Origin of the sequence: Nocardia sp. 2TAF39 (assembly GCF_052114905.1) — a bacterium.
Taxonomy (GTDB): domain Bacteria; phylum Actinomycetota; class Actinomycetes; order Mycobacteriales; family Mycobacteriaceae; genus Nocardia.
On record NZ_JBFRFQ010000018.1, the window covers coordinates 1 to 111,297 of the forward strand.

Genomic DNA, 111,297 nt, shown 5'->3' on the forward strand with positions numbered 1-111,297 from the left:
GCCGACGCGTTCGCGACGAAGTCGCCAGCGTCGGCCGCTCGGACGCGAGCCACCAGGGGCCGCGAACACGCCGCGCCCGCGCGGCCAAGGACACAGCCCACCTGGGAGGATGAACTCATGAGTTCAGCTCCACCCGTCCAGGACGACCGCCGCTACGTGCTGACCCTGGGCTGCCCGGACCGTCCCGGGATCATCGCCGGGATCACCTCGTTCATTGCCGAGTTCGGCGGGTCGATCGTGGAGGCGGGCTACCACTCCGACCCCGACACCGGCTGGTTCTTCACCCGGCAGGCGATCAGGTCCGCGACGGTGCCGTTCGGTCTCGCGGAACTGCGCGACCGGTTCACCGAGGTGGCTGCCGGTCTTGGTCCGGAGACCGAATGGCAGCTGCTCGACTCCGGCGAGCGGCGTCGCGCTGTCCTGCTGGTCAGCAAGGATGGACACTGCTTGCACGACCTGCTCGGACGCGCCGCGAGCGGCGAGCTGCCCGTTGCCATCGAGGCGGTGATCGGGAACCATCCGGATCTGACGGCAATGGCCGAGGCGCACGGCGTGAAGTTCCATCACGTGCCGTTTCCCAGGGACCCGGCTGAGCGCGGGCCCGCGTTCGAGGAGGTGCGCGCGCTGGTGGACGCGCACGACCCGCACGCGGTGGTGCTCGCCCGCTTCATGCAGGTGCTGCCCGCCGAGTTGTGCGAGCACTGGGCGGGCAAGGCGATCAACATCCACCACAGCTTCCTGCCCTCGTTCGTCGGCGCGCGCCCGTATCACCAGGCGTTCGCCCGCGGCGTGAAGCTGATCGGCGCGACCTGCCATTATGTGACCGCGGAACTGGACGCGGGCCCGATCATCGAGCAGGACGTCATCCGCATCGATCACGCCGATGAGGTCCGCGACATGGTTCGTCAGGGTCGAGATATCGAGCGCGTCGTGCTGGCCCGTGGACTGCGCTGGCATCTGGAGGGGCGCGTACTGGTCCATGGCCGCCGGACGGTGGTCTTTTCCTGAACGTCGAACACCGAAGCTCGGGGGCCGGTCGCGGTCAGCCTGCGATGTCGGCCTGGGTGGGCTTACGCACCGCCGCGAGCAGCCGCGCGAGTTCCTCGTTGAACCGTTCATAAGCCTCGACATTGCCGAGGTGGCCGGTCGGTAGCACCTCGTAGCGCACGGAACTGCCGGTCTCTCTGAGCATTTCAACGATCCGCTGGGAGTGGACCGGCGGCGTCATGTCGTCGAACTCGCCGGCGAGCACGGTGGTGGGCACCACCAGTAGGCGCGCCGACTCGCCCACGTCCAGTGTGGCGAGCAGGGAGCCGAACTTCGAGCGCACCCACACGCGACACGAACGCACGATGGCCATGCTGAACTCCACCATGTCGCCCTTCGCCGCGGTGCTCATGATCTGGCGCGCGAACAGCCATCGCGCCGGCGCGATGGGCGGGAAGAACATCGGGGCGCCGAGGCCGAACCTGCCGAAAAGGAACGGCAGCGGCACCTTCAGCTGCAGCAGTCGCATCGGCCGGTTCAGCAGCGGAACGACGGTGGTCTCGAGGATCAGCCGGTCCGATGCGGTGTTGGTCAGGAGCGTCGCGAGCGCTTGTTTCGCGACCCGGTCGGGGTAGCGTCCCGCCCACGCTTGCAAGGTCATGCCTCCGAGGCTGTGGCCGACAAGTACGGCTCGCTGTCCTGGCGCGAGCGCGGCATCGAGCACCGCGGCCAGATCGTCGGCGAGTAGGTCTGTGGTCAGTTTGCTGGAGCCGTACTCGCTCTCACCGTGGCCGCGCTGGTCGTAGGCGATCACGCGGTACTCGCCCGCGAAGGCGTTGATCTGCGGATTCCAGTATTCGAGGCAGCAGGTCCAGCCGTGGATCAGCACGATGGCCGTGCGGTCCGCCGGACCGTAGGCGTGCACCCGCAGCAGGGCGCCGTCCCGGGCGCGGACGGGGATCACTTCATGTGCGACCGTGGGCGGGTTCAGCGCCGCGGTCTGGTACGCGCGGGAGCGCAGGTCGGCGCGGTGTGCGTCGCACAGGTCCCGGAGCAGGCCCGGGAGGCTCGCCAACACGGTCGGCAACATGGCACGCATCGGACACTCCTTTGTGTTACTGCTAGATACAGTAAACCCGATTCGCGCCGCTTGCCAGTGCAAGCACCGGAGGAGTTCTCCGGAACTGCCGTTTTACCAGCGCGGACCCCGCTGAACCTCGTCCACTCTCGGTCGCACGTCGGCCAGGTAGACACCGGTGGCGATGATCGCGGCGAAGGAAAGCAGGCCGAGACCTGCGGGCGAGAGGAGTAGCACGAGCATGGCCACCCCCAGAATCGCCAGCCAGATCGGCTTGGTCAGTTTGTCCACCGCGGTAAATGCGTCCGGACGCTGACGCACGGCGTGGATCAGCGCGAAAATCGTCGCACCGAGCGCGGCCAGCCACAGCGCCAGCAGGATCATCCCGGTCAGTCCGTGCACCATGTTCACCCCCTCATGATAGAAGCAACGCCCCCGCACATCAGGCTGTGCGAGGGCGTTGGAACGGGGTTATCCGCGTGGAATTCAGTCCTTCTTCGGCGCAGCCTTCTTCGCCGGAGCCTTCTTGGCCGCGGGGGCTTTCTTGGCCGGAGCCTTCTTCGGCGCGCCGTTCGCGGCGGGGCCCGGGGTGGACTCGGTGGTCACCTCGACGACCTCGGCCTCGACGACCGGGTCCTCGTCGGTCTCGGCCGCGGCCTTGCCGGGGCGGCCGAGTAGGCCGTTGACACGCTCGAGCACGTCCTCGGCGCGGCTCACCGCGTCGCCGTAGAGGGTCTCGACCTTGCCGATCCGGTCTTCCACCAGGTGGCTGGCACGCACCCGTTCGACTGTCTCTTCGCCGCGCACGGCGAGGTCGGAGTAGATGTCGAGCACCTGGCGGTAGTACTTCTCGGCCAGCGCGCGCAGCTCCTCGGCGGTGAACTTCTCGCGCAGCTCGGCGAGGTCCTCCGGCAGCTCGGAAGGCAGGCCGGCGAGCCGCTCACGCAGTGACTCGAACTGGGCCTGCATGTCGGCGGGCACGGTGGCGAAGCGCTCGCGCGCCTCCTCTACCCGAGCCTGCACCTCGCCAGCGGCCGCACGCTCGCGCACCTGCGCGACGACGTCGTTGACCGCGGTGTAGAGGGCGTCACCCGCGCCGACGGTGGCGAGGAGTGGCTTGGTCACGTTGGCATTCTTCTCAGTCATGGTGTTTCGTTCTCCTGGCGTGGCGGAGTGTCGGTTGTCGTGAGCGGAACGTTGCTGTCCCATTCATCCCCCCTTGCCTCGTTTCCTCCGTTTTCCCGGCGAAACGATTCATAGATTTCCAGCAGCACCTGCTTCTGCCGCTCACTGATCGACGTGTCGGCAAGCAGGGCATCCCGGACCGGACTGTGCGGCCGCTGCTCGAGATAGCCAGCCCGTACGTACAAGACCTCCGAGGACACCCGCAGCGCCTTGGCGATCTGCGTAAGTACTTCGGCGGACGGATTGCGCAATCCGCGCTCGATCTGACTGAGGTACGGATTGCTCACCCCCGCCAGCTGCGCGAGTTGGCGCAGTGAAACTTGCGCGGCTTCTCGCTGCGCCCTGATGAAGCCTCCGATGTCGTGCGCCGCGCTGGCCACGCGACCCCCTCGTTCTCCGGCGCCGGACGATCGCTCGTCCGAACTACCGGTGTACTCGGCGGAAACCTCGGGCTGGTCTGCCATCACTCACCTTCTGGCGGTTGTACGGGTTCGATTCTAGAACAGAGTGCTTGCTATTGCAAGCACTCTGTTAGCACTGCTACGGCAAACGTCCGGCCGCTACTGGGTCAGCCGCCGAACATCAGATGGGAAATTGTGTAGATCACCAGTCCGGCAAGCGAACCGACCACGGTGCCGTTGATTCGGATGAATTGCAGATCCCTACCGACCTGCAATTCGATCTTCTTGCTCGCTTCCTCGGCATCCCACCTGGCAACCGTGTCGGTGACCAGGGTGCTGATTTCACCCGCATAGTTTTCCACCAAGTAGCGAGCGCCGCGGTCTATCCAGCCGTCCACCTTCGCGCGCATATCGGCATCGTCGCGCAGCCGCTCGCCGAGCTGTTGGACGTTCTCGGCGACCTTGCGCCGCAGCGTGCTGTTCGGATCGTCGGCCGACTCCAGGATGAGGCGCTTGGCCGCACGCCACGTGGCCTGGGCCATCCCCGTGATTTCCTCGCGGCCCATGATCTGTGCCTTGATCCGCTCCGCCTTCTTGATCATGGCGTCGTCGTGTTGCAGGTCGTCGGCGAACTCCTCGAGGAACCGATTCGCCGCGAGGCGCACCTCATGCTCCGGGTTGGCGCGGATCTTCCAGGTGAACTCGACCAGTTCCCGGTAGATCCGTTCGGAAAGCAGGATGTTGACGAACTTCGGTGCCCATTGCGGCGCGTCCCGCAAAACGATCCGGTCGATAGTCTCCTGCGAGCCGAGCGCCCACTGGTGCGCGCGCTCGGCAAGCATATCCAGCAGCGGCAGCTGGCGGTTGTCGGCGAGCAGCTCGGCGAGCACCCGGCCGATCGGCGGACCCCACAGCGGTTCGGCGATCCGCTTGACGATGGTGTTGTCGATGACCTGCTCCACGTCCTCGTCGCGCAACACCCCGACCACCGCGCGCAGAATCGTGGAACTCTCCTGCGCCACCCGGGCGGCGTGGCCGGGATCGGCCATCCAGCGCCCGACCCGCCAGGAAACCCGCGCGGAGTTCACCTTGGCCGAAACCACCTCCGGCGCCAGGAAGTTCGTGCCGACGAAGGTACCGAGGCTGGCACCGAGCTGGTCTTTCTTCTTCCGGATAATCGCGGTGTGCGGAATGGGCAGGCCGAGCGGATGCCGGAACAGCGCGGTCACCGCGAACCAGTCCGCCAGCGCGCCGACCATGCCTGCCTCCGAGGCGGCCCGCAGGTAGCCGACCCAGTCACCGCCCGCGCCACGCGACTCCATCCACCGGCAGAACAGGTAGATCGCCGTTGCCAGCGCGAGCATGCCGGTGGCGAGTGCCTTCATCCGCCACAGGTCGCGACGTTTGGCCGCCTCGTCGAGCACGGTGGCGAGGCCGAGGGGTGCGGCGGCAGGCGCGGCGGGGGTGTCCAGAACCGCAGTGTCGCCGGGAGCTTTCTGCATGCTTCCATTCTGCTGCGCCGCATGGGCGGCGAGTTCGCGCGCAAATATCGCGCGGCGAGTTCGGATCGCCGCACCGAACGTGTGGTTCCTGCCGCATCCGGCTCCAAACGCGTATATCACCGGTTTCCGGGACCTAAGCTGGTAGCTGGCCGGACCAGTTGCGAACGAGGGAGCCCACGCTGTCCACCGAAGACCTTGTCGACATCGGCGACCACGCCGAGCTACCGTCGGCGGTGCGCGGCGGCCGGATGGACGGCCGCAAGCGCCGGTGGCGGCAGCACAAGATCGATCGTCGCGAGGAACTCGTCGACGGCACGCTCGCCGCGGTCCGCGCCCGCGGCAGCAACGCGGGTATGGACGAGATCGCCGGCGAGATCGGCGTCTCCAAGACCGTGCTCTATCGCTACTTCTCCGACAAGAACGACCTGGTCCACGCGACCATGCAGCGGTTCATCGAGACCACGCTGATGCCGAAGGTGTACGGCGCGATCAGCCTGGAAGCCGACGAGTACCAGCTGGTCCGCTCGGCATTGGCCGAGTATGTCGGCACCGTCGACGAGGATCCCGAGGTCTACCGCTTCATCATGGGCAACGGTTCGGCCGACCAGTCCTCGCTCGCGGAGTTCGAGAAGTTGTTCGCCGAGGTGGTGTGCACGGTCATCACCGATCGCGCGCGGGAACGTGGCATCGGGACGGAGGGCGCGGCGCTGGCGTCGTACGTGCTGGTCGGCGGCATCCAACTGGCGACGCATTGGTGGACGACGAACAAGTCGCTGGCTCGCGAGGATGTGATCGACTACCTGACCATGCTGGCCTGGAGCGCCATCGAGGGCATGGCTCGCGCGGGTGGTTCGCCCGCGGTATTCAACGCGCAGCCACACGTGCTGCCGACCTCGGATTCGACCACAGGGACCTGATCACCCCCTCTGGGCTGTTCGCCCAGGTGCTAGCTGGGCTGCTTGCTGAAGTTCACAGGTGCGTTCGACTTTGCTGAAACGTTGGCTAGTCTGAACCCCGAGCGGTGCGCCGAGTGCGCTGCGTCACCGCCCGCGCAGTATCCGATAGCGGTCTGCGCGGGGCGCTGCGTGGTTACGCACGCTGCCGCCTGCGCGTCCGTCGCTCAGAGCAGTATCCGATGGCGGTCCGCGCGGGGCGCTGCGTGGTTACGCACGCTGCCGCCTGCGCGTCCGTCGCTCAGACCGCAGCACCAACGGAGGTACCTCGATGGCGAAGCACGTACCGACCTCTCGGCTTGCTCGTGGTACCAAGCTGGGTGCGGTCGCAGCTGGTTCGGTGCTTCGCACGCAACGCGCGCGGCTGACCATGCGGGGCAGGTCCGAGGCCGTCCGGGCGAAAATGGCCGAGGAATCCATGATTCGCACCACCGAGCAGGTAGTCATGGTGCTGGGCACCATGAAGGGTGTGGCGATGAAGCTCGGGCAGATGATGTCGGTGCTCGATCTCGATCTGGTTCCCGAGGATCATCGGGAGCGGTTCCAGAAGCGGCTGGCCGTGCTGCGCAATGCGGCACCGTCGGTCTCATTCGAAGCGATGCGCCAGGTGATCGAGGACGACTTCGGCCGGCCGCTGGAGGCGGTGTTCACCGAGTTCGAATCCGAACCGGTCGCCGCCGCCTCGATCGGTCAAGTGTATCGGGCGCGGCTGCACGACGGCAGACAAGTCGCGGTGAAGGTGCAGTACCCGGGCATCGACGTCGCGGTGCGCGCGGATCTGAAGAACCTCGCTATGTTCCGACGTGTGTTGCAGTCCGCGATGCCGTGGGTGACGCCGGCCGTGCTGGAGGAACTACGGCTGAACATGGAGAGTGAGCTCGACTACCGAGCCGAGGCCGCCACCCAGCTGCAGATCGCCGAGCTCTACGCCGGGCATCCTTTCATCGTGGTGCCGCGCTCGCTGACGGAACTCAGCACCACTCGGGTACTGGTTACCGAGTATGTGGAGGGCAAGGGCTTCGAGGAGATCCGACAGCTGCCCGCCGCCGAACGCAATCGGATCGGCGAGATCATCTACCGGTTCTACGTCGGTTCGCTGTTCACGTTCAACGAGTTCTGCGGCGACCCGCACCCGGGCAACGTCCTGCTCGCCGCCGACGGCCGGGTCGGCTTCCTGGATTTCGGGTTGTTCAACCGCATGGATCCCGAGCACGTGCGGTTCGAGCTGATCTGCCTGCGCGCCGCGGCCGAGGACCGCGCCGAAGACCTACGGCGGTTGATGATCGAGCGTGGCGTGATCGGTTCTCCGCAAGAGATCGGCGCCGAGGAATGCCTGGAGTATGTGCTCGCCGCCTCGGAGTGGTGTCTGATCGACGAGGAGCTGACGATCACGCCGGAGCTGGCCAGCGGCGCGTTCCTGCTCGCGGTGGACCCGAGGGCCAGCGAGTTCGCCGGTATGAAACAGCAGAACCTGCCGCCGGAGCATTTGTTCTCCCGCCGTGCCGACTTCCTGACCTTCGGCATGCTCGGTCAGCTCGGGTGCACCGCGAACTGGCATCGCATCTCCAGGGAATGGCTCTACGACGAGCCGCCGGTCACCGAGCTCGGCGTGGCGCACCACGCCTGGCTGGCCGACCGTCCGCCCGTCGCGCCGAAACGGCCGCGGGCGCGGAAGAAGACCACCAAGTAGTCGCCGCCAGGCGACACGACCGCAGAACGGAAGACCATGGCAGACACTCGGGAATTCGACCTCGTCCTGTTCGGCGCGACCGGTTTCGTCGGCGCGCTCACCGCCGAGTACCTCACCGGCGCCGCGCCGGAATCCGCGCGCATCGCGCTGGCGGGCCGGTCGCTGGACAAGCTCACCGCGGTCCGCGCCGAACTCGGCCCGAAGGCCGCCGACTGGGGTCTGGTGGTGGCCGACTCGACGGACCGAACCGCGCTGGACGAGCTGGCCGCACGCACCAAGGTCGTCGTCACCACCGTCGGCCCGTACCTGCGCTACGGGATTCCGCTGGTGGCGGCATGCGCCAAGGCCGGAACCCATTACGCCGACCTCACCGGTGAGCCGCTGTTCATCCGCGACGCCATCGACGGCTATCACGAGCAGGCCGTCGAGACCGGCGCGAAGATCGTGAATTCCTGTGGCTACGATTCAGTTCCGTCCGACCTCAGCGTCTACCAGCTCTACCGACGCTCCATCGAGGACAACACCGGCGAGCTCACCGACACCACGCTGGTGGCCTCGCTCAAGGGCGGGGTCAGCGGCGGCACCATTGATTCCGGTCGGGCCATGATGGAGGCCATCGCGGCCGACCCGGCCAAGGGTTCGGTGCTGTCACACCCGTATGCACTGAGCCCGGACAAGTCGATGGATCCGGATGTGGGCCGCCAGTCCGATCAGGCGCTCTCGCGGGCGAATGCCATCGACCCGAGCCTCGACGGCTGGGTGAGCACCTTCGTCATGGCCGCGCACAACACCAAGATCGTGCGCCGCACCAACGGGCTGCTCGGGTGGGTATACGGCAAGAACTTCCGCTACCGCGAGGTGATGAGCGCGGGGAAGTCACGGGTGGCGCCGTTGGTGGCGGCGGGCGTGGCGGGCGGCATTGTGGCGACGCTGACAGCAGGCGCACTGCTCTCGCGGGCCTCCGCGGGCCGCAAGCTGCTCGACCGGGTGCTGCCCAAGCCGGGCACCGGCCCGAGCGAAGAGAAACGCCACAGCGGCTGGTTCAGCATGAAGACGTTCGCGCACACCACCTCGGGTGCCAAGTACGTGGCGACCTTCTCCGGCAGTGGCGACCCGGGATACCAGGCCACCGCTGTGCTGCTCGGCGAGAGCGGTCTGTGCCTGGCATTCGACACCGACAACCAACCCGCCCTCGCAGGCATCCTCACCCCGGCCGCCGCGATGGGTGACGCACTCACCGATCGGCTCCGCGCAGCAGGCATGACCATCACCGTCGAACGCGCCTGAGCGGCGTCCTGGTCACCGAGCGGCACAACCCAGGGAGGGGCTACCCGCGGTCGGTCCGCCGCAGCCATGTGCACCGCTCGGACGCGCGATGGGTTTGCAGGAGTGGGTTCAGCACCGCACGTTGGAGCTGGTGTTGTCGGCAGCCGGCAGCTCGGTACGCCCGCCCGCGAGCTTGACGGCGATACCGGTGTCGGTGACCTTTACCTCGGTCGGTTGCAGGCCGAGCGGGTAGCTCTGCAGGCTCTGGGTGAACACCTCGACGATGCCCTGAACCAGATCGGCGGGCAGACCCACACCGAGCAGCTCTGCCGACATCGTCTCCACCTGCACCACCCCGTTCTGGATCTGCGGCTTCACCTGGAGTTCGGCTAGTCCGCCGAGCACCTTCAGGCTGATCAGGCCCGTGCTCGCCGAGGAACTCACGCCACTGACCAAGCCGCCGAGCGTCTCCTGGATGCCCTCGTTGCTCCAGGTGACATCGGCGGAGGAACTGTTGATCACGCCGCCGCCATGGGATACATCGACGTCGCGGAAGACGGCGTGGACCACCATCCCGACGGCGGGGCCGAATTTGGTGTCGGCGCTGTTCACCCGCACCGAGGGCACCTTGCCGTCGATCCAGGTGATCAGCATCGGCTTGGGACCGAAGCGCACGTCGATCTTCGACCCCAACTCCTTCTCGAATTGCGAGCTGATGCATCGCGAGACCATGTGCCTGGCGTATACCTCGCCGCCGACCAGCACCGTGGCGAGCAGAGTCGCTACCACGATCAGCGCGATCAGCAGGGCCCGCCGGTTGATCGTCATTTTGGACGGAGAGTTCGTCATGGCCCCGATTCTTCACGACCTTTCTGTGCCGCCTCTGTGGGCGCGTTGAGGTGTTCGAATGTGACATGTGACACACGTATCGGGCGTAGCCTGGTGCGCATGGCTGGCGATGTGGCGGCCCGCACGATCGAATCCGCGGAGCAGGGATGGCGGGTTCTGCGGCGATGGGCGGGTCGGCACGCCGGTTTCTTCACCACCAGGCAGGTGCTGCGCACCGGGTGCGCGGCGTGGGTACGGGCTGGGCTCGGCGAGGGGTCGGTGACCAGGGCCGGGGTAGGTCTGCTGCGTCTGGCCGGATGGCCCGACGGCCCGCTCGACGAATACGCGATGTGGACGGCCTGGTTCGACGGGGCCGCGGCCGCCTCCCATCAGAGTGCGGCGGAACTGCATGGTCTCGGACGCCTGCGCCCGAGGTTCCTGCACCTGTCGGTGCGAGCGGGCCGCCCGCCCGTCTCGCCCCGGCTAGTGGTCCTGCGCCGCTCGCTGATCGGCGCCGACGTGGAATCGGCGGGGCCGTTCCTGGTGACAACCCCCGTGCGCACGGTGCTCGACCTGGCCGAAGCCGATATCGCGCAGGCCGCGCTGGACGAGGTGGTCGCCGACGCGGTCGCCATCCACCGTTGTGCCGGCGAGGAGATCCGGGAGGCCGGGACGCGATTGCCGCCGCGCGCGGCGACGAGGGTGTATCGGGCGCTCGCGGTGGCGTGAAGGTCTGACGGGTCAGCAGGTGACGGTTGGTTCCACGGCCCACCACGGCACCGAGAGCACGTTGTCGCGTAGGCGGCGGCGGTAGCGGCGGACCGGCAAACCCTCCTCGCGCAGGAACTCCGCGGCCGTGCGCCAGCGGACCCGCGGACCGAAGGGCGCCAGCGGAGCGGCCCGGGCCCACGCGCGGTCCGCGGCGGCCAGCAGGGCGTGCACCGGCTCGCCAGGGATGTTGCGGTGGATCAACACCTTCGGAAGACGTTCGGCGATGTCAGAGGGCCGCTCGACCGTGAACGGGTCCCAGGCCAGCGTCAGCGAACGCGGGCCTGCGCGGTCCAGCAGGACCCACGCGCAGCGGCGACCGAGTTCGTCGCAGGTGCCGTCGACCAGCAGGCCATCCGGTGCCAGTCCAGAACGGATGGTCGACCAGGCGTCCGGAACGGCCGCTTCCGGATATTGCCGCAGCACGTTGAACGCGCGCACCAAAACCGGCCGCAGACCGGCCAATTCGAATCCGCCACGCGCGAAGGCGACGCCGTCGCGGCTGGGAACCACCCGCTGCGGGTCGATCTCCAGCCCGACCACCCGCACGTCGGTGCGGACCCTCTGCAGCCGCGCAGCCAGCTCGAACGTGGTCCACGGGCTCGCACCGTAACCGAGGTCGACCACCAGCGGATCTGCCGTGTCGCGAAGCCGGGTGGTGACCAGTTCGTCGTGGATCAGCCAGCGGTCGCTGCGGCGCAGTCGGTTGACGCCGGTAGTGCCGCGGGTGATGGTGCCGACCGGTTTGGTCAGCTGGTGGGGTGACGTTCTTCCAGCCACTGAACGGTGAACTCGGCCTCGGCGCGGAACAGGTCGACCAGGTTGACCAGGATCAGCTGCTCCAAACGCGGACCGACCATCGGGATGAACACCTTCGCCTCCGAGGAGAAACGCATGGTGCAGCCGGTTTCGGTGGGGAAAAGACGGATCGTGCCGCTGAGGCTGCCCGGCCCGGCCGGAATGGACGCCGAGTACTTGCCGGTGATCTCGTCCGGTCCGTACGGACCGTAGTTCTCCTTGCGGGTGATCACCATGTCCTTGCGCATGACCGTCTGCGCGATCTCCGGCAGCATGTCGCGGGGCAGGATGTGATGGAGTTCGAGCTCGATGCCGCCGTCGCCGGCCTCCAGCCCGGCGACCTCGTTGCCGGGCGAGTACTTCCGCATCTCTATCATCCGCGCGTCCCAGTAGTCGCGGTTCGACAGCGCCGCGTACAGCTCTTTTGTGGTGTGCAGCGGGTAGCGGGCTGAATAGTCCAGTCGGCGTGCCATGGGCTCACACGTTACTGGGTGCGGTCGCGGATGCCTTTACGCACGGGTGCGGCGCCACCTGGTCGGGCAGCCAGGCCGCGGAAACGGCGGACGAGCCCACCGCCGGGCAGGCTCGTTCGCCGGCGAATCAGTGCGACGCGAGCCAGTTGTCGGTGAACTCTTCCTCGTTCTTCAACAGCTCGGTGAGGTGCTCGGCGATCGCGTTCTCGATCTTTCCGCCGAACAGCGGGATCTTCACCTCGATGGTGCCCTTGGTTGTGGCGGTGGCGCCGGAGCCGTCGGCGGCCAGCGTGATGGTGCCGCGCACCTCGGCGGGCGCGCCCTCCACGCGGGCCTCGAAGGTGGCCGAGTCGCCGGTCCAGTGCTCGATGCGCGGAATGATCAGGTCGCCGGGGCGCACCGCGGTGATCGCGGCAGGCAGCAGCTCGGCGGCGATGGCCTGCACCAGTTCGGCGCGTACCTGGTCACCGCTGACCGTGACCGACTCCAGCCGGGCGTTGGGTCCGCCGACCTCCGCGACGCGGTCCTTCCAGTACTGATCGTTCGCGATGGCCGCGCGCACGGCGGCGAGGGAATGTGAGTAGCGGGCCGTGTACGCGAGCGGTGTAGCCATGGTCGGACACGCTACCGTCTGGCTGTGCGAACTTCACGGGCGGTGCTGTCGGATGTCCTCGCCGATACCGGTGCGCGGCTGCGCGCCTCGGTGCGGCTCGCGGAGCTGACCACGCTGCGGGTGGGCGGGCCCGCGACCATTGCCGAATGCGCGACGACCGAAGCGCTGATCGCGACGGTGCGCGCGCTCGACGCGGCGGGTGTCCCCGTGCTGCTGCTCGCCGGTGGTTCCAATCTCCTCATCGGTGACGACGGCTTCGACGGTGTGGTGGTCCGGGTGGTGACGGCCAGGGTCGAGATCGGCGCCGACGGTGTGATCGCCGAGGCGGGTGCGAACTGGGACGAGGTGGTGCGCGCGACGGTCGCCGCGGGATTCGGCGGACTGGAGTGTCTGTCCGGCATCCCCGGTTCGGCGGGCGCGACGCCGGTGCAGAACGTGGGCGCCTACGGGGCGGAGGTCGCGCATCTGCTGCGCCGGGTGCGCCTGCTGGACCGGGCCAGCGGCGAGATCCGCTGGGTGGCTCCGGAAGAGCTCGGGTTCGGCTACCGCACCAGCGTGCTGAAGCACCGCGACAATGCCGTGGTGCTCGCGGTCGATTTCGCGCTGCGCGCCGACGGATCGAGCGTGCCGCTGCGTTACGGCGAACTCGCCACCACCCTCGCCGCCGCCGACGGCGAGTCCAGGCCTGCGGCGCAGGTGCGGGACGCGGTGCTGCGACTGCGCGGGGGCAAGGGCATGGTGCTCGACCCCGTCGACCACGACACCTGGAGTGCGGGCTCGTTCTTCACCAACCCGGTGGTCGCCGCGGACCGGGTGGCGCAGGTGCGGGCCGCGATCGCCGCCCATGTGGGTGACGTCACAGTGCCGACTTACCCGGCGCAGAACGGGGTCAAGTTCTCCGCGGGCTGGCTGATCGAGCGGGCGGGTTTCGCGAAGGGCTTCCCCGGTGCCGAGGCACCCGCTCGGCTGTCGACAAAACACACGCTGGCACTGACCAATCGCGGCGGCGCCAGTGCCGCCGATCTGGTGGCGCTGGCCAGGACCGTGCGCGACGGTGTCGTCGAGCGGTTCGGCATCCAACTGGAGCCGGAACCGGTCACGGTCGGCGTCACGCTGTAGCCCCGGGTGCAACCGACGCCACATACTTCGGTAGCCGGTCCGGCCGTGCGCCACGCGTAGATTCGAAGAAGTGAGCAACCGTTCCATGATTCTCCGACCGGTTGCCGCGGTATCGGTCGTGCTGCTCGTGGTTGTCGCCTTGGTAGCCGGATGCGCGACCGACCGCGGCGGCGAGTCGGCCCGCGGCGCCGGTCCGATCGCCAAGACGACGTTGTCCCCCGCCGACGACACCGAGAACGTCAACCCGACCGCGCCGGTCTCGGTGACGGTCAGTGACGGCACGATCGACCAGATCGCGCTGACCAACGCCGCGGGCAAGCAGGTCAGTGGCCAACTCGCGGCGGACCGGCGCAGCTACGCGGTCACCGAGCCGCTCGGTTACGACGCCACCTACACCTGGTCGGGTACCGCTGTCGGGACCGATGGCAAGCCGATCCCGATCGATGGCTCGTTCCGTACGCTCGCGCCGAAGAACACGGTTCCCGCGACTGTCAACATCGGCGACAACCAAGACGTCGGCATCGCGGCGCCGATCATCCTGCAGTTCAAGACGTCGGTGCAGAACAAGGCTGCCGTGGAAAAGGCACTGACCATCACCACCGATCCGCCTACCGAGGGCGCGTGGGCCTGGTTCCCGGACGACAACGGCTCGCGGCTGCACTGGCGTCCGAAGAACTATTGGGTGCCGGGCACCACGGTGCATGTCTCGGCGAAGCTCTACGGGCTCGACCTGGGCAACGGCAATTACGGGTACTCGGATCTGACCTCGGACTTCCGCATCGGGCGCAGCCAGATCGTGAAGGCGAATGCCCCTAGTCATCGCATGCAGGTGGTCCGCGACGGACAGACGGTGTTGGATTTCGCGGTCAGCTACGGCGAGGGTAACGAGCCGCGCAATGTCACCAGGTCCGGCGTTCACGTGGTCACCGAGAAATACGAAGACTTCATGATGTCGAATCCGCCGTTTTACACCAACGTGCGCGAACGCTGGGCCGTTCGCATTTCCAACAACGGCGAGTTCATTCACGCCAACCCGGAATCGCTGTCGGCGCAGGGTTCGGCGAACGTCACCAACGGCTGTATCAATCTGTCGCCCGGTGATGCCCAGGCCTTTTTCCCGACGGCGCTCTACGGCGATCCGGTGGAGGTGACCGGTACGTCGATCCCGCTTTCGGCCGCCGACGGCGACCTCTACGACTGGACCATCGACTGGAACACCTGGAAGAGCATGTCGGCCCTACTGGGCCAGCCGTCGGCCGTCGTGTCGGCGACTCCGGTGCCGCCCCAGCCGGCGGGCGGCCGCTGACGGTCCGACCGGGTGCGGGGTGCTGGGGCGTCGACCAGCACCGACCATCCACCCTGCCGGTGAACTCGGCTGACGTGCTAGCGGACTTTCGAGTTGTCCTCTTCGATCCGGCGGTCGGCCGCGCGTTCGGCGCGCACCACTTCGTGGCGCTCGGCGAGCAGGTCGCGGATCTCGATCAACAGCTCGGTCTCGGTCGGCTCGGCCGCCTTGGTGGTGCCGAAGCGGTTCTTGATCGTCTTCATCGGCAGGATCAGCACGAAATACAGCACGGCGGCGACCATGACGAAGTCGATGGCCGCCGTGATGATCGGGCCGATGGCAATGAAGGTGGCCGGTTTGTCGGCAATCAGCTGAACGCCGAGGCCGAGTTCGTTCGTGCTACCGAACACCGCGAGCAGAGGATTGACGATCCCTTTCGTCACCGAGGTGACGATTGAGGTGAACGCGGTGCCCATGACGACAGCGACCGAGAGATCGATGACGTTCCCACGCATCAGGAACTCTTTGAATCCCTTGAACATAAGCCGAACAGCTCCCATCCGATGTACTTCGCTTGGCACGCCTCGGATGCTAACGGGTGGCGCCGATCAGCGAAGCCTCAGCAACTGGCGGTCGAACGCCGCGCCAATACTGGGCAATTCGCTTCAGCCATAACTCTCGGGCTAGTTGCGGCGAGCGAATCGGCCCGGGCCCGCTTGGTCGCGCGGCTTGATGATGATCTGGTCCAGATTGACGTGCGGAGGCCGCGACGCGACGAAGCCGATAACCTCCGCGATGTCCTGCGCGACCAACGGGTCGATACCCTCATACACCTTCGCCGCGCGCTCGCCGTCGCCACCGAATCGGACCAGCGAGAACTCGGTTTCCACTGCGCCGGGGGCGATTTCGGTCAGACGCACCGGCTGGCCGAGCAGCTCGCCGCGCAGCGTGCGGTGCAGCACGGCTTGGGCGTGCTTGGCGGAGGTGTAGCCGGAGCCGTTGTCGTAGGCGGTGAACGCGGCCACCGACGTGACGGTGACGATCAGCCCGTCGCCGGAGGCGATCAGCTTGGGCAGCAGGGCTTTCGTGACGCGCAGCGTGCCGAGCACGTTGGTCTCCCACATCCAGCGCCAGTCGTCCAGGTCGGCCTCGGCGACCGTGGCGAGGCCCTTGGCGCCGCCCGCATTGTTGACCAGCACGTCGGCGCGCTCGACCGCCTCGGTGAACGCCCGCACCGACTCGTCCGCGGTGACGTCGAGTTCCAGTGCGGTGCCACCGATTTCGTCGGCGAGGCGCTGTAGGCGGTCGAGCCTGCGCGCGCCGACGTAGACGTGGTAGCCCTGTTCGGCCAGCTCCCGGGCGGTGGCCTCGCCGATACCCGAGCTGGCCCCGGTGACGACGGCGGTGCGAGTACTCATGACCCCGATCCTAGATGCAGGATGTTTGCCGGGCTCGACGCCGTCGCCGGGATCACCGCTAGCCTGAGTGCCATGGCTATTCGGGATGCGCTCAGTGCGGACGGAACGAGCATCGTCTACCGGGTGAGCGGCCCAGTAGACGCCAGGCCGCTTGTGCTGTTGCACGGCTGGTCGGCGAATCTGCGCTGCTGGGGCTCCGCCGCCGACGACCTCGCCGCACGGTTCCGGGTGATTGCCGTCGACCTGCGCGGCCACGGCTACTCCGACGTGCCCGCTGCGGGATATGACGATCCGAAGAACTGGGCTGGAGACGTCGCGGCGGTGCTGGCGGCCGAGGGGATCGAGTCGGGAGCCGTGTTGCTCGGCTGGTCCTACGGCGGCATCGTGCTGTCGGACTACCTGACCGCCTATGGCACCGGGGCCGTCGCGGGCATCGTCTACTCCGGCTCGATGGCGAATATTGGTCCCGATGTGCCCGGCGCGGCGACCGGCAGCGCAATGCAGCAGGCGATTCCCGGCGTCTTCGAGGAGAGCGCGGGCCGCGCGGTGCGCGCGTTCGGGGCCTTCGGCAATGCGAACACCGGGCCGGGCGCAGACAAGGGCGTCGACGCGCAGCGACTGTTCGGCGCCAGCCTTGCCACCCCGCCCGCGGTGCGCAAGGCCCTGTTCTATCGGACTGTCGACAACACCGAAACGCTCCGCACCTTGGATATTCCGGTGCTGGTCCTGCACGGCACCGCGGACCCGGTCGTCCCGATCGAGAACGGCCGCTACATCGCCGAGGCGGTCCCGGACGCGCGCGCGTCGTTCTGGGAAGGCGCGCAGCACGGGCTGTTCATCGAGGACCGCTTCCGGTTCGTTGCCGAGGTGAGCGAATTTGCTGAGAGTTTGTGATCCGGTGGACCGAACCTCTGTGATAGCTCTCACTCGGTGCGGTCCGGGCCTCTGAGTCCGGCAATCCAACGTGCACTATGGACAGTGTGAGTCAGCGCCTGGACCTACGGCCGAACCGTATCGCCGTGCTATCGGTGCACACCTCACCACTCGCCCAGCCGGGGACCGGCGACGCGGGCGGCATGAACGTCTACGTGCTGCAAACCGCCCTTCAGCTGGCCCGACGCGGCACCGAGGTCGAGATCTTCACCCGCGCCACCACCTCGAATGTCCCGCCCGTCCAAGAGGCGGCCCCCGGTGTGCTCGTGCGCAATGTGGTGGCAGGCCCGTTCGAGGGGCTGGACAAACACGACCTGGCCACCCAGCTGTGCCCGTTCACCGCGGAGGTGCTGCGTCAGGAGGCCGGGCAGCTGCCCGGGTACTACGACCTCGTGCACTCGCACTACTGGTTGTCCGGCCAGGTCGGCTGGCTGGCCAGGGACCGCTGGCGGGTGCCGCTGGTGCACACCGCGCACACACTGGCAGCGGTCAAGAACGCCGCGCTCGCCGAGGGTGACTGTCCGGAACCCGCGACCCGCGAGATCGGCGAGAAGCAGGTGATCGCGGAGGCCGATCGTCTGGTCGCCAACACCGCCGAGGAAGCTCGGCAGCTGATCGAGCTCTACGGCGCCGCCGCCGACCGGATCGACATCGTGCCGCCCGGCGCGGACCTGACGCGTTACCGTCCGGGTGACAAGGCCGCCGCCCGTGCGGCGCTAGGGCTGGCCGTCGACGAGCAGATCGTCGCGTTCGTCGGCCGGATCCAACCGCTGAAGGCTCCCGACGTGCTGGTGCGCGCCGCCGCCGAGGTGCTGCGCGCCGAACAAGAACGCAAGCTGCGTGTGCTCATCGTCGGCGGACCGTCCGGCACCGGGCTCGAGCGGCCCGACGCGCTGATCGAGCTGGCCGCCGACCTGGGCATTGCCGAACGCGTCACCTTCCTGCCGCCGCAGCCGCCGGACCGGCTGGTACTGGTCTACCGTGCCGCCGACCTGGTCGCGGTCCCCAGCTACAACGAATCCTTCGGCTTGGTCGCGATCGAGGCGCAGGCCAGTGGTACCCCAGTGCTCGCAGCCGACGTCGGGGGCCTCGGCACCGCCGTGCGGCACGAGGAATCCGGGCTGCTCGTCCCCGGACATCGCACACCGGACTGGGCGAACGCCCTCGGTTACCTGCTCGACGACCCCGATCGGCTGCACCGGATGAGCGCGCGCGCCGTCGAGCACGCCGCGAACTTCTCCTGGGCACACACCGCCGACGGGCTGCTCGCCAGCTATTCCGCGGCACTGTCCGGGCTCCGCGACGATCGCGCCGTTCTCAGCGGCGGCCTCGCGCACAGTGTTCTGCGGGACGCCGGGCAAGATCGCCTGCCCGGCGAACGGGCTGGCCTCAGCGGAGAACGGATGGCCGCCCTCATCGGCGAGAGTAGCCAGGCCAGATCGCGGGCGCTGTGGCGGCGCCGGACGGGAGTACGCCGGTGAACGAGGTGCAGGCCACCGCGCAAGTCATCGACGAAACGTTGCGCGACAAGGAAATCGAATACACCCGGCCCGGTGCGGAGACCTTCGTCGTCACCCTGCCCGGTGAGCGCAAACTCGCGACGACGGTGCTGCTCACGGTCGGCAAGCACGGGGTCCGCATCGAGTCGTTCGTCTGCCGCAAGCCGGACGAGAATTTCGAAGGCGTCTACAAATTCCTGCTGCGCCGCAATCGCAGGCTGTATGCCGTCGCCTACACCCTGGACCGGGTCGGCGATATCTATCTCGTCGGCCGACTTGCCACGCACGCCGTCACCTCCGACGAGCTCGACCGGGTGTTCGGCCAGATCCTCGAGGCCGTCGACGCCGACTTCAACACGCTGCTGGAACTCGGCTTCGCGGAATCCATTCGCAGGGAATGGAAGTGGCGCGTCTCGCGCGGCGAACCGCTGAACAACCTGCGCGCCTTCGAACATCTGGTGGACTCCGCGGACAAGCCGTGACGGCCCGAGCCGGATCCGGAGCGCCGAACGCCTGCGCGAGTGACAATCGCAGGCGGCTCGAATCCCGAAGGTGGCATGGCGATGACTGTTCTTGCTCTGGATATCGGCGCGACGAAGTTCGCGGCCGGTGTGGTGTACGCCGGTCATGCGGTCCGTGACGTACAGCGGGTGGACGTGCCGCGCGACGGCGTGTGGGACGCCTGCCGCGGCTTGCTGCGCGAGGTAGCGGGCGCGGAGCAGGTCACCGCCGTCGGCATCGGCTCGGCGGGGCCGGTGGACGTGCGGACCGGCGTCACCCGGCCGTTGAACATTCCCGAGTGGAAAGCCGGATTCCCGATCGTCGCCGCCGTGCGGGAGTCGTTTCCCTCCGCCGTGATCCGGTTCGCGATCGACGGCGCCTGCCTCGCGCTGGCCGAACACCAGGTCGGCGCGCTGCGCGGGGTGCCCGATGCCCTTGCGATGACCGTGTCGTCGGGGATCGGCGGCGGACTCATCGCCGACGGCAAGGTGCTACTGGGGCGCACCGGCAATGCTGGACACGTCGGGCATATCATCGTGCCGGGCTGGGACACGCCCTGCGGCTGCGGTGGCGTCGGCTGCGTCGAGGCGGTCGCCAGTGGCATGTCCTCGGTGCGCTGGGCGCGCGAGCAGGGCTGGCCGGGCACGACCGGCGTACAGCTGGCCGAGGCCGCACACGCCGGTGACGAGATCGCCGTCGCCGCGCTGCATCGGGCGGGCACCGCACTCGGCGAGGCGATCGCCTCCGCCGCCGCGTTGTTGGACATCGACCGGGTGGTGATCGGCGGCGGTTTCGCGCAATCCGGTGAGCCGCTGTGGCATCCGCTGCGTGCGGCGCTTGCCAAGCACGCCCGGCTGGGCTATCTGCGGGAACTGCGCGTGGAGCCGTCTCAAATCACGCACGGCGCGACGCTCGTCGGTGCGGGTGTGCTCGCCGCAGGCGACGCCACGGCGGATGACACCGTTTGAATCTCCCGCTGTGCCAGACGGGTTCACCGTGGGACGCCTGAGCGGAGAGCACGATCATCCTCTCGCGCGGACCGCGGCTGCCGGGGAACCGCTGGTGAGGATCAGGCCGAGCGTACGCAGCGGCCGGGGAACCGATGCGACCGGGCTGAACGCGCATGGGAGGATGGCGGCATGACGTACACCCTCGTGCTGCTGCGCCACGGCGAAAGCGAATGGAATGCCCTGAACCTGTTCACCGGCTGGGTGGACGTGCACCTGACGGACAAGGGTATCGCCGAGGGCAAGCGCGCCGGGGAGCTGCTGGCCGAGCACGGCATCCTGCCCGACATCGTCTACACCTCGCTGCTGCGCCGCGCGATCGCCACCGCGAACATCGCGCTGGACGCCGCCGACCGACACTGGATTCCGGTGGTCCGCGACTGGCGGCTGAACGAGCGTCACTACGGTGAGCTGCAAGGCAAGAACAAGGCGCAGATCCGGGAAAAGTACGGCGACGAGCAGTTCATGCTGTGGCGCCGCAGTTACGACACCCCGCCGCCGCCGATCGACCCGGCCAACGAGTACAGCCAGGAGGGCGACCCGCGTTACGAGGGCATCGACGTCCCGAAGACCGAGTGCCTGCTCGACGTGGTGAACCGGATGGTCCCGTACTGGGAGTCGACCATCGCCAAGGACCTGCTTTCCGGCAGGACCGTCCTGGTCGCCGCGCACGGCAACTCCCTGCGTGCGCTGGTCAAGCACCTCGACCGGATCTCCGACGACGAGATCGCCGGCCTGAACATCCCCACCGGCATCCCGCTGCGCTACGAACTGGACGAGAGCCTGCGTCCGGTCCGCCCGCGTGAATACCTGGACCCGGAAGCGGCTGCCGCAGGCGCCGCCGCCGTCGCCGGCCAGGGCGTCAAATAAATCCAGTCCGCATTCACAACGCGCTGCGACCGACTCGGTCGCAGCGCGTTGTCGTTTCCGCCGCAGAGACGAGCCCGACCGGACCAGTTGAGGCGCGATCATCCCTGGCTGGCTGGCTGTTGCGAGACACGCCCGGCGGCTGAGCGCCGGTCGGCGGTAGCGGCATCTACGGTTCCTGCGGTGAGACGAGATTCTATTGACGGCGCGGTCCGCGATGGAGTGGCTGGTGTGGACAGCAGGAGAACGTTTCAACCTGACGCAACTACATCGGCCCGATCCCCGCTTCGGAGCGCAGCGAGACCGAGCATTCCTCGTTCGCGGCCCGGCTCGGGTCCGAGCGGCGGCCGCGTCCCCGGCGAAGACACCAGCGTCGGTCGCTCGGACGCGAGCCATAAGTAGGCCGCGAACACGCCGCGCCCGCGCGGCCGAAAACACAGCTTATGTGAACAGACATTCTTATGTCGGTTACTGTTACCCCTTGTCCTTACCGGTGAGTAGGTACACTTCCGTCGTTCGAGCAGCCGAGAGGTGGATCACGTCCGATGAAGCACGCGTTGCGGGGCACAGTGGTGGCGGTTACCGCCGCGGTGCTCGTCCCCTTTCTCGTGAACGGTGCCGCCGCCGCGCCGACGCCGACCGGCCCCGACGGCGGGGCAGCGGGCGCTGCATGGGCGGCCACCCAGGACGAGCCTCAGCAGTACCCGAACATTCACATCACCTGGGATGTCCCGATCACGATGAGTGACGGCACCATCCTGAAGGGCAATGTGTATCGCCCCGCGGACGTCTCCGGCCGCCCGATCGACACCCCGACGCCGACGGTCGTCAACCTGACGCCCTACACCAAGCTGGTGTCGAACCTGGCCGACCACGCGCAGTCGATTCCCGGCCTGTCCGACGCGCTGATCGAGTTCTTCCGTCAGACCGATATGAGCGGCACCCCGTTGTCCGGCCTCACGGACCTGACCAAGGCGTTCGGCGGCGGCGAGCTGCGCAACTTCACTGTCGACCGGCAGCTGATCAAGAGCGGCTACACCCAGGTGGTGGTCGACGTGCGCGGCACCGGCTTCTCCCAGGGGGTCTGGGACATGCTGCGAGAGCGCGAGCAGCGGGACACCGTGGAGGTGATCGACTGGGCATCGCGGCAGCCGTGGTCCAACGGCCGCATCGGCATGAACGGCATCTCCTACTCCGGGATCAACCAGGTGCAGGCCGCTGAGAAGCACCCGCCCGCCCTGCAGGCCATCTTCCCGGTCGTGCCGGGCAGCGACCTGGTGAACGACGTGCTCGCACCCGGCGGCGGCTTCGGCTTCAACTTCATCCCGCTGTGGCTGACCGCGGTCAACGGCCTCAAGCTGATTCCTGACCTGGCCTCGGTGGTCAACGGGCAGTTCGATACCACGTGGCTGGCCGACCGTGCCCGTGATCCGTTGACCTTCATGGACGTTCTGCTCAACGTCTACACCACCGCGCGCATCGAGGATCTCGACCCGCGCGCCAAGGAACTGCTGACCGCCGACTCCGCACCGCGCCGAGACTGGCTGGGCGATCCGAGCACGATCCAGGTGCCGACCTTCGTCACCGGCGGCTGGCACGACCTGTTCACCTACTCGGAATCCAAGATCTACCACCAGATTCCGCTGCCCGCGGGTCAGAAGCAGCTGCTGATGGGCAACACCTACCACCTCAACTCGGGGACCGAGTACGGCAAGCCGGACCTGCCACCGCGGCTGGACGTGCTGCAGCGTGCGTGGTTCGACAAGTGGCTCAAGGACATCGACAACGGCATCGATCGGTACGGCCCGATCACGCTGCGCCAGCAGGGCGGCGGCTGGATCACCACCGACTCGTTCGCCGCGCCCACCGACGGAGCAGGTCCGCAGGAGACGGTGCACCGCAGGATGTATCTGTCCGCCGCTCCCAGTGGTACCGCGAACAGCCGCTACGACGGTTCGCTCACCGGAGACGCCAACGGCGACACCGCACGGCTGACCATCGCGCCCGGCCTGACCAGCCTGTGCTCCAATGATGCGGCGCAGGCCACCGCGGGCGTGCTTTCGGTCATCGATGGTTGTGCCAAGGACTCCCGTATCGAGGAACTGAACGGGCTGACCTTCACCAGCGCACCGGTCACCGAGGCGACTACCATCTCGGGCCGGATCGCGGTGCGGCTCAATACTATTCAGGACGCCGCCGACGGATACTGGGTGGTCACCGTGAACGACGTCGCGCCGGACGGTCGATCGGGCGTACTGTCCTCCGGGCAGCTCATGGCCTCGCTACGTGCGATCGACGACGCGAACAGCAGCAAGTCGGCCGACGGCGACTACACCGACCCGCGCCCGTTCACCTCGTTGGACCGGCGTCAGCCGACCGTCCCCGGCGAGGTGACGACGCTGGACATCGCGCTGCCCGCCACGGAGGCGATTCTGCGGCCTGGTCACCGCCTGCGCGTCGATGTGTACGCGGGCAACTTCCCCAAGGGCCTGCCGATCCTGCCGATGCTGATCGATACCGGCCTTCGGCCGCAGCATGTGCAGCTGGATCCGGAGCTGCCGAGTTTCGTAAACGTGCCGGTGCGGGGCAATCCCGGCTGGTGATCGCGGCATGACGAGCGCGCGGCGCACAGCGTGAAGTCCTGCGCCACCCTGGTGCGTCGCCGCTACGCCGACCGGGTGGACAACCACGGGTGGGCGGTGCAGGAGGTCCTGGCCGACGACGATGGCGAAACAAATTGACCGCCCGGTGAATACGCTGTGGATACGTGACATCGAACGGGGCGTAAACACGCGGCTAACAGGGTCGGAAGGTGCTATGACCTGCGAGAAACATCGCACACCCGGAGTTGGTCGGGCGGTCGGCGACCGTACGATTCAAGTGTGAGTGTTCCCCAGGCCGTCCTGCTGGCAGTCCTCGCGGCTGTCGTCGGCCTGGCAGTCGGCGGGCTGCTGATCCCGTACGTGAATGCCAGGCAGGCCGCCCGAAGGCAGGCCGATTCCGGGCTCACCATGTCGCAGGTCCTCGACCTGATCGTGCTTGCCTCCGAGAGTGGCATCGCCGTGGTCGACGAGTACCGGGACGTGGTGCTGGTGAACCCACGCGCCGAAGAGCTCGGCCTGGTCCGCCACCGCCTGCTCGACGAGCGCGCGTGGGCCGCGGTGGAGAAAGTGCTCGCCACCGGCGAGTCCGCCGAGTTCGATCTCACCGCCAAGAATCCAGTGCCGGGCCGCGGCCGTATCGCCGTGCGTGGCGTCGCCAGGCAACTGTCCCGGGAAGAGACCACCTTCACCGTACTGTTCGCCGACGACGATTCCGAGCAGGCCCGCATGGAGGCCACCCGCCGCGATTTCGTCGCCAACGTCAGCCATGAGCTCAAGACCCCGGTCGGCGCCATGAGTCTGCTCGCCGAGGCCCTGCTGGAATCGGCCGAAGACCCGGAGGCCGTGCGCCACTTCGGTCAGCGGGTCCTCGGTGAATCCCGCCGCCTCGGCAAGATGGTGACCGAACTCATCGCGCTCTCGCGCCTGCAGGGTGCGGAGAAGCTGCCCGAGCTCGAGGTGGTCGACGTGGATACCGTGGTGATGCACGCGGTCGACCGCTCGCGCACCGCCGCCGAGGCCGCGGGCATCACGGTCAGCACCGACCGTCCGAGCGGGCTCGAGGTGCTCGGCGACGAGACCCTGCTGGTCACCGCGCTGTCCAACCTGGTGGAGAACGCGATCGCCTATTCGCCCGCGGGCTCGCATGTGTCGGTCAGCCGCTCGCTGCGCGGCGACCACGTCGCCATGGCCGTCACCGACCGCGGTATCGGCATCGCCAAGGAAGACCAGGAGCGGGTGTTCGAACGGTTCTTCCGGTCCGACAAGGCACGCTCTCGCGCCACCGGAGGCACCGGGCTCGGTCTGGCTATCGTCAAGCATGTGGCCGCCAACCACAACGGTGAGATCACCCTGTGGAGCAAGTTGGGCACGGGATCGACGTTCACCCTGCGCATACCCGCTCACCACGAAGCAGGCGGGGACGAAGACCCCGACGGCTCCGTGGTGAGCACGAAAGAAACAAGCCCCCGCCTCTTGGGGCCGGGCCGACCGAATGGTGTGGAGGCACGCAGATGACGAGTGTGTTGATCGTCGAGGATGAGGAGTCGCTGGCCGATCCGCTCGCGTTCCTGCTGCGCAAGGAGGGCTTCGAGGTCACCGTGGTCGGTGACGGACCGTCCGCGCTCGCCGAGTTCGACCGGTCCGGCGCGGATATCGTGTTGCTCGACCTCATGCTGCCCGGCATGAGCGGCACCGATGTGTGCAAGCAGCTGCGCACCCGCAGCGGAGTGCCGGTGATCATGGTCACCGCGCGCGACAGCGAGATCGACAAGGTGGTCGGCCTGGAACTCGGCGCCGACGACTATGTCACCAAACCGTATTCCGCGCGCGAGCTGATCGCGCGCATCCGTGCGGTTTTGCGCCGAGGCGCGGGTGACGAGCTGGACGGCTCGAACGAGAGCGGTGTGCTCGAGGCCGGCCCGGTCCGGATGGATGTCGACCGCCACACCGTGCTGGTGAACGGCACACCGGTCACGCTCCCGCTCAAGGAGTTCGACCTGCTCGAGTACCTGCTGCGTAACTCGGGACGAGTGCTCACCCGAGGTCAGCTGATCGACCGTGTGTGGGGTGCCGACTACGTCGGTGACACCAAGACGTTGGACGTGCACGTCAAGCGTCTACGCTCCAAGATCGAAGCCGACCCCGCGAAGCCGGAGCACCTGGTCACCGTCCGCGGCCTCGGCTACAAACTCGAAGCATAAACCGCAAAGCCGAAGCCCGTTCCGCTCTCATGCCCATCGGCGACCCCATGTGCTCACGAAACGGGACAACTGATTTCGTGAGCACATGGGTAACTTCCTGGGTACGCCCAGAACACGAGTGGCACCTAACGCAGGACCTGAACGCAAATCCTGCACCTCCCCACTAGTACGGCCTGAAGGCCCGGAGAGGCGGAGGAGCACCTAACGCAGGACCTGAACGCAAATCCTGCACCTCCCCACTAGTACGGCCTGAAGGCCCGGAGAGGCGGAACAGCATCAGGGGAAGTAGATCCAGGTAGTCCCGAGGGGGGTTTCGGTCTTCTGCAGGGTGATCCAGCCGAGATCGTCTTCCTGCATGCAGTCGTAGATGTCCGCGGTGTTGGTGCCACGGCAGGCGATCGTGTGCGAGGTGCCGTACGGGCTCGCGATCAGGAGCTTGCCCGCGTCCTTGGCGTTGATCGCCGCCGGATCGGTGGCCGCGACGAACTCCGCGGTGAAATCGGCGAACCTGGCGGGATCGCCGTTCGGCTCCGCGTGAGCTACTCCGGTCAGCGTGAGGGCGGCGCCGATCGCGATGGTCGCCATGGTGAGAACTTTCTTCGACATAACGGCACATCAAACCCGATCTGGGTGAAGTGCGCATGGCGACCGGGTGAACCTGCTGCGAGATCGCACAGCGAGTGGATCGGCCAGCGGGCGTGCGGTCGGCAAACGATCAGGCTGGCCGATCGGGGGAATCGTGCATCCGGTCGGCGTGCACGGTCGCCGGGTGGATGGCGATCAGGCCGAGGCCCTCCCGACGTTTGCAGTGCCTGGCCAGCTCCTCGTAGGCGGGCGCGCCGAGCAGCTCGATCAGCTCAGGTCGGTAGGACTGCCAGACCGGCTTGCTGCCGACGTGCGCGTCCGGGGACCCGGAGCAGTACCAGTCCAGGTCGGCACCGCCCGGCCCCCAGCCGCGGCGGTCGTACTCGGTGATGACGGTGCGGAGGATCTGTATGCCGTCGGGCCGGTCCACCCAGTCCTGGGTACGCCGGATCGGCAGCTGCCAGCACACGTCCGGCTTCACCTCCAGCGGTTCGATGCCACGGCGCAGAGCCATGGTGTGCAGCGCGCAGCCGACGCCACCCGCGAAGCCGGGACGGTTGAGGAAGATGCACGCGCCGTCGAGCCGGCGAGTGCGCAGCGCGGGCTCGTCCTCCAGTTCATCGAGTTCCAGGTAGCCCTTCTTGGTGATCGCGCCCTCGGTGTCGGTTGCCTCGCCCATCAGCTGCCAATCCTGCGGTGTGAGCATTTTCACAGCGCGCTGCAGTCGTTTTCGGTCGTCCTTGTCGGAGAGGAATGCGCCGTGCGAGCAACAGCCGTCGTCGGGCCGGTCCGCCAAGATGCCCTGACAAGCCGGTGTGCCGAAGACACATGTCCATCGCGACAGTAGCCAGGTCAGATCGGCGACGATCAGATGCTCGTCGTTTGCCGGATCGACGAATTCGATCCATTCGCGCGGGAAGTCCAGATCGACTTCGGGAGCCGGATCAATCTTCCCCGCTGGTCGGGACCCGGTGGGGCCACTCGCGGATGCGCCTACCGTCACACCTGAGGACGCTAACAGTTCAGTCGCCCGGTCTAAAGTGCCGTAACACCCAGTACCGTGTTCATGTGCGGCTTGGGGTACTCGATGTCGGAAGCAATACGGTTCACCTGCTCATGGTGGACGCACATCGCGGTGGTCACCCCATGCCCATGAGCTCGACGAAAGCCACGTTGCGGCTGGCGGAGAACATCGACGACGCGGGCCGCATCACCGAGGCGGGCGAGCAGCGGCTGATCGCCACCGTCGCTGAATTCGCCAGCATCGCCGAGACTTCCAGGTGCGTCGAGTTGATGCCGTTCGCCACCTCGGCGCTGCGCGAGGCGACCAACTCCGACGAGGTGCTCGCCGGAGTACGCGCGGCGACGGGCGTCGATCTGCAGGTACTGTCCGGTGTCGACGAGGCGAGGCTGACCTTTCTCGCGGTGCGCCGCTGGTACGGCTGGAGCGCGGGCCGCATCCTCAATCTGGACATCGGCGGCGGATCTTTGGAAATCACCAACGGTGGGGACGAGGAACCCGACGTCGCGCTGTCGCTGCAACTCGGTGCGGGCCGGTTGACCAGGGAGTGGCTGCGCGAGGATCCGCCAGGCAAGCGTCGTGTCGCCGTGCTGCGCGACTGGCTCGACGCCGAGCTGGTTGTGCCGGCGAAGCAGCTGGTCGAGGCCGGCCGGCCCGACCTGGCGGTCGGTACGTCGAAGACATTTCGTTCGCTCGCCCGACTGACCGGAGCGGCACCCTCGGCGGCGGGCCCGCGTGTGCGCCGTACACTCACCAGCTCAGGTCTGCGCCAACTGATTGCGTTCATCTCGCGGATGACGGCGTCGGACCGGGCAGAATTGGAAGGCGTGAGTTCCGATCGGTCACAGCAATTGGTGGCTGGCGCACTGGTCGCGGAGGCGAGTATGCGGGCACTATCGCTGGACAGTCTGGAGATTTGTCCGTGGGCGCTGCGTGAGGGGCTGATCCTGCGCAAACTGGATACCGACATGAATGGTGGACCCAGAGCAACGCACATACCGGGCCCGGCAGCCGAGGAAGGCAAGCCGGCGCCCGGCGGTGGCGTGGCGCTATCGGGACCGATCGGGACGGTGTCGTCATGAGCGAGCGATGCGAGCGAACAATGAACACAGCCGAGTACTCGGTCATGGCGGAGCCGAGCGCTAGCGAGGCGCAGTCATGAGCGAGGATTCCAAACAGCTGTCGGTCGCGGAGCTGCTGGCCCGCAACGGTCAGCAGGGCTCCGCCTCGTCCGGCGGGAGGCGCCGCCGCAGCGGCCGTGGCATCTCGGTCGCCGAACTCACCGGTGACCTGCCGGTCATCCGTGAGGGCGGCGGTCACTCCGCGCACTCCGCGCCCGACTCCGGCGCATCGGAGGAGCCCGCGTACGAGCAGCCCTCGTTCGATCTGCCCGCGCCGGAACCTGTTTCTTACACACCGCCGGAGCCAGTGCCCGACGTATCGTCGTATTCGCCCATGTCCGGGCCGATTTCGATGTACGACCCGCTGGCGGCCTACGCCCAGCAGGAGCCGCCGAGGGCCGATCCGGAACCAGGGCGGTCGAGCCGGGTGATGCCGGGCCGGGAGATGCCCTCCTCGCGACACGCCACGCCCATCGACCCGCTCTCGCCGCATACGCCCGTGTCCGACCTGTACCCGGTCGCGGCCGACCCGTACGTGACCGACGCGGTGCCGGGCGGTTCCCTGCCGGAGGCGCCGCCGCGTGCGTCCGGACGCCGACGCAGACATGCCGAACCGGAGGAGGGCGCCACCGAGGTACGTCCGCCGCTGCGCGAATTGCCGCCGGAGCCGAGTAGGCGCGGATGGGTCGACCGTGGCGTGGCGAGTGGCGCTCTGCCGGAGTTCGGTCCTGCCGACGGTCGCCAAGGACCTGGCCGTAACGGTCACCCGGAGTTCGGTGAATCGGATTTCGGGCGAGCCGATCGCGGGCGGTCGATTCTGCCCGAGCGCAACGGGGCCATGAGCGGCCGGGCCGCCCGGCGTCGTGCGAAGGAGGCAGAGGAGGCCGGATCTGCTCCCGCCGCTTGGTCGCCGTCCACCAACGGTTTCGCTCCGGAGTCGGAGCCGCTGCCGCTGCCCGAGACGAGACCGAAGTTGCCCGACCGGCTGCCGGAGTCGCAGCCGAGATCGTCCCGCCGCAACGGCGCGGGCGACGGTGGCCTGCCTGCCTGGTCAGCGCGAAGTCGCGCGAGTTCACCGTCGCGCGAGTCGGCGCCCGAGTCCGGCGGCATCCCGACCGCTGCGTGGTCGCTGGCCAGCCAGGACCAGCAGCTCGTTTCCGGCCAGACGGTCGCGGGCGACCTGCTGCGCGATGGCGTCGAGCGGGCCGAGCGCGGCAAACGCGGACGAGGCGAGCGCGAAACCGGTCGTGCGCGGGTCGAGGTCGACGAGGGCGTGACCGACGTATATGCACCCGTCCTCGACATCGACGACGAGGACGACGAGGACGAGGTCGCCGAGCAGCCTCGTACCCGGGCTATGTCCGCACGCCGGTCGAGGATGTCCGAGAAGGCGGCGTACGACGCCAATCGGCGCCAGTGGATGATCCTCGGCGGTCAGAGCACCGGCGCAGCGGTCGCGGGCATGTTGTTGTTCAAAGGCTTCGAGCGCATGTGGGAGATGCTCCCCTGGGTGGCGCTGGCGCTGGCGATGATCGTGATCCTCGGCCTTGTTGCCCTCGTGCGGATCCTGCGCAGGACCGACGACATCCTCAGCACCGTAATCGCCGTCGTGGTGGGCAGCTTCGTCACGTTGGGGCCGCTCGCCTTTCTCCTCAGTACGAACTGAGTAGGGAGCTGCCGTGGGGAACATTGGGCAGGCGGACGAGGCCGGGATGCGGCACGCCCCTGAGGCGGGGGCGGAAGCCGTCTCGCCCGGCGGACTCGGCGGCGCCTTCCAGCCACGGCAGATCCAGGTCGGCTTGTCGACGGCCTCCGTGTACCCGCAGAACGCCGAAGCGGCGTTCCGCTACGCTGCCGAACTCGGTTACGACGGCGTCGAACTGATGGTATGGGCCGAACCGGCCAGCCAGAGCATCGCCACCGTGCAGGCGTATTCCCGCAAGTACGGTGTCCCGGTGCTGGCCGTGCACGCGCCGTGCCTCCTGATTTCGCAGCGGGTGTGGGGCTCGGATCCGATCGCCAAGCTGGAGCGCAGCGTCCACACCGCCGAGGCACTCGGCGCGCGCACCGTGGTGGTACACCCGCCGTTCCGCTGGCAACGTCGTTACGCCGCCGGGTTCGCTGCGCAGGTGGCCGAGCTGGAGGAGGTCAGTTCGGTGATCGTCGCGGTGGAGAACATGTTTCCGATGCGCGCGGATACACTGTTCGGCCGGGGCGAACGTGGGGTGAAGCGGCTGGAGCGGCGGGGCGGTCCCGGGCCCGCGCTCACCGCTTTCAGTCCGTCCTACGACCCGACCGACACCGGGTTCCGGCACTACACACTCGACCTGTCGCACACCGCGACCGCGGGCGCCGACCCGCTGGCTTTGGCCGCGCGCATGGGGGAGGGCCTCGCGCACCTGCACCTGGCCGACGGCCGCGGTGCCGCCCACGACGAGCATCTGGTTCCTGGTGAAGGCAGTCAGCCGTGCGTGGAGGTGTGCGCAACCCTGGTCGGCACCGGCTTCTCCGGCCAAGCAGTGGCCGAGATCAACACGCAGAATGCCCGTACCACCCAGGCTCGGGCAGCCATGCTGCATCGCACGCTGGCTTTCGCCCGCCAGCACCTGAACGGTCTCGCGCCCGCCGCTGCGCCCGCGCCGACCGGCGCGGACCGGACGTGGCCCGCGCCGCCGGTGTGACGGGCGCCGCTTTCCTGCACTAGGGAATTCGGCCGCTCAATTTCTGGGTTGTACGCTGTATGAACGCTGTCGCGCCATGGCGCCAGCGGTGCCTGGGCGACGCCCACAAGCCCCATCGGTGCGGCCGATGGATGACAGGAGTAAGGATGACGGTCGATCTCGACCCGGCCCTCGCGAGCGACGCACCGTTCAGTCGGGTGTGCGCCCTGACCGAACTGCCCGCAACCACACCGGATACGGGCCGCTACCTGGGTGTCATCGACGAGATCTGGACCATCGGCAAGAAAGTGCACGGCGGAACGATGGTCGCCGCCAGCGCCGCGGCAGCGACCGCCTGGCTGCGCGCCTCCGACCCCGCCCTGGTCGGCATGGCCCCGATCGCCGCGAGTTCCGACTTCCTCGGCGCACCCAACCCGGGCGAGGTCGAGTACGAGGTGCGCGTCCGGAAGGTCGGTCGGCAGATCTGCCTGGCCGATGCCGACCTGATCCAGGACGACCGCACTCTGGTCCGCACGGCGCTCACCTTCAGCCGTCTGGACGACGCTGAGCCGATCTATGCCCCGAATCACGGTGACATGCCGGTGCAGCCACCTGCCGACGCGGTCGGCTACGAGCCAGGTACGCCGATGGGTGGCGTGGTGCACGTCGGCCAGGGTGCCGAGCTGTACCTCGATCGCGAGTGGGCCCGTTTCCTCGATGGCGAAAAAGGGGAACCGCGCCTGCGGATGTGGATGCGGCCCCGTCCCGCCGACGAGCAGGACCCCGACGTCGCCATGTTCTTCGCGATGATGAGCGCCGACATGAGCCCGCCGGTGCCGATGAACCTCGGCCACTTCGGCTGGGCGCCCACCGTGCAGATGACCACCTATCTGCGACGCAGTCCCGCACCGGGCTGGCTGCGGGTCATCGCGACCACGCATGAGGTCGGCGGCCGCATGTTCGACGAAGATCAACTGGTTCTCGACTCCACCGGAGCGGTCGTCGCGCAGAGCCGTCAGCTGGCGCTCGTCCCCCAGCGCTGAGCGCGAGCACGTAGCCGACGCGGGGAAGGCCTCCCTCGCAGCACTGACCCGAACTCACGAAACGTAACATCTGATTTCGTGAGCACATGGGTAACTCATCGGGTACGTCCAGAACCTGGCAGCGCACTCGACGCAGGACCTGAACGCGACGTGCGCGGCTGTCGCCCATACGGCCTGAATCCGCGGAGAGGCGGATCGGAGAGGTGGACCAGCCCATGACGAGAATTGCGGTAATCGGTGGCGGGCGCATCGGGGAGGCGTTGATCGCGGGGTTGCTGGAATCCGGACGACTGGCCAAGGACCTGGTCGTCGTGGAGACCCACCGGGAACGGGCCCATCAGATCGCAGACCGCTTTCATGTGCGGGTCACCGACGACGTGGCCGATGCCGCGGTGGGCGCGGACCTGCTGGTGATCGCGGTGAAGCCCGCCGATGTCGACGCCGTGCTCGCCCCGCTCGGCAAGGTGGAGCTCGGCAGCGACCGCGACCAGGTGCTCCTCTCGCTGGCGGCGGGGGTGCCGACGGCGCGTCTGGAAGGCAAGTTGCCCGCAGGTTTCCCAGTGGTACGGGTGATGCCGAATACGCCGATGCTGGTGGGGCAGGGCATGAGCGTGATCGCGCCGGGCCGCTATGCCCGGTCACATCATTTGGAGCTGGTGACCGAGGTGCTCGCCGCGGTCGGCAAGGTGGTTACCGTCGCTGAGACGCAAATGGACGCGGTTACCGCGGTGTCCGGCTCCGGCCCCGCCTACTTCTTCCTTGTCGTCGAGGCCATGGTGGACGCGGGCGTCGGACTCGGACTCACCAGGGACGTGGCCACCGAGCTCGTGGTGCAGACCATGGTCGGCTCGGCGGCGCTGCTGGACGGTTCCGGCCAGACGGCCGCCGAACTGCGCGCAGCGGTCACCTCGCCGGCAGGCACGACCGCGGCGGCAGTACGTGAGCTGGAGCGCGGCGGACTGCGCTCGGCATTTTTCGAGGCGCTCGATGCGGCCAAGCAACGATCAGTGGAACATGGCGCTCCAGCCGAATGACCGATCGGTTTCCAATCGGAAAACCGATTTCTCACTCCCGTCGCAGTAACACCACTGGTCCCGCTAAGCTTCAAGGAGCACGTGCGTGTCTGTACCGCCGGTGGGGAAGCCGGCGGCGCGGACGTGCCGGAGGTCAATGGTGCAATGATGTCTTCGAACAAGATGTCTGCAAATAATTCAGGAGCGTCCGGCGGCGCCGGTCCCTCTAGCGGCCGGGGCACCTCCCGAACGCAGAGTGGGTCCGCGTCCCAGGGGCAATCTGTGCTCGGTGGTGGCACCCAGTTCCTCACCGTCGCCGAGGTGGCGAATCTGATGCGGGTGTCCAAGATGACGGTATATCGGCTGGTGCATTCCGGTGAGTTGCCCGCCGTACGAGTCGGTCGATCGTTCCGTGTGCATGCCAAGGCGGTGCACGACTACCTGGAAACGTCCTACTTCGACGCCGGATGAGGCGGTTTCGCCACCGGCCGGACGTGCCGGTACGATAGCTCCTCGGTTCGTGTTCGCCCGCTGGCGGCACCGCTGTCGGGTGCCCCGTGGTGCCCGGCGGCGCGGACACAGGGCGTGCGGCTTGCTGGGCGACCTCGGTCAGTTGGCAGGGGCGCCTCGGCGGACGGACATCCGGCAATCGCGCACGTCGAGAGCGTGCGCGCCGAGTAGAGAGAACGCGAGGAACAACCCTATGGGTTCTGTGATCAAGAAGCGCCGCAAGCGCATGTCGAAGAAGAAGCACCGCAAGCTGCTTCGCCGCACGCGCGTCCAGCGGCGCAAACTCGGCAAGTAAGGCGTCGCTGCGCGATAGCTGCGGAAGCCCGTCACCAATAGGTGACGGGCCTTTTCGTTTTGAAATTCAAAATTTTGAAACTGTCGAATGTATCACGTGACTGAAGTCATCGTTAGATCCTGGTTAATACTCTCGGCCAATGGGAACGCACCCGCTACTCTGGGAGCGGGAATAACACCAATGGGGGCTGCCAAGGTGGGAAGCGGTGCCGGTGGGTTCTGACGTGCGGGACGAACAGACGCCGAAGGTCGTGCTGGTCACCGGGGCCAGTCGGTTCTTCGGTGGTAACGTCGTCGCCCGGCTCGCCCAGGATCCCGGCATCGAGCGCATCCTCGCCGTCGATACGATGACACCGAGCCGTGAGCTCCAGCGCCGTATGGGCCGCGCCGAATTCGTCCGCGCGGACATCCGAAATCCCTTGATCCGTAAGGTGATCGATGGTGGCGCGGTGGATACCGTGGTACACGCCGCGGTGCTGGCGCGGCCACCGGGGGGCGGTAGCCGCGCGGTGATGAAGGATCTCAACGTCCTCGGCGCCATGCAGCTGTTCGCGGTGTGCCAGAAGGCGCCGTCGGTGCGCAGCGTTGTGCTGCGCTCCTCGTCGGCGGTGTACGGTTGCAGCGCGAAGGACCCCGCGAAATTCAGCGAGGAAATGAGCGCGCGGACGCCCCCGCGCGGCGGGTTTGCGCGCGACATGATCGAAATCGAAGGTTTCGTGCGCGGGCTGGCGCGGCGCCGCCCGGATATCGCCACGGCTATTCTGCGATTCGCGCCGATCGTGGGTCCGCGGCTGGCCGGTCGTGGAGTGCAATATCTACGTTCTCCGGTCACGCCGACCGTTTTCGGCCGGGATGCCAGGATGCAGTTGTTGCACGAGGAGGACGCGGTCGCCGCGTTGACCCTCGCGGCGCGCGCCACGCCGAGCGGCACCTACAACATCGCGGGCGACGGCGCACTGTCGCTCTCGCAGGCGGTTCGGCGGGCGGGCCGGGTCGAGCTGCCTGTGCCGTTCACCGTGTTCCGCACCGCGGGACGGCTGCTGATGGGCCCCGTGATGCGCGAGTTCTCCGGCGAGCAGCTCGACTATTTCCATTTCGGTTGTGGTCTGGACACCACGCGCATGCGCGCCGAACTAGGGTTCGTGCCGCGCTGGACGACGGTCCAGGCGTTCGACGACTTCATCGGGGGCGCAGCGTTGCGGCCCGTGGTCGATCCCGCATGGATCGACGCCGCAGAAAACAAACTGCTCGGCCTGCTCGGGGCCGGTACGGGAGCACAGCAATGAACGACGTAGCGAAGGTCATTCCACTGCACGACCTCCAGATCGAGGCGCGCCAGCGGCCGATCCCGCGACGCTGGCCCGAGACCTCGGCAGGCGTGCCCCCGCCGAGCCCCGTGACGTCACTGACGGAGCGTCTCGCCGCCGTCTCGCCGCCCCCGCCGCAATCGCTGTCGGGGCTGGTGCGCGGCGCGCTCGGCAGGCAGATCGGAAAGACCGCCGAATTCGCGCGCCGCAGGCTCGCAGGCGACTACCAGGTCGACGAGTTCGGCTTCGACGAGCACCTACTCGAGTCGATCGTTCTACCCGCACTGCGCCCGATGTCGGAACTGTGGTTCCGCGCGGAGGTCAGCGGGATGGAGAACATCCCGGAGGCGGGCGGCGCGCTGATCGTGGCCAACCACGCGGGCACCGTGCCGCTGGACGGCCTGATGTTGCAGCTGGCCGTACACGACCGGCACCCGAAACAGCGCGCGCTACGCCTGCTCGCCGCCGATCTGATCTTCGAGATGCCGGTGCTCGGCGCGCTCGCCCGCAAGGCTGGACACACGCTGGCCTGCCGCGAGGATGCCGAGCGGCTGCTGCGCTCCGGCGAGCTGACGGGAGTGTTCCCAGAGGGTTTCAAGGGCGTCGGCAAGCACTTCGCCGACCGCTACAAACTGCAGCGCTTCGGCCGCGGCGGTTTCGTCGCCGCGGCGGTGCGGACCGGCGTGCCGATCATCCCGTGCTCCATCGTCGGCTCCGAGGAGATCTACCCGAAGCTGGCCGACCTCAAGCCGTTGGCCCGGCTGCTCGGCCTGCCGTACTTCCCGGTGACCCCGTTGTTCCCGCACCTCGGCCCGCTCGGCGCAGTACCGCTGCCGTCGAAGTGGTACATCGAGTTCGGCGCCCCGATCCCGACCACCGGCTACGAGCCTGAAGCGGCCGACGACCCGATGACCATGTTCGAGGTCACCGACCAGGTGCGCGAGACCATCCAGCAGACGCTGTACAAGCTGCTCACCAAACGCCGCAACATATTCATGGGCTGAGTTTTCGGCCGCGCGGGCGCGGCGGGCCCGCGGCCCCTTTGGGGCTCGCGTCCGAGCGACCGCCGCTGGCGACTTCGTCGCGGACGCGCCGGCCGCTCGGACGGGAGCCGGGCCGCGAACGGGGGAATGCTAGGTCTCGCTGACACGAGAATAGCGAATTTCCCCACCCACGGCGGAGCGCGCAGCGCCCCTGAACAGCTTCGCTCGGAATCGGGAGTTGGGCCGATGTGGTTGCGCCAGCAGGTGATCGCTGCGTTTGTTTGCCTGCTGGTCGAGGCGTCTGGTGCTCGTGTCCGACCTGGCGGCGACGGCGACTTTCGTGGTGCGGACGTGTCGACCGTTCGGAGGTGTGCTCTGCAGGAACGACTGTGTTCGTTTTGCAGCGCCTGCAGCGCTGCGGACGGGCTGGCTTCCTCGGAATCGCGAGCGTGCCGAGGTGATTGGGATACGAGAGAGCCTCGGGTTGATTGACCGGTCCGTGGCGCTGCGTGTTCGCGGGCCCTTTTGTGGCTGGCATCCGAGCGGCCGCTGCTGGCGAGCGCACGCATGCGCATCGACTTGCTCGGTCGCGGGTCGGTTCGCGAAGACGGATGTAAGACGCGCGCCGCGCGGGGTCGGTGACGCCGGCTAGTGGCTGTCGCGGTGGCGGGTCACCGCTGCGGCGACAGCGCCGCCCGCCGCGCCGAGGGCGAGGGCAGTCGGTACACCGATCTTGGCGGCCTTGCGCCCGGTGCGGAAGTCGCGGATCTCCCAGCCCCGGTTCTTGGCCACCTCGCGCAGATCGGAATCCGGGTTGATCGCCACCGCGGTGCCGGCCAGCGAGAGCATCGGCACGTCGTTGTGGCTGTCGGAGTAGGCGGTGCACCGCTTGAGGTTCAGGCCCTCGCGAATCGCCAGCGTGCGCACCGCATGCGCCTTGCCGAGGCCGTGCAGGATGTCGCCGACCAGGCGCCCGGTGAACTTCCCGTCCACGCTTTCGGCGACCGTGCCCAGCGCGCCGGTGAGCCCGAGCCGCTTCGCGATCACCTGCGCCAGTTCGACGGGCGTCGCGGTCACCAGCCACACCTGCTGACCCGCGTCCAGATGCATCTGCGCGAGCGCGCGGGTGCCGGGCCAGATCTTGTCGGCGATGATCTCGTCATAGATCTCCTCGCCGAGTGCGGCCAGTTCGGCGGTCGGACGCCCGGCGATGAACGCCAACGCCTTCTCCTTGCCGCTGACCATGTCGGTGCTGCTTTCCTTGCCGGTGACCCGGAACTTCACCTGTTTCCAGGCGACGTCCACCAGGTCGGAGGTCTTGAAATACTTGCGCGCGGCGAGACCGCGGGCGAAATGCACGATGGACGCGCCCTGCACCATGGTGTTGTCGACATCGAAGAACGCCGCCGCGGTCAGATCGCGCGGCACCTCGGGGCCGACCATCTCCGCCTCGCCGGCGGCCAGTTCAGCGTCGTGCAGTGTCAGTGCGGCGTCCGCGCTCGCCTCCCCGGCCAGGTTCGCGCGCAATTCCTCTTCGCTCGGGCCGAAGGGGCTACGCGAGATACGGGCGAGCTGATCTTGCAGACCCTGGCCCACCTGACTCAGATTCCACCGTGCCGGAAACTCACCGAACCGTCCCGCGATGAATCCGGCTTTTGCCACTCTCGATCGTTCCGGCACCAGTACCTCCGCCTGTCGCGCGAATCACGTCAACAGTAACCGGATCGCCCGACAGTCACGGCAGAAGGCAGCGTGCGACACAATCGCGAAGCGCGTAAGTCGCCTTCGGGGTGTGGCGGCGCCCGATTTAATACTCCTCATGACCAATCCCACACATTCGGTGACGTTGCTGACCAGAGTGGGCTGCGGCCTGTGCGTGCTTGCACTGGAACAGCTGCGTGTGATCTGCGCCGAATTCGACATCGAACCGCGCACGGTGGACGTCGACGAAGCTGCCGCAACCGACCCTGGCCTGCGTGCGGAGTACGGAGACCGGCTTCCTGTCGTACTGCTGGACGGCCGTGAGCACAGCTATTTCGATGTAGACGAGGCCCGATTGCGGGCGGACTTGAAGCACTGAGCGGCGCCGTTTGCGGCCTGTCCCGGCCGTTGTGCTGGTCGCGGCGGAAAATGAGGTCAATTTCACCGACTTTGTGCAGGGCTTCACAAGCAGTTACGGTGGTGGCACGCGACCCGCATGCCGAGGCTGCGGAGCCGCCCTGAAATCCGAAAATTCGACCGTGGCACCGGACCGTCCTGGGCCAGAGGGTCGAGCGACGAACCGGCGCCCGATGGGCCGGAACGAGGAGCCGACGACGTGACAGAGCAGCATGAGGCGCCAGGCGGCGTCTCCGGCAGGGCTCTGCAGAAGGACATCCCGCAGGCCACCGTCGCGCGGCTGGCCACCTATCTTCGGGTCCTCACCTTATTGGCCGACGACGGTGTGGCCATCGTATCGAGTGAGGAACTGGCTGTCGCGGCGGGTGTCAATTCGGCCAAGTTGCGCAAGGATCTGTCGTTCCTCGGGCCCAACGGCGTGCGTGGTGTCGGCTATGACGTGGCCAAGCTGCGGTCGAGGATCGAGGACGTGCTCGGCCTGTCGCAGGGCCACCGTGTGGTGCTCGTCGGCGCAGGGAACCTGGGGCGTGCCCTGGTCGGCTACCGCGGGTTCCAGCGGCGCGGGTTCACCGTGGTCGGCATGTTCGACAACCACCCCGACGTGGTCGGCATGTCGGTGGCGGGTCTGGTGGTGCGCGATGTCGCCGCGCTGGCCGAGGCCGTCGCCGCGCTGGAACCAACCATCGCGGTCATCACGGTCCCCGACGACGCGGCTCAGGACGTGTGCGACCGGCTGGTGGCCTCCGGGTTGCAGTCGATTCTGAGCTTCGCCCCCTGCGAGCTGGTCGCGCCGGCAACGGTCGAGGTCCGCCGGGTGGATCTGGCCGTCGAAATGCAGATGCTGTCGTTCGAACGGGTGCGCAATGCCGAGCCCGCCCCGTTCCCCGAGGTCGCGCATGCCGGGTCCGGACGCATCGCGCATCGCCTCCCGACGCCGCATTCGGCGGCCACACACCCGGGGCTCAAGCATTCGACAGCCCCGCATACGGCAACCTCGCATACGGCAACGGAGCCAAGCAGCAAGGGATCGGTGGTCACACCATGAGTGAGCGCAGCGAGCGAATCAACCAGCACAGAATGCCGCCGCGCAGAGCCCTGCCGGGCGGGAGCGAGGCGCAGGAAATGAGCGAGCGAATCATGTCACAGCGCGCATCGTCGATGCCTGAGCCGGGCGTCAGCGAGGCGCAGGCATGAGCGTTCTGCTCGTCGGCATCTCGCATCGCAGCGCGCCGGTGGCGGTGCTGGAGAAGGTGGCGATCACCGATACGGACCGGCCGAAGCTCATCGACCGCATGCTCGCCTCCAGCCACATCTCCGAGGCGATGATCGTCTCCACGTGCAACCGCGTCGAGGTCTACGCGGTGGTCGATGCCTTCCACGGCGGTCTCGCCGACGTCGGCGACCTGCTGACCAAGCACTCCGGACTGCCGCTGCCCGATCTGACCAAGCATGCCTACGTCCGCTACGCCGAGGCTGCCGCCGAGCATTTGTTCGCGGTGGCCAGCGGCCTGGACTCGATGGTGGTCGGCGAGCAGCAGGTGCTCAGCCAGATCCGCGGCGCCTACGCCTCTGCCGACGCCCAGCAGGCGGTCGGGCGGACCCTGCACGAGCTGTCCCAGCACGCGCTGCGGGTCGGCAAGCGGGTGCACTCCGAGACCGGGATCGACCGCGCGGGCGCGTCGGTGGTGTCGGTGGCGCTGGATCGCGCGCAGCACGTGCTCGGCCCGCTGGCCGGACGGACCGCCGTTGTCGTCGGCGCCGGCGCGATGGGCGGCCTCGCGGTGGCGCATCTTTCGCGCGCCGGGATCGGCCGGATCATCGTGGTGAACCGCACCATCGAGCGGGCACGCAGGCTCACCGAGACCGCGGCCACGCACGGCGTCGAGGCCGACGCGCGGGAGCTGTCCCGGCTCACCGAGGCGATGGCCGCGGCCGACGTGGTAATCACCTGTACCGGCGCGGTCGGCGCGGTCGTGACATTGGCCGACACCCACCGTGCGCTCACCGAGCGGGAGCGCGGCGACGAATTCGCGACGGTTGAGCGGCCTTTGGTGTTCTGCGATCTCGGCCTGCCCCGTGACGTCGAGCACGCCGTGGCAGGGCTGCCCGGTGTCACGGTCATCGACATCGAGACGTTGCAGCGCGATCCCGCGGCCGGCGCGGCCGCCGACGACACCGCGGCCGCACGCTCGATCGTCGCCGACGAGCTCGCCAAATACCTTGCCGGACAGCGGATGGCGGAGGTCACCCCGACCGTAGCCGCGTTGCGCCAGCGCGCCGCGGAGGTAGTCGAGGCCGAACTGCTCCGACTGGGTTCGCGGCTTCCCGGTCTCGCGGATCCGGAGCGCGACGAGGTCGCGCGCACCGTGCGCCGTGTGGTCGACAAGCTACTGCACGCGCCGACGGTGCGGGTCAAGCAACTGGCGTCCACGCCTGGCGGTGACAGTTATGCCGAGGCGCTGCGCGAACTGTTCGAACTGAAACCCGGTGCCGCGCAGGCGGTCGCCGCGCCGATGGAGATCACCGCGCTCCCCGGCGAGGGCGCCGACCTCACACTGGCCGACGGCGAGATCGCCCTGGCCGACGACTTCACCGCCGGGCATCGCGGAGAGGAACAGGGGCAGACGGCATGACCATGGTGCAGGAAGGCAACATGACCGCAGGCAGCACACGTGCGCCGTGGCGGATCGGCACCCGAGGAAGCCTGCTCGCTCTCACCCAGGCGGGCACGGTGCGCGACGCACTGATCGCCGCGGGGCAGCCGGCCGAGCTGGTCGTGATCAAGACCGCCGGTGACCTGTCGGCGGACCCGGTGCAGAAGATCGGCGTCGGCGTGTTCACCTCCGCGCTGCGGGACGAGCTTGCCGGCGGTGCCATCGATATAGCGGTGCACTCCTATAAGGATCTGCCGACCGCGCAGGATTCGCGCTTCACCATCGCCGCCATCCCGCCCCGCGAGGACCCGCGCGACGCCCTGGTGGCACGCGACGGACTGGTGCTCGGCGAGCTCCCGACGGGCGCCAAGGTCGGCACCTCCGCGCCGCGGCGCGCGGCGCAGCTGCGGGCACTCGGCCTCGGCCTGGAGGTCGTCCCGCTGCGTGGCAACCTGGACACCCGGCTACGGAAGGTCATCGAGGGCGAGTTGGACGCTGTCGTGGTGGCCAGGGCCGGACTGGCCCGCATCGATCGGCTGGACGCGGTCACCGAGGCACTCGAGCCGGTGCAGATGCTTTCCGCCCCTGCCCAGGGTGCCCTTGCGGTCGAATGCCGTAGCGACGACGACGCGCTCATCGAGATTCTCACCGGCCTGGACGACGCGACTACCCGCGCGTCGGTACTCGCCGAACGGGCGCTGCTCGCCGAGCTGGAGGCCGGTTGCACCGCGCCGATCGGCGCGCTCGCCGAGGTCGTCGAGTCGCTCGACGACGAAGGACGGATCGTGGACGAGCTTTCGCTGCGCGCGTGCGCGGCGGCCGTCGACGGGTCCGATGTATTGCGGGCGTCGGTGGTCGGCGCCCCTACGGAGGCGGCGGAGCTCGGCCGCGCGCTGGCCCGCGAGCTGCTCGACATGGGTGCGCGCGAGCTTCTCGCGACCGAACCGAACGACGGTTCCCGCGCACAGGCGGTGAGTTCGCCCGCCACAGACTTGCCCAATCCCAGCCCGATGGAGAACAGCCAATGAGCGAGCGTAGCGAGCGAATCATAGGCACGGCCGAGCATCGCTCGGTCATGACGGAGCCGAGCGTCAGTGAGGTGCAGGCATGAGTCGAGCCACCAAGAAGCACCCCGGTCGGATTCTCTTCGTCGGATCGGGTCCCGGTGACCCGGCGCTGCTCACCGTGCGGGCCCGTGAAGTGATCGGTCGGGCGACGCTGGCGTTCACCGACCCCGACGTCGACAAGGGCGTGCTCGCCCTGATCGGCACCGCGGTCCAGCCAGGTCCCGACGGCGAGCGTCCGGTGGACGTGCGGCCCGCGCTCGGCGAGCCCGCCGAAGTGGCCAAGACGCTGATCGCCGAGGCGCGCAGCGGGCATGACGTGGTCCGCGTGGTCGCGGGCGACCCACTGACCACCGATTCGGTGATCGCCGAGGTCAACGCCGTCACCCGTTCGCACATGGTGTTCGAGGTGCTGCCCGGCCTGCCCAACGGCTCGGCGGTTCCCAGCTACGCGGGCATCGCGCTCGGCTCTGGGCACACCGAGGCCGACGTGCGCGGCGAGGTCGACTGGGCCGCACTCGCGACCGCGCCCGGTCCGCTTGTGCTGCACGCGACTTCCGGGCACCTGGCCGAAACCGCGAGTGCACTGGTCGAGCACGGTATGGCGCCGCAGACCCCGGTCGCGGTGACGGTGCGGGGCACCACCCGCCAGCAGCGCACCATCGAGGCCACCTTGGCCACGTTGAACAGCGCGGCCTCCGAGCTGGTCGGTCCGCTGGTGGTGACCATCGGCAAGGTTGTCGCTCAGCGTTCGAAGATGTCGTGGTGGGAGTCGCGTGCACTGTACGGCTGGACCGTGCTGGTGCCGCGTACCAAGGATCAGGCCGCCGAGATGAGCGAGCGGTTGGTCACGCACGGCGCCATCCCGATGGAGGTGCCGACGATCGCGGTCGAGCCTCCGCGCAGCCCGGCGCAGATGGAACGCGCGGTCAAGGGCTTGGTCGACGGGCGCTACCAGTGGGTGGTGTTCACCTCCACCAACGCGGTGCGCGCGGTGTGGGAGAAGTTCGCCGAGTTCGGTCTGGACGCACGGGCATTCTCCGGTGTGAAGATCGCCTGCGTCGGCGAGGCCACCGCGGACAAGGTGCGCTCGTTCGGCATCAACCCCGAGCTGGTGCCCAGCGGTGAGCAGTCCTCCGAGGGCCTGCTCGCCGACTTCCCGCCATACGACGATATTTTCGACCCGGTGAACCGGGTCCTGCTGCCGCGTGCGGATATCGCCACCGAGACGCTGGCCGAGGGGCTGCGCGATCGCGGCTGGGAGATCGACGACGTCACCGCCTACCGCACGGTGCGCGCATCGCCGCCGCCTGCGGAGACCCGCGAGATGATCAAGACCGGCGGCTTCGACGCGGTCCTGTTCACCTCCTCCTCCACGGTGCGCAACCTGGTCGGTATCGCGGGCAAGCCGCATGCCCGCACCATCGTGGCGTGTATCGGCCCCAAGACCGCCGAAACCGCCATCGAGTTCGGCCTGCGCGTCGACGTGCAGCCCGAGGTGGCTCAGGTCGGTCCCCTGGTCGAGGCGCTGGCCGAGCACGCCGCCCGGCTCCGCGCCGAAGGGCTTCTGCCGCCGCCACGCAAGAAGAGCCGCCGCAGCCGCTGATCCGCGGTCTCGGACGCATCGCCCCGCCGGTGGGCGGTGGAACGGTTCGGGTGCAGGTCGAATCCTGCGATCAGGCAGTGTGTTCGGGGCCGCATGCCTGGCCATGACGCGCGAAAAGAGCCGTCGACCGCATGTCGGCGGCTCTTTTCTCCGGAAGATGGCACGCGCCCGTTGAGCGGCGCCCATCGAATGTCAGTGCCGCCTGCGCATCAGGGTGCGAACCATGTTGCAGGTGGCTTCCGACGGCGGACGGATGCCGACCACCTCGGCGGTGTGCCGGATCCGCTTGTCGGTGGCGTAACTCGGGGCGTAGACGCCCGAGTCGAGCAGGGCGATCGCGAGTCGCATCGCCTTCAGACGCCGGTTGTGTATGACATACCACGCGCGGGGACGACCTGCGGGCAGCGGACGCTTCTCCAATGGGGTATAGGGGCGGTCGATGAGAACGGTTTTCGGCGTGCGCACTGGCATCCCTCCCGTGGGGATCGGGGCGGCGAGCCCCTCGAACATATCTTCGATTCTACCCTGTGGTACCGACAAACTTTGGGTCTCACAATGGTTTTCACGCACGACGACGCACGGCTCACAGGTCGTGCAGCAGCCGCAACGACTGGGGATGGCCGAGTGCGGCGGCGCGTTCGAGCCACTGCCTCGCCTCCTGTTGCGCGGGTGTGCGGCCGGTGGCGATCGCGGCGGCGGCGCGGAGCACCTCGGGATCGGCGAGGTCGCCCGCGAGGTAGGCGGTGTTTCGCTCGCGCAGGAACAGCGCGAGGTGAAACATCGAGTCCGGGTCGCCCGCGTCGGCGCCTTTGCGCAACCATCGTTCACCCGCGAGCTGATCACCCTGGTCGAGGTGGAGAGCGCCGAGCACCGCCATCGCATCGGTCCTTCCCCGGCGCGCGGCTTCGGTGAGCAGCTCGATCGCGCGGTCGAATTCGCCGCGGCGCGCCAGGTGCAGTCCGAGACTGCGCATAGCCGTGGGATTTCCGGCGCGCACGGCTCGCTCGTACCAGCCCTCGGCCTCGTCGTTACGCCCCCGGCGATTGGCAAGCACCCCCATGTTGCACAATGCTTCGGGCAGTCCGTGCTCGGCCGCGGGTCGCAACCACCGCTCGGCCTCCTTGAAATTCCCCCGCTCCAGATGCAGCAGGCCCAGTTGCTGGCCTGCCATCGGGTTGCCGCGCGCGGCGGCGGTCTCCAGCCAGTCGATCCCCTCGCCGATCCGCCCGTTGGTGCTCAACAGCGTGCCCAGCTTCGCCATGGCGCCCGCGCTGCCGCCTGTCGCGGCCCGGCGCAGCCAGAGTTCGGCGCCCGCCGCATCGCCCGCGTCCCACAGTGCCTCGGCTCGCCGCTCCATGGCGACGAGTTCGACATCGGTGGGCGGCTCGGTTGGTTCGGACATGTCATCCCCCTTGGTTTCGATGCCGTCGGGAACTCCCGCGTCCGGTCATCTCGGATGCCGAACGGTGTCCGGGTACCCGCGGTCGCGCGCGTAAGCGGTCAGCTGTGAGCGGTAGCTGTTCAGGCTGTTCAGCAGCCAGGTGTGCCCAGAGTCCTTGACGACCACGATCGGCCCTCGACTGCCCGGCGGAAGCGCCGGCGCCGCGCCGTCGGTATACCAGGACGTGGTGGACCAGGGAAAAATGAAGGCCCATCCCAGGTCGGCGACCCGCTCCGGCGGACCGAGTTGCAAAGGGTCCGCCGGGGTGGCGTACCGCCTGCCGTGCCGAGCGAGCAGGTGCCTCGCGCTGTTACGGGCCACCCGCACGTCCAGCGGACCGGTGCTGGTATTCGGGAACGGCAGGTTCGCCTCGGCCCTGGCCAGCAGTCGTCGGCCCGCCTCCGGCGCCACCTGGTACGGCCCGCTCTGCAGTCGGACCAAAACGGTGTGCGCGGTATCGGAGAACCGCAGTTGCACAACGGCGTCCTCAGTGTTGCCTACCAGGTGGCTGCCCCGGCTACGTGCCCATTCGTATTCGTCGGGGATCATGCCGAGCGTGCCGAAGGCGGTGTGCGCGGCGGGCATCATCCGAGGCTCGGCCAGTTGCCGAGCGACGAACTCGACCCGGAAGACCAGCGCCGTTCCATCGGCGGCCCGCCACGCCCGCAGTGTGGTGGCGGGCGGGGGCAGGCCGCCGGTCAGCACCGGCCACCAGTCCGACAGCAGCACCGCCGCCCACGACTCGAAGTCGGCGGCTCTGGCCAGCGAGATATCGATGTGCGGATCGGTCATCCTGTCCCCCATGGGGTCTCGCCCTCAGTCGGAGTATGCGCCTTCGGGTGCCGCCGCAGGTGTGATTTCACGCACCGTTCCAGGTACCCGAATGACCGTCTCCCCGGCGGCCGATGTCGGCGCCGCTGGATCCGGGTCGAGCCGCCTCGCGCGCGCCCGCACGGCAGGCAAAGGGTGCTCGCGACAGCCGATCCGACCGGGCGTATCGTGCGATTCATGACCGGAATGGACCGCCCGCGGCGGTTGCGCCGTACCCCTGCATTGCGTCGTCTCGTGGCCGAAACAACACTCGAACCACGGCAATTGGTGTTGCCGATGTTCGTGGCCGACGGCCTGGAGGAACCGCGGGCGATCGGCTCCATGCCGGGTGTCGTGCAGCATTCGCTGGATTCGCTGCGCAAAGCCGCCGTCGAGGCGGTCACGGCCGGCGTCGGCGGTCTCATGCTGTTCGGGGTGCCGCGCCCGGAGGACAAGGACGCCATCGGCAGCCAGGCCAGCGATCCGCACGGCATTCTCAACCGCGGTTTGCGCGCGCTCTCCGACGAGGTCGGTGATGCGACCGTGGTGATGGCCGACACCTGTCTGGACGAGTTCACCGACCACGGCCATTGCGGCGTGCTTGCCGCCGACGGCACCGTGGACAACGACGCGACGCTGCACCGCTACGTCGACATGGCCCTGGCCCAGGCCGACGCGGGCGCCGACCTGCTCGGCACCAGCGGCATGATGGACGGCCAGGTCGGCGCCATCCGGCGGGGACTGGACGCCGTCGGTCGCACCGACACCGGCGTCCTGGCCTACGCCGCGAAGTACGCCTCGGCCTTTTACGGCCCGTTCCGGGAGGCTGTCGCCTCGTCGCTGGAAGGCGACCGGCGTACCTACCAGCAGGACCCGGCCAATCGCCGCGAGTCGATCCGTGAGCTGGAGCTGGATCTGGCCGAGGGCGCGGACATCGTCATGGTGAAGCCGGCCATGTCATATCTGGACATCCTGCGGGACGTGGCTGATCGCTCGACGGTTCCGGTCGCCGCCTACCAGATCTCCGGCGAGTACGCGATGATCACGGCGGCCGCCGAGCGCGGCTGGATCGATCGCCGCGGCGCCGTCCTGGAGTCGCTGATGGGTATCCGTAGGGCGGGCGCGGACATTGTGCTCACCTACTGGGCGACCGAGGCCGCGCACTGGTTGTCGTGACGAACATGCCGGGACCGCCCGGTGCTCGACCCACCAGGGCCCCGATGCCGGTGGATGTCGGCACCGCGCGGCAATTGTGGTGGGGTGTGGTCGGATTCGGCGTCGTGCAGCTGATTGCGTCGATCACCGGCGCACTGTCCCAGCGCCACACCTTCGCCAAGGAGGTTTTCGACCAGGCCAGGGAGAAGGACCCACAGGTCACGATCGCCACCGCCGAGCTGATGGTGGCGATGGTGTACGTGGTTGTGCTGCTGATCGGGCTCGGCGTCGCCGCGCTGGCGCTGGTGATCGTGCATCAGTTCGCGCGCGGCAAGCTCTGGGCGCGGACTGTGCTGACGGCCCTCGGTGCGTGGGTCGTCGTGGTCGGTGTCGGTGCGCTGTTCGCGATCGACGCGGTGAACGGAACGGCCGCGCTGGTGGCTGGCGGCGCCTCGATCGTGCAGAGCGTGCTCGGCGTCGGCGCGATCTATCTCTCCCACCGTCCCGAATCCACCGCGTATTTCCAGATAGGCCAACGGTGAACCGCTGATGCAACAGGTTCTCAATTTGTCAAGGACTGGTCGGCATGTATCGTGAGGGTTGTCACAGTGGACACGGGAACCGGTAGTCGCCTGTCATACGTTTTCTTGTGCTTGTCTGCGGGATCGGGCGGCCAGCCCCGGAGAATCGGAGGCATCGATGCGAGTGGTGATCCATCAGCCGCACAGCATTCGGCGGGATCTAGCCGTCTTGACCTTGCTGATCCTGTTCGGTGTGCTCACGGTCGCCGTGCTGTTGCTGCCCGGTCTGACTCGCTGATTCCGCTTCCCGTCGTGTCGTTTCGCGCCGTCGTGGTGGGCTCGGCGTGACCGATACGACCGTCGTGTTCGCCGAACCGGGCGCCCATTGGCGTGCGGTGTCCTACGGGCCGATCCTGTGCCTGGCCATTCTTGTCCTGGAACTTGTCTCGGGTGGTTCCGTGCACTGGTTCGCGCTCGTCTTCTGTGCCGCCTTGATCGCGGGGTTTGTTGTGCTGCAAGTGATCGCGGGCAAACGGCACGTCGGTGTGGAACTCACCGGAACGACGCTGCGCGAGGGCACCGAATCGCTGCCGCTCGGCTCGATCGCCGAGGTCTTCCCCGAGCGCGACGAGGAGTCCTGGCGCGATGCGGGCGAGAGCGAATGGGAATCGGCCAGGGCGCTCGGCGAGTTGACCGGCGTGCCGCGCCGCCGCACCGGCATCGGCCTGCGGCTGGCCGACGGCACGCTGGTGCAGGCGTGGGCCAAGGATCACAAAGCGTTGCGAGCGGCGTTGACCGACGTCGTGGATCGGAGCGAGGACGGAGTGGACCATTGAGGCATTGGATCGTCGCGGTGATCGTCGAAGTGGTCCTGATCGTGCTCGCGCTGCTCGGGGCGGTGCTGAGCGGGCACAACGGTATTCGCACCACCGATTTCGTGCCGTCCGGCGACGCGCCGGGGTTCACCGCGACCCGTTATGCCGCGCCCTTGCTGCTGTCGGCCGCGGTGCTCGTCGCGGTGGCCGGGGTGCTTGTGGTCGACGCGACGGCCCGGCTCGTCCGTGGTGTCCGTGGACCCGCCGGTACGGGACGCTGACCGGCGGTTCTGCTCGCCATGGCTGTTTGGCCGCACCGATCCCGGGAACATCGAGTGCATGAAGCCAACAGTCCGACGAACGCTTCTCGGTGCGATGGTCGCGGGACTGATCGGTGCGGCCTCGGTGGTCCCGGCAGTCGCCGCACCTGCGGATTCCGCTCCGGCGCAACCGGTTCCGGTGACGCCAGCCTTCACGGCCACATTCCCGCCCGCGTCGCTGCTGCGCGGGCTGCCCGAACCCTTGTCCTGCCTGGTAACCACCGGATTCGCACTGTTCTGCATCGGCATCACCTAGACGAGACGTATCGCCGTCGAATCGCCTCGGGCCGCACGCCTGGGTTACCGTGCAGCTGCACCACGCGTGGTGGTCGGGTGCGGCAAGCTCGCCGACCGCGCGCTTTTCCAGGAATCTCCCTGCGGCCGTCAGCATTTCGGCCGCGGTTGGAACGCGTATCGATAAGGAATGTGTTTGATGAACCGGTTCGCTGTGAAGATCTGTGCTGCGTTTGCCGTGGCCGCCGCCCTCGGGATCGGGGCAGCGCCTGCGGGTGCGAGTCCGGGTCTGCCGCTGGAGGACGCGACCGCCGTCGACGCGCCGATCTTCGTGCCGGAATCGGGGTCCGCGGGCCCCTACAACTCGTTCATGTGCTTCCTGCACACCATCTCGGCGCAGGCGCCCTGCATGTACACCTGACGGACAGTCCTGGGCACCCGCGCTCAGCTCCAGTTCTGGTAAATGTCCAGTACGCGGCCGTTGCGGGTGCCCGGGGCATTCAGATAGAAGGTGACCGTCCCGTCCAGGTGACTGCTTGCCTCCGACACCACTTGGCGCAGTGAGGCGTGCACCCCGCCGTTTCCGTCACGGTAGATACCGGTGTCGTTCTTCAGGCCGGCACCGATCCGGTTGAGCGGGACGATCATGGTGACTACCGCGGGAATCGGCCCGTCGGCCAGCGCGATGGTCTCTTCGTGGTTCAGGTGTAGACCGATCCGCCCTTGGTCGACCTGCTCGATCGGTTCCGCGGCGGCGGCCGAGCCGGCGCCCAGCGCCGCGGTCGCGCCGACGGCCGCGGTGAAAGCGGTGAGCACAGTCGCGCTGACGATGGCAATCCGCATGCAGACCTTCCCAGCCGGTAGACGATGGTTCCCGACACTACGCATCGGCAATCGCGCAGCGATCAATATCCGCGCAAACGACGCATCGGCGTGTTGCAGATCGGTTGCGGCCTGCGTCACTCCACTACACCCTGTCGTCGGACCGTTTCAAGCGGGCTGAGAGACTGGAATACGTGAGTTCTTCTCCGCGCGTGACCAGTGCATCGGTGCCGGTTTCCGCTCAGCTTTTCGACCGGGCCAGTTCGGTGATTCCGGGTGGCGTCAACTCCCCGGTGCGGGCATTCCGATCCGTCGGCGGCACACCTCGATTCATCGCCTCCGCCAACGGTTCCACACTCGTCGACGCCGACGGAAACGAGTACGTCGACCTGGTCTGCTCGTGGGGGCCCATGATCCTCGGACACGCGCACCCCGCGGTCGTCGACGCGGTGCGCCGCGCGGCAGTCGACGGATTGTCCTTCGGCGCGCCGACCGAGGCGGAGATCGAGCTCGCCGAGGCCATCGTAGAGCGGGTCGCCCCCGTGCACCGGGTGCGCCTGGTGAACTCCGGCACCGAGGCCACCATGAGCGCGGTCCGGCTCGCGCGCGGCTACACCGGCCGCACCAAGATCATAAAGTTCGCCGGCTGCTACCACGGTCACGTCGACGCACTGCTCGCCGACGCGGGCTCGGGCGTCGCCACGCTCGGCCTGCCCACCTCGCCCGGCGTCACGGGTGCCCAGGCTGCCGACACCATTGTGCTGCCCTATAACGACCTCGACGCCGTAGCGGCCGCGTTCGCCGCGAATCCCGGCGAGATCGCATGCGTGATCACCGAGGCCGCGGCGGGCAACATGGGCGCGGTCGCGCCGCTGCCCGGTTTCAACGCGGGCCTGCGGACGCTCACCGCAGAGCACGGTGCGCTGCTCGTCATGGACGAGGTGATGACCGGTTTCCGGGTCAGCCGCGCGGGCTGGTTCGGCCGCGAGGGCGTCGCGGGCGATCTCTACACCTTCGGCAAGGTGATGAGCGGCGGCTTGCCCGCCGCAGCGTTCGGCGGGCGCGCGGAGATCATGAATCACCTCGCCCCGCTCGGCCCGGTCTACCAGGCAGGCACATTGTCCGGTAACCCCGTCGCGGTGGCGGCGGGCCTCGCCACGCTGCGCGCGGCCGACGACGACGTCTACGCCGCGCTCGACCGCAACGCCGAGCGTCTCGGCGGTCTGTTCCGTGCGGCGTTGACCGGCGCGGGAGTCGAGCATCAGGTCCAGTTCGCGGGCAATATGGTGAGCGTGTTCTTCGCCGAACGCCCGGTCACCGACTATGCCGCCGCCAAGGCGAGCCAGACTTGGCGCTACCCAGCGTTCTTCCACGCTCTGCTCGACGGCGGAGTGTATGCGCCGCCGAGCGCGTTCGAGGCATGGTTCGTGTCCGCGGCGCTCGACGAAAACGCATTCGACCGTATCGCCGCCGCCTTGCCCGCCGCCGCACACGCGGCCGCGGCCGCCACCCCCGAAGGATCCCGCGCGTGAGCTCCGATCGCGATCAACCCGATGCCGAACATCGCGGGCTGCCCAACCCCACCACCGACGCCGCCGAGCCGGGCACCGCCGACGCGGGTATCGAATCCACCGCAGGCCCGTCGGGCGGGCTGCCCGCCGACTCGGATGCCGTCGGTGCGGGCGGCGAGTCCACGGTGGCCGGTTCGGCCGCCGACAACCCGGTTCTGGTCGGCGAGCGGGTGCATGACGGCGGCGCCCCGCCGGTCGAAACGATCGTGCACGTGCTGCGGCACGGCGAAGTGCACAACCCGAACGCCATCCTGTACGGGCGGCTCCCCGGCTTCAGCCTGTCGGTGGCCGGCCGGGCGCAGGCCGGTGCGGTCGCGCGAGCGCTGGCCGATCACGATATCGCGCTGGTGTTCGCCTCTCCCCTGCAGCGGGCACAGGAGACCGCCGAGCCGATCGCCGCGCAGCACCGCCTGATCGTGCGGACCGACGAGAACCTCGTCGAGGCGGGCAACACTTTCGAGGGGCTGCGCGTCTCGGTGGGCGACGGCGCGTTGCGCAAGCCGCGGCACTGGTGGAAACTGCGCGACCCGTTCACCCCGTCCTGGGGTGAGCCGTATCTGCAGATCGCGCACCGCATGCTGGCCGCCGTGAACAAGGCGCGGGTCGAGGCGGCGGGGCGCGAGGCGGTGCTGGTGTCGCACCAGTTGCCGGTGTGGACGCTGCGGCGGTTTCTGCAGGGGCAGCGGCTGTGGCACGACCCGCGGCACCGGCAGTGCTCGCTCGCCTCGTTGACCTCGCTGGTCTACCAGGGCGACACGCTCGTGGACATCGTCTACTCCGAGCCCGCGGGCGGCTCGGACCCCTCGGTGCACGGCGCATGACTCGTTCCACCTCGTCTGTCACCCCGCCGGCGGCCACGACGCCGACCCGGCGGGCGATACCGGTTCTGCTCGCGTGTGTGGCGTTGATCGCCGCGCTCGCGGGCTGTTCGACCGGTTCGGACGCGGTGGCTTCCGGCGGCACCTTCGAGTTCGTCTCGCCCGGTGGCAAGACCGACATCTTCTACGACCCGCCCGCTGCGCGCGGCACCATCGGCGCGCTGGCCGGCCCCGACCTGATGACCGCGGGCAAAACCATATCGGTCGAGAACTACCCGGGCAAGGTCGTGGTGCTCAATCTGTGGGGCCAGTGGTGCGGTCCGTGCCGCGCCGAGGCGCCCGCCCTGGAAAAGGTCTACGAGGCGACCAAGGACAAGGGTGTCGCGTATCTCGGCATCAATGTCCGTGACCCGCAACAGGACAAGGCCCAGGACTTCGTCGTCGACAACAAGGTCGGCTATCCGTCCATCTACGACCCGTCTATGCGCACGCTGCTCGCGCTCGGCGGTAATTTCCCTACCAGTGTCATCCCCACCACCCTCGTACTCGATCGGCAACACCGGGTCGCCGCGGTCTTCCTGCGGTCTCTGCTCGCCGACGATCTGCAGCCGGTGGTCGAACGTCTCGCCGCGGAGGAATCACAATGAATCGCGACCGCCGTACCCGCAAGCCGCGTGCCTGTCGGCCACGGCAGGGCCCCCGACGCATCGGCGGCGGATGGGCCGTCGATGACCGGTGGGCGGGTATCGCCACCGTGCCGCGCAGCGTCGCTGCCGACTCGCTGCTGGATTTCGGTGTGCTCGATGTGATCGAGGAGCCCGCCGTCACCGGGCGGCGCGTGTCGCTGCGCCGCACGGGGCCCGAGGAGGCGCCCGAGGGGGAGTCGGTGTGAGACCCGAGCCCGCAGCGCCGCCGCGGACCGGGGAGGCCACCTGATGGTGCTTGCCGGAGTCGGGGAGTCGTTCCAGCAGACGGCGGCCTCAGGGCCGCTGCTGCTGGCGCTCGGCGCATGCGTGCTGGCGGGCCTTGTGTCGTTCGCCTCGCCGTGCGTCGTACCGCTGGTGCCGGGGTATTTGTCGTATCTCGCCGGACTGGTCGGCGCCGAGGCTCCGCCTGCGACCGTCGCCGAGGCCGCGAAGGGTCGGCCGGGTTCGGTTGCCGTCGCGGATGCGGCGGAACGGCGCTCGGGACGGATGCGGGTAGCGGGCGCGGCCGGACTGTTCGTCGCCGGGTTCACCGTGGTCTTCGTGCTCGCCACGGCTACCGTGTTCGGCGTCATCCAGACGCTCAACGTGAATCGTGAACTGCTGCAACGGATCGGCGGCGTGGTCACGATCCTGATGGGCCTGGTGTTCATCGGTCTTGTGCCCGTGTTGCAGCGCGACACCAGGATGGAGCCGCGCAGGCTAACCAGCATCATGGGCGCGCCGCTGCTCGGCGGGGTGTTCGCGCTCGGGTGGACGCCCTGCCTCGGCCCGACGCTGTCGGGTGTGATGGCGGTGGCCGCGGGCACCGATGGGACGACGGCTGTGCGCGGGGTCGCGCTGATCGTCGCTTACTGTCTCGGCCTAGGCCTGCCGTTCGTTGTCCTTGCGTTCGGGTCGGCGAGCGCGCTCCGCGGAGTCGGCTGGCTGCGCCGCAATTCGCGCACCATCCAGATCATCGGGGGCATTCTGCTGGTCGCGGTCGGCGCCGCGCTGGTAACCGGGGCGTGGGACCAGTTCGTCGCCTGGGTGCGCGACGCGTTCGTTTCCGAGGTGACTTTGCCGATATGACCGTGATCGACCAGCAGGCAACCGAAACTCCCACGCCGCCGCGCCAATCCGTGCTCGGCCGCGCCTGGGCGTTCGTGCGCAACACCTGGCGCGGGCTCACCAGTATGCGCACCGCGCTGGTACTGCTGTTCCTGCTCGCACTGGCCGCGATTCCCGGCGCACTGCTGCCGCAGCGCAACCTCAACGAGCAGAAGGTTGCCCAGTACATCGCCGCTCGGCCGACGCTCGGTCCGTGGATGGACCGGTTCGAGCTGTTCGATGTGTTTTCCAGCTTCTGGTTCACAGCCGTCTACGCGCTGCTGTTCATTTCGCTGGTCGGTTGCATCCTGCCGCGCACCGTCGACCACTACCGCGCGCTGCGCACGCCGCCCGTGCGGGCGCCGCGCAACTTGACCAGGCTGCCGCACCACTACTCCGGCAGTGTCGGACAGACGCCCGACGAGGTGATCGCGCACGCGGGCACCCAGTTGCGCGGTTGGCGCACCGAGGTCCGGCCGGGTACGCGCGACGGCGAGGTGACGTTATCGGGGGAGAAGGGCTATACCCGCGAACTCGGCAACCTTGTGTTCCATCTCGCGCTGGTCGGGCTGCTGATCGCCATCGCGGCGGGCAAGCTGTTCGGCTACGAGGGCAGCGTTGTCGTGCTTGCGAACAACGGCCCCGGCTTCTGCACCACCTCGCCCGCGGTGTTCGACTCGTTCAAGGCGGGCAACGTCAACGACGGCACCGGCATGACCCCGATCTGCGTGCGGGTCGAGGACTTCAAGGCCGACTACCTGACGAACGGCCAGGCCGAGATGTTCACCGCGGGCATTTCCTACCAGGCGGGCGACGACCTGCGGACGAACACTTGGCGCGACACCCAGGTGCAGGTGAATCACCCGCTCCGGGTCGCAGGTGATCGCCTCTATCTACAGGGGCACGGCTACGCGCCGACCTTCACGGTCACTTTCCCCAACGGACAGTCCCGCACCGAGTCCATCCAGTGGCGCCCCGACGACGCGTCGACGTTCCTGTCGAGTGGAGTACTGCGGATCGACCCGCCTGGCGGCATGTACGCCACCGACGCGGAACGCCGCAAGAACCAGATCGCGATCGAGGGCCTATTCGCGCCGACCGCCCTGTTCCACGGCACGCTGATGAGTTCCGCGTTCCCCGCGATGAACGACCCGGCCGTGGCGGTCGACATCTACCGCGGCGACACCGGGCTGGACACGGGCAAGCCGCAGTCGCTGTTCGCGCTGGACCCTGAACAGGTGAAGCAGGGGCGACTGACCAAGGAGGCCAGGGTGAACCTTCGCCCCGGCGAGTCGACCACGCTGCCCAACGGCACCAAGGTCGCCTTCGATGGCGCGCAGGAGTTCGTGAACCTGCAGGTGTCGCACGATCCCGCGCAGCTGTGGGTGCTGGTGAGCGCACTGCTGATGATGGCGGGACTGCTGGTCTCCCTGCTGGTCAAGCGTAGGCGGATCTGGGTGCGGGTCTACCCGGCCGAGGACACTCCCGGTACCGTTGATCAACGACGCACTGTAGTAGAGATGGGCGGGCTCGCCAGAACCGACCAGGCCGGCTGGGGTAGCGAGTTCGACCGGCTGCGCGCGCGCCTGCTCGATGAGCAAACGGACGCTCGCGGCGACCGAACCACCTCGGCGCGCGGCGCCGAAATCACGGGAGAGTAACCATGCCGATCGACGAGACCATCGCCAGATACAGCGATTTCGCGTTCAAGACGGCGATCGTGGTGTACGCGCTGGTCATGGTGCTGCTGATCTGGCAGTACGCTACGGCGCGCAGCCGTCAGGTCGCCGAGCGTGAGCTGGTGCCGGTGGGGGCGAGGCCGTCGGGACCGGGCCGCGTCGTCGAACCCGCACAGCGGCCCCTGTCGGAGCGGCTCGGCAACATGGCGTTCTCGGTGCTGATGGTCGCCATCGTGCTACACGTGGGCGCGATCGTCTTGCGCGGCTTCGCGACCCATCGTTTCCCGTTGGGCAACATGTACGAGTTCGTCACTATGGCGACGGCCGCCGCCGTGCTGGTCGGGATACTTCTCCTGCGTGAGCAGCGCTACCGCTCGATGTGGGTCTTCCTGCTCGTCCCGGTGTTGATCCTGATGTTCCTCGCGGGCACCGTGCTCTACGCCGACGCCGCGCCCGTGGTCCCCGCACTGAAGTCGTTCTGGCTGCCGGTGCACGTCACCATCGTCAGCGTCGGCAGTGGGGTGTTCCTGTTCGCCGGCGTGACGAGCATGCTGTTCCTCTACCGCTTGCGTCAGCCCGACGGTCAAGACTCGGCCAGCGTCCTCGGCGCGATCGCCCGCCGCCTGCCCGATGCCCGCACCCTGGACCGCCTCGCCTACAAAGCCACCATCATCGGCTTCCCGCTCTTCGGCGCCGGCGTCATCCTCGGCGCCATCTGGGCCGAGGCTGCCTGGGGCCGATTCTGGGGCTGGGACCCGAAGGAAACCTGCTCCTTCATCGCCTGGGTCCTCTACGCCGCCTATTTGCACGCCCGCGCTACGTCCGGCTGGCGCGACACCAAGGCGGCGTGGATCAATATCGCGGCGTTCGTCGCGATGCTGTTCAACCTGTTCATCATCAACATGGTGATCTCGGGGCTGCACAGCTACGCGGGACTCAACTGACGTCGTTTACCGCGGATCTCGGATTGCTCCGGTATGTCTGTACCGGAATTTTCGGACCGGAGCACGACTGAGTCATCGTCGTCGATACCGGACCGATCGTAGGCAACGCGCAAGCTGTCCGACTGGGGCGCAACAATGCTCGTAGGTGACGACATCTACAAGCAGCATGATCCAGGCACGGGCGAGAACCACCTACACCAATTCCCCTGGGCCGCTGCCTGGCAGGCTCTGCTCCCGCATCCTCATTACACGGAGTCCAGATAGCCCAGTGTTGTCTGTTGCCCGAATTCCATTACCGCCTCGCGCCATACGACGGGCTGGATGACATCAGCCATTCTCGCCGCCGCGTGCTCGCGGGTAGTACGCAAGCAGGTTGAGCGCGCGTTAGACCGCGACCACTGGAGATATTGAATGTGTGGAGTGTACGAGGAGGCGAGAGGTGTGCGAAGAGGGAGGCCGAGACTGAGGGGCTCCGCACTCATGCGTGAGTTGAGCGGTCTGTGCGCGCCCCTCAGAGGCGCGCTACGCAGACCACGAAATGGCGCTGTCGGTAGACGATTCCGCTGTCGGCCGAGCCGCAGGCGTTGACGTCGACGGTGTTCTGTTTGACATCCACCACCCGCACCCCGTTCGGCGTGCCGTGGGCCGCGCAGTCCAGGCGCTTCGGATCGCCGGGGACCAGCTCCATACAGCCACCGACCACCCAGTCGATGTCGAGGCACAGCGCGGCCTGCGCGGCGCCCTGCAGGGTGTCGTTGTAGGTGCGGTCGGCATCGGTGGGGCACGGGCTGTTCGCGGGCGCCTTTTCGGTGACCTTGTAGGTGGCGCCGGAGCTGCCGCAGGCGGCCTTCTCGATGCCGCCGGAGCCGCCGAGGTGCACGCACTCGCCGACGTTCAACTGGAGACTGCTGGCGCTCTTGTTCGAAGCGCCGCGCATCGCCGAGGTGGTGGGCGGCGGAGGCTCGGTCTCGGTGGTCGTCACCGGTTCGTCGGAGGTGGTCGGTGGCGGCGTCGAAGTAGTTGTCGCGCTGTTGTTCTGGGCGGCCTTCGCCGGTTCCTCGGTAGGTCCGGACATCGACACGGCGGCAAAGGCCACGAGAGCCGCCGCTAGTGCGGTCGCAGCCACGAAGCCCGTCAGAGTGATACCGGCACGAATACGTTGGCGCGACACGTCACGTCCTCCACAGCTGTAAACCCTTCGAACTCGCTCCCGATGAGATCCGAAGTTGTGAATCTTGCGGATTGAAGATCACGCCATGCATACACTATGCGGCGCACCCGCGTCGAGCCGTTGCTCCCAACGACATTCGCTGTGGGCGAGTATTCCCCTTTTCGTCTCCCGAGTCGGTCACAATCGAGTAACGAACTTCCGTGCGGCCATGTGCCGATCGCCATGTCTGGCAACAAGCTACGGGCGTTGTACAGTCACACGCCATCCGGCCTCCGGCGCCGGAGGTCTCTGTGAGAAGGAATTCCATAATGAAGTTCGGCACCATTGCCGCCATCACGCTCAGTGCGGTTGCCGCCGTGGGCATTGCGGCGGGAACCGCGAATGCGCAGCCTGTAGAGGCGAATCGGGAGGTCACGACATCCGGCGTCGAGCAAGGCGTCGACTACAAGACCACGGTCTCCGACAAGACCGGAGCGATCACCACCGCGGTCGAGCACGGCAAGTTCGCCCTCGTCGACAACGGCGCCAAGATCGCGCTGACGTCCGACGCCGGCGCCGTCGTCGCCGAAGTGCCGTTGACCTTCCAGGTCTCCGGAGGCCGACTGTCGGTCGCGCAGGAGATCAGCGACAACGGCACGCGCCTCGCGCTCACGCCGGTGGCGGACGCGAAGGAGATCGGCGAGATGCAGCCGATCAGCTCGATGAACCGTCTCATCGCCGAACTGAACGAGAACGTCGTCGGCGTGGTCGGTGGGGCTCTGCTCGGCGGTCTGCTCGGAGCCCTGATCGGCCTCGGCTTCTTCAGCATCATCACCGGACCGATCGGCCTGGTGGTCGGCGCGATCGCTGGAGGTGCCATCCAGGGCGGGCAGCCGTTCACGGACGCTTTGATGGCGGTCGTCAACGGCGAACCGTGATCGGAACTCGCGGGTGAAGGGGCAGGCGCACCGCAGCGCGCCTGCCCCTCCGCAGCCGAGTATTTTGTGACAAATATCACATAATGGGCAAAACAAATATTGGTCTGGATCTCGACGATCGCGCTCGGTAACTACGCCGTAGCGCATCGAACGGAGTGCCGGCACGTGCTTTCGATGGCACTGCTCAGAGTGCGTTCGTCCGTCGAGGTGTGCAGGGCCCCGTCAGTGGTCGGCCGAGCCGGACTCGCCGTCGCGGTGCTGGCGGGACAGGCGCCAGAGGAATTCTGGGTCGTCGTCGGGTCCGATGATGCGCTTGCGTCGCGGTGAACGCGCTTGCGGGGCTGTCGGTCCGGCCTTCTCGGGGCCGAACGCCTTCCAGCACAACACCGCGACTGCCGCCATTGCGATGAGTGCCAACAGGTACGTCACGTCGCTCACCTCCTGGTTACGAGGGTAGTCGCGTACGTGACTCCCGCCCACCGCAGGCGTGAAATCGGTCCTGCGGGTGGGCGCGGGCCCCGGAACGACGGGCCCGCGCGCCCTGCGATCAGTGTGCCGTCGCCTCGGTAGTGAGCGACTGCAGCAGCTGGAGTACTTCTGATTCGCGGAACCGGCGATGACCGCCCGGTGTGCGCAATGACCCCAGTCGCCCGGCATGAGCCCAGCGCGTCACGGTCTTGGGGTCGACGTGGAACAGGGCAGCAACCTGCCCCGGCGTCAGCAGGGTGTCCTGGCCGCCGACGGTGATCGCAGTCATAGCAAACCTCTCCGTTCTCGACAGTTCCCTCATCAGATGGCGCCATCGTCGCACCGAAACCCCTAGGTACTCGAACCACCTACTGTTGGTAAAGGGGAGGTAATAGACAAATCGGATGTGCGCCCCATCCCCGGCAACAGGCGCGCGCCGAGGCTGGGCAACAGCTTCGCATAGGCTGACCGATGTGCGTGACGAAATTCCACCGGAAGGTGTTCGCGGACAGCAAACTGCTGGCGCAGGTCGTCGGCTGGCCCGCAATCTGGCGCTCTACACTCTCGCCAGGCTGGCTCTGGTCGTGGTCCTCGCGGCAGCCATCGTGCTGGCCGCACGGCTGGTCTCGGTGGACATTCCGTGGCTGGTCGCTGCCCTGTTCGCGCTGATCATCGCGATGCCGCTGTCGTTGACCCTGTTCAAGCGCCTGCGCGCCAAGGTCAACGAGGATATCGCCCTGGTCGACGAACGTCGTCGCCGTGACAAGGCCCAGCTGCGTGCGCGGCTGCGCGGAGAGAATCCGGAGGACACAGGGACGTCCTCATGAAGTCCTGTGATCGCAGCACGCCGCGGGACTGGGTCGACAATGCGGTCCGGTTGATAGATGCCGACACCCAGCGCAGCGCCGACACCCATCTGCTGCGCTATCCACTGCCCGCCGAGTGGAATGTCCAGCTGTATCTGAAGGACGAGTCCACGCACATCAGCGGCAGCCTCAAGCACCGACTGGCGCGCTCACTGTTCCTGTACGCGATCTGCAACGGCTGGATCACCGAGGGCACCACGGTGGTGGAGGCGTCCTCCAGCTCGACCGCGGTCAGCGAGGCCTACTTCGCGAAGCTGCTCGGCCTGGACTTCGTCGCGGTGATGCCCGCGAGCACATCCCCGCAGAAGATCGCGCTGATCGAAGCGCAGGGCGGCCGTTGCCATTTCGTGCAGCGCCCGCCGGACATGTACACCGAGGCGGCGCGGCTGGCCGCCGAGTGTGGCGGTCACTACATGGACCAGTTCACCCATGCGGAGCGCGCCACCGACTGGCGCGGCAACAACAACATCGCCGAGTCGATCTTCCAGCAGATGGCGTTGGAGACCCATCCGGTGCCGGAGTGGATCGTGGTCGGCGCGGGCACCGGTGGCACCAGCGCCACGATCGGTCGCTACATCCGCTACCGCAGGTACGCAACGAAATTGGCTGTGGTCGATCCGGAGAACTCCGCGTTCTTCGGCGGCTACGAGACCGGCGACCCCGCCTACCAGACCGGCATGCCCTCGCGTATCGAGGGGATCGGCCGTCCCCGGGTCGAACCGTCGTTCGTCGGGCCGGTGGTGGACCGCATGTTCGAGGTGCCCGACGCGGCCTCCATCGCCGCCGCCCGGCACGCCAGTGTGCGGCTCGGTCGGCGGGTCGGCGGATCGACCGGCACCAACCTGTGGGGTGTGTTCGCTCTCGTCGCCGAGATGATCGCCGAGAACCGCCGGGGCAGCGTGGTCACGCTGCTCTGTGACGGCGGAGATCGCTACACGGGAACGTATTTCGACGACGCCTGGGTCGCGTCGCAGGGGATCGGCCTCGCCGAGCCCACCGCGATCCTGGACAAGTTCATGGCGACCGGAATCTGGGAAGCCTGACCTGAGCCCGTCCGAGAGCGGTCGCGTCTGCGCGGAACCTGGAGATGTGCCGCTGCGTTTGCGCGGGCAGATCCGTATCGCGGACCTGCCCATCCGTTCGCCGCTAGCTGTATTCGGGCTATCCAGAACCCCAGTTGTCAATTTTTGTTGACATTGTGCGGTGACGTCAATAAAAATTGACGACATGACTGAAGCAACCACCCTGGCGGCCGCCGCAGGCAGCCCCGACCCCAAGGTCGGGCTGCGCGCGGTGCTCGCGCTGCGTCGGCTGCTCGAACGTCTCGAGGCGATCCAGGTGACCAACGCCCGCGAACAGGGCTGGTCATGGCAGGCGATCGCGGAGGCACTCGAGGTCAGCAAGCAGGCAGTCCACCAGAAGTACAACCGGAGAGGCAGGAGCCGCTGATGTTCGAACGGTTCAGCAGGTCGGCGCGAACGGCCATCGTCATCGCCCAGGAAGACGCACGGGAGTTGTGCTCGCCGAACATCGAGGTGGAGCACGTGTTGCTCGGGCTACTCTCGCACGGTGACTCGGAGCTGAAGGCCCTGCTCGCCGAGGCCGGGCTCACCCACGAGGGCGTACTGAGCATGCTGGCCGACAACAGCAAAGGGGAGGAACAACCACTCGGCGCGGAAGACGCCGAGGCCCTGCGCTCCATCGGCATAGATCTCGACGCCGTGCGCGAATCGCTGGAGGCCAACTTCGGTGAGGACGCGCTCGATCGCGCGGTGCCCGAACCGCGGCGCGGTCCACTCGGCTGGCGTCGCGGCAGTGGGAACGTCGGGCACATCCCGTTCACCAAGGAGGCGAAAAAGGTTCTGGAGCTCGCGCTGCGCGAGGCCCTCGGCCGCAAGGACAAGACCATCGAATCCGGGCACGTCCTGCTGGGGATCCTGCGGGCGCCCAATCAGACCACCCTGCGCCTGTTCGGCGGCTCCGGCCAGATCCACGACTTGCGTCCCAAGGTGCACGCCCTGCTCGACCGTGCCGCCTGAGCGCGGGGACGTGTGCTGTCACGATATTTGTTTTGTGGCAGCACATGTCCGCCTCGCGGGCCTAGCATTGGCCCATGCAGCTTCTGATTCGGTTGATCATCAACGGAGTGGCCATCTGGCTGGCCGCGGCCTGGGTCGACAAGATCGACATCATCAGCCCCTCCGACCAGGGCACCGGCGCCAAGATCGTCGTCGTGCTCGTCGTTGCCGCGGTTTTCACGGTGGTGAACGCGCTGGTCAAGCCGATCGTCAAACTGCTGTCGCTGCCGCTGGTGATCGTGACGGTCGGCCTGTTCCTGCTCGTGATCAACGCGCTCATGCTGTGGCTGACCGCGGAGATCACCAAGGCATTCAGCGACTACGGCCTGCGGGTGGAGGGCTTCTGGGCCGCGGTGCTCGGCGGCATCATCGTCTCGATCGTCAACTGGGTGCTCGGCATCCTGGTCCCGGACGGCGACGACTAGGAACTCTGTTTTCGGCCGCGCGGGCGCGGCGGGTTCGCGGCCCCCTTGTGGCTCGCGTCCGAGCGACCGACGCTGGCGACTTCGTCGCGGACGCGGCGGCCGCTCGGACGCGAGCCGGGCCGCGAACAGGGGARTGCTCGGTCTCGCTGCGCTCGGAAGCGGGGGGTTGGGCGGATGTGGTTGCGGTGGGTGCGATTGTGGTGTTGTTTGGTTGCGTCTGTGGTGCTGTGCGTTCGCGGCCCTGTTGGGGTTGGTGTCTGAGCACGCTGTTGGTGACTGTGTGGCGGACGCGGTGTCCGCTGGGGGCGCGAGCCAGGCCGTGAACGGGGGATGCTCAGTCTCGCTTCTCCCGAGAATTGGGGTGGCGGACCTGGTGACCACGAGTGATCGTGGGTCCCACAGGCGAGATCGAGGCACAATTTTCAACCTCCACGAAGGGCGCCCCGAAGCAGCCCCGGACCGTTCGCTCGGAAGGGAGAGTCGGGTCCGTGTGGGTATGTGAAATGGGAAGCGCGGCATCGGGGTGCGCCGTTCTCGGATGGCTTGGGAGCCAGCGCGGATGCGTTGGATAGTAACCAGATTCTTCGGCAGCGCCCCCGGCTAACCGAGCCCGACCGCGAGTGCGGTGACCGCCGACCAGACCAGCAGGGCGAGGCCGGAATCCCGCAGGGCGGGAATCAGTTCGAGTCCGCCTTTACCGCCACGCACCGGCGCGTTGGCGCGCACGGCCAGCGGCACCGCGAGCAGGCCGACCAGTGCCCAAGGCGTGCGGGCGACGAGGACCAGCGTCGCGATGAACGGCACCGCGAGCAGCGCGAGATGCAGCGTGCGGGTACGCAGATCGCCGAGCTTCACCGCGAGCGTGACCTTTCCGGACGCGGTGTCGGTCGGGATGTCGCGCAGGTTGTTCGCGACGAGCACCGCACTGGAGAACGCGCCCACCGAGACCGCGAGCAGCGCGCCCACCCAATCGATCTCTTTCGCCTGCACGAACTGGGTGCCGAGCACGCCGATCAGGCCGAAGAAGACGAACACCGCGAGCTCGCCGAATCCGCTGTAGCCGTAGGGCTTGCTGCCCCCGGTGTAATACCAGGCCCCGGCCAGGCAAGCTGCGCCGATGAGCAGCAGCCACCACGCGCTTGTGACGACGAGGACAAGGCCGACGGCCCCGCCGAGGGCGAGGCTGAGGATCGCGGCATTCCGCACCGCGGCGGGCGACGCCAGCTTCTGCCCGACCAGCCGCAGCGGGCCGACCCGGACGTCGTCGGTGCCGCGGATGCCGTCGGAGTAGTCGTTGGCGTAGTTCACGCCGATGATCAGCGCCAGCGAAACGAGCAGTGCCAGAATCGCTTTCCACCACACCGCACCGCCGACGGACGCGGCCGCGCCGGTCCCGGCGAGCACAGGGGCGATCGCGTTCGGCAGGGTACGCGGTCGCGCGCCCTCGATCCATTGCGCTGCGGTAGCCATATCCGCAGCCTAATGCGCGTGGGGTGTTCAGTCCGTCTGGGCCGTCGCCGCCTGCTGCAGCCGGGCGAGTCCCTTCTCGAAGTCCTTGCCGACCAGTTTGTCCATCGGTATCAGCTTCCCGACCACACCCATCAGGCCGGACTGCCGCCCGGTCATCCGCCAAGTCACCTCGGTGCCGGTCTCGACCGGATCCAGGGTGAAGGTCACCTGATTGGTCGATTTCATCGGTTTCAGGAACTCCAGGCGGACGCCGATTTCTCGTTCGGCGCTGGCGGTGATCTCCATGCTGCCCGCGCCGGCCTTACGGCTACCGCTCCAGGTGTAGCGCGCGCCGACACCGGAGTCGGCACCGGAATAGCTGCGCTGCATCTGCGGGTCGAGATCCTCCCAGGGCGACCACTTGCCCCACTCGTGGAAATCGTCGATCAGCGAATGCACTCGCGCGGGTTCGGCCGTGATCACGGCCGAACGGACCACTTCGAACTCAGCCACGCGGTCAGCCTATGCGACCGATCGCCCAGAATGGGGGCAAAGAAATCATGTCGGCTCGATCAGTCCAGCTCGCATACGATGACCGCGGGATGTTTCCGGATCAGAGCGGCCCGAACGGCCACAGTCACCCCTCGACGGCGCCCGCAGGCGAATCGGTCGTGGTGGCCCTGCTGGGCGAGATCGCGCTGCGCCGCGACGGCGCGCTGACACCTCTGCCGGGCGCGCGCTCTCGGCTGCTGCTCGCGGCGCTCGCCTTGCGGACGGGCCGCAGCCGCAGCGCGCAGGCCCTGATCGACGACGTGTGGGGCGAGCAGCCGCCGAGGGCGCCGATGAATGCGTTACACACTCAGGTTTCCCGGCTCCGCTCCGCCCTGCCCGACGGAGCGTTGGAGATCGGGCCTGCGGGTTACCGGTTGAGCATGGGCACCGACCAGGTCGATCTGAGCCTGGTCGGCGAGCTGGTGCGGCAGGCGCGTGCCTGCCGGACAGCGGGCGACCCGACCGGGTGCCTGGACGCGGTGTGGCAGGCGCGAGGATTGTGGCGCGGGGAGTCCGGCGCCGATCTGCCCGCCGGTGGCCTCGCCGACGAGCTGCGCACCGCCGCCGCGCACCGGCTCGCCGAACTGGACGCGCTCGAACTGGACGCGCGCGAGTCCGTCGGCGACATCGACGGCGCACTGCGCCTAGCTCGTCGTCGCAACGCCACCGACCCGTTGGACGAACCCGCACAGCAGACCCTGATGCGTCTGCTCGCCGCGGCGGGCCGCGCCAACGAGGCACTGGAATCCTTCGCGGTCTTCCGTTCACGGTTGGCCGAGCACCTCGGTACGGACCCTGGCCCTGCGCTCGTAGCGTTGAACACCGCGATACTGTGCGGCGAGCCGGTGCGCAGCGCGGAACTCGCGCCGCGGTATGCCGTCGGCGGGGCGCCGCACTCGGCCGCTGCCGGCGCGCTGCCCTCGGGCGAAAACGCCGTCGCAGCAGCACAATTCCAGCAACCCGCCGCGATCGGGCTGCGCGCCGCGCCCAACGTGCTGCTCGGCCGCACGGACGATCTGACGGCGCTCGAAGAACTGTTACGCGATTCCCGCGTGATCACCGTCCTCGGCCCGGGTGGCTCGGGAAAGACCAGGGTCGCCAACGAGATCGGTGCGCGCGTGGCGGCCGCCCGCCCGGTGGTGCTGGTCGAACTGGCCTCGGTGCGTGCGGCGGAGGGCGACGACGCCAGAATCGAGATCGAGGCGGCGATCGCCGCGGTGCTAGGCCTGAGCGACGTCACCTTCGACTCCGCCACGCTGCGTGCCAGGCAGGCGCCCGATGCCCGTCAGCGTCTGCGCGACGCGGTATCGGCCCGCTCGATGCTGCTCATTTTGGACAATTGCGAGCATTTGATCGACGCCGTCGCCGTGGTGGTCGCCGATCTGATCGGCATCGCGAACCGGCTGACCGTGCTCACCACCAGCCGCGCGCCGCTGATGATCACCGCCGAGACCGTGTATCCACTGCCGCCCTTGACGATCGACCCGACCGGCTCGCCCGCGACCGAGCTGTTCGCGGCACGCGCCAGGGCGGTGCGCCCAGGCGTCCGGCTGGACCCGGACGTCGTCGCCCAGCTCTGCCACACCCTCGACGGGCTGCCGCTGGCCATCGAGCTGGCCGCCGCACGGGTGCGCGTGATGAGCGTCGAGGAGATCAACGAGCGACTGGCCGATCGGTTCGCGCTGCTGCGCCACGGCGACCGAAGCTCGCCCGAACGACATCGCACCCTGCACGCCGTAATCGACTGGAGCTGGAACCTGCTCGACACCGCGCAGCAGGTGGCGCTGCGCCGATTATGCCGATTCCCGGCCGGTTTCACGCTCTCGGCCGCCGAGGCGGTGGCGGGCGGAGCGGCGGTGGGCGACGTCGCCGCCGCCGTCGACGGCCTGGTCAACCAGTCGCTGCTCGCCGTGCTGGACGACGAGGTGCTCGGTACCCGCTATCGGATGCTGGAAACCGTGCGGGAGTACGGCGAGGAGCAGCTGGCCCGCACCGCTGGGGACGCGGAATCGGTCGACATCGCGATAATGCGGTGGGCCAGGGACTATGCCGACGACGTTGCGCGCCGATATCTGACCGGCGATCAGATCGAGCTGGCGCTTTCGGTCGCGATGGAGTTGGACAACCTGCTCGCGGCGTTGCGCTGTGCGATCGAGCGGCGGGACGCGGCGACGGCGTACACGGTCTTCCCGGTCGTGGGCACGATATGGGTGATTCGCGGCTCGCACACCGAGGTGGTCAGCTGGGCTGCGCGGGTCATCGACCTGGAGCCGGCCGTGTTCGGCCCCGACATGCCGCGGTCGGATCTGGTGCTCACCACGTACCAGATGGTGTTCCTGCATCTCGCCTATACCGGTGGTGGTGCTCGCGCGCTCGCCCAGCTGCGCCTGCGCGTGCGCCGATTGCTGCGCAACCGCACCGATCTCACCGTGAACAACCGGTTCATCGGCCGAGTCGTGCTCGTCCGGCCCGACGGCGCCGACCTCGGCAGGATGATCGCCCACGCACTTCGATCGACCGATCAGGAGACAAGGGCCACCGCACTGCTGCTGCGCGCCAACATCAGGGAGAATCTCGGCGACGTGCGCGGCTCGACCGTCGACGCGACCCGGGCGCTGGAGATCTTCGGGCACAACAACGTCTGGAGCGTGGCCATGGTGTGCAGGCACCTCGGCCAGGTCTGCGGTCAAACCGCACAGTACGCCGAATCGGTGACGCACTACCGTCGTTCGCTGGACATGCTGCAGCGGCTCGGCGCCTACGAGGACACAGTGGAGACCCGCAGCATGCTGGCGGCCTCGCTGGTCGGTCTCGGTGAGCTGGAGCAGGCCGCGCACGAACTCGACCTCGCGCTCGGCACGTCGGATGTCGACAGCTCGACCGGCGGGCAGAATCGGCTGCTGGCAACCGTCGTGCAGAGTTCGGCCGAGGTGGCGTTCGCGGAGGGCGATATCGAAGGTGGGCTGTATCGCTACGAGCGTGCGCTCGAGCTGTATGGCTGGCCGGACAGCGTGCCAGGGCCCGGGCCGGGGGCATTGATGCTCGCCGCGGCGGCGCTCGACGCGAAGGTGCTCTACGGCGCCGCCGACTCTGCCGCGACCCTGGCCACGGATCTGGTCGAGATCACCCTGCCGAGCATGACGCAGTATCGGGACCTGCCGCAGATCGGCGCTATCGCCTGCGCGGTCGGCTCGTATCTCATCGCCGTCGAACGATATGTGTCGCGCGGTCTCGAGCTGCTCGCGTTGGCGCCGAATGTGTTCTGCCGCCAGGACTTTCCCTCGATGCGCTGGGCTGGACACGCGGACGCGGCCGCCGCGGCGCTCGGCGCCGACCGGGTCGCCGCAGCGCGTGACCGGGTCGGCCACCTGCGCCGCAGAGACTCCGCAGACCGCATCATGCGGATACTTCACGAGCTGAACGAGGTCCGCTGACGCGCTACCGCGGCATAGTCGGTTGAGATTCGGCCGCGACGCCCGTCGAGGGCGCGACCGAGCCGCCGCACCATGGACCGACGACGGCACGCCGGGTGACTGGTTCGTCACCCGGCGTGTCGTCGTGTATGCCTTACGCCCGGCGCATATACGCCTTCACGGTCAGCGGGGCGAAGATCGCGATGACGACCACGGCGCCGATCAGCGACCAGGCCAGGTCGGTGCCGTAAGCGCCGCCGTTCATCAACGCGCGGCACGCGTTCACCATGTAGTACACCGGGTTCGCGTGATTGATCGCCTGCATCCAGCCCGGCATCGTGCCCACCAGCGCGAAAGCGCCGGACATGAAGGTCAGCGGGAACATGATCATCATCGAGATGCCCTGCACACCCGCCGCGCTCTTACCGGTGACGCCGACCAACGCCCAGACCCAGCTGATCGCGAACGAGCAGGCCACGATGACCAGGCCCGCCGCGATCACGCCCACCACGCCGCCGTCCGGGCGGTAGCCGATGCACAGTCCGACGAAGATGGTCAGCACTGTCGCGATCACATAGCGCGCCATATCCGCGATCAGCGCTCCAGCCAGTGCCGAAATGCGAGCGATCGGGAGGGATTTGAACCGGTCGAAGACGCCCTTGTCCATGTCCTCGCGCAACTGGGTGCCGGTGACGACCGAGGTGAGTACCACCGTCTGCACCAGAATGCCGGGGATCAGGATCGGCAGGTAGTCCTGCACGCTGCCGCCGATCGCACCGCCGAAGATGTAGGCGAACAACGCGGTGAACAGGATCGGCTGCACGGTGACGTCGAACAGCTGCTCGGGGTTGTGCTTGATCTTCAGCAGGCCGCGGTAGGCCATGGTGAACGAGCTCGCCACCGCCTGCCCCAACGGAATACGGTTGTTCACGTCAGGAATCGGTGCGGGCGCCGCATGGCGCGCCGTGGTTTCGGTCGCGGTGAGGGTGGTCATGCCGCGCTCCTTTCGGATTCGTCGTCGGTGTTGTCTTCGGCCGGGTGGCCGGTGATGGTGAGGAAGACCTCATCCAGACTCGGTTTGCTCACAGTGATCTCGTCCACCCCGATCTCCCACTCGCGCAGGCGGATCAGCAGATCAGCGGTGACGCCCGCGTCGGGCAGCGGGGCGGTGAGCCTGCCGGCCTCCGGGGAGACCTGCGCCTCGGTGCCGAGGAAGTCGCCGACGATGCGGCGCGCCTCGTCGAGCTGGCCGCGGTCGACCAGGGTCAGGTGCAGCGAGGAACCGCCCACCGAGGCCTTGAGCTCGTCGGCGGTGCCGTCGGCGATCACCTTGCCGCGGTCGATCACCGCGATCCGGTCGGCCAGCTGGTCGGCCTCATCCAGGTACTGCGTGGTGAGCAACACCGTCGCGCCCTCGCGGACCAGGCGGCGGATGGTCTCCCACATCTGAGCGCGGGTGCGCGGGTCCAGCCCGGTGGTCGGCTCGTCCAGGAACAGCAGCGGCGGGGTCGCGATCAAGCTGGCCGCCAAGTCGAGCCTGCGCCGCATGCCGCCGGAGAAATTCTTCAGCGGCTTGCTCGCCGCCTCGACGAGGTCGAATTCCTCCAGCAGCTCAACCGCCTTACGTCGGGCGTCGATCCGGCTCAGGCCGAGCAGGCGGGCGAAGACGACCAGATTCTCGGTGGCGCTCAGGTCCTCATCGACAGAGGCATACTGTCCGGTGACGCCGATCAAGGACCGGACGGCGGTCGGTTCCCTCACCACATCGTGGCCGAAGATGCGGCCGCTGCCGCCGTCCGGCCGCAACAGGGTCGCGAGCATGCGGATCGTCGTGGTCTTGCCTGCGCCGTTCGGTCCCAGCACGCCGTACACCGAGCCCTGTGGCACTGCCAGGCTCACTCCGTCGACGGCGCGCTGTTCCCCGAACACCTTGACCAGGCCGTCCGCCTCGACGGCGAGCACTGCATTCGGTGCGAAAGAAGTCATGCCTACGACTGTGGCGGCCTCGACTTGCACCGCCCTTGCACGGCTCTGTCTTCGGCCGCGCGGCCGCGGCGGGTTCGCGGCCCCCTTATGGTTCGCGTCCGAGCGGCCGACGCCGGCGACTTCGTCGCGACGGGGTTTCGGGAGTCCCTTGGGCGCCGTGAGTTCGCGGCCAGGCCCGGCGCGAAGACGTGAGCCGGACCTAAGGCGTCGAGTCGGCGAGTAGGGATTCGCGTAGCTTGACGCGGTCGGGCTTGCCCGGCCCGCGCAGCGGGATCTCGTCGAGCAATGCCAGTTCGCGCGGAGCGGCGATCGAATCCAGTTCCGCCATCACGTGGTCGCGCAGCTCGGCGAGGCTCGGCGTCGCGCCCGCGGTGGGTACCACCGCGGCGGCGACCCGCTGCCCGAGCCGTTCGTCCGGCAGCCCGAGTACCACGACCTCGCTGATCGCCGGGTGGGTGATCAACACCGCCTCGACCACCTGCGGGAGCACCAGCAAGCCGCCGGTCGTGATCGCCTCGTCGAGCCGTCCGGTGATGCGCAGCACGCCGTCTTCGAACGTGCCCGCGTCTTCGGTGCGGAACCAGCCGGGTTCGGCGAAGGCGGGATGATCGGGCTGGTTGCGGTAGCCCGAGGTGATCATCGCACCGCCGAGCACCACCCGCCCGTCCTCGATGCGCACCTCCGTGCCGTTCAACGGGACGCCGTCGTACACGCAACCGCCGCAGGTCTCGCTCATGCCGTAGGTGCGGACCACGGTGATACCGGCGTCCCTCGCTCGCTCGTAGACCGGAAGCGGGGTTGCCGCGCCGCCGACGAGCACGCCGTCGAGCTGAGCAAGCGCCGCGGCCGAGGCGGGTGCGTCCAAAACCTTGATCAATTGCGTCGGTACCAGCGCCGTGTATCGGCGTTCACCGCGCATGCCGGAGATGGCGCCCGCCAGCGCCTCTGGCAGGAATCCGCCGGACACGTCGAGCACCGTTGGTTCGGTGCCTGCCAGAATGCTGCGCAACAGCACCTGGATGCCCGCGATGTGATGGGTCGGCAGGGCGAGTAGCCAGCTGCCGGGACCGCCGAGGCGGTCGTGCGTCGCGGTGCCGCTGGCACGCAGCGCGGACGCGCTGAGCATCGCGCCTTTCGGCACGCCTGTGGTACCGGAGGTGGTTACCACGAGGGCCACCTCGTCATCGATCGGCTCGGCCGGCGACAGCGCGTCGCTCAGGCGGCGTGCCTCGCGTCGGTCGGTGGTGGGAATCGGCAGCCACGCGGACCCGCTGCCCTCCAAGGCCTCCCGCAGATGCGGCATGACGTCGCGGACGCCGGATCCGGTGGGCATCGGCAAGGTTCGCAGTGTCCTGGTCACGACTTTGCCTCGCTGGCGCTCGGCTCCGCCGTGCCCAGAGACGCTGTGGTCATGGCTCGCTCGCTGCGCTCCCTCACAGTAGGGATCGTGTCATGCCCGCGTCGCCGCACGCGGAACGGGTGGGTTTGCCGGAGTGGCGCGCGACAGTCGCGGCCATCCGGACGGATCGGGACTCTGGTTCGCCAGGCATCGAGACTGCGATTCACTCGTCGGACGGAACGGGGACACAGCCCACTCGGACGTCGGCGGTCGGGTGGCCATCGAGCGTTATCGTCCTCGCAGGGTGCCGCATCGGCAACTCGGCACTGCGCGCCGAATTACCGAGCGAAACCGCTCTCACTCCGCTGACCAGCGCGAATCTCGTCGAATCGGATGCAAGGGCGGGACCTCGACGAAGACGATCGGAACCCCGTCCGGATCGCGCACCCACATCTCGATCAGACCCCACGGCTCCTGCACCGGCGGCCGGTCGATCGCGATCCCCCTCAGTGCGAGTTCCGCGGCGGCGTCGGACACATCGCGGACCTGGAGCCAGATGGCGCCCTGGAACGACGAGGAGCCTCCCGATCCGCCGTGGGCGGCTACCTCGATCAGCGACTGGCCCGCGAAGAAGACCGTGCCGCCGGGGTATTCCCGTGCGATGGCCAGCTCGAGCCCGTCGCGATAGAACGTGAGAGTCGACGCATAGTCGGCGGGCCGCAAGATGATCCGGCTGCTCAGGACGTCCATGTCAGAAGTGCCAGGGGTAGGGGGTCCAGTCCGGGGCGCGCTTCTCCAGGAACGCGTCGCGGCCCTCGACGGCCTCGTCGGTCATGTAGGCCATCCTGGTCGCTTCGCCGGCGAACAGCTGTTGGCCGACCAGCCCGTCGTCGAGCAGGTTGAACGCGTACTTCAGCATCCGTTGCGCCTGTGGGGATTTGCCGTTGATGTCGGCGGTCCACTCCAGCGCGACGTCTTCCAGTTCGTCATGGTCGACCACTTTGTTGACCGCGCCCATCTGATGCATCTCCTCCGCTGTGTACGGGCGGCCCAGGAAGAAGATTTCGCGCGCGAACTTCTGGCCGACCATCTTGGCAAGGTACGCACTGCCGTAGCCGCCGTCGAAGCTGCCCACGTCGGCGTCGGTCTGCTTGAAGCGGGCGTGCTCGCGGCTGGCAAGAGTGAGGTCGCAGACCACGTGCAGGCTGTGTCCTCCGCCCGCGGCCCAGCCGTTCACCAGCGCGATAACCACCTTCGGCATGAAACGGATCAGCCGCTGCACCTCCAGGATGTGCAGCCGGCCTGCGCGGGCCCGGTCCACCGTGTCCGCGGTGTCGCCGCTCGCGTACTGGTAGCCGCTGCGTCCGCGGATGCGCTGGTCGCCGCCGGAGCAGAAGGCCCAGCCGCCATCCTTCGGGCTGGGACCGTTGCCGGTGATCAGCACCGCGCCGACGTCCGGGGTCATCCTGGCGTGGTCGAGGACCCGGTAGAGCTCGTCGACCGTGTGCGGGCGGAACGCATTGCGCACCTCCGGCCGGTCGAACGCGACCCGTACGGTGCCCTGCTCGATGTGCCGGTGGTAGGTGATGTCGGTCAGATTCTCGAACCCTGGAACGGGTCGCCACAGCTTCGGGGTGAACGTCACGCCTGTGATTATTGCTGTGTTTTCGGCCGCGCGGGCGCGGCGTGTCCGCGGCCCCTTTTTTGCTCGCGTCCGAGCGGCCGACGCTGGCGACTTCGTCGCGGACGCGTCGGCCGCTCGGACGCGAGCCGGGCCGCGAACAGACAATGCTCGGTCTCGCTTCCCTCGAAACCGGGGCGGCCGATGTATGCGGCGAGTCGAGAGTACCGGCTCTTTCGGTGGTGCTTCGGGCGCAGGGCTGCTTACGGCACAGCTCAATTGCACGGCCTGCTCGCTCTATCCGCCGTGCCTGCCAGGGTTTTGATTTGACGGTGTAAAACGACGCGTTACCGTGCAGGTATGAGCGAGCGCAGCGAGCGAACAGTAGGTACGGCCGAGCATTGCTCGGTCATGGCGGAGCCGAGCGCTAGCGAGGTGGAGTCATGAGCGAGCGCAGCGAGCGAACAGTAGGTACGGCCGAGCATTGCTCGGTCATGGCGGAGCCGAGCGCTAGCGAGGTGGAGTCATGAGCGAGCGCAGCGAGCGAACAGTAGGTACCGCCGAGCATTGCTCGGTCATGGCGGAGCCGAGCGCTAGCGAGGTGGAGTCATGAGCGAGCGAGTGAAACCGGTTATCGACCGGAGCGCGGTGGACGAGTCCCGCTACGAGCAGCACGGGGGTTTTCCCAAGGTCTCCCGCGCGCAGGCCGGGCCGAACTTCGGCCCCTTCGTCGAGGCCATGCGGACGCTGCAGGATCTCGCGGTGTCGGTGGACGCGCCGGACGAGGTGTTCGGCGACGCGCACGCCAAAGCTCGCGAGCTCATCGATCTGTTGGAGACCTACCGCGCGCTGGAGTTGCAGGGCCCGGCGGGCCGTGTCGTCGAATTGCCCGGGCGCGGCAGCCTTCTGCTGCTGCCGTGGCGGGTCGTCGAGGCAGGGCCGGAGGGCATCCGGATGACAGGGGAATTCCGCCGCTTCCATTTGGGCGGCAACGGTGCTGCGCACGGCGGCGTGCTCCCGCTGCTGTTCGACGATCTGCTCGGCATGATCGTTCATTACGCGGGACGGCCGATCAGCCGCACCGCGTATCTGTACGTGAACTACCGGAAGATCACGCCGCTGGAAACGCCGCTCACCGTTCGCGGGCGCGTGGACCGGATCGAGGGTCGCAAAACTTTCATCACCGCCGAATTGCTCGATGAGCAGGGCGATCTGCTCGCGGACTGCGAAGGGCTGATGGTGCAGTTGCTGCCCTGGCAGCCGTAGCCGGGAGAATGCCGGCTCAGGTGCGTATAGTTTCCCTCGCTCGTTCATCTACACCGATCCGGAGGAACCTGAAAGTGGTTGCAGCACTGTCTGAATCCCTGCTCGACGACGCCAAGCGCCCCGCCTTTCTCGCCGATGCCGTCGAGGTTCTTGATGCCGAGGTCTCGGACAAGGGTGGTGCGTCCGGCCTGGCTGTGAAGGGTGGCTACGCGGCGGTCAAGAAGATCAGCCCGTCGATTGTGCCTGATGCACTGGAGTCGTTGGCGCCCAAACTCGTCGCGCAGCTGGACCCGTTCTGGCAGCAGTACACGGCGTCCGGCTCCGGCACGTTCGCCGATCTGCTCGTCGCCAAGTCCGACGAGGTCGCCGAGGCGTTGCTCGCGGTAACCGACGCGCGTGCCGATGCCTCGACCCGTCCCGCGCTGAAGAAGGTCTACTCCTCGATGCGTTCTTCGGCGAAGAAGAACGTCATCGAGGCGCTGCCTCGGCTCGGCGACCTGGTCCAGAAGCACGCCTGAGTTCTGTGCTCGATTGCAGCGCTGTGTTCGATTTGCCGCGCCTTCGGCGCGGCGTGTTCGCGGCTCTTTGAGGCTCGCGTCCGAGCGACCGTTGCTTGCGACTTCGTCGCGAACACATCGGTCGCTCGGCCGCGAGCCGGGCCGCGAACGGGTAATGCTCGGTTTCGCTTCGCTCGGAAGCGGGAGTGAGCTGATGTAGTCGCGTGAAGTGGCGACTGCGGCGGCGTGCGGCGAACCTGCCTGGTTCGCTGCTGGGTGCCGCCGCTTGCGGCTTGGTCGCACATGTATCGGCCGCTCGGACGTTCAACCACCGATATCCGCTGAGGCCCATGTCCGCTACAGGTTTGCGATGGCTGTGGGTGACGACACAGTGGGATTGAATGCCTCCCAAGGGCGGCTGCGGCAAGACTGTCTGGGAGGCTGGAGGCGTGAATCCGTCAACAGCACAAGCGCAGGTCGTCGTCGACGAACTCGCGCGTGGGGGTGTACGGGATGTCGTCCTGTGTCCTGGCTCCCGGAACGCTCCGCTGGCCTTCGCCCTGCAGGCCGCCGATGCGGCCGGGCGGCTGCGGCTGCACATGCGGATCGATGAACGGACGGCGGGCTTCCTCGCTGTCGGGCTCGCCGTCGCGAGCCGCCTCCCGGTTCCGGTCGTGATGACCTCGGGGACCGCGGTGGCCAACCTCGGGCCCGCCGTGCTTGAGGCAAATTACGCCAGGGTCCCGCTGGTGGTGCTCAGCGCCAATCGGCCTTACGAGATGCTCGGCTCCGGCGCCAACCAGACTGTCGAACAGTTCGGGTTGTTCGGCAGCCAGGTCCGCGCGGCCATCTCGCTCGGTCTCGCCGAGGAGGAGGCGGGCGACGCCGACTACGGGCCCTATGGACACCAGAACAGCCAGTGGCGCTCGGCCGTTTGCCGTGTGCTCGCGGCGGCCCGCGGCACCCGCTCCGGCAACGCGGGCCCGGTGCACTTCGACATCCCGCTGCGTGAGCCCCTGGTCCCCGACCTCGCGCCGAACGAGTGCGCTCCTGCGGGCCGCGCGGGGGGACGGGCCTGGACCGAGACCCAGTACGGGACGCTGGACGTGCCGCTCGAGCTCGACCTCACCCCTGACACCGTCGTGATCTCCGGCCATGGCGCCGGTCTGCGGCCGGAACTGGCGGGCCTGCCTACCGTTGCCGAGCCCACCGCTCCGATGCACGGCCCCGCGCTGCACCCGCTTGCGCTGCCGTTGTTGAAGCCGCGGCAGGCGATCATCACCGGTCGACCCACCCTGCACCGGCAGGTCTCGAAGGTGCTCGCCGATCCGGACGTCATGGTGTACGCGCTTACCACCGGCCCGCGCTGGCCCGATGTGTCCGGCAACGTGCTCGGCACCGGCACGCGCGCCGTCACCAGTGGCACACCCAGCGTGCGGTGGCTGGAGCGCTGCCGCGAACTGGACGCGAAGGCCGACTCGGTGGTGCGCTCCGAACTCGCGCGGCACCCGAAGCCGACCGGACTGCACGTCGCCGCGGTCGTGATGGACGCACTGCGCGACGGCGACCAATTGCTGCTCGGCGCCTCGAACCCGGTGCGTGACGCCGCACTGGTCTCGCATCCGCGGCGGGGCGTCAAGGTGCTGTCGAATCGCGGCGTGGCGGGTATCGACGGGACGGTGTCCACCGCGGTCGGAGCTGCCCTGCATCACGTGGGTCGGACCATCGCGCTGATCGGCGATCTCACCTTCCTGCATGACGCGTCCGGTCTGCTCCTCGGGCCTGGCGAGCCGCGCCCGAGCGAACTGACCATCGTGGTCGCCAATGACGACGGTGGGGGCATCTTCGAGCTGCTCGAGCAAGGCGACCCGCACTACGCCGGCGTCTTCGAGCGGGTTTTCGGCACCCCGCACGGGATGGATCTTGCCGCGCTGTGCGCTGCGTACCGCATCCCGCACCGCCAAGTCGATCCTGAGCAGCTGGCCGTCGAGTTGGCCGGGGACGCGCACGGAATGCGGGTCCTGGAGGTGGCGACCGAGCGGTCCAGCCTGCGCGAGCTGCACGCCACGCTACGGGCGAAGATCCTTCCCTGACCGGGGTCAGTAGCCGAGGTCGTCTTCGAGGTCGTCGTCCAGCGGGACCGGGATCGCCTGTTCGGCCACGTCCGCGGGGTCGGCACTCCACTCGTCGCGCTCGATGACCGCGCGCTCGACGCTGTCGTCCGGTTCGGGTGCGTCGTCGGAGTACACCGGCTCATCCGGGTACGCCGGAATGGACTGCTCGGCGAGATCGGCCTCCGGGACCGCGTCCGTGCTGCGATCGATCATCGTGCGCTCCTTTCCGTGTAAGGCTCTCGATCGGGCGCATACCCGCTGGGGTGCGCCGCAATCGAGAGGGACCACCGAGTTCGAGGACTTCGAGAATGCCCGCGGACCGCCTCGGTCCCAGCCAACTGGTTACTCGCCTTCCTGCGGCGCCATTCCGTTCGCTGGGTGCTCCACCAGCGCCAGCGTGCCTCCGGCTATGAACCGGGCGGTCCGCACGGGCGTGCCAGGTGTTCTCGTCACAAATGCGCCTGCGGTAACGGCATGCACGGCGGCTTCGGCCGCCATGGTCGCCGCGGCGTCGTCGACAGGGTCGCCGCTGGCGAGGAGGCGGTAGTAGAGCGGGCCGGACACCGCGGACAGCACCGCACGCGGGTCGGTGCCTTCGGGCGCCTCGCCGCGGGCAATGGCCGCCTCGACGCAGGCCGACCACTCGGTGAGCCGCACGTCGTAGAAGCGGCGCAGGGCGGTGGCGGCGGACTCATCGCAGGTGGCGGCGGCGATGACGGCCTGGAAGAGCTTGCCCTGGCGTGGCTCGGCCAGGGTCTTCGCGACCAGGCGGGCGTTGGCGGTGAGATCGCCGAGCAGCGAGCCGGTATCGGCGTGCGGCACGGACTGCTCGGCCATGTCGGCCAGCAGGTCGGTGACCAGGCCGGTCGGCGTGCGCCAGCGGCGGTAGACGGTGGTTTTGCCGACCTCGGCCCGCGCTGCGACCTCGGCGAGGTCCAAGTGGGCGAAGCCGCGGTCGGCGAGCAGGTCGCCGGCGACGCGCAGCACCGCCTCGCGGACCCGGGCGGTCCGTCCACCGGGGCGGACCGAGCCGGGAGCGACTTCGGCAGACTCCATAACGGAACTCCAGTTTCATTTACTTCAGGAGGGGCGTACTGTTCAAGCTGTTAACGGAACTATAGACCCTTTAGGAGGGCTGTCCCATGAAACTTCGGACGGTAGACGCGCAGATGGAGTACCGGCGGCTCGGCGCCTCAGGTCTGCTCGTCCCTGCCCTGAGCTTCGGCGCGGGCACCTTCGGTGGGCGCGGCGAGTTGTTCAGCGCCTGGGGCGACACCGATGCCGAGCAGGCCCGGCGGCTGGTCGACATCAGCCTCGCGGCAGGCGTCACCATGTTCGACACGGCCGACGTCTACTCTGACGGCGCCTCCGAAGAGGTGCTCGGTGCCGCCGTCAAGGGCAGGCGCGATCAGGTGCTGCTGTCCACCAAGGCCACGCTGCCGACCGGACCGGGCCCACTGGACGCCGGTTCCGGCCGGGCCAGGCTGATCGGCGCGGTGGAGGCCTCGCTGCGCAGGCTCGGCACCGACTACATCGACCTGTTCCAGCTGCACGCGTTCGACGCGGGCACCCCGGTGGAGGAAGTCGTTGCCGCGCTGGACGATCTGGTGCGCTCGGGCAAGATCCGCTACGTCGGCGCCTCCAACTTCGCGGGCTGGCAGCTGATGAAATCCCTTGCCGCCGCTGACCGGAACGGGTTGACCAGGTATGTCGCACACCAGGTCTACTACTCGCTGATAGGACGCGACTACGAGTGGGAGCTCATGCCGCTCGGGCAGGATCAGGGCGTCGGCGCGGTCGTGTGGAGTCCGCTCGGGTGGGGCAGGCTTACCGGCAAAATCCGCCGCGGGCAACCGCTTCCGGCAGGAAGCCGGTTGCACCAGACCGCCGCGGCCGGTCCGCCCGTGGATGACGAAAAGCTCTACGACGTGGTCGATGTTCTCGACGAGCTGGCCGCCGAGACGGGCAAGACCGTTGCGCAGATCGCCCTCAACTGGCTGTTGCGCCGGCCGACCGTCTCGACTGTCATCGTCGGCGCCCGCAACGAGGAACAGCTGCGCCAGAACCTCGGCGCCGTCGGCTGGGAACTCGACGCCGACCAGATCGCCCGCCTGGACAAGGCCGGCGCCACCACTGCGCCCTACCCCTACTACCCGTACTACCGCCTCCCCGATTTCACCCGCCTGAACCCGCCCGCGGTGTAGGCCTTCTGGTTCGTACGTGCGCGGAACTCAGTAGACGTCGCGAACGTAGCGCTTTTCGGCGACCAGTCGTTTTCTGAAGGCGAGAGCGTCGTCCTCGTCGAGTTTGCCGTGGATGCGGGCGATCCTCAGCAGGGCTTCATCGACGTCCTCGGCCATCCGGCTGGCGTCGCCGCAGACGTAGAAGTGGGCGCCGTCGCGCAGCCAGGACCACAGTTCGGCGCCGTGCTCGATCATGCGGTGCTGCACGTAGATCCGCTCCCGCTGGTCGCGAGAGAAGGCGAGGTCGAGTCGGGTCAGGAAGCCGGAGCGGAACATGTCCTCCAGCTCGGCGCGATAGTAGAAGTTCTGTGCCGCGTGCTGATCGCCGAAGAACAGCCAGTTGCGCCCGGTGCAGCCCAGCGCCCTTCGCTCCTGGAGGAAACCGCGGAACGGTGCGATGCCGGTGCCAGGCCCCACCATGATCATCGGTGCTGTCGGGTCGGCCGGCGGACGGAAATGCGGCGCCCGCTGCAGGAAGATCGGCACGGCCGCGTCCACGAGTTCGGCGGCCGCCCGGTCGGCGAGGAATGTCGAGCAGACCCCGCCGCGCCGGGCCGCCGAACCGGTAGCCGCCGGATCTCCGTAGCGCACAATGCCGACAGTCAGCTGCACCTCGTCCGGGCTGACCAGTGGGCTCGACGATATCGAATACTGGCGCGGTTGCAGCTTCTTCAGCGTGCCGAGCCACTCCACCAGGTCCGCCCGCACCGGGAAATCGCGCAGCACGTCCACGGCCTGGCGGTCCCACAGGTAGTTCTCCAGCTCGTTCCGGTTGTCCCTGCGCAGTAGTTTGGCGAGCTGGTTGCTGTGGTTGCGGTCGGCGAGGAACCCGAGCAGATCCTGGCCCACCTTGGTGATGTCGTAGTGGGTGCGCAGCGCCTCGGCGAGCGGAAGTTCGCGGTCGTCGACGTCGATGACGCGGCTGCCGTCCAGTCCGGTGGCCGAGAGCCATTCCGTGACGAGCGACGAACAATTCACCGGCCAGACACCGAGCGAATCGCCCACCTCGTATCCAGCGTCGAGCCCGTTCACATCGAACCCGAACTGTCGCACTTCTTTCGGTGAACCACCTCCGGACAGTAGGTGATTGCGCACCAGCGGCGCGCGCAATGGAGCAGCGCGGGTGAACGGCGCGGGCTTGGTGCGTGTGCGGCCGAGTGCCGGGGCGGCGGTCGGCAACTCCATGGTGGCTGTTCCGCCTGCGCGGCTCGACGTGCGCCCGGTCCGCGCCGGCGGATCGGTGGGGGAGCCGGGTGGCCCGTCGCCGAACGCGGCGAGCACGTCATCGAGCCAGCTCGCCGCCGCGTCCTGGTAGTCGGGTTCGCTGTCGACGCGCGCAAGCAGCCGCGTCGCACCGAGTTCGGCGAACTTCTCGTCGAGTTTGCGGCCGTACCCGCAGAAGTCGCGGTAGGAGGAGTCGCCGAGGGCGAACACTGCATACCGCACGTCCGTCAAGCGAATCGCACTCTCGGCCAGCCGATCCCAGAAATAGCTGCCGTTGTCCGGCGGACCGCCGTCGCCGAAGGTGCTGCTGATCACCAGCACATCGCCGCTCACCGCGCTCAGCTCGCAAGAATCCAGGTCGAGCAGCCTGGGTCGGAAACCATCTTCGGTCAGGCGCGCAGCGGCTTGCGCGGCAAATTCTTCCGCGGTGCCGGTCTGCGACGCCCACAGCACGGTGATCGCGCTGCCGTCCGGTTCGCTCGTCTGGGGCGTCGAGCCTGCCGCGCCGCGCGAGTACATTCCACCCAGCAACCCGTCGATCCAGAGCCTGCTGTGTGCCGACATCGGGGCCGACTCCGGTAATACCGGCTGACCGGTCACCGGAATTGATTGCAGCGCAGCCAAATACCCGCTCAGGTAGATGCGTTCGGTCTCGCTGAGCGTGGGCGGGGTGGCGCTGTCGAGGCCGAGCGCGGCCGCCAGTGGGTGTGCCGATGGTGCCCCGGAAAACGCGGTTGAAGCCTCCGGAACGGCCGCGACCCGCCGCAGGGCCACCGCACACGCCTTGAACTCAGGCTGTAGCGACACCGGGTCGACCGCGTCGTTGGTGACCGCGTTGATGGTCAAGTATTCACCCTGCTCGTCGTTCCAATGGAATGGAACGAAGCAATCGCCCTGGCGAACTCGGTCGCTGACCTGCACCGGCAAGACTGCTCTTCCTCGGCGTGAGGCGATCTCGAGCTGGTCGCCCGCGCGCAGACCGAGTCGCTCGGCGTCGGCGGGGTGCACCTCCACGAACGGCGTTCCGTTCAGCTTGGTCAGCTTGTCGATCTTGCCGGTCTTGGTCATCGTGTGCCACTGGTGTTGCAGTCGGCCGGTGTTGAGCAGGAACGGGTAGTCGTCGTCCGGCATCTCCTCCGGCATCATGTGCGGGCGCGGCCAGAACACGGCGCGGCGGCTGGGCGTGGCGAAGGCAAGCCGGGGCCGATGCCCGTTCTCGTCGACGAAAAGATCTTGGCTGACACCGTCGTTCAAGTATCGGATCGGGTTTCGCCTGCGTTCGGGCTCCGCGCAGGGCCACTGCATCGGCCCTTCGCGCAGCGCCTCGTAGCTCATACCGCGCAGGTCGTAGCCGGTGGCCGGGTTGGCGAACTGGCTGATCTCCGCGAAAATATCGGCACTGGAGGTGAAGTCGAAGCCGGGGAACCCCATGGCGGTGGCGATGTCGGCGATGAGCCGCCAATCGGGCCGCGCGTCGCCGGTCGGCGGGACCGACTGCTGCAGCAGGGTGAGGCTGCGTTCCGAATTCACCATCACGCAATCGGCTTCCGCCCACAGTGTCGCGGGCAGCAGCAGGTCGGCGTAGGCGTTGGTCGCGGTCTCGGTGTAGGCGTCTTGGGTGATCACCAGTTCGGCGGCTTCCAATCCCGCGATCACCGTCTTCCGATTCGACACGGTGGCGACGGGGTTGCTGCAGATGATCCAGGCCGCCCGGATCTTCCCCTCGGCCAGCTCCCGGAACATCTCGATCGTGCCAGGTCCGGCCTCGGTGCGCAGCGTGCCGGGTTCGAGGCCCCACACGGTCTCCACGAACGAGCGGTCGGCGGGAGAGACCAGGCTGCGCTGGCCGGGTAGTCCCGGCCCCATATAGCCCATCTCGCGTCCGCCCATGGCGTTCGGTTGCCCGGTGAGCGAGAACGGACCGCTGCCCGGACGGCAGATGGCGCCGGTGGCCAGGTGGAGGTTGCACAGCGCGTTGGTGTTCCAGGTGCCGTGGGTGGACTGGTTGAGCCCCATCGTCCACAGCGACATCCATTCGCCCGCCTCGCCGATCCACCGCGCGGCGGTACGGATGTCGGCTTCGGCGAGTCCGGTGATCTCGGCGACCCGCTGCGGCGGATAGTCGGCGAGGAATTCCGGCATCCCGTCCCAGCCCTCGGTGTGCTCGGCGATGAACTCCCCGTCGATGTCGCCGTTGTCGACCAGTAGATGCAGCAGCCCGTTCAGCAGCGCCAGATCTGTGCCCGGCGCGATCTGGAGGAAGAGGTCGGCCCGTGCGGCGGTGTCGGTGCGGCGTGGGTCGACCACGATCAGCTTCGCACCCGCCTCGAGCCGCTCTGCCATGCGCAGGAACAGGATCGGATGACAGTCGGCCATGTTCGCGCCGATCACGAAGAACAGGTCGGCGTGCTCGAAGTCGTCATAGGAGCCGGGCGGCCCGTCCGCGCCGAGCGACTGCTTGTACCCGGCCCCCGCGCTGGCCATGCACAGCCGCGAGTTCGCCTCGATGTGTACGGTGCGCAGGTAACCCTTGGCGAGTTTGGTGGCGAGGTACTGCGCCTCGAGCGACATCTGCCCCGAGACATACAGCGCGATGGCGTCCGGACCGTGCTCGTCCAGGATGGCCCGCAGCCGGGTCGCCGCCTCGTGTACGGCCTCGTCGACCGGGAACGGCACCGGGACCTGGCCGCGCTCGGAACGTCGGTAAGCGGTCCCCATCCGTCCGGTGGTGCGCATCAACTCGGCGTGTGTCGCCCCCTTGGTGCACAGCCTTCCCGCATTGGCCGGGTGCAGTTTGTCCCCGCTGACCTTGGCGATCACCGGATTGCCCGCCTCGCCGGGCGCGGTATGCACCGTGATCCCGCAGCCGACGCCGCAGTACGAGCACGCCGTTCGGGCGGTACCGCCGCTGTGGCTCGTTACTGCGTCAGACATGTCTCCGATCATGCTGACCGCCGATTGCGCCGGATTTACCCCGCGTTATCGGCAGGTGACATTCCTCCTCACCGCGAAACAACCCGCTGGTGAGGTGTGATCGGGGTCTCCCGGCTCAGCCGAGTTTGTACGCACGGTGCAGGGCAACGACGCCGCCGGTGAGGTTACGCCATTTCACCGACGACCACCCGTTGGCGGCGACCCGCATCGCGAGCTGGCGCTGATTGGGCCACGCTCGGATCGATTCGGCGAGGTAGACGTACGCGTCGGGATTGCTGCTGACGGTGCGTGCCACCTTGGGCAGCGTCTTCATCAGGTACTCCATGTACACCGTGCGGAACATCGGGGCGACCGGTGTGGAGAACTCGCACACCACCAGCCTGCCGCCTGGCTTGGTCACCCGCAGCATCTCGCGCAGCGCGAGATCGCTGTCGACGATGTTGCGCAGCCCGAACGAGATAGTCACCGCGTCGAAGGCGTCGTCGGCGAACGGCAGCGCCATCGCATCGGCCGCCACCATCGGCACCCCGCGGAACCGGCCAGCTGCGAGCATGCCCTGTGAGAAGTCGGCGGCAAGGCACCACGCGCCGGATTTCCGCAGCTCCAGCGTGGACACACCGGTCCCGGCCGCGAGGTCGAGCAGCCGCTCGCCCGGCCGCGGAGCGAGTGCCTTGCGGGTCGCCCAGCGCCAGTAGCGATCCTGACCCCCGGAGATCACCGTGTTGGTCAGGTCGTACCGTCGCGCGACACCGTCGAACATCGACGCGACCTCGTGCGGCTGCTTGTCGAGCGAGGCCCGATTCGATTGCGTTTTCGCCACGCCCATGACACTAACTTGCCCTCTGAGACGCACCCAGCCTGGCACGACGAGTAGTCGATCACGTCGTGCGCCCGCAGTGGCAAACGCTGTTCAGGCCGTATGCGGCAACCGAATTCGCGTCCCGGTCACCTCGGCGTAGTGCCCCATCAGCTCCGTGCAGACGGCGGGCCAGGTGCGAGGCAGCACCGACTTCCTGGCGGCCCCGGCGAACCTGCTGCGCAGCGCGGGATCGCGCAGCGCCGCGACAGCGCTCGGTAGCAGCTCGCAAAACCGGTCCACCGGGAGGAGGTAGCCGTTGCGGCAGTGCGCGATCAGGTCGCGCGGACCGCCCGCGTCGGGGCCGATTACCGGGACGCCCGAGGCAAGCGCCTCCTGCACGCCCTGGCAGAACGTCTCGTGCTCGCCCGCGTGCACCATCACGTCCAGGCTCGCATACGCCCGCGCCAGGTCGCCGCCACCGAGCTCCCCGGTGAACACGGCGCTCGGCATCATGCGGGCCAGCCGCCGGCGCTCCGGCCCGTCGCCGACGATCACCAGCTGGATGCCGGGATCGGCTCCGAGCACCGTAAGCCGTTCGATGTGCTTCTCGGGCGCGAGCCTCCCCACGAAGCCGACCAGCAGCTTTTTCCGTCCCCGGTGCCAGGTGTCGCGTAGCCGCTCGGACCGGGCCGTCGGCGTGAAGCGGGCGGTATCCACGCCGCGGCCCCACCGGTGCACGCGCGGGATGCCGTGCCTGACCAGGTCCTCGGCGGCGGCCCGGGAGGGGGCGAGCGTGCGTGTGGCGCCGTCGTGGATGCGTCGAGTCCAGCCCCACGCCGCCCGGCTCGCCAGTCCCATGCCATAACTTTTGGCGAACCCGGCGACATCGGTCTGATAGACCGCCACCGTCGGCAGGTCCAGGCGCAGCGCCGCGCCGAGACCGCCGGCGCCGAGCACGAACGGTGAGGCCAGGTGCACCACGTCGGCGTCGAAGTCGGCGATGGCCGAGACGATGCCCGGCTGCGGCAGCCCGACCGGTAGCGAGCTGACCTTGGGCACCATCAACGCGGGCACCCGGTGCACCGGAAAGCGCTCATGCCTGCGCGGGGCGGGCGGGAGACCACGCGGGGTGTCCGGCGCGATGACCAGCGCGTCGTGGCCGTGCCGGTCCAGGTGCTCCAGCACCCGCAGCACCGAGTTGACGACGCCGTTCATATTCGGCAGAAACGACTCCGCAACGATCGCTACACGCACCCTCCCAGCCTGACCGCCGCATCGCGCCACGCCGTCACACCAGCGTGAAGGGCACGGAAAGTTCCGGCGAACTGTCGGGGCCGTCAGCCCACCGGCGCGGGTCTGCGTCGGGCCGCGCGGATGAGCAGCCACAGTGCGGGGAGCGCGAGCAACCAGACCACGACGAGGACCGACAGGGCTGGTGGGATGGCGACGCGCACGTCGCGGCCCTCCACGCGCACCAGGTCGGGGTCGCTGCGGCTGTACTCCACGCGGATACGCTCACCCGCGGTGAGGTTGGTCGGATACAGGACGCCGACCTTCGGATTGTGCGTCTCGCCGTCCGGTGTGACGTACATGACCGCCGACCGCAGCCGCCCCGCCGAGAGCACCTCGGCAGTGGTGCTGCCCTTGTCGGAGCTGATCAGATAGTCGTTGCGCCACGCGGCGAGCACCAGCAGCGCGACGAGCACGCTGACCACCGTCGCGGCGGTCAGCACCCCGATCCTGGCCCGCCGCAGGCGGATCGACCGCCCTACGGACTGGCTGGTTTCCGACACCGCCACAGGCTACCGACCGGCTCGGCTACGGTGGCGGCCATGTCCCGAAAATTCAGCTTCACCGTGCCTTACACCGTCCCGGTCGAAGATCTCCACCGGGCACTGACCACCGACGACGTCTGGCGGGCGCGCTTCGCCGAGGCCGAGACGGCGACCCTCGACCTGTCGCATCCCGACGGCGCGGGAACTATCCGCATCCACATGACCGAAAAGGCCCCAGACGACAAAATTCCCGGCCTTGTACGCAAAGTGCTCAAGAGCGAGCTGACCTTCTTCCGCACCGACAGCTGGCGCGCACTCGACGGCGACGTGGCCAAGGGCACCTTCGAGGCCGGAAGCGGCGGGATCGACACCGAGATGTCCGGTACGTACGAAATGCATTCCACCGCAGAGGGTTGCGAGATCGAGGTGATCGGCACCGTGCGGGTCAAGGTGCCCGTGGTCGGCAGAGCCATCGAGCCGCTCGCCGAGCAGCTGCAGCACCGGGCCCTCGACGGCGAGCGTCGGTTCATCGAAGAGTGGTTCGCGGCTCGGCCGAACAGCTGAGCGTCTCGGGAACTTCGCTTATCGCCCCGGCGCGAGCCGGGCTCCGTTTCTGGACCTGTGCCGGGGCGCCGCGCGCAAGTTATTCGAAGTTCTCCGGGGCGTACTGCTTCCTCTCCACCAGCACCAACCAGTTTCCGGAGTTGTCCCGGATGACCGCCTCGGTCCCGTATGGCCGCTCGGCGGGCGGCTGGATGAACTCCACACCCTTGGCGGTGAGTTCCTCGAAAGTCTTCTGGCAGTTCTCGGTCCGCAGGCCGAGGGAGCCGTGCGTGCCGTTGGCCAGCGCGCGCCGGACCGCCTCGGCGTAGTTCTCGTCCAGCGGTGGGCCCGGGATCATCAGCGTGATCTCCAGCTCCGGATGCTCGGGATGCGCGACGGTGACCCAGCGGAAGCCGTTGTCGCCCATCGTGACATCGGCCGTCTCGACGAATCCCAGCTTGTCGAGGTACCACTGCTTGGCTTCGTCCTGATCCGTGACGTAGACCGTGACCAGGGACACATTCGTAATCGTCGTCATGCGACCAGGCTATGGTGGGCGTCCGGCGCGGCGCTTCTCCGAAATTGCGGTGTTGTGCCTCAGGTGGGCGGGTTGCGATCCGACAGGCCGTGCATGAAGACGAAACATCCCGGAATGCGCGGGGCGCCGTCGGCGAACTTCGCCTGGTACTCCGACGGTGTGACCCCGACCAGTTGGTGAAACTTGCTGCTGAACGAGCCAAGACTGCTGTAGCCGACCAGCATGCACACCTCGGTGACGGTCAGGTTCGTCGCTCGGAGCAGATCCTGCGCGCGCTCGATGCGTCGCTCGGCCAGATACGCGGCCGGGGTCAAGCCGTATACCGCGGCGAAGGCGCGCAGGAAGTGATATTTGGACACCCCGGCGGTCGCCGCCAACCCGTCCAGGTTCACTGGATCCGCGTAGTGCCGGTCCGCGAGATCTCGAGCTCGGCGCAGATGCGGAAGCAGGTCGAGCGCCGGTAGTCGTCGCGCCGGTTGGTCGCCCATCGTGCCCACCTCATGTCCTATGCGAAGGGCTGCAGTTCGTCGAAGCGCAGGGAGGTCCGGCCCGCGGCGCGCCAGGCCCGCGCGGTCAAGTCCATGTCCTCGTCGGTCACCAGGTTGCCCATTACTCGAACCGCCGTGCGCTGCAAGTACTTCGAGCGCATTACCGGAGGCCCGCCCAGCGGAACCATGCGGGGATGGGTCGCCAGTCCTGCGATCCGGCGCGCGACCGAGAAGGTGCGGCCGTAGCGGGTCCGCAGCAGCTGCGGCCAGACAGCCGTGAAATCCGGCTCGTCCAGCAGCCCGGCCAGCATGTGACCGCCCTCGAGGCCGTAGTCGATCCCTTCACCGTTGAGCGGGTTCACACAGCCCGCGGCGTCGCCGACCAGCACCCAATTACGTCCGGCGATGTGCGACACCGCGCCGCCCATGGGTAACAGCGCCGAGGCCACCGCGCGCAACGAACCCTCGAACTGCCATTCCTCCCTACGTAGCGTCGTGTAGTGCGCCAGAAGCGGCTTGAGCGCGATATGAGAGGGCCGCTGCTGGGTTGCCAGCGACCCGACGCCGATATTGACTTCGCCGTTGCCGAGCGGGAAGATCCAGCCGTAGCCGGGGACCAGTTCGCCGGAGGCATCGCGCAACTCCATGTGCGAAGTGATCCACTGGTCGTCGCTGCGACCGGACTTGATGTAGGCGCGGGCCGCGGTGCCGTAGGCATACTGCCGGTGCCAGGTGCGCCCGAGCAGGCGTCCGATCGGCGAGCGCACGCCGTCGGCGACCACCAGCGTCCGGCATGCGATCGTGCGGATGCCGTCGGTGGTACGCACCGTCACCCCGGTGACCCGGTCGCCTTCACTGGTGACATCGACCACCTTCGTGCCGTCGAGCATCCGCGCTCCGGACTTCACCGCGGTCTCGCGCAGCTTGTCATCGAGCTCGGTGCGCGGAACGGCACTTCCGTACGTCGGGAAGGATCCGCCCGGCCAAGTCAGGAGGGCCTCGCGTCCGAAGCCGGTCATACGGAGACCATGGTTGACGGTGTGCGCGCGCACCCAGTCGCCGAGGCCGAGATGTTCCAGCTCGGCAGTCGCGCGCGGGGTCAGGCCGTCACCACAGGTCTTGTCCCGGGGAAAGACCGCGGAGTCGACCAGCAGCACGTCCCGGCCCGCCCGCGCGGCCCAGGCAGCCGCAGCCGATCCGGCCGGGCCCGCGCCGACGACCAGAACCTCGGCCCCGGTGGGCAACACGTCTCGGTTGCCGCCTGCGGGAGTGACTTCCGGTGAACCCATGGGCTCAATACTCGCAGGGCAGCCTCCAACACGTCGACGCGGTCACGGCGCGGCCGATCGATGAGCACGGACAAGGTGTGCGAAAGTGTCTGATCCCCCCGCAGAGTGACGGTGTTCATGGGCCATCCGCCGGGGACACGCTAGGTTCTCTACCGTGGGGTCGGACGCATCGCTGGGAGAAGAAATGAGCACATCGGCCATGAGAGAGCGCAGCGAGCGAAAAATAGGCACAGCGCACGACGGAAGCGAGCGTCAGCGAGCCGAAGCCGTGAGCGAACCGAGCACGGTGGTGGCCGGAGTCGATCTCGTCGACATCGAGCTCGCCGCAACGGTGCGTGACGGCCTGGACAAGGTCGAGAGACTCTTGGTCGACGAGCTGTCCGACGGCGAGGATTTCCTGCTGGAAGCCGCGCTGCATCTGGCCAAGGCGGGCGGTAAGCGATTCCGGCCACTGCTCACCATCCTCACCGGGCAGCTCGGCCCGCGCCCGGACGATCCCGCGTTGATCACGGCGGGCACCGTGGTCGAGCTGGTGCACCTCGCCACGCTGTACCACGACGACGTGATGGACGAGGCGCCGATGCGCCGCGGCGCATCGAGCGTGAACGCGCGCTGGGGAAACAGCATTGCCATCCTCGCGGGGGACTACTTGTTCGCGCACGCCTCCCGGCTCACATCAACACTCGGGCCCGACGCGGTCCGCATCATTGCCGAGACCTTCGCCGAACTGGTCACCGGTCAGATGCGCGAGACCATGGGCGCCCGCGCATCCCAGGACCCGGTCGAGCACTACCTGCGTGTGGTGTGGGGGAAGACCGGCTCGCTGATCGCCGCCTCCGGGCGATTCGGCGGCACCTTCTCCGGGGCCGACGCCGAGCATGTCGAGCGGCTGGCCCGCCTCGGCGACGCCGTGGGCACCGCCTTCCAGATCTCCGATGACATCATCGACATCTCCTCGGCCTCCGAGCAGTCCGGCAAGACCCCCGGCACCGATCTCCGCGAGGGCGTGCACACCCTGCCGGTGCTGTACGCGCTGCGCGAAGAGGGAGCCGAAGGCGACCGTTTACGCAAGCTGCTCGCCCGCCCACTGGAGACCGACGACGAGGTCGAGGAGGCACTCGAGTTGCTCGCCCACTCCCGCGGCATGGTGCTGGCCAAGGAGAAACTGCAAAGCTACGCCGACATCGCACACACCGAGCTGTCCGCGCTGCCGGGTGGCCCGGCCAACGACGCACTCGAGCGGCTGGTCCACTACACCATCGAACGCGTGGGCTGAATATTTGGCCGCGCGGGCGCGCTCGTAAGACTCGCGCTGTGTGGGTTGGGAGGGATGGGTTGTTGGATCTTGGCTGTGGGGTGTGCCGATCGCGTTGCCTGGATTGGGGCAGTCGCAGGTGACGTCGGAATCGGCAGCGTGATCGGGGACGTGGCGGCTCGACGTAGCCCGGCCGCGGACGCGGTCGTAAGACTCGCGCTGTGTGGGATGGGATGTGGTGTTGGATTTGGCTGCGTGGGTGGCCGGGAGATTTGCGCTTTGTGGTCTGCGCGGGTGCTGTTCTGGTCGGTGGCGTGGGCATCGGCAGTGTGGTTGGGGGCGTGGCGGCTCGACGTAGCCGGGCGGCGAACGCGGTCGTAGGGTTCGCGCGGGAGGGCGTGGGTTGGATCTTGGCTCTGTGGGCGTGCCGATGACGTTCGCATTGTGTGGGTGGAGGTAGGTGGCGTGGGAATCGGCAATGTTGTTCTGAGTTGTGTCGCGGTGGCTGGACGTGTTTCGAGCCGCGAATGTGATTTGTGGTCGCGTTGGGGGCAGGGGTGGGGGTGCGCCGGAACTCAGTCCGGGGCTTCTGTCGTTGAGCTGCTGTAAGGGCAACTCGGTGAACGGGGGAGTTGGCAAGGGAGACTTATGCACGGGCACGGGTATGCGAACGGACTGAAGACGTTCGGGCTGATGGTCGGCCTCTCGGCGTTGATCGTGTTCGCGGGTGCGCTGTTCCGCAGCCCGACCATCCTGGTCGTGGCGATCCTGCTGGCGGTGGGTATGAACGCGTACGCGTACTTCAACAGCGACAAGATCGCGTTGCGTGCGATGCATGCGCAGCCTGTCACCGAGTTGGAGGCGCCGGTCATCTATCGGATAGTGCGCGAGCTGGCTACCGCCGCGCGCCAGCCGATGCCGCGGCTGTACATCAGCCCGACCAACGCGCCCAACGCTTTCGCCACCGGCCGTAGTCCCCGGCATGCCGCGGTCTGCTGTACCAGCGGCATCCTGCAGATCCTCGATGAGCGAGAGTTGCGCGCCGTGCTCGGGCATGAGCTCTCGCACGTCTACAACCGCGACATCCTCATCTCCTCGATCGCCGGCGCGCTCGCGGCCGTCATCTCCGGCCTGGCCAACCTGGCCTTCTTCGCGTCCATGTTCGGCGGTAACCGCAACGGTGAAGGCCCGAACATCCTGGGCGTGCTGCTGATATCGCTGCTCGGCCCGATCGCCGCGACCCTGATCAAGCTGGCCGTCTCCCGCTCGCGCGAATACCAGGCCGACCAGTCCGGCGCCGAGCTCTCGGGCGACCCGCTGGCCCTCGCCTCGGCCCTGCGCAAGCTGGAGCGCGGCGTCCAAGCTGCCCCGCTGCCGCCGGAACCACAGCTGACGGCGCAATCGCATCTGATGATCGCCAACCCGTTCCGCGCGGGCGAGCGGGCGGCGCGCTGGTTCTCCACGCACCCGCCCATGGCCGACCGCATCGCCCGCCTCGAGGAGATGGCGGGCGGCCCGCGACGCTACTGAGACCCGCTCGTCATTCGTCCGCCGCCAGCTCTTCTTCGTAGGCGCGGAACGTCTCGACGAACAACCGCCGCTGCCGTGGTGTCAGCGGTTCCAGCACCGTGCGCCAGGCCCGTGCGCTGCGGCCGAGCCACTTGTGCACCGATTTCTCGTGCGCGGGTGCGATGCCGACGATGGTGCGCCTGCGATCGCCGGGATCCGCGCCGCGCTCGAGCACGCCCTGTTTGCTCAGTTCGCCGACCATGAGGCTCACCGTCGTCGGCGCCACCTCCAGACGTGCGGCGAGATCGGTCACCGTGGTCGGACCGTCGAACACCAGGTTGGCCAGCAGCGATAGATGTCGCGGTGCCAGCGAGAACGATTCCAGCTCCTTCGGGACGCCCAGCTTCTTCGCTCGTCCGACCACCCGCGGCATGAGCAGCAGCAGAGTGCGGATGCCCTCGTCGACACCAAGTCCCGCCCACTCATCGGTTGACATACCGCACACCTCTCAATAACCTTTGCTTACAAAATAGTTTTGCCTGCAAAGTAAAACTGCCTTGATGATCAGGCTATAACCAGCGGCCGCGGCGTGCGCGCGGCACCACGAAAGGGGGCGTCGGACATGACCGATCCGGATCAGATCCGGCCAGGCGACTTCAACCGCGCGATCATCGCGGAGTTCCGTGCGAACGGGGGGAAGGTCGGCGGGATGTTCGAGGGGGCGCCGCTCGTGCTGCTCACCACCGTCGGCGCCCGCAGCGGTCACCCGCACACCGTGCCTGTCGTCTACCGCCGCGACGCGGATCGCTTACTGGTCTTCGGTTCCAACGCCAACGCCGACACTCATCCCGCCTGGTACTACAACGTGCGGGTGAATCCGGGGGTCACCGTCGAAGTCGGTACGGAGCAGGGGATCGAGACCTACACCGCGAGCGCCTCGATCCTGGAAGGTGCGGAACGGGATCGGCACTATGCCGCGCAGGCGAGCGACAACCCTGCGTTCGACGCCTATCAGGCGGCAACCGACCGGGTCATTCCGGTGGTTGCGCTGCGTCCCCCCGCTCGCCCCGGACTGGGCCGGCGTCGCTTCCTGGCGGGCGCCGGCGCGACCGTGACCGTCGCGGCGGGTGTCGCAGGCGCGCTCGCGGTATCCGCTGCACCCGAACCGGCCGCGCCGACCCGGCAGCGTGCCGCCGCGATCGGCGACCATCTACGGCAGGTGCACGCGCAGCTGCGCCGTGATCTCGCCACTGTCCGAGCGGGTCTCGACGGACATTCGAACGCGCCGGACGTCGTCGCGAAACCGACTCTGCCGCAGGAGCTGCGCACGCACTGCGTCGCGTTCTGTAGTGCGCTGCACGAGCACCACACCAGCGAGGACGGCGTTTTCCCGCGCTGGTCCGCCTGCATCCCGAGCTGGCGCCCGTGGTGGACCGGCTGCAGCGCGAACATGGTGTAGTGGCCGCGGCGCTGACCGAGCTACGTGAGCTGCTCGAGACCGAAGGGTCTGGTGGCGTGGCTCGATTGCGCACCGAATTCGACCGCCTCGCAACAGAATTGGAAAACCACTTCAGCTACGAGGAAGACACGCTTGTCGAAACGCTGAACGCGGCCGACCCAGCCGCGCTACGAGCCGATGGCGGTCAGCGGTAGTTGACGAACTGGAGAGCGATGCCGAAATCCTCGCTCTTCAACAGGGAGATGACGGCCTGCAAGTCGTCGCGCTTCTTGCTGCTCACCCGCAGCTCCTCGCCCTGGATCTGCGCCTTCACGCCCTTCGGCCCCTCGTCGCGGATCTTCTTGGAGATCTTCTTCGCATGTTCGGCATCAATGCCCTGCACCAGCGAGCCGGTGATCCTGTACACCTTGCCGGACGCAGCGGGTTCGCCCGCGTCGAACGCCTTCAGCGAGATGTCGCGGCGGATCAGCTTCTCCTTGAACACCTCCAGCGCGGCCTTGACGCGCTCCTCCGCCTCGGCGGTGAGCACGATCTTGTCCTCGCCGGACCATTCGATCGACGCGCCGGTTCCGCGGAAGTCGTAGCGGGTGTTGAGCTCCTTCTCCGCCTGATGCAGGGCGTTGTCGACCTCCTGCCGGTCCACCTTGCTCACAACATCGAAAGACGAATCAGCCACGCTGCGCTCCTGTCCTGACGGTCCGACGGGTCACCACAACCGGATGTTTCCGGCCATCGTCAGTTCTACCCGGAGACCCGAGGTTAGTCGCCCGGCATGGCCGATAGCCAGCCGGTTTGCATTAGGGGTGCGGGTTCGATGTATTCTGCTCAGCGCGTAGAACAAGCGCGAACGGCAGGTTGCCCGAGCGGCCAATGGGAGCAGACTGTAAATCTGTCGGTGAAAGCCTACGTAGGTTCGAATCCTACACCTGCCACTCCGTTCGCTAGGTGAGCCTTGTATGCAGAAAGCGCATACAGGGCTCACTTCGTCTGTTTTGTGGGGGTGTAACCCCCACGCCCCGCCCGTTGGGGCTTCGCCCCCCGGACGCCCTTCCAGTGGTTGCGTTGATCACGTCGGTGTGGGTTACCTATTAGGCCCGGTCGATGTCGTGGTCGCTTCGGCTGACTGTTTTGTCCGTGGGGCAATCCCGCGCGCCGTCGGCGGGGCTCCGCCCCGGACCTCTTCCCGCTGGTTGCGTTGCTCGTTTGGGTGTTCGTTTTTGGGTCGGCGTGATAGCGGCTGCGGTGCGGCGGGGCCGGATTCCCTCGTTGCTCGCCCGTATGCTCGGGCCGACGCACTCTCGCGACCATGCACAGCGCGAGCCTTACGAACGACAAAAGTCGACACCCCATCCCTCCCAACCCACACAGCGCGAGTCTTACGAGCGCGTTCGCGGCCCGGCCGCTCGGACGCAAGCCAAGAGGGGGCCGCGAACTCGCCGCGCCCGCGCGGCCAAAAACACAGCTTTGACCACGCGGTTTGGTGGTGAGACCGGTGAGTGTGTAACCTCGTTCAAGACTTCGCCGCGCTGAGGTCGGGCTTGTGGATCTCGGTGCGGCAGCAGTCATGCCCCCTTAGCTCAGTCGGCAGAGCGTTTCCATGGTAAGGAAAAGGTCAACGGTTCGATTCCGTTAGGGGGCTCGCCGGATTGCCGGTGGTGACCGACTCGGCATCGCTCCTGTTGTTGCGGGAGTTGGGCGCGGCACCACGGCAATGCGACGCCGTGGCGGTGTAGCTCAGTCGGTAGAGCAAACGACTCATAATCGTTGTGTCGCCGGTTCAAGTCCGGCCATCGCTACCACAACCGATTAAGCCCATCAGGTACCGGAAAGAAGGCATATCGTGGCCGCGAAGTCCACCGATGTCCGGCCAAAGATCACCTTGGCCTGCGAGCAGTGCAAGCACCGCAACTACATCACCAAAAAGAACCGGCGTAACGACCCGGACCGGCTGGAGCTGAAGAAGTTCTGCCCGAACTGCGGCACGCACCGGGCGCATCGCGAATCCCGCTAGTCCTCCACGCGTGAACTACCGCGTGGTGTAAGGCCGGGAGTCGGATCCTGGTTATCTCGGGCCGTGGCACCGCGAGGGCCGGACATAAGTCCGGCCCTGACGCATTTTCACGGTGTGGGTGCGGTGGTGAGCGCTCGGCAGACTCCGGGTGACGGGGTCAGATAGGTACAGTCCTCCCGTGACAATCAACACCGGTATAGACGAAGCGGTCCAGACGGGCGAGGCATTCGATCCCGCGGCACATGCCGCGCAGATGGTCGGTCACCACTACCGCGTCGACGACTACTATGAGGTCGGCCGTGAGAAGGCGCGCGAATACGCGCGCGCCGTGCAGGACTACCACCCGGTGCACTGGGACGAGGACGTCGCGCAGGAGTACGGCTACGACAACCTGCTCGCACCGCTCACTTTCATCTCCCTGGTCGGGATTCTGGCCCAACGCAAACTGTTCGAAGAGGTCGTCACCGGTTACGACCTCAGCCAGATCATGCAGACCGACCAGATCCTCGAGTTCCATCGCCCTATCAAGGTCGGCGACCAGCTCACCTGCGACGTCCACTTGCACTCCTTCCGGCAGGCCTTCGGTGGCGACATCATCGTCACCAAGAACATCGTCACCGCGCAGAACGACGAGCTGGTGCTCACCACCTACACCACGCTGGTCGGCCGCAGCGGTGCCGACATCGACCCCAACCTCAACGCCGCCGTCCGCAACGTGCTCATGCACGGCATCGGCGAAGAAGCGCCGAGCCACCACCCGCGCAGCACTCCGTCTGTCGCCGCGCCGCCCGCGCCGGGCACCGTGGCCCCCTCGGTGGTGCCTACCAAGCACGCGATTCGCTTCGAGGACGTCTCGATCGGCGACGAGTTGCCCCCGCGCACGGTCCGGCTCACCCGCGGCGATCTGGTGAACTACGCGGGCGTCTCGGGTGATGCCAACCCGATCCACTGGAGCGACGAGGTCGTGAAGCTGGTCGGTCTGGACAACGTGGTCGCACACGGCATGCTCACCATGGGCCTCGGCGGCGGTTTCATCACCTCGTGGCTCGGCGATCCCGGTGCGGTCAAGGAATACAACGTGCGCTTCACCAGCCCGGTCTACGTAGGCACCGACGAGGCCGCCCAGGTCGAGTACACGGGTAAGGTGAAGTCGGTGGATCCGGAGGCCAAGACCGCGGTCGTCGCGATCGTGGCGAAGTCGGCGGGAAAGAAGATCTTCGGCCGCGCGACCGCGACCGTACAGCTGGCCTGACCTGGTCCGGCGACCCTGATTGGCTAATGTCGCGCACGGTGACGTAGACTCAGGTTTCTGGGGTCACCAGCCGCTGCGCGCTGCTCTGTAGGGCTGGTTCCAGGTGGTCCGCGAGGATCGCCGACGGGGCCGGCAACTGCCGGAGTGGCGCGCGTGTTGTGTGACACCAGTGCACAACTGAATATCGAACAGAGGTTGGGACAGCCGACACCGTCCAACCGAAGGGGCGTAGCTCAACTGGCAGAGCAGCGGTCTCCAAAACCGCAGGTTGCAGGTTCAAGTCCTGTCGCCCCTGCCCTGGATGCCAGCGACGAGAGAGGATCGACCCGTGAGCGAGCGCAGCGAGCGAACAATGGACGCAGCCGAGCGTTCGTTCGCTCGTGCCGGAGCCGAGCGCCAGCGAGGCGCAGGCATGAGCGAGCGTGGCGAGCGAGCCATTGGCACAGCGCGCATCGCGCACGCCGACGACGAGCGCAGCGAGGAGAAGGCGTGAGCGACGAGCGGGACACTCGCCACGGCGCGCATGCGGCCGACGAAGGCGATGACACCGCGGCAGCGACTCGGCCGAGCGGCAAGCGGTCCGCCCGGCGGGCTCGCAGTGCGTCGCCCTCGCAGATCGACAATGGCGGGGTCGCCACCCTCGACCGGCCGTCGCGGAAGGCAACCAAGACAACCGATCGGGCCGAACGCAAGAAGTCGGGTAATCCGTTCAAGCGTTTGATCAGGTTTCTGCGTGAGGTCATCGCGGAACTGCGCAAGGTGATCTGGCCCAACCGGAAGCAGATGGTCACCTATACGAGCGTTGTTCTGGTGTTCGTGATTTTTATGGTCGCGTTCATCAGCGGGTTGGATCTGGCGTTCATCAAGGGTGTCAACTGGCTGTTCGGCTAGCTGACGACGCCGACGCCGGTAGCCGATCCCGGGGTGGACACGGGCGGAAGCAATTTCGCCGCGCGCCCGGCCCGGCACGCAGAGGATGTACGTGACGACACAGGAAGCGAGTGCCCCAGTGAGCACCCCGGAGAACGACACACACAACGAGTTCCCGGTCGACGACGCGGTGGCCGAGCCCACCGACTCCGTCGAGGAGTTCGCGACCGATGAGACCGCGGTCGAGGAATCGGAGCCCGCTGAATCCGCCCCCACCGCGCCTGTCGAAGCCGAGCCCACCGACCCCGTCGCCGAGATGAAGGCCGCTCTGCGGCGTGCCCCCGGCGATTGGTATGTCATCCACTCTTACGCGGGCTACGAGAACAAGGTGAAGGCCAACCTCGAAACCCGTGTGCAGAACCTGGATCTCGAGGACTACATCTTCCAGGTCGAGGTGCCGACCGAAGAAGTCACCGAGATCAAGAACGGCCAGCGCAAACACGTCAATCGCAAGGTGCTCCCCGGCTACATCCTGGTCCGGATGGAGCTCAACGACGAGTCGTGGGGCGCGGTGCGCAACACCCCCGGTGTCACCGGATTCGTGGGCGCTACCTCCCGCCCGTCGCCGCTTTCCATCGACGACGTGGTGAAGTTCCTGGTCCCGGCCGCGCAGCAGCAGAAGAAGCCCGCCGCGGCCGCCGCTGCGGCGAGCGCCGACATCACTGGCGGCGACGTCGCGCCGAAGCCGGTCATCGAGGTCGACTTCGAGGTCGGCGAATCGGTGACCGTGATGGACGGCCCGTTCGCGACACTGCCCGCCAGCATCTCCGAGGTCAACGCCGAACAGCAGAAGCTCAAGGTGCTCGTGTCGATCTTCGGTCGCGAGACCCCGGTCGAACTGGCGTTCACCCAGGTCGCGAAGATCTAGACCAGTTCCGTCAGCGGCGGGGTGAATCTGCCCGGTCGAAGATCGCAACACCACGACTTGCAAAGAGCAAGGACAACAAACACCTAGGAAAGAAAGATGCCCCCCAAGAAGAAGAAGCTCGCCGGGATCATCAAGCTTCAGATCCAGGCCGGCCAGGCGAACCCGGCCCCTCCGGTCGGCCCCGCGCTCGGTCAGCACGGCGTCAACATCATGGAGTTCTGCAAGGCGTACAACGCCGCGACCGAGTCGCAGCGTGGCAACGTCATCCCGGTCGAGATCTCGGTGTACGAGGATCGGTCCTTCGACTTCAAGCTGAAGACTCCGCCTGCCGCCAAGCTGCTGCTCAAGGCCGCGGGTGTGCAGAAGGGTTCGGCCGAACCGCACCGGCTCAAGGTGGCCAAGGTGACCATGGACCAGGTCCGTGAGATCGCCAAGACCAAGCAGGAAGATCTGAACGCCAACGACGTCGAGCAGGCGGCCAAGATCATCGCGGGCACCGCGCGTTCGATGGGCATCACCGTCGAAGGCTGAGTTCCCATCGCCTCGTATTGATCGAGGATCCCGGCGCTCGTCGGGAGACGAGATCGCACACGTGGGAGGGCCGGCCAGGCCCGACAACCACATCTGAACACCGACAAGGACACAGACAAAATGGCAAAACGAAGCAAGGCGTATCTCGCCGCGGCCGAGAAGGTCGATCGCGACAAGTTGTACTCCCCGCTCGCCGCAGCGCGGCTGGCCAAGGAGACCGCCACCACCAAGACCGACGCGACCGTCGAGGTTGCCGTGCGTCTCGGTGTGGACCCCCGCAAGGCCGACCAGATGGTCCGCGGCACCGTCAACCTGCCGCACGGCACCGGTAAGACCGCCCGCGTCATCGTGTTCGCGGCGGGCGAGAAGGCCGCTGAGGCCGAGGCCGCCGGTGCGGACGCCGTCGGCGCCGAGGACCTGATCGAGCGGATCCAAGGCGGCTGGTTGGACTTCGACGCCGCGATCGCCACCCCGGACCAGATGGCCAAGGTCGGGCGCATCGCGCGTGTCCTCGGCCCGCGTGGTCTGATGCCGAACCCGAAGACCGGAACGGTCACCAACGACGTGACCAAGGCCGTCAACGAGATCAAGGGCGGCAAGATCAACTTCCGCGTCGACAAGCAGGCCAACCTGCACTTCGTCATCGGCAAGGCGTCCTTCGACGACGCCAAGCTCGTGGAGAACTACGGCGCCGCGCTGGACGAGATCCTGCGTGTCAAGCCGTCGACCGCCAAGGGCCGCTACGTCAAGAAGGTGTCGGTCTCGACGAACACCGGACCGGGCATCCCGGTGGACCCGAACCGCACCCGCAACCTCCTCGACGAGGACGCGTAGACAGCACCTGAGGAACACGGCAACGGCGGGAACGCGATCGCGTTCCCGCCGTTGCCGTGTTTACGGACTATTCCGCTGCGGGTTGTCGTTGGGCATGGCGTGACAGTCGTTCTGTTGATCTCCGGCAGCACGCGCGCTGCCTCCACCAATTCCGCCGCGCTACGCACCGTACGGGCGATCGCTCCGGACGGAGTTGAAACCCTCTGGTACGACGGGCTCGCCGAGTTGCCCGCCTTCAGCCCGGACGACGACGGCGCCGGGCATCCTTCGGTTCGCGCGCTGCGCCAACAGCTTTCCGATGCGGATGCGGTGCTGCTGTGCACCCCCGAATACGCGGGCACCCTGCCGGGCAGTCTGAAGAACCTGCTGGACTGGACGGTCGGCTCCGGCGACCTCTACGAGAAGCCGACGGCATGGATCACTGTCGCGGTGCCCGGCCGTGGCGACGGCGCGACCGCGACACTGCGCAGCGTGCTCGGTTATGTGGGCGCCGAGGTCGATCCGGACGCCTGCGTGCGGCTGCCGGTGCTACGCGAGGACATCGGGGCGGATGGGTTGGTGGCCGACGCCGATTTCCGCTCCGGCGCGTTGGACGCGCTGAACCGGCTCGTGCGGCACGCGGACCGGGCGGTCGCCTGAACGCCCCGCCGATCGCGACCGTGATCGCGAAGGGTCAAGCGGCGGTACCGAATTCGAGCGGCGTGCATCCGCTGGAAATACTGGACACATCTGTGCATTGATGTGGGTCAAGAACACAATGGGTGGTATCGGGAGCGTCAATTTTCGTCGAAGGGCGGCCGTTTTGGCAGATGGGGACCCATCCGGGTACATTGGACGGCAGTTATCGACGAGTTCGATCGCTACCCAATCCGTTCTACCGAAGACCGTTGGTCGCCGTTCCCACATGGGTTCGGTCGAAGGTCCGGCGACATTGCCGGCGGCCCACGCAGGGAGAGCCGAGGCTGGGAATTGGTCCGGGCAAGCCCGGGACCGGTTTTCTGTTGCGCCCCGGAACGCTCTGCGTTCGGGGCGTTTGTTTTGTCGCCGGCCCCTGATCGGTAGTTCGCGTATACGAACCGACCATCAGAGAGGAGGCGAAGTATGGCAAAACCCGAGAAGGTCACCGCGGTCGAGGAGATCGCGGAGCAGTTCAAGAGCTCGACGGCCACCGTCGTCACGGAATACCGTGGCCTGTCGGTCGGCAAGCTCACCGAGCTGCGGCGCGCGCTCGGCGCCGAAGCCACGTACTCCGTCGCCAAGAACACCCTGGTCAAGCGCGCCGCCGCCGAGGCGGGCGTGGAAGGCCTCGACGACCTTTTCGTCGGACCGACCGCGATCACCTTCATCACGGGCGAGCCGGTCAACGCGGCCAAGGCCCTGAAGACCTTCGCGAAGGACAACAAGGCGCTGGTCATCAAGGGCGGCTACATGGACGGCGCTCCGCTGTCCGTGTCCGAGGTCGAGCGCATCGCCGATCTGGAAACCCGCGAGGTGCTGCTGGCCAAGCTGGCCGGCGCGCTGAAGGGCAACCTCGCGAAGGCTGCCGGTCTGTTCAACGCTCCCGCCTCGCAGGTGGCCCGCCTGGCCGCCGCGTTGCAGGAGAAGAAGCAGGCCGAAGGCGAAGCTGCCGAGTAACTCCCCGTGCGGCACGATTCGCCCCGCATAGACATCAACTACCGAAAGGAAAACAACAATGGCCAACGTTGACGAACTGCTCGAGACCTTCGGCAACATGACCCTGCTCGAGCTGTCGGACTTCGTGAAGAAGTTCGAGGAGAAGTTCGAGGTCACCGCGGCTGCTCCGGTCGCCGTCGCCGCCGTCGGTGCCGCCGCGCCGGCCGAGGCCGTCGAGGAGCAGGACGAGTTCGATGTCGTCCTCGAGGGTGCTGGCGACAAGAAGATCCAGGTCATCAAGGTGGTCCGCGAGATCGTCTCCGGCCTGGGCCTGAAGGAAGCCAAGGACCTGGTCGAGAGCGCCCCGAAGTCGATCCTGGAGAAGGTCGCCAAGGACGCCGCCGAGGCCGCCAAGGCGAAGCTGGAAGAGGCCGGCGCCAAGGTCTCGGTCAAGTAATTCTGACCGAAATACGCCGAACGGGCGGTTCCCCAATGCGGGGAGCCGCCCGTTCGGCTCTTTTCGGCAACGTGGGCGGAATTGTGAATATCGCGAGCTTTGGGGGGTTACTCTTCGGTCAGGTTAGGGGTGTGCCCCATCTGGCGCATGGGATACAGTGACCGCACCCCCCTGTGACGTGACACACCGCGATGGCCGAGCGCGCGGTTCGCCGGTGGGGCAGCTCGTTGAGAATTGTGGAGGTTGGCGTGGGCGTCGAGGTCAGGACCGAAAGTGTTACCAAATCCTTTGGTTCCCAGCGCATTTGGCAGGACGTTTCGCTGACGTTGCCATCCGGCGAGGTCAGCGCTCTGCTGGGCCCGTCCGGTACCGGTAAGTCGGTCTTCCTGAAGTCGCTGATCGGTCTGCTTCGTCCGGAGCGCGGTTCGATCTACATCGACGGCACAGACATCACGACCTGCTCCAACAAGGAGCTCTACGAGATCCGCAAGCTGTTCGGTGTCCTGTTCCAGGACGGTGCGCTGTTCGGGTCGATGAATCTGTTCGACAACGTGGCCTTCCCGCTTCGTGAGCACACGAAGAAGCGGGAGGACGAGATCCGCAAGATCGTCATGGAGAAGCTGGAGCTGACCGGTCTGCTCGGCGCCGAGGGCAAGCTGCCCGGCGAGATCTCCGGCGGTATGCGCAAACGCGCTGGTCTGGCCCGCGCGCTGGTGCTGGATCCGCAGATCATCCTGGTCGACGAGCCCGACTCGGGTCTGGACCCGGTGCGCACCTCGTACCTGAGCCAGCTGCTGATCGATATCAACGCACAGATCGACGCCACGATCCTGATCGTCACGCACAACATCAACCTGGCCCGCACCGTGCCGGACAACATCGGAATGCTCTTCCGCCGCCAGCTGGTCATGTTCGGACCACGCGAGGTGCTGCTCACCTCGGAAGAGCCGGTGGTCAAGCAGTTCCTCAACGGCCGCATGATCGGTCCGATCGGCATGTCGGAGGAGAAGGACGAGGCGCAGATGGCGCGCGAGCAGGCGCTCGTGGACGCCGGTCATCACCATGGTGGCGCTGAGGAGGTCGAAGGGATCATCCCGCAGATGCGCGCGACACCCGGTATGCCGGTGCGGCAGGGGGTGTTGCGGCGTAAGGAGCGCGTCCGCGGGATCATGCACACGTTGCCGCACGCAGCCCAGGTCGCGATCCGCGAGTCACTTGCGGAGAACGACGATACGCAGGTGATGGCGTACAACAGCGGCGACCTGGCTGATTATCAAGGCAGCGCATTCGACACTACCGTGCGACACAACACAACCAACGGGTAACATCTGCGATCGTGACCTCCTCCCTGGCGCGATTGCGGACTCCACTGGAGTCGGGGTTTGCCCAGGTAGGAAACATTTTCGCGCTGTTCATCGACGTTCTGCGCAAGACGTTCCGCCGCCCGTTCGAATGGCGTGAGTTCATCGAGCAGTCCTGGTTCATCGCGAGTGTCTCGATCCTTCCCAGCGCACTGGTCGCGATCCCGTTCGGCGCGGTTGTCGCACTGCAGACCGGCTCGCTGATCAAGCAGCTGGGTGCCGAGTCCTTCACCGGCGCAACCAGTGTGCTTGCCACCGTCCAGCAGGCGGCTCCGGTCGTCACGGCGCTGATCATCGCGGGCGCGGCCGGGTCTGCGGTGGCCGCGGACCTCGGCTCGCGCACCATCCGCGAGGAGATCGACGCGTTGGAGGTGCTCGGTGTCGACCCGGTGCGAAAGCTGGTCGTACCGCGCGTGCTCGGCATGATGCTGGTGGGGCTCCTGCTCAACGGCCTGGTGTCGGTCGTCGGTATCGCGGGCGGGTACTTCTTCAACGTGCTGCTGCAGGGCGGAACGCCGGGTGCCTACCTGGCCTCGTTCTCGGCGCTTGCCCAGCTGCCGGACCTGTGGATCGGTGAGATCAAGGCAGCGGTCTTCGGCCTGATCGCCGGCGTGATCGCGGCATACAAAGGGCTGCATCCCAAAGGGGGTCCGAAAGGAGTCGGTGACGCGGTGAACCAATCCGTAGTGATCACATTCATGGTTCTGTTCTTCGTGAATCTCATTCTGACCCTGGTGTACCTGCAAGTCGTCCCGGCGAAGGGTGCCTGACCCGGTGGCCAGCTCGTATCGAACCCCGGTCTTCGCCAAGTCGCTACGCCGGGCGGGAGATTTCGTCCGCTCACCGCTGAACGTCATCGATCGCGCGGGCGATCAGATGTCCTTCTACTCGCGCGCCATCGCCTGGATCCCGCGCACCGCCGTGCACTACCGCAAGGAGGTCATGCGGCTGCTCGCCGAGGTTACCTTCGGGACCGGCGCGCTCGCGGTGATCGGCGGCACCATCGGCGTCATCGTGTTCATGTCCGGCTCGGTCGGCGTCGTGGTCGGCCTGCAGGGCTTCAAGGCCCTCGACGCACTCGGCAGCTCGGCGCTCACCGGCTTTCTCACCGCCTACATCAACACCCGCGAGATCGCGCCGCTGGTCGCCGCGCTCGCACTCTCGGCGACGGTCGGATGTGGTTTCACCGCGCAGCTCGGTGCCATGCGAATCTCCGAGGAGATCGATGCACTCGAGGTGATGGCGGTGCCCGGCGTGCCATTCCTGGTCACCACCCGCGTGATCGCCGGATTCGTTGCGGTGATTCCGCTGTACGTCGTAGGTTTGCTCGGCACGTTCCTGGCGTCCCGAATGGTCAGCATCTGGTTCAACGGCCAATCCAGCGGGTCCTATGACCACTACTTCAGCCTGTTCCTGCCACCGGAGGATGTGCTCTATTCGTTCCTCAAGGTGCTGGTCTTCGCCTTCGTGATCATCTTGGTGCACTGCTACTACGGTTTCCATGCCACCGGCGGTCCCGCGGGCGTCGGTGTCGCGGTGGGTCGCGCGGTCCGCGCCGCGATCGTCCTGGTGAACGTGCTCGACTTCTTCCTCAGCCTCGCGATCTGGGGCACAACGACCACGGTGCGAGTGGCCGGATGAGCCGGGGGGTGCAGGCCTGGCGCTCGACCGAGAAACTGCGGGTTCGTGTGCTGGGCATCGCGTTCTTCCTCGTGGTCGGCCTGTTCCTGTGGACGACCATCGCGGTTTACAACAAGCAATTCGTCGAGACCGTCGACGTCGACCTGGTGACCGACAGCGTCGGCAACGCGCTGACCCGCAACGCGGATGTGAAGGTGCGCGGCGTCAGCGTCGGAGAGGTGCGCTCCAGCCGCTCCGAGGGCGGAAAGGTGACGCTGAACCTGGCCATCGACCCGGACAAAGCGCAACAGATTCCGGCCAACGCGACCGCGCGGTTGCTGCCCAAGACGTTGTTCGGCGAGCGCTACGTGGACCTGGTCATTCCGGAGGACCGAAGCGCACAGCATCTGACGAATGGTGTGACGCTGCACCAGGACGTCAGCGGCAACGCCATCGAGCTGAGCAAGCTACTCGACGATCTGCTCCCGCTGCTGCAAGCGATTCCGCCGCAGGACCTCGCCGCCACCCTGGGCGCGCTGTCCCAGGCGCTTGCCGGTCGAGGTTTCGCGCTCGGCGAGAGCGTGGACAAGCTGGACAACATCTTCCGCCAAGTCAACGGCGTGCTCCCGGACCTGCGGGAGGACCTGCGCAGTTTCGCCCAGGTCGCCGCCACCTATTCCGACGCAGCGCCGCAGCTGATCGAGGCGCTGGACAACCTGAGAACCACCAACGCGACGATCGTGCAGCGGCGCACCGACATCGACGCGCTCTACGCCACGTTGACTCCGACCTCGTCGAGCACCGCCGACTTCCTGATCGCCAACCGCGACAACATCATCGACCTGGCCGCCGACTCCCGGCCCGCGCTGGAACTGTTGGCCTACTACTCGCCGAACTATGCCTGCTCGCTGGCGAACTTCGCGCAGATGAAGCCCCGCATCGACCAGGTCTTCGGCAAGGGCACCGATCGGCCCGGCTCCCGGGTGAGTATCGAGCTGACCAATACCCGCGGCAAATACCTGCCCAACCAGGACGAGCCGCGCTGGCTGGACCCTCGTGGCCCGTGGTGCATCCCAGAGCTGCCCACTGGCGTCGACCCCGGCCAGTACACGGGAGGACCGAACAACGACGGTTCCTACGCGGTGCCCAGCCGTAACCCGGGGGACCAGGTAAGCGGCAAGCTGGAGCCGCCGCAGTTCGGCGTCTACCCAGGGACCAAGGTGCCGACGGTTGCCGGCTCGCCGATGGAGCAGCAGTCGCTCGGCGCGATCTATGGCGCGGCCAACGGGGTCGCGCCAGATCAGGTGCCGAGTTGGGTGACCAGGGCCGGTGCGCCCGCATTTCGCGGAAGCGAGGTGAGGATTCGATGAAGCAGAAGCTGCGCGGCTTGGGCGGGCCGCTGACCAAGCTGATCGTTTTCATCGTCGTGACCCTGTTCGCGACCACCATGCTCGCTTTGTCCATCGCCAATTACAGCAGCGGCGGAACGGGTTTCAAGGCCCGGTTCACCGACGTCACCTCACTCAATCCGGGTGACGAGGTGCGGATCGCGGGCGTGCGGGTCGGCAAGGTCACCGACGTCTCGATCGTGGACAAGCGCTTGGCCGAGGTGAAGTTCGATCTCACCGACCGGAGTTGGCTGCCCGCAACGACTACGGCGACCATCAAGTACCGCAACCTGGTCGGCCAGCGCTACATCGCGCTGGAGCAGGGCGCCGGCGAGCAGGGCCGCAAGCTGAACAAAGGCGGGACCATCCCGTTGGAGCGCACCAGACCCGCGCTGAACCTCACCACGCTGTTCAACGGCTTCCGCCCGCTGTTCCGCACGCTGACCGCCGACGACGTGAACAAGCTGTCCTTCGAGATCATCCAGGTCTTCCAGGGCGAGCAGGGCACGATCCACGACCTGGTCGCGACCACCGCGAACCTGACCAACAAGATCGCGGACAAGGATGCGGTGATCGGTGAGCTGACCCGCAACCTGACCGCCGTGCTGGACACCGTCAACAAGCGCGACGACCAGTTCGACCAGCTGATCGTGAACACTGAAGCGTTGATCAGCGGCCTCGCCGCGGAACGTGACACGATCGGGCGCTCGGTGACTTCGCTCGCCGACCTGACCTCGGCCACCGCCGACCTGCTCGTGCCGGTCCGTCCGACGCTGCAGGGCTCGATCGCCGGCCTGAGTCAGCTGACCGGCACCCTCGACGACCGCAGCGACGAGGTGAACGAAGCGCTGCGAAATCTGCCGCTCAAGATGGAGAAGCTAGGCCGCGCCGCGAGCTACGGCTCTTGGTTCCAGTTCTATCTGTGCGGCATCGACATCGTCGTCGGGCCGGGCGCGGTCGACGCGCCCCAGCTCAACCTGCCCGCCGGGCTGCCGACGATCAATCAGCCGCTGTACACCAACGCCGCGCCACGCTGCCACGGGGAGGCTCGCTGATGGACGATCGCACCCTGCTCGGCAAGCGCAGCCCCGCGTTCATGGGTGTGCTCGGCATTGTCATCGTGCTGCTGGTGACGGTGTCGGCATTCTTTTTCGACCGGCTGCCGATCATCGGCGCAGGCACCAAGTACACCGCCGAGTTCAGTGAGGCGGCGGGCATCAAGAAGGGCAACGAGGTTCGCATCGCGGGCGTCAAGGTCGGCTCGGTTTCCGATGTCCGGCTCGCCGGTGACCGGGTGCTCGTCGACTTCCGCACTCAGGACGCTTGGATCGGTAATGAGACCACCGCGTCTATCCAGATCAAGACCCTGCTGGGGCAGAAGTATCTGGCGCTGGATCCGAAGGGCTCCGCACCCGCCGATCCGAAGAATCGGATTCCGTTGTCGCGCACGGTATCTCCGTATGACGTGGTGGACGCGTTCACCGACGCGGCGAGGAACATCGACCAGATCGACACCGCGCAGCTGGCCACGAGCATGCGGGTGCTGTCCGACGCGTTCGACACCACGCCGCCGGAGCTGCGCGGCTCCATCGACGGCGTCGCCCGGTTGTCGGAGACGCTGGCCAAGCGCGACGAGGAGCTGAAGAAGCTGTTCGCCGCGACCAGACAGACCACCAAGGTGCTCGCCGACCGCAATGCTGAGTTCGAGCGTCTGCTCGGCTCGGGCGGACAACTGCTCGCGGAGCTCAATATCCGGCAGCAGTCCATCGCGCAGCTGCTGTCCGGCGCCAGGGTCGTCTCGGCGGAGCTGAGCGCGCTGGTGCACGACAACGAGGAGCAGATCGGTCCGGCACTGAAGAACCTGCGCGCCTCGATCGACTTGCTCAACGACAACCAGCAGAACATTTCCAAGACCCTGGAACTCGCGGCGCCCTTCTACGGTCTCTATGCCAACGTGCTCGGCACCGGCCGCTGGTTCGACGCGGTGATCGTCAACCTGGTGCCGCCCGGCTTGCCCGAGATCCCTGGCGACCGTCCGCCGGTCCGCACCCTGGGAGGCAACTGACGTGGCGGGCAACCGGAGTAGCAATCCCGTGGGCGCGGTCAAGCATTCCAGCCGCGGCGCCAAGGCGGGCATCGCACTGGTAGTGGTCGTGGCGGTGCTGGTGGCCGGGGTGCTGTGGTGGCTGTTCGACCGGCTCACCACCACCAAGATCACCGCCTACTTCGATCGTTCGGTCGGCATCTACGAGGGCTCGGACGTGCGCATCCTCGGTGTGCCCGTGGGCTCGGTGGATTCGGTGGAGCCGCAGGGCGATCAGGTCAAGATAGTCATGAGCGTGGACCGCAAGTTCGACGTGCCCGCAGGCGCACGGGCCGCGCAGATCACGCCCTCGATCGTGTCGGACCGTTATATCCAACTGACCCCGGTCTACACCGGAGGCCCGAAGATGGACCGCAACGCGAGCATCCCGCGTGACCGCACGGTCACGCCGGTCGAGGTCGACCAACTGTACAAGAGCATCACCGAGCTGTCGGATGCGTTGGGCCCCAACGGGGCCAACGCCGAGGGCGCGGTGAACGAACTGGTGCGCACCGGCGCGGCGAACCTGGCGGGCAACGGTGAAGCGCTGGCCAACAGCCTCACCCAGCTGTCCAGAGCGGCGCGGTACCTGTCCGACGCGCGCGGAGACATCTTCGACACGGTCAAGAACTTGCAGTCCTTCGTCACCATGCTGGCCCAGAACGACCAGCAGGTGCGGCAGTTCAACGTCCAGCTCGCCGACCTGTCGACCTTCCTGGCCAACGAACGCGAAAACCTCGGCGCTGCGCTGCACCTGCTGTCGATCGCGCTCGGCGACGTGGCCAGGTTCATCGACGACAACCGGGATCTGGTGGCCGGCAACGCCGAAGGACTGACCACGCTCACCAAGACGCTGGCCGATCAGCGCAACGACGTGGCGGCCTTGCTGCCGGTGCTGCCGCTGGCGCTGAGCAACCTGATCAACGTGCACAACGCGGAATCGGGCACCCTCGACATGCGCGCCAACTTCACCGATCTGCAGGACCCGTTCGGTGCGCTGTGCAAGTTGCTGGACCTGTCCAAGTTGATGCCGGGCGATCCGAAGTTCGAGGCGCTCGGCAGGCAGATGCGGCCGGTCCTCGACCACTGCAAGGCGATCACCGATCAGATCACCGCCGGGGTGAAGACCCCGACGCTGATCCTGCCGTTCGGCATCCTCAGCGGCGAGAACCAGCAGCGTGACCCGGTGCCTGGCACGGTGCCCGGCACGCCGTCGGATCGGCTTCCGCCGTCGCAGGGAGGTGACCGATGACCCCTCGAATCCGCTCCGCCGCTCGCGGTCTCGGCGCCGCGCTGGCGGTCGGCCTGTCCGCCGCGCTGGTCAGCTCGTGCGCCGCCGACGGCATCTACAGCATCCCGCTGCCCGGCGGCGCCGACGTCGGCGACCATCCGATCCACATCGACATCCAGTTCGACGACGTGCTCGACCTGGTGCCGCAGTCCGCGGTCAAGGTCGAAGGCGTGCCGGTCGGCCGGGTCGAGGAGATCACCATCGGCAAGGACCAGTGGACCGCCACGGTGCGCACTGTGGTGAACGCGTCGGTGGACCTGCCCGCGAACGCGCGCGCCGAGGTCCGGCAGTCGAATCTGCTCGGCGAGAAGTTCATCGAGCTGTCCGAGCCCGCTGCGGACCCGGATTCGAAGAAGCTCGGCAACGGCTCGGTGATCCCGGTCGACCGCACCAGGCACGCGACCGAGATCGAGCAGGTGCTCGGCGCGCTGTCGTTGCTGCTCAACGGCGGCGGTGTCGCGCAGCTGCAGCCGATCGTCACCGAGCTGAACAAGACCCTCGGTGGCCGGGAGGGCCGCGTGCGCTCGCTGATCGAGCAGGCGAACATCCTGATCGACGGCCTGAACAAGCAGGTCGACGACATCACGAGGGCGCTGGACGGACTCGATCTGCTCAGCAGCAGGGTCAGCAGGCAGACCGTGCAGATCGGCAAGATCCTCGACGAGTTGCCGCGGGGCATCAAGATCCTGGCAGAGCAGCGTCCACAGCTGGTCGGACTGCTCGCTCAGCTGGACCGGCTCGGCGAGGTCGGCTTCGACGTGCTGAACACCTCGAAGGACGACCTGATTCGCGACCTCAGCTCGCTGCGGCCGACGCTGCAGGAACTCGGCCGTTCGGCTCCGGATCTGGTGACCGCGTTGCCGCTGGTGCCGACCTATCCGTTCCCCGACTCCTCGCTGGAGGCCACCTTCGGCGGACAGGTCAATACCTGGCTGTCGGTGGATCAGCAGATCGGCGTCACGCTGAGCAATCTCGGTGTGGGCAAACCGGATCCGGTGTACATTCCGCCGGTCGGTCCTCCGGTGCCGGTGAACCCGACCAACCCGTACTACAACGGCAACGGCCCGCGGCCGGGCTGGCCGACGGTGTCGATCCTGCCGCTGCCGCCGAACATGGCGCAGCCGCCCGCCCACGGCGTGCCGCCCAACCCCGTCGGCGCGCTCCTCGAGCAACTCGGGGTCGGTGGCGGGATCGGACAGAGAACGGAGGGGGGTCCCCGGTGACACGTCTGGTCCGGTGGCAGCTGATCGCGTTCGCGGTGGTCGCGGTGGTCGGCGTGGTGTTCGTCGGCGGCAAGTACATCCGGCTCGACCACATGCTCGGTTTCGGCGAGTACACGGTGCAGGTGCGGGCGGCGCAAACCGGCGGCATCTACCGGGGCGCCGAGGTGACCTACCGTGGTGTTCCGGTCGGCAGGGTCGGTGAACTGGAGCTCACCGACGACGGCGTGGTGCTGAATCTCGTCATCGACACGAGCTCGCCGAAGATCCCCGCCTCGGCGAAAGCCGTGGTGGCCAATCGGTCCGCGATCGGTGAGCAGTACGTCGACCTGCAACCCGACTCCAATGCGGGCCCATACCTGCGCGACAACTCGGTGATCGCCTCGGCGACCACTCCCGTGCCGGTTGAACAGCTGGTCGCCAGCGTGGACGGGTTCACCCGCTCAGTGGACCTGAACGCACTCAACACCACCGTCCGCGAACTGGGCAAGGCGTTCGACGGCAAGGGCGACGATCTGCAAGTGCTGATCGACTCGCTGAACAAGTTCACCGAGACATTCAACGAGACGCTGCCGCAGACGATCCAGTTGATCCGGGACGGCAGGATCGCGCTGGGCACCCAGGCCGAGCAGTCCGACGCCATCCGCCAGTTCAGCGACGGCCTGGACAAGCTCACCGCCCAGCTTCGTTCCAGCGACCCTGACGTGCGCAGGCTGATCGGCACCGGAACCGACGCGGGCGA

General features: G+C 67.6%; 115 protein-coding genes, 4 tRNA genes and 1 pseudogene (1 of these 120 only partly in view). 81 read left to right on the forward strand and 39 right to left on the reverse strand.

From position 1 onward, the window contains the following. The first annotated feature begins 117 nt into the window (after positions 1-117). Positions 118-1,008 (forward strand): formyltetrahydrofolate deformylase, encoded by an 891-nt coding sequence (gene purU, locus AB4Z47_RS13765; protein ID WP_441950870.1) that lies wholly within the window; start codon positions 118-120, stop codon positions 1,006-1,008. A gap of 34 nt (positions 1,009-1,042) precedes the next feature. Here the strand turns inward: purU and AB4Z47_RS13770 are convergent, their stop codons facing one another. From AB4Z47_RS13770 to AB4Z47_RS13790, 5 genes are all read right to left on the reverse strand, one after another. After that, complete coding sequence (locus AB4Z47_RS13770) at positions 1,043-2,086, reverse strand: alpha/beta fold hydrolase (RefSeq protein ID WP_441950872.1); 1,044 nt, start codon at positions 2,084-2,086, stop codon at positions 1,043-1,045. A gap of 93 nt (positions 2,087-2,179) precedes the next feature. Beyond that, complete coding sequence (locus tag AB4Z47_RS13775; RefSeq protein ID WP_327110458.1) at positions 2,180-2,470, reverse strand: DUF2516 family protein; 291 nt, start codon at positions 2,468-2,470, stop codon at positions 2,180-2,182. An 81-nt stretch (positions 2,471-2,551) separates the two neighbouring features. Beyond that, positions 2,552-3,211 (reverse strand): heparin-binding hemagglutinin, encoded by a 660-nt coding sequence (locus tag AB4Z47_RS13780; protein ID WP_441950873.1) that lies wholly within the window; start codon positions 3,209-3,211, stop codon positions 2,552-2,554. Beyond that, the gene (locus AB4Z47_RS13785) at positions 3,208-3,714 is read right to left on the reverse strand and encodes a helix-turn-helix domain-containing protein (RefSeq protein ID WP_441950874.1); all 507 of its coding nucleotides are present in this window, start codon (positions 3,712-3,714) and stop codon (positions 3,208-3,210) included. Before AB4Z47_RS13785 ends, AB4Z47_RS13780 begins: the two co-directional genes overlap by 4 nt. Before the next feature lie 104 nt (positions 3,715-3,818). Beyond that, a complete protein-coding gene (locus tag AB4Z47_RS13790) occupies positions 3,819-5,153 on the reverse strand; it encodes a DUF445 domain-containing protein (protein WP_441950875.1) in 1,335 nt (444 codons plus the stop codon). 233 nt (positions 5,154-5,386) lie between these two features. Between AB4Z47_RS13790 and AB4Z47_RS13795 the strand changes: the two genes are divergently transcribed. From AB4Z47_RS13795 to AB4Z47_RS13805, 3 genes are all read left to right on the forward strand, one after another. After that, on the forward strand, positions 5,387-6,070 hold the full coding sequence (locus AB4Z47_RS13795; protein WP_441951042.1) for a TetR/AcrR family transcriptional regulator: 684 nt from the start codon (positions 5,387-5,389) through the stop codon (positions 6,068-6,070). A 307-nt stretch (positions 6,071-6,377) separates the two neighbouring features. Continuing rightward, positions 6,378-7,796 (forward strand): ABC1 kinase family protein, encoded by a 1,419-nt coding sequence (locus AB4Z47_RS13800; protein ID WP_441950877.1) that lies wholly within the window; start codon positions 6,378-6,380, stop codon positions 7,794-7,796. A gap of 36 nt (positions 7,797-7,832) precedes the next feature. Beyond that, positions 7,833-9,083: a saccharopine dehydrogenase family protein gene (locus AB4Z47_RS13805; protein WP_441950879.1), complete on the forward strand. Its 1,251-nt coding sequence runs from the start codon at positions 7,833-7,835 to the stop codon at positions 9,081-9,083. A gap of 108 nt (positions 9,084-9,191) precedes the next feature. Here AB4Z47_RS13805 and AB4Z47_RS13810 read toward each other — a convergent pair whose 3' ends face one another. Further along, positions 9,192-9,911, reverse strand: a complete 720-nt coding sequence (locus tag AB4Z47_RS13810; RefSeq protein WP_441950881.1) for an LmeA family phospholipid-binding protein — start codon at positions 9,909-9,911, stop codon at positions 9,192-9,194. Between the two features lie 99 nt (positions 9,912-10,010). On the opposite strand from AB4Z47_RS13810, the gene AB4Z47_RS13815 reads away from it, so the two are divergent. Beyond that, the gene (locus AB4Z47_RS13815; protein ID WP_441950882.1) at positions 10,011-10,619 is read left to right on the forward strand and encodes a hypothetical protein; all 609 of its coding nucleotides are present in this window, start codon (positions 10,011-10,013) and stop codon (positions 10,617-10,619) included. A gap of 12 nt (positions 10,620-10,631) precedes the next feature. On the opposite strand, the gene AB4Z47_RS13820 is transcribed toward AB4Z47_RS13815, so the two are convergent. The 3 genes from AB4Z47_RS13820 to AB4Z47_RS13830 form a co-directional block, all read right to left on the reverse strand. Further along, complete coding sequence (locus AB4Z47_RS13820; protein WP_441950883.1) at positions 10,632-11,438, reverse strand: class I SAM-dependent methyltransferase; 807 nt, start codon at positions 11,436-11,438, stop codon at positions 10,632-10,634. Next, positions 11,408-11,929 carry a DUF2505 domain-containing protein gene (locus tag AB4Z47_RS13825; RefSeq protein WP_441950885.1) on the reverse strand — a complete coding sequence of 174 codons (522 nt, stop codon included), beginning with the start codon at positions 11,927-11,929 and terminating at the stop codon, positions 11,408-11,410. Before AB4Z47_RS13825 ends, AB4Z47_RS13820 begins: the two co-directional genes overlap by 31 nt. Before the next feature lie 127 nt (positions 11,930-12,056). Next, positions 12,057-12,542, reverse strand: a complete 486-nt coding sequence (locus AB4Z47_RS13830) for a DUF2505 domain-containing protein (protein WP_441950886.1) — start codon at positions 12,540-12,542, stop codon at positions 12,057-12,059. A gap of 24 nt (positions 12,543-12,566) precedes the next feature. Between AB4Z47_RS13830 and AB4Z47_RS13835 the strand changes: the two genes are divergently transcribed. After that, positions 12,567-13,661 carry a UDP-N-acetylmuramate dehydrogenase gene (locus AB4Z47_RS13835; RefSeq protein WP_441950887.1) on the forward strand — a complete coding sequence of 365 codons (1,095 nt, stop codon included), beginning with the start codon at positions 12,567-12,569 and terminating at the stop codon, positions 13,659-13,661. Positions 13,662-13,746: 85 nt separating this feature from the next. After that, positions 13,747-14,967, forward strand: a complete 1,221-nt coding sequence (locus AB4Z47_RS13840) for a L,D-transpeptidase (protein ID WP_441951044.1) — start codon at positions 13,747-13,749, stop codon at positions 14,965-14,967. 77 nt (positions 14,968-15,044) lie between these two features. Here AB4Z47_RS13840 and mscL read toward each other — a convergent pair whose 3' ends face one another. Both mscL and AB4Z47_RS13850 read right to left on the reverse strand, forming a co-directional pair. Then, entirely contained in the window at positions 15,045-15,488 is a 444-nt protein-coding gene (gene mscL / locus AB4Z47_RS13845; RefSeq protein WP_441951046.1) for a large conductance mechanosensitive channel protein MscL, read from the reverse strand. A gap of 141 nt (positions 15,489-15,629) precedes the next feature. Continuing rightward, positions 15,630-16,364, reverse strand: a complete 735-nt coding sequence (locus AB4Z47_RS13850; RefSeq protein WP_441950889.1) for an SDR family NAD(P)-dependent oxidoreductase — start codon at positions 16,362-16,364, stop codon at positions 15,630-15,632. 72 nt (positions 16,365-16,436) lie between these two features. On the opposite strand from AB4Z47_RS13850, the gene AB4Z47_RS13855 reads away from it, so the two are divergent. The 8 genes from AB4Z47_RS13855 to AB4Z47_RS13890 all read left to right on the forward strand — a co-directional run bounded on the left by AB4Z47_RS13855 (position 16,437) and on the right by AB4Z47_RS13890 (position 25,975). Next, positions 16,437-17,258 (forward strand): alpha/beta fold hydrolase, encoded by an 822-nt coding sequence (locus tag AB4Z47_RS13855; protein ID WP_441950891.1) that lies wholly within the window; start codon positions 16,437-16,439, stop codon positions 17,256-17,258. Positions 17,259-17,335: 77 nt separating this feature from the next. After that, a complete protein-coding gene (mshA, locus tag AB4Z47_RS13860; protein ID WP_441950892.1) occupies positions 17,336-18,778 on the forward strand; it encodes a D-inositol-3-phosphate glycosyltransferase in 1,443 nt (480 codons plus the stop codon). Between the two features lie 5 nt (positions 18,779-18,783). Beyond that, positions 18,784-19,278, forward strand: a complete 495-nt coding sequence (locus AB4Z47_RS13865) for a YbjN domain-containing protein (RefSeq protein WP_441951047.1) — start codon at positions 18,784-18,786, stop codon at positions 19,276-19,278. A gap of 81 nt (positions 19,279-19,359) precedes the next feature. Beyond that, a complete protein-coding gene (locus AB4Z47_RS13870; protein WP_441950894.1) occupies positions 19,360-20,265 on the forward strand; it encodes an ROK family protein in 906 nt (301 codons plus the stop codon). A gap of 171 nt (positions 20,266-20,436) precedes the next feature. Continuing rightward, on the forward strand, positions 20,437-21,174 hold the full coding sequence (locus tag AB4Z47_RS13875) for a phosphoglyceromutase (RefSeq protein WP_441950896.1): 738 nt from the start codon (positions 20,437-20,439) through the stop codon (positions 21,172-21,174). Positions 21,175-21,716: 542 nt separating this feature from the next. Next, a complete protein-coding gene (locus AB4Z47_RS13880; protein ID WP_441950897.1) occupies positions 21,717-23,774 on the forward strand; it encodes a CocE/NonD family hydrolase in 2,058 nt (685 codons plus the stop codon). Positions 23,775-24,053: 279 nt separating this feature from the next. Next, entirely contained in the window at positions 24,054-25,289 is a 1,236-nt protein-coding gene (locus AB4Z47_RS13885) for a sensor histidine kinase (RefSeq protein ID WP_441950899.1), read from the forward strand. Further along, complete coding sequence (locus tag AB4Z47_RS13890; RefSeq protein WP_327110437.1) at positions 25,286-25,975, forward strand: response regulator transcription factor; 690 nt, start codon at positions 25,286-25,288, stop codon at positions 25,973-25,975. Before AB4Z47_RS13885 ends, AB4Z47_RS13890 begins: the two co-directional genes overlap by 4 nt. A gap of 276 nt (positions 25,976-26,251) precedes the next feature. On the opposite strand, the gene AB4Z47_RS13895 is transcribed toward AB4Z47_RS13890, so the two are convergent. Both AB4Z47_RS13895 and AB4Z47_RS13900 read right to left on the reverse strand, forming a co-directional pair. Beyond that, positions 26,252-26,581, reverse strand: a complete 330-nt coding sequence (locus AB4Z47_RS13895) for a hypothetical protein (protein ID WP_441950901.1) — start codon at positions 26,579-26,581, stop codon at positions 26,252-26,254. A 109-nt stretch (positions 26,582-26,690) separates the two neighbouring features. After that, on the reverse strand, positions 26,691-27,563 hold the full coding sequence (locus AB4Z47_RS13900; protein WP_441950903.1) for a hypothetical protein: 873 nt from the start codon (positions 27,561-27,563) through the stop codon (positions 26,691-26,693). Positions 27,564-27,628: 65 nt separating this feature from the next. Between AB4Z47_RS13900 and AB4Z47_RS13905 the strand changes: the two genes are divergently transcribed. From AB4Z47_RS13905 to AB4Z47_RS13945, 9 genes and pseudogenes are all read left to right on the forward strand, one after another. Further along, the gene (locus tag AB4Z47_RS13905; protein WP_441950905.1) at positions 27,629-28,663 is read left to right on the forward strand and encodes a Ppx/GppA phosphatase family protein; all 1,035 of its coding nucleotides are present in this window, start codon (positions 27,629-27,631) and stop codon (positions 28,661-28,663) included. 1,456 nt (positions 28,664-30,119) lie between these two features. Beyond that, positions 30,120-30,368: pseudogene (locus tag AB4Z47_RS13910) on the forward strand (hypothetical protein); the annotation flags it as partial. Between the two features lie 13 nt (positions 30,369-30,381). Next, complete coding sequence (locus AB4Z47_RS13915; protein WP_441950907.1) at positions 30,382-31,383, forward strand: sugar phosphate isomerase/epimerase family protein; 1,002 nt, start codon at positions 30,382-30,384, stop codon at positions 31,381-31,383. 146 nt (positions 31,384-31,529) lie between these two features. Beyond that, on the forward strand, positions 31,530-32,405 hold the full coding sequence (locus tag AB4Z47_RS13920) for a thioesterase family protein (protein WP_441950909.1): 876 nt from the start codon (positions 31,530-31,532) through the stop codon (positions 32,403-32,405). 215 nt (positions 32,406-32,620) lie between these two features. Then, positions 32,621-33,439, forward strand: a complete 819-nt coding sequence (gene proC / locus AB4Z47_RS13925) for a pyrroline-5-carboxylate reductase (RefSeq protein WP_441950911.1) — start codon at positions 32,621-32,623, stop codon at positions 33,437-33,439. 162 nt (positions 33,440-33,601) lie between these two features. Then, a complete protein-coding gene (locus tag AB4Z47_RS13930; protein WP_441951049.1) occupies positions 33,602-33,889 on the forward strand; it encodes a helix-turn-helix domain-containing protein in 288 nt (95 codons plus the stop codon). A gap of 232 nt (positions 33,890-34,121) precedes the next feature. Further along, positions 34,122-34,223 carry a 30S ribosomal protein bS22 gene (locus AB4Z47_RS13935; protein ID WP_003402602.1) on the forward strand — a complete coding sequence of 34 codons (102 nt, stop codon included), beginning with the start codon at positions 34,122-34,124 and terminating at the stop codon, positions 34,221-34,223. Between the two features lie 211 nt (positions 34,224-34,434). After that, positions 34,435-35,508, forward strand: coding sequence for an NAD-dependent epimerase/dehydratase family protein (locus tag AB4Z47_RS13940; RefSeq protein ID WP_441951051.1), 1,074 nt, complete (start codon positions 34,435-34,437; stop codon positions 35,506-35,508). Then, the gene (locus tag AB4Z47_RS13945; RefSeq protein ID WP_441950913.1) at positions 35,505-36,533 is read left to right on the forward strand and encodes a lysophospholipid acyltransferase family protein; all 1,029 of its coding nucleotides are present in this window, start codon (positions 35,505-35,507) and stop codon (positions 36,531-36,533) included. The genes AB4Z47_RS13940 and AB4Z47_RS13945 overlap by 4 nt, the downstream gene beginning before the upstream one ends. Positions 36,534-37,160: 627 nt before the next feature. Here AB4Z47_RS13945 and AB4Z47_RS13950 read toward each other — a convergent pair. Beyond that, entirely contained in the window at positions 37,161-38,174 is a 1,014-nt protein-coding gene (locus AB4Z47_RS13950) for an HAD family hydrolase (RefSeq protein WP_441951053.1), read from the reverse strand. Positions 38,175-38,331: 157 nt separating this feature from the next. Here AB4Z47_RS13950 and AB4Z47_RS13955 point away from each other — a divergent pair, with 157 nt between their 5' ends. From AB4Z47_RS13955 to AB4Z47_RS13975, 5 genes are all read left to right on the forward strand, one after another. Next, on the forward strand, positions 38,332-38,592 hold the full coding sequence (locus AB4Z47_RS13955) for a glutaredoxin family protein (RefSeq protein WP_441950915.1): 261 nt from the start codon (positions 38,332-38,334) through the stop codon (positions 38,590-38,592). 237 nt (positions 38,593-38,829) lie between these two features. After that, entirely contained in the window at positions 38,830-39,675 is an 846-nt protein-coding gene (locus AB4Z47_RS13960) for a redox-sensing transcriptional repressor Rex (RefSeq protein WP_441950917.1), read from the forward strand. Positions 39,676-39,820: 145 nt separating this feature from the next. Next, complete coding sequence (locus AB4Z47_RS13965; protein ID WP_441950919.1) at positions 39,821-41,263, forward strand: glutamyl-tRNA reductase; 1,443 nt, start codon at positions 39,821-39,823, stop codon at positions 41,261-41,263. Next, positions 41,260-42,312 (forward strand): hydroxymethylbilane synthase, encoded by a 1,053-nt coding sequence (gene hemC, locus AB4Z47_RS13970; RefSeq protein ID WP_441950921.1) that lies wholly within the window; start codon positions 41,260-41,262, stop codon positions 42,310-42,312. The genes AB4Z47_RS13965 and hemC overlap by 4 nt, the downstream gene beginning before the upstream one ends. 79 nt (positions 42,313-42,391) lie before the next feature. Continuing rightward, positions 42,392-43,954 carry a uroporphyrinogen-III synthase gene (locus AB4Z47_RS13975; protein WP_441950923.1) on the forward strand — a complete coding sequence of 521 codons (1,563 nt, stop codon included), beginning with the start codon at positions 42,392-42,394 and terminating at the stop codon, positions 43,952-43,954. Between the two features lie 192 nt (positions 43,955-44,146). Here AB4Z47_RS13975 and AB4Z47_RS13980 read toward each other — a convergent pair whose 3' ends face one another. The 3 genes from AB4Z47_RS13980 to AB4Z47_RS13990 form a co-directional block, all read right to left on the reverse strand. Then, on the reverse strand, positions 44,147-44,464 hold the full coding sequence (locus tag AB4Z47_RS13980; protein WP_441950925.1) for a hypothetical protein: 318 nt from the start codon (positions 44,462-44,464) through the stop codon (positions 44,147-44,149). A gap of 73 nt (positions 44,465-44,537) precedes the next feature. After that, positions 44,538-45,356, reverse strand: coding sequence for a tetratricopeptide repeat protein (locus AB4Z47_RS13985; RefSeq protein WP_441950927.1), 819 nt, complete (start codon positions 45,354-45,356; stop codon positions 44,538-44,540). Positions 45,357-45,401: 45 nt separating this feature from the next. Then, entirely contained in the window at positions 45,402-46,187 is a 786-nt protein-coding gene (locus tag AB4Z47_RS13990) for a hypothetical protein (protein WP_441950929.1), read from the reverse strand. Positions 46,188-46,403: 216 nt separating this feature from the next. Here AB4Z47_RS13990 and hemB point away from each other — a divergent pair, with 216 nt between their 5' ends. From hemB to AB4Z47_RS14020, 6 genes are all read left to right on the forward strand, one after another. Further along, the gene (gene hemB, locus AB4Z47_RS13995; protein WP_441950931.1) at positions 46,404-47,381 is read left to right on the forward strand and encodes a porphobilinogen synthase; all 978 of its coding nucleotides are present in this window, start codon (positions 46,404-46,406) and stop codon (positions 47,379-47,381) included. A gap of 5 nt (positions 47,382-47,386) precedes the next feature. After that, positions 47,387-47,902, forward strand: coding sequence for a hypothetical protein (locus AB4Z47_RS14000; protein ID WP_441950933.1), 516 nt, complete (start codon positions 47,387-47,389; stop codon positions 47,900-47,902). Positions 47,903-48,225: 323 nt separating this feature from the next. Next, positions 48,226-48,717 carry a hypothetical protein gene (locus AB4Z47_RS14005; protein ID WP_441950934.1) on the forward strand — a complete coding sequence of 164 codons (492 nt, stop codon included), beginning with the start codon at positions 48,226-48,228 and terminating at the stop codon, positions 48,715-48,717. Next, on the forward strand, positions 48,714-48,977 hold the full coding sequence (locus tag AB4Z47_RS14010; RefSeq protein ID WP_441950936.1) for a hypothetical protein: 264 nt from the start codon (positions 48,714-48,716) through the stop codon (positions 48,975-48,977). Before AB4Z47_RS14005 ends, AB4Z47_RS14010 begins: the two co-directional genes overlap by 4 nt. A gap of 58 nt (positions 48,978-49,035) precedes the next feature. Continuing rightward, entirely contained in the window at positions 49,036-49,272 is a 237-nt protein-coding gene (locus tag AB4Z47_RS14015) for a hypothetical protein (RefSeq protein WP_441950938.1), read from the forward strand. A gap of 177 nt (positions 49,273-49,449) precedes the next feature. Further along, the gene (locus tag AB4Z47_RS14020; protein WP_406266841.1) at positions 49,450-49,671 is read left to right on the forward strand and encodes a hypothetical protein; all 222 of its coding nucleotides are present in this window, start codon (positions 49,450-49,452) and stop codon (positions 49,669-49,671) included. Between the two features lie 23 nt (positions 49,672-49,694). Here AB4Z47_RS14020 and AB4Z47_RS14025 read toward each other — a convergent pair whose 3' ends face one another. Further along, positions 49,695-50,093, reverse strand: a complete 399-nt coding sequence (locus AB4Z47_RS14025; protein WP_441950940.1) for a hypothetical protein — start codon at positions 50,091-50,093, stop codon at positions 49,695-49,697. Between the two features lie 173 nt (positions 50,094-50,266). Between AB4Z47_RS14025 and hemL the strand changes: the two genes are divergently transcribed. The 7 genes from hemL (at position 50,267) to ccsB (ending at position 56,877) form a co-directional block, all read left to right on the forward strand. Next, positions 50,267-51,604 carry a glutamate-1-semialdehyde 2,1-aminomutase gene (gene hemL, locus AB4Z47_RS14030; protein ID WP_441950942.1) on the forward strand — a complete coding sequence of 446 codons (1,338 nt, stop codon included), beginning with the start codon at positions 50,267-50,269 and terminating at the stop codon, positions 51,602-51,604. A gap of 209 nt (positions 51,605-51,813) precedes the next feature. Then, positions 51,814-52,464, forward strand: a complete 651-nt coding sequence (locus tag AB4Z47_RS14035; protein ID WP_441951055.1) for a histidine phosphatase family protein — start codon at positions 51,814-51,816, stop codon at positions 52,462-52,464. Beyond that, on the forward strand, positions 52,461-53,108 hold the full coding sequence (locus AB4Z47_RS14040; protein ID WP_441950944.1) for a TlpA disulfide reductase family protein: 648 nt from the start codon (positions 52,461-52,463) through the stop codon (positions 53,106-53,108). The genes AB4Z47_RS14035 and AB4Z47_RS14040 overlap by 4 nt, the downstream gene beginning before the upstream one ends. Then, complete coding sequence (locus AB4Z47_RS14045) at positions 53,105-53,353, forward strand: hypothetical protein (RefSeq protein ID WP_441950946.1); 249 nt, start codon at positions 53,105-53,107, stop codon at positions 53,351-53,353. Before AB4Z47_RS14040 ends, AB4Z47_RS14045 begins: the two co-directional genes overlap by 4 nt. Before the next feature lie 43 nt (positions 53,354-53,396). Next, positions 53,397-54,236, forward strand: coding sequence for a cytochrome c biogenesis CcdA family protein (locus tag AB4Z47_RS14050; protein ID WP_441950948.1), 840 nt, complete (start codon positions 53,397-53,399; stop codon positions 54,234-54,236). Further along, positions 54,233-55,915, forward strand: a complete 1,683-nt coding sequence (gene resB / locus AB4Z47_RS14055; RefSeq protein ID WP_441950950.1) for a cytochrome c biogenesis protein ResB — start codon at positions 54,233-54,235, stop codon at positions 55,913-55,915. Before AB4Z47_RS14050 ends, resB begins: the two co-directional genes overlap by 4 nt. 2 nt (positions 55,916-55,917) lie before the next feature. Next, positions 55,918-56,877, forward strand: coding sequence for a c-type cytochrome biogenesis protein CcsB (gene ccsB / locus AB4Z47_RS14060; RefSeq protein WP_441950952.1), 960 nt, complete (start codon positions 55,918-55,920; stop codon positions 56,875-56,877). Between the two features lie 511 nt (positions 56,878-57,388). Here the strand turns inward: ccsB and lppU are convergent. Next, on the reverse strand, positions 57,389-58,048 hold the full coding sequence (lppU, locus tag AB4Z47_RS14065; RefSeq protein ID WP_441950954.1) for an LppU family putative lipoprotein: 660 nt from the start codon (positions 58,046-58,048) through the stop codon (positions 57,389-57,391). A 308-nt stretch (positions 58,049-58,356) separates the two neighbouring features. Here lppU and AB4Z47_RS14070 point away from each other — a divergent pair, with 308 nt between their 5' ends. Next, positions 58,357-58,965 carry a hypothetical protein gene (locus AB4Z47_RS14070; RefSeq protein ID WP_441950956.1) on the forward strand — a complete coding sequence of 203 codons (609 nt, stop codon included), beginning with the start codon at positions 58,357-58,359 and terminating at the stop codon, positions 58,963-58,965. A 222-nt stretch (positions 58,966-59,187) separates the two neighbouring features. Here AB4Z47_RS14070 and AB4Z47_RS14075 read toward each other — a convergent pair whose 3' ends face one another. Beyond that, positions 59,188-59,394 carry a hypothetical protein gene (locus AB4Z47_RS14075; protein ID WP_441950958.1) on the reverse strand — a complete coding sequence of 69 codons (207 nt, stop codon included), beginning with the start codon at positions 59,392-59,394 and terminating at the stop codon, positions 59,188-59,190. A gap of 118 nt (positions 59,395-59,512) precedes the next feature. Continuing rightward, positions 59,513-59,722, reverse strand: coding sequence for a BldC family transcriptional regulator (locus AB4Z47_RS14080; RefSeq protein ID WP_327110406.1), 210 nt, complete (start codon positions 59,720-59,722; stop codon positions 59,513-59,515). A 184-nt stretch (positions 59,723-59,906) separates the two neighbouring features. On the opposite strand from AB4Z47_RS14080, the gene AB4Z47_RS14085 reads away from it, so the two are divergent. The 5 genes from AB4Z47_RS14085 (at position 59,907) to AB4Z47_RS14105 (ending at position 62,802) form a co-directional block, all read left to right on the forward strand. Further along, a complete protein-coding gene (locus AB4Z47_RS14085; protein ID WP_441950960.1) occupies positions 59,907-60,260 on the forward strand; it encodes a DUF4229 domain-containing protein in 354 nt (117 codons plus the stop codon). Continuing rightward, complete coding sequence (locus AB4Z47_RS14090) at positions 60,257-61,342, forward strand: PLP-dependent cysteine synthase family protein (protein ID WP_441950962.1); 1,086 nt, start codon at positions 60,257-60,259, stop codon at positions 61,340-61,342. Before AB4Z47_RS14085 ends, AB4Z47_RS14090 begins: the two co-directional genes overlap by 4 nt. Positions 61,343-61,526: 184 nt before the next feature. Further along, the gene (locus tag AB4Z47_RS14095; RefSeq protein WP_327110403.1) at positions 61,527-61,748 is read left to right on the forward strand and encodes a helix-turn-helix domain-containing protein; all 222 of its coding nucleotides are present in this window, start codon (positions 61,527-61,529) and stop codon (positions 61,746-61,748) included. Further along, positions 61,748-62,338 carry a Clp protease N-terminal domain-containing protein gene (locus AB4Z47_RS14100; protein ID WP_441950964.1) on the forward strand — a complete coding sequence of 197 codons (591 nt, stop codon included), beginning with the start codon at positions 61,748-61,750 and terminating at the stop codon, positions 62,336-62,338. Before AB4Z47_RS14095 ends, AB4Z47_RS14100 begins: the two co-directional genes overlap by 1 nt. Positions 62,339-62,412: 74 nt before the next feature. After that, the gene (locus tag AB4Z47_RS14105; RefSeq protein WP_441950966.1) at positions 62,413-62,802 is read left to right on the forward strand and encodes a phage holin family protein; all 390 of its coding nucleotides are present in this window, start codon (positions 62,413-62,415) and stop codon (positions 62,800-62,802) included. A gap of 600 nt (positions 62,803-63,402) precedes the next feature. On the opposite strand, the gene AB4Z47_RS14110 is transcribed toward AB4Z47_RS14105, so the two are convergent. Next, a complete protein-coding gene (locus AB4Z47_RS14110) occupies positions 63,403-64,272 on the reverse strand; it encodes a 1,4-dihydroxy-2-naphthoate polyprenyltransferase (RefSeq protein WP_441950968.1) in 870 nt (289 codons plus the stop codon). Between the two features lie 27 nt (positions 64,273-64,299). Next, a complete protein-coding gene (locus tag AB4Z47_RS14115) occupies positions 64,300-64,764 on the reverse strand; it encodes an SRPBCC family protein (RefSeq protein ID WP_441950970.1) in 465 nt (154 codons plus the stop codon). Positions 64,765-64,853: 89 nt separating this feature from the next. Between AB4Z47_RS14115 and AB4Z47_RS14120 the strand changes: the two genes are divergently transcribed. Further along, complete coding sequence (locus AB4Z47_RS14120; RefSeq protein ID WP_441950972.1) at positions 64,854-68,237, forward strand: AfsR/SARP family transcriptional regulator; 3,384 nt, start codon at positions 64,854-64,856, stop codon at positions 68,235-68,237. A 133-nt stretch (positions 68,238-68,370) separates the two neighbouring features. Here AB4Z47_RS14120 and AB4Z47_RS14125 read toward each other — a convergent pair whose 3' ends face one another. The 5 genes from AB4Z47_RS14125 to AB4Z47_RS14145 form a co-directional block, all read right to left on the reverse strand. Then, the gene (locus AB4Z47_RS14125; protein ID WP_441950974.1) at positions 68,371-69,210 is read right to left on the reverse strand and encodes an ABC transporter permease; all 840 of its coding nucleotides are present in this window, start codon (positions 69,208-69,210) and stop codon (positions 68,371-68,373) included. Further along, positions 69,207-70,202 (reverse strand): ATP-binding cassette domain-containing protein, encoded by a 996-nt coding sequence (locus AB4Z47_RS14130; protein WP_441950976.1) that lies wholly within the window; start codon positions 70,200-70,202, stop codon positions 69,207-69,209. The genes AB4Z47_RS14125 and AB4Z47_RS14130 overlap by 4 nt, the downstream gene beginning before the upstream one ends. A 199-nt stretch (positions 70,203-70,401) precedes the next feature. Next, the gene (gene menE / locus AB4Z47_RS14135) at positions 70,402-71,535 is read right to left on the reverse strand and encodes an o-succinylbenzoate--CoA ligase (protein ID WP_441951057.1); all 1,134 of its coding nucleotides are present in this window, start codon (positions 71,533-71,535) and stop codon (positions 70,402-70,404) included. A gap of 363 nt (positions 71,536-71,898) precedes the next feature. Then, positions 71,899-72,291: a VOC family protein gene (locus AB4Z47_RS14140; protein WP_441950978.1), complete on the reverse strand. Its 393-nt coding sequence runs from the start codon at positions 72,289-72,291 to the stop codon at positions 71,899-71,901. 1 nt (position 72,292) lies between these two features. Next, entirely contained in the window at positions 72,293-73,186 is an 894-nt protein-coding gene (locus AB4Z47_RS14145) for a 1,4-dihydroxy-2-naphthoyl-CoA synthase (protein ID WP_441950980.1), read from the reverse strand. Positions 73,187-73,771: 585 nt separating this feature from the next. Here AB4Z47_RS14145 and AB4Z47_RS14150 point away from each other — a divergent pair. From AB4Z47_RS14150 to menD, 3 genes are all read left to right on the forward strand, one after another. Further along, positions 73,772-74,428: a PaaI family thioesterase gene (locus AB4Z47_RS14150; RefSeq protein ID WP_441950982.1), complete on the forward strand. Its 657-nt coding sequence runs from the start codon at positions 73,772-73,774 to the stop codon at positions 74,426-74,428. 74 nt (positions 74,429-74,502) lie between these two features. After that, complete coding sequence (locus AB4Z47_RS14155) at positions 74,503-74,946, forward strand: DUF6918 family protein (RefSeq protein WP_441950984.1); 444 nt, start codon at positions 74,503-74,505, stop codon at positions 74,944-74,946. Between the two features lie 428 nt (positions 74,947-75,374). Beyond that, positions 75,375-77,018 carry a 2-succinyl-5-enolpyruvyl-6-hydroxy-3-cyclohexene-1-carboxylic-acid synthase gene (gene menD, locus AB4Z47_RS14160; RefSeq protein WP_441951059.1) on the forward strand — a complete coding sequence of 548 codons (1,644 nt, stop codon included), beginning with the start codon at positions 75,375-75,377 and terminating at the stop codon, positions 77,016-77,018. 6 nt (positions 77,019-77,024) lie between these two features. Here the strand turns inward: menD and AB4Z47_RS14165 are convergent, their stop codons facing one another. Beyond that, positions 77,025-77,252: a hypothetical protein gene (locus tag AB4Z47_RS14165; protein ID WP_441950986.1), complete on the reverse strand. Its 228-nt coding sequence runs from the start codon at positions 77,250-77,252 to the stop codon at positions 77,025-77,027. Between the two features lie 129 nt (positions 77,253-77,381). Beyond that, positions 77,382-78,095 carry a TetR/AcrR family transcriptional regulator C-terminal ligand-binding domain-containing protein gene (locus tag AB4Z47_RS14170; protein WP_441950988.1) on the reverse strand — a complete coding sequence of 238 codons (714 nt, stop codon included), beginning with the start codon at positions 78,093-78,095 and terminating at the stop codon, positions 77,382-77,384. Between the two features lie 113 nt (positions 78,096-78,208). Between AB4Z47_RS14170 and AB4Z47_RS14175 the strand changes: the two genes are divergently transcribed. Further along, on the forward strand, positions 78,209-79,243 hold the full coding sequence (locus AB4Z47_RS14175) for an aldo/keto reductase (RefSeq protein WP_441951061.1): 1,035 nt from the start codon (positions 78,209-78,211) through the stop codon (positions 79,241-79,243). 27 nt (positions 79,244-79,270) lie between these two features. On the opposite strand, the gene AB4Z47_RS14180 is transcribed toward AB4Z47_RS14175, so the two are convergent. From AB4Z47_RS14180 to AB4Z47_RS14195, 4 genes are all read right to left on the reverse strand, one after another. Next, a complete protein-coding gene (locus AB4Z47_RS14180) occupies positions 79,271-83,440 on the reverse strand; it encodes a molybdopterin-dependent oxidoreductase (RefSeq protein WP_441950990.1) in 4,170 nt (1,389 codons plus the stop codon). 115 nt (positions 83,441-83,555) lie between these two features. Next, a complete protein-coding gene (locus tag AB4Z47_RS14185; RefSeq protein ID WP_441950992.1) occupies positions 83,556-84,266 on the reverse strand; it encodes a demethylmenaquinone methyltransferase in 711 nt (236 codons plus the stop codon). A gap of 84 nt (positions 84,267-84,350) precedes the next feature. Continuing rightward, positions 84,351-85,493, reverse strand: coding sequence for a glycosyltransferase family 4 protein (locus AB4Z47_RS14190; RefSeq protein ID WP_441950994.1), 1,143 nt, complete (start codon positions 85,491-85,493; stop codon positions 84,351-84,353). Between the two features lie 83 nt (positions 85,494-85,576). Next, a complete protein-coding gene (locus AB4Z47_RS14195) occupies positions 85,577-86,032 on the reverse strand; it encodes a DUF3592 domain-containing protein (protein ID WP_441950996.1) in 456 nt (151 codons plus the stop codon). 39 nt (positions 86,033-86,071) lie between these two features. Here AB4Z47_RS14195 and AB4Z47_RS14200 point away from each other — a divergent pair, with 39 nt between their 5' ends. Then, positions 86,072-86,578, forward strand: a complete 507-nt coding sequence (locus tag AB4Z47_RS14200) for a DUF2505 domain-containing protein (protein WP_441950998.1) — start codon at positions 86,072-86,074, stop codon at positions 86,576-86,578. A gap of 79 nt (positions 86,579-86,657) precedes the next feature. Here AB4Z47_RS14200 and AB4Z47_RS14205 read toward each other — a convergent pair whose 3' ends face one another. From AB4Z47_RS14205 to AB4Z47_RS14215, 3 genes are read right to left on the reverse strand one after another with little or no spacing between them, the layout of a single operon-like run. Continuing rightward, on the reverse strand, positions 86,658-87,095 hold the full coding sequence (locus AB4Z47_RS14205) for a VOC family protein (protein WP_441951000.1): 438 nt from the start codon (positions 87,093-87,095) through the stop codon (positions 86,658-86,660). Positions 87,096-87,154: 59 nt separating this feature from the next. After that, positions 87,155-87,583 (reverse strand): helix-turn-helix transcriptional regulator, encoded by a 429-nt coding sequence (locus AB4Z47_RS14210; protein WP_441951002.1) that lies wholly within the window; start codon positions 87,581-87,583, stop codon positions 87,155-87,157. Between the two features lie 17 nt (positions 87,584-87,600). Then, complete coding sequence (locus tag AB4Z47_RS14215; RefSeq protein WP_441951003.1) at positions 87,601-88,872, reverse strand: geranylgeranyl reductase family protein; 1,272 nt, start codon at positions 88,870-88,872, stop codon at positions 87,601-87,603. 223 nt (positions 88,873-89,095) lie between these two features. On the opposite strand from AB4Z47_RS14215, the gene AB4Z47_RS14220 reads away from it, so the two are divergent. Further along, positions 89,096-90,148, forward strand: coding sequence for a polyprenyl synthetase family protein (locus tag AB4Z47_RS14220; RefSeq protein ID WP_441951063.1), 1,053 nt, complete (start codon positions 89,096-89,098; stop codon positions 90,146-90,148). 627 nt (positions 90,149-90,775) lie between these two features. Then, positions 90,776-91,657, forward strand: a complete 882-nt coding sequence (gene htpX / locus AB4Z47_RS14225) for a zinc metalloprotease HtpX (protein ID WP_441951005.1) — start codon at positions 90,776-90,778, stop codon at positions 91,655-91,657. Between the two features lie 10 nt (positions 91,658-91,667). Here the strand turns inward: htpX and AB4Z47_RS14230 are convergent, their stop codons facing one another. Next, positions 91,668-92,132, reverse strand: a complete 465-nt coding sequence (locus tag AB4Z47_RS14230) for a MarR family winged helix-turn-helix transcriptional regulator (protein ID WP_441951007.1) — start codon at positions 92,130-92,132, stop codon at positions 91,668-91,670. 126 nt (positions 92,133-92,258) lie between these two features. Here AB4Z47_RS14230 and AB4Z47_RS14235 point away from each other — a divergent pair, with 126 nt between their 5' ends. Continuing rightward, the gene (locus AB4Z47_RS14235; RefSeq protein WP_441951009.1) at positions 92,259-93,095 is read left to right on the forward strand and encodes a nitroreductase/quinone reductase family protein; all 837 of its coding nucleotides are present in this window, start codon (positions 92,259-92,261) and stop codon (positions 93,093-93,095) included. Continuing rightward, positions 93,062-93,289, forward strand: a complete 228-nt coding sequence (locus AB4Z47_RS14240) for a hemerythrin domain-containing protein (RefSeq protein ID WP_441951011.1) — start codon at positions 93,062-93,064, stop codon at positions 93,287-93,289. Before AB4Z47_RS14235 ends, AB4Z47_RS14240 begins: the two co-directional genes overlap by 34 nt. Here AB4Z47_RS14240 and AB4Z47_RS14245 read toward each other — a convergent pair. After that, positions 93,280-93,771, reverse strand: coding sequence for a YajQ family cyclic di-GMP-binding protein (locus AB4Z47_RS14245; protein WP_327110379.1), 492 nt, complete (start codon positions 93,769-93,771; stop codon positions 93,280-93,282). The two genes, AB4Z47_RS14240 and AB4Z47_RS14245, sit on opposite strands and share 10 nt — an antisense overlap. 173 nt (positions 93,772-93,944) lie before the next feature. Between AB4Z47_RS14245 and AB4Z47_RS14250 the strand changes: the two genes are divergently transcribed. The 23 genes from AB4Z47_RS14250 to AB4Z47_RS14360 all read left to right on the forward strand — a co-directional run. Continuing rightward, positions 93,945-94,027, forward strand: a tRNA-Tyr gene (locus tag AB4Z47_RS14250). A 634-nt stretch (positions 94,028-94,661) separates the two neighbouring features. Continuing rightward, positions 94,662-94,734, forward strand: a tRNA-Thr gene (locus AB4Z47_RS14255). 84 nt (positions 94,735-94,818) lie between these two features. Next, a tRNA-Met gene (locus tag AB4Z47_RS14260) sits at positions 94,819-94,894 on the forward strand. A gap of 41 nt (positions 94,895-94,935) precedes the next feature. After that, on the forward strand, positions 94,936-95,106 hold the full coding sequence (gene rpmG, locus AB4Z47_RS14265) for a 50S ribosomal protein L33 (protein WP_011211653.1): 171 nt from the start codon (positions 94,936-94,938) through the stop codon (positions 95,104-95,106). Positions 95,107-95,290: 184 nt separating this feature from the next. Then, positions 95,291-96,358 (forward strand): fused (3R)-hydroxyacyl-ACP dehydratase subunits HadA/HadB, encoded by a 1,068-nt coding sequence (locus AB4Z47_RS14270; protein ID WP_441951065.1) that lies wholly within the window; start codon positions 95,291-95,293, stop codon positions 96,356-96,358. Positions 96,359-96,580: 222 nt separating this feature from the next. Next, a tRNA-Trp gene (locus tag AB4Z47_RS14275) sits at positions 96,581-96,653 on the forward strand. 33 nt (positions 96,654-96,686) lie between these two features. Beyond that, positions 96,687-96,851: a hypothetical protein gene (locus AB4Z47_RS14280; protein WP_441951014.1), complete on the forward strand. Its 165-nt coding sequence runs from the start codon at positions 96,687-96,689 to the stop codon at positions 96,849-96,851. Further along, on the forward strand, positions 96,848-97,249 hold the full coding sequence (gene secE / locus AB4Z47_RS14285; RefSeq protein ID WP_441951016.1) for a preprotein translocase subunit SecE: 402 nt from the start codon (positions 96,848-96,850) through the stop codon (positions 97,247-97,249). Before AB4Z47_RS14280 ends, secE begins: the two co-directional genes overlap by 4 nt. A gap of 118 nt (positions 97,250-97,367) precedes the next feature. After that, a complete protein-coding gene (gene nusG, locus AB4Z47_RS14290; RefSeq protein ID WP_441951066.1) occupies positions 97,368-98,156 on the forward strand; it encodes a transcription termination/antitermination protein NusG in 789 nt (262 codons plus the stop codon). 96 nt (positions 98,157-98,252) lie between these two features. Further along, on the forward strand, positions 98,253-98,687 hold the full coding sequence (gene rplK, locus AB4Z47_RS14295; protein WP_040870318.1) for a 50S ribosomal protein L11: 435 nt from the start codon (positions 98,253-98,255) through the stop codon (positions 98,685-98,687). A 120-nt stretch (positions 98,688-98,807) separates the two neighbouring features. Beyond that, positions 98,808-99,521 (forward strand): 50S ribosomal protein L1, encoded by a 714-nt coding sequence (gene rplA / locus AB4Z47_RS14300; RefSeq protein WP_441951018.1) that lies wholly within the window; start codon positions 98,808-98,810, stop codon positions 99,519-99,521. 99 nt (positions 99,522-99,620) lie between these two features. Further along, a complete protein-coding gene (locus tag AB4Z47_RS14305) occupies positions 99,621-100,160 on the forward strand; it encodes an NADPH-dependent FMN reductase (protein WP_441951020.1) in 540 nt (179 codons plus the stop codon). A gap of 462 nt (positions 100,161-100,622) precedes the next feature. Beyond that, positions 100,623-101,156, forward strand: coding sequence for a 50S ribosomal protein L10 (rplJ, locus tag AB4Z47_RS14310; RefSeq protein WP_327110373.1), 534 nt, complete (start codon positions 100,623-100,625; stop codon positions 101,154-101,156). Positions 101,157-101,214: 58 nt separating this feature from the next. Further along, a complete protein-coding gene (rplL, locus tag AB4Z47_RS14315) occupies positions 101,215-101,592 on the forward strand; it encodes a 50S ribosomal protein L7/L12 (RefSeq protein ID WP_327110372.1) in 378 nt (125 codons plus the stop codon). A 191-nt stretch (positions 101,593-101,783) separates the two neighbouring features. Then, positions 101,784-102,917 (forward strand): ABC transporter ATP-binding protein, encoded by a 1,134-nt coding sequence (locus AB4Z47_RS14320; protein ID WP_441951023.1) that lies wholly within the window; start codon positions 101,784-101,786, stop codon positions 102,915-102,917. An 11-nt stretch (positions 102,918-102,928) separates the two neighbouring features. Then, positions 102,929-103,723, forward strand: a complete 795-nt coding sequence (locus AB4Z47_RS14325) for an MlaE family ABC transporter permease (RefSeq protein WP_441951025.1) — start codon at positions 102,929-102,931, stop codon at positions 103,721-103,723. A 106-nt stretch (positions 103,724-103,829) separates the two neighbouring features. After that, the gene (locus AB4Z47_RS14330) at positions 103,830-104,594 is read left to right on the forward strand and encodes an ABC transporter permease (protein ID WP_327121315.1); all 765 of its coding nucleotides are present in this window, start codon (positions 103,830-103,832) and stop codon (positions 104,592-104,594) included. Beyond that, positions 104,591-105,943, forward strand: coding sequence for an MCE family protein (locus AB4Z47_RS14335; protein ID WP_441951026.1), 1,353 nt, complete (start codon positions 104,591-104,593; stop codon positions 105,941-105,943). Before AB4Z47_RS14330 ends, AB4Z47_RS14335 begins: the two co-directional genes overlap by 4 nt. Next, positions 105,940-107,016, forward strand: a complete 1,077-nt coding sequence (locus AB4Z47_RS14340) for an MCE family protein (protein ID WP_441951028.1) — start codon at positions 105,940-105,942, stop codon at positions 107,014-107,016. Before AB4Z47_RS14335 ends, AB4Z47_RS14340 begins: the two co-directional genes overlap by 4 nt. Next, positions 107,016-108,026 (forward strand): MCE family protein, encoded by a 1,011-nt coding sequence (locus AB4Z47_RS14345; RefSeq protein ID WP_441951030.1) that lies wholly within the window; start codon positions 107,016-107,018, stop codon positions 108,024-108,026. The genes AB4Z47_RS14340 and AB4Z47_RS14345 overlap by 1 nt, the downstream gene beginning before the upstream one ends. A 28-nt stretch (positions 108,027-108,054) precedes the next feature. After that, a complete protein-coding gene (locus tag AB4Z47_RS14350; RefSeq protein ID WP_441951032.1) occupies positions 108,055-109,296 on the forward strand; it encodes an MCE family protein in 1,242 nt (413 codons plus the stop codon). Beyond that, the gene (locus AB4Z47_RS14355) at positions 109,293-110,558 is read left to right on the forward strand and encodes an MCE family protein (RefSeq protein WP_441951034.1); all 1,266 of its coding nucleotides are present in this window, start codon (positions 109,293-109,295) and stop codon (positions 110,556-110,558) included. Before AB4Z47_RS14350 ends, AB4Z47_RS14355 begins: the two co-directional genes overlap by 4 nt. Further along, positions 110,555-111,297, forward strand: the 5' portion of a protein-coding gene (locus AB4Z47_RS14360; RefSeq protein WP_441951036.1) for an MCE family protein. It continues 499 nt past the right edge of the window; 743 of the gene's 1,242 nt are visible here — the first part of the coding sequence; the start codon lies at positions 110,555-110,557; its stop codon lies beyond the right edge, outside the window. The genes AB4Z47_RS14355 and AB4Z47_RS14360 overlap by 4 nt, the downstream gene beginning before the upstream one ends.

Excerpts from the sequence above, each read along its gene's own strand:
- purU (WP_441950870.1), top strand. The coding sequence starts at position 118 with ATGAGTTCAGCTCCACCCGTCCAGGACGACCGCCGCTACGTGCTGACC.
- AB4Z47_RS13770 (WP_441950872.1), bottom strand. The coding sequence starts at position 2,086 with ATGCGTGCCATGTTGCCGACCGTGTTGGCGAGCCTCCCGGGCCTGCTC.
- AB4Z47_RS13775 (WP_327110458.1), bottom strand. The coding sequence starts at position 2,470 with ATGGTGCACGGACTGACCGGGATGATCCTGCTGGCGCTGTGGCTGGCC.
- AB4Z47_RS13780 (WP_441950873.1), bottom strand. The coding sequence starts at position 3,211 with ATGACTGAGAAGAATGCCAACGTGACCAAGCCACTCCTCGCCACCGTC.
- AB4Z47_RS13785 (WP_441950874.1), bottom strand. The coding sequence starts at position 3,714 with ATGGCAGACCAGCCCGAGGTTTCCGCCGAGTACACCGGTAGTTCGGAC.
- AB4Z47_RS13790 (WP_441950875.1), bottom strand. The coding sequence starts at position 5,153 with ATGCAGAAAGCTCCCGGCGACACTGCGGTTCTGGACACCCCCGCCGCG.
- AB4Z47_RS13800 (WP_441950877.1), top strand. The coding sequence starts at position 6,378 with ATGGCGAAGCACGTACCGACCTCTCGGCTTGCTCGTGGTACCAAGCTG.
- AB4Z47_RS13805 (WP_441950879.1), top strand. The coding sequence starts at position 7,833 with ATGGCAGACACTCGGGAATTCGACCTCGTCCTGTTCGGCGCGACCGGT.
- AB4Z47_RS13810 (WP_441950881.1), bottom strand. The coding sequence starts at position 9,911 with ATGACGAACTCTCCGTCCAAAATGACGATCAACCGGCGGGCCCTGCTG.
- AB4Z47_RS13815 (WP_441950882.1), top strand. The coding sequence starts at position 10,011 with ATGGCTGGCGATGTGGCGGCCCGCACGATCGAATCCGCGGAGCAGGGA.
- AB4Z47_RS13825 (WP_441950885.1), bottom strand. The coding sequence starts at position 11,929 with ATGGCACGCCGACTGGACTATTCAGCCCGCTACCCGCTGCACACCACA.
- AB4Z47_RS13830 (WP_441950886.1), bottom strand. The coding sequence starts at position 12,542 with ATGGCTACACCGCTCGCGTACACGGCCCGCTACTCACATTCCCTCGCC.
- AB4Z47_RS13840 (WP_441951044.1), top strand. The coding sequence starts at position 13,747 with ATGATTCTCCGACCGGTTGCCGCGGTATCGGTCGTGCTGCTCGTGGTT.
- mscL (WP_441951046.1), bottom strand. The coding sequence starts at position 15,488 with ATGTTCAAGGGATTCAAAGAGTTCCTGATGCGTGGGAACGTCATCGAT.
- AB4Z47_RS13850 (WP_441950889.1), bottom strand. The coding sequence starts at position 16,364 with ATGAGTACTCGCACCGCCGTCGTCACCGGGGCCAGCTCGGGTATCGGC.
- AB4Z47_RS13855 (WP_441950891.1), top strand. The coding sequence starts at position 16,437 with ATGGCTATTCGGGATGCGCTCAGTGCGGACGGAACGAGCATCGTCTAC.
- mshA (WP_441950892.1), top strand. The coding sequence starts at position 17,336 with ATGGACAGTGTGAGTCAGCGCCTGGACCTACGGCCGAACCGTATCGCC.
- AB4Z47_RS13870 (WP_441950894.1), top strand. The coding sequence starts at position 19,360 with ATGACTGTTCTTGCTCTGGATATCGGCGCGACGAAGTTCGCGGCCGGT.
- AB4Z47_RS13875 (WP_441950896.1), top strand. The coding sequence starts at position 20,437 with ATGACGTACACCCTCGTGCTGCTGCGCCACGGCGAAAGCGAATGGAAT.
- AB4Z47_RS13880 (WP_441950897.1), top strand. The coding sequence starts at position 21,717 with ATGAAGCACGCGTTGCGGGGCACAGTGGTGGCGGTTACCGCCGCGGTG.
- AB4Z47_RS13890 (WP_327110437.1), top strand. The coding sequence starts at position 25,286 with ATGACGAGTGTGTTGATCGTCGAGGATGAGGAGTCGCTGGCCGATCCG.
- AB4Z47_RS13895 (WP_441950901.1), bottom strand. The coding sequence starts at position 26,581 with ATGTCGAAGAAAGTTCTCACCATGGCGACCATCGCGATCGGCGCCGCC.
- AB4Z47_RS13920 (WP_441950909.1), top strand. The coding sequence starts at position 31,530 with ATGACGGTCGATCTCGACCCGGCCCTCGCGAGCGACGCACCGTTCAGT.
- proC (WP_441950911.1), top strand. The coding sequence starts at position 32,621 with ATGACGAGAATTGCGGTAATCGGTGGCGGGCGCATCGGGGAGGCGTTG.
- AB4Z47_RS13930 (WP_441951049.1), top strand. The coding sequence starts at position 33,602 with ATGTCTGCAAATAATTCAGGAGCGTCCGGCGGCGCCGGTCCCTCTAGC.
- AB4Z47_RS13935 (WP_003402602.1), top strand. The coding sequence starts at position 34,122 with ATGGGTTCTGTGATCAAGAAGCGCCGCAAGCGCATGTCGAAGAAGAAG.
- AB4Z47_RS13945 (WP_441950913.1), top strand. The coding sequence starts at position 35,505 with ATGAACGACGTAGCGAAGGTCATTCCACTGCACGACCTCCAGATCGAG.
- AB4Z47_RS13955 (WP_441950915.1), top strand. The coding sequence starts at position 38,332 with ATGACCAATCCCACACATTCGGTGACGTTGCTGACCAGAGTGGGCTGC.
- AB4Z47_RS13965 (WP_441950919.1), top strand. The coding sequence starts at position 39,821 with ATGAGCGTTCTGCTCGTCGGCATCTCGCATCGCAGCGCGCCGGTGGCG.
- hemC (WP_441950921.1), top strand. The coding sequence starts at position 41,260 with ATGACCATGGTGCAGGAAGGCAACATGACCGCAGGCAGCACACGTGCG.
- AB4Z47_RS13975 (WP_441950923.1), top strand. The coding sequence starts at position 42,392 with ATGAGTCGAGCCACCAAGAAGCACCCCGGTCGGATTCTCTTCGTCGGA.
- AB4Z47_RS13980 (WP_441950925.1), bottom strand. The coding sequence starts at position 44,464 with ATGTTCGAGGGGCTCGCCGCCCCGATCCCCACGGGAGGGATGCCAGTG.
- AB4Z47_RS13985 (WP_441950927.1), bottom strand. The coding sequence starts at position 45,356 with ATGTCCGAACCAACCGAGCCGCCCACCGATGTCGAACTCGTCGCCATG.
- AB4Z47_RS13990 (WP_441950929.1), bottom strand. The coding sequence starts at position 46,187 with ATGACCGATCCGCACATCGATATCTCGCTGGCCAGAGCCGCCGACTTC.
- hemB (WP_441950931.1), top strand. The coding sequence starts at position 46,404 with ATGACCGGAATGGACCGCCCGCGGCGGTTGCGCCGTACCCCTGCATTG.
- AB4Z47_RS14000 (WP_441950933.1), top strand. The coding sequence starts at position 47,387 with ATGCCGGGACCGCCCGGTGCTCGACCCACCAGGGCCCCGATGCCGGTG.
- AB4Z47_RS14015 (WP_441950938.1), top strand. The coding sequence starts at position 49,036 with ATGAAGCCAACAGTCCGACGAACGCTTCTCGGTGCGATGGTCGCGGGA.
- AB4Z47_RS14020 (WP_406266841.1), top strand. The coding sequence starts at position 49,450 with ATGAACCGGTTCGCTGTGAAGATCTGTGCTGCGTTTGCCGTGGCCGCC.
- AB4Z47_RS14025 (WP_441950940.1), bottom strand. The coding sequence starts at position 50,093 with ATGCGGATTGCCATCGTCAGCGCGACTGTGCTCACCGCTTTCACCGCG.
- AB4Z47_RS14040 (WP_441950944.1), top strand. The coding sequence starts at position 52,461 with ATGACTCGTTCCACCTCGTCTGTCACCCCGCCGGCGGCCACGACGCCG.
- AB4Z47_RS14045 (WP_441950946.1), top strand. The coding sequence starts at position 53,105 with ATGAATCGCGACCGCCGTACCCGCAAGCCGCGTGCCTGTCGGCCACGG.
- AB4Z47_RS14050 (WP_441950948.1), top strand. The coding sequence starts at position 53,397 with ATGGTGCTTGCCGGAGTCGGGGAGTCGTTCCAGCAGACGGCGGCCTCA.
- resB (WP_441950950.1), top strand. The coding sequence starts at position 54,233 with ATGACCGTGATCGACCAGCAGGCAACCGAAACTCCCACGCCGCCGCGC.
- ccsB (WP_441950952.1), top strand. The coding sequence starts at position 55,918 with ATGCCGATCGACGAGACCATCGCCAGATACAGCGATTTCGCGTTCAAG.
- AB4Z47_RS14070 (WP_441950956.1), top strand. The coding sequence starts at position 58,357 with ATGAAGTTCGGCACCATTGCCGCCATCACGCTCAGTGCGGTTGCCGCC.
- AB4Z47_RS14080 (WP_327110406.1), bottom strand. The coding sequence starts at position 59,722 with ATGACTGCGATCACCGTCGGCGGCCAGGACACCCTGCTGACGCCGGGG.
- AB4Z47_RS14090 (WP_441950962.1), top strand. The coding sequence starts at position 60,257 with ATGAAGTCCTGTGATCGCAGCACGCCGCGGGACTGGGTCGACAATGCG.
- AB4Z47_RS14095 (WP_327110403.1), top strand. The coding sequence starts at position 61,527 with ATGACTGAAGCAACCACCCTGGCGGCCGCCGCAGGCAGCCCCGACCCC.
- AB4Z47_RS14100 (WP_441950964.1), top strand. The coding sequence starts at position 61,748 with ATGTTCGAACGGTTCAGCAGGTCGGCGCGAACGGCCATCGTCATCGCC.
- AB4Z47_RS14105 (WP_441950966.1), top strand. The coding sequence starts at position 62,413 with ATGCAGCTTCTGATTCGGTTGATCATCAACGGAGTGGCCATCTGGCTG.
- AB4Z47_RS14110 (WP_441950968.1), bottom strand. The coding sequence starts at position 64,272 with ATGGCTACCGCAGCGCAATGGATCGAGGGCGCGCGACCGCGTACCCTG.
- AB4Z47_RS14120 (WP_441950972.1), top strand. The coding sequence starts at position 64,854 with ATGTTTCCGGATCAGAGCGGCCCGAACGGCCACAGTCACCCCTCGACG.
- AB4Z47_RS14125 (WP_441950974.1), bottom strand. The coding sequence starts at position 69,210 with ATGACCACCCTCACCGCGACCGAAACCACGGCGCGCCATGCGGCGCCC.
- AB4Z47_RS14130 (WP_441950976.1), bottom strand. The coding sequence starts at position 70,202 with ATGACTTCTTTCGCACCGAATGCAGTGCTCGCCGTCGAGGCGGACGGC.
- menE (WP_441951057.1), bottom strand. The coding sequence starts at position 71,535 with ATGCCCACCGGATCCGGCGTCCGCGACGTCATGCCGCATCTGCGGGAG.
- AB4Z47_RS14140 (WP_441950978.1), bottom strand. The coding sequence starts at position 72,291 with ATGGACGTCCTGAGCAGCCGGATCATCTTGCGGCCCGCCGACTATGCG.
- AB4Z47_RS14150 (WP_441950982.1), top strand. The coding sequence starts at position 73,772 with ATGAGCGAGCGAGTGAAACCGGTTATCGACCGGAGCGCGGTGGACGAG.
- AB4Z47_RS14165 (WP_441950986.1), bottom strand. The coding sequence starts at position 77,252 with ATGATCGATCGCAGCACGGACGCGGTCCCGGAGGCCGATCTCGCCGAG.
- AB4Z47_RS14170 (WP_441950988.1), bottom strand. The coding sequence starts at position 78,095 with ATGGAGTCTGCCGAAGTCGCTCCCGGCTCGGTCCGCCCCGGTGGACGG.
- AB4Z47_RS14175 (WP_441951061.1), top strand. The coding sequence starts at position 78,209 with ATGGAGTACCGGCGGCTCGGCGCCTCAGGTCTGCTCGTCCCTGCCCTG.
- AB4Z47_RS14180 (WP_441950990.1), bottom strand. The coding sequence starts at position 83,440 with ATGTCTGACGCAGTAACGAGCCACAGCGGCGGTACCGCCCGAACGGCG.
- AB4Z47_RS14185 (WP_441950992.1), bottom strand. The coding sequence starts at position 84,266 with ATGGGCGTGGCGAAAACGCAATCGAATCGGGCCTCGCTCGACAAGCAG.
- AB4Z47_RS14200 (WP_441950998.1), top strand. The coding sequence starts at position 86,072 with ATGTCCCGAAAATTCAGCTTCACCGTGCCTTACACCGTCCCGGTCGAA.
- AB4Z47_RS14205 (WP_441951000.1), bottom strand. The coding sequence starts at position 87,095 with ATGACGACGATTACGAATGTGTCCCTGGTCACGGTCTACGTCACGGAT.
- AB4Z47_RS14210 (WP_441951002.1), bottom strand. The coding sequence starts at position 87,583 with ATGGGCGACCAACCGGCGCGACGACTACCGGCGCTCGACCTGCTTCCG.
- AB4Z47_RS14215 (WP_441951003.1), bottom strand. The coding sequence starts at position 88,872 with ATGGGTTCACCGGAAGTCACTCCCGCAGGCGGCAACCGAGACGTGTTG.
- htpX (WP_441951005.1), top strand. The coding sequence starts at position 90,776 with ATGCACGGGCACGGGTATGCGAACGGACTGAAGACGTTCGGGCTGATG.
- AB4Z47_RS14230 (WP_441951007.1), bottom strand. The coding sequence starts at position 92,132 with ATGTCAACCGATGAGTGGGCGGGACTTGGTGTCGACGAGGGCATCCGC.
- AB4Z47_RS14235 (WP_441951009.1), top strand. The coding sequence starts at position 92,259 with ATGACCGATCCGGATCAGATCCGGCCAGGCGACTTCAACCGCGCGATC.
- rplK (WP_040870318.1), top strand. The coding sequence starts at position 98,253 with ATGCCCCCCAAGAAGAAGAAGCTCGCCGGGATCATCAAGCTTCAGATC.
- rplA (WP_441951018.1), top strand. The coding sequence starts at position 98,808 with ATGGCAAAACGAAGCAAGGCGTATCTCGCCGCGGCCGAGAAGGTCGAT.
- rplJ (WP_327110373.1), top strand. The coding sequence starts at position 100,623 with ATGGCAAAACCCGAGAAGGTCACCGCGGTCGAGGAGATCGCGGAGCAG.
- rplL (WP_327110372.1), top strand. The coding sequence starts at position 101,215 with ATGGCCAACGTTGACGAACTGCTCGAGACCTTCGGCAACATGACCCTG.
- AB4Z47_RS14320 (WP_441951023.1), top strand. The coding sequence starts at position 101,784 with ATGGCCGAGCGCGCGGTTCGCCGGTGGGGCAGCTCGTTGAGAATTGTG.
- AB4Z47_RS14330 (WP_327121315.1), top strand. The coding sequence starts at position 103,830 with ATGTCCTTCTACTCGCGCGCCATCGCCTGGATCCCGCGCACCGCCGTG.
- AB4Z47_RS14335 (WP_441951026.1), top strand. The coding sequence starts at position 104,591 with ATGAGCCGGGGGGTGCAGGCCTGGCGCTCGACCGAGAAACTGCGGGTT.
- AB4Z47_RS14340 (WP_441951028.1), top strand. The coding sequence starts at position 105,940 with ATGAAGCAGAAGCTGCGCGGCTTGGGCGGGCCGCTGACCAAGCTGATC.
- AB4Z47_RS14345 (WP_441951030.1), top strand. The coding sequence starts at position 107,016 with ATGGACGATCGCACCCTGCTCGGCAAGCGCAGCCCCGCGTTCATGGGT.
- AB4Z47_RS14355 (WP_441951034.1), top strand. The coding sequence starts at position 109,293 with ATGACCCCTCGAATCCGCTCCGCCGCTCGCGGTCTCGGCGCCGCGCTG.